The sequence below is a fragment of the Amycolatopsis xylanica genome (assembly GCF_900107045.1).
GTDB lineage: Bacteria > Actinomycetota > Actinomycetes > Mycobacteriales > Pseudonocardiaceae > Amycolatopsis > Amycolatopsis xylanica.
This window is the reverse complement of sequence record NZ_FNON01000001.1, coordinates 917160-1029354: the sequence shown is the minus strand read 5'-3', so window position 1 is coordinate 1029354 and position 112195 is coordinate 917160. Positions and strand designations below refer to the sequence as shown.

Below are 112195 nucleotides of genomic sequence, written 5' to 3'. Positions count from 1 at the left end.
TGCGGTCTTCGGCCGACGGGGCGAGGAATCCGGCGCACGCGGCCACCTCCGCGGCTCCGGGTTCGTACGGCAGATCCGCCGCGCGGGCGACGTCCCAGCCGTGGATCACCAGCTCGTCGAGCGCGATGATGCCCGCGATCTCACCGGGCAGATCGAAACCGCCCGCCGTGGTCATCCCCTGCCACGCCGACTCGACCCGCCACGCCGCGGCCAGCGCGGTGAGCCTGCCGTCGATCCGCTCGCGCCAGTCCTCGCCGAGCCGGGACCCGTCACCCAGCGGCGGGTCCCCGTCCACGGGCAGTTTTTCCTTGGTGGCGGCGAAAGTGAAGGCCAGCGTCAGCCCGTCGATGTGGTCGATCAGGTCGCCGAGCGTGTAGTCCGGGCACGGCGTCGGCAGGCCGAGCTGGTCGTCTTTGACGCCTGCCAGCAACTCGGCCATCCGCTGGGCCGTAGGCCCCAGGTCGATCATCGTTCCTCCCCTTGTCGATCGGTCCAGCCATCGTGGCACGCCACACCGACAAGTTCCGCGCGCTTCGCGCCGAACCCACCCGGATGGGAAGATGTCCCCATCCACGCCCCCCGCGCCGACACGGAAGACCACGATGCCGAAGAAGCTCCGACTGACCGGCGACGCCGCAGCCGACAAGATCCTGTCCGAGGACCCGTTCGCCCTGCTCGTCGGACTTCTGCTCGACCAGCAGTTCCCGATGGAGCACGCCTTCGCGGGCCCGCGGAAGATCGCGGACCGGATGGACGGCTTCAGCATCACCAAGATCGCCGAGTCCGACGTCGAGGCGTTCGTCGAGCTGTGCGTGACGCCGCCCGCCATCCACCGCTACGGCGGCTCGATGGCCCGCCGTGTCCACGCGCTCGCGCATCACGTGCTGGAGAACTACGGCGGCAAGACCGACAAGATCTGGAAGCAGGGCAAGCCGGACGGCAAGGAAGTACTCCGACGGGTGAAAGCATTGCCTGGCTACGGCGATCAGAAAGCCCGCATTTTGGTCGCACTGCTGGGCAAGCAACTCGGTGTCCAGCCCGAAGGCTGGCGCGAGGCGGCGGGCGCCTACGGTGAGGACGGATCCCGGCGCTCGATCGCCGACGTGACCAGCCCCGAGACCCTCGCCGAAGTCCGCGCTTTCAAGAAGGCAGCCAAAGCCGCCGCGAAACCCGCCTGAACCCACGCGCTCACGACAACGCTGCCAGGCCCGCCCGCCAGGCGCCGTCAAGGTCTGCATCGGGTGGGAAACGACCGTCGAGCTCGAGGATCACCATGCCGTGCGCGAACGCCCAGACGGCGCGCGCCCGGTCCATGTCGCCGCCGACGACACGCATCAGTGGCAGCGCGGTCGCGTCCTCGACTCCCGGCGGCAGCAGGTGGCGAGGCAGCGGGCCGGAGTTCATCAGGCGGTAGAGATGCGGATGCGCGAGCGCGTAGGCGCGATAGGCCGCCGCGAGCTCGGCCAGGGAATCGGCTCGTTCCAGCACGGCCGTCAGCTCGCGCATGGCCACCGTGATGACCTCCGCCTCGACCGCGCCTTTGTCCGGGAAGTGCTTGTAGAGGGACGGGGCGCGGATGCCGAGCCGTTCCCCGAGCGCCCGCATGGTCAGCGCCGCGGCGCCTCCCTCGTCGACCAGAGCGCGTGCCGCGGCGACGATCTGCGCGGATCGCTCAGGCACGCCGGCTCCCGTCACGCTCGCGCAGTCCGCAGCCGAACGCCCGGTCCACCGCGATGTGCGCCAGCCAGCCCAGCGCCGCCGTGAACAGCGGCACCCACTCCCCCAGCCCGCCGGCGCTGTAGCCGACCAGTACGGCGAGCGGGATCCATGGCCGGTGCGCGAAGTTGTAGTAGGGCACGGCTTTCGGTGCCAGCTTGCCGCCGCCACCCACGCCGATGGCCATCGTCAGGTCCGGCGCGATCAGGAACACGAGCGCCGCGACCAGCGCCGCGCCGCCGTGGTTGGCGACTTCGAGCCCGATGAAGGCCAGCAGGAACGCCGCCAGCGCGGCCCATCCCACCCGAGCGGACGTGACAGCGAGGGACATGGGGACCTCCGGCGTTGGCTAACAGTGTTAGCCCAAGGCTAACACCGTTAGCCGCGAACCGGCTAGTTTCAACGTGAACTAGTGGATCCGACCGCGCAGGCGGAAGCTCACGGCGACCGCTAACGCCGCCAGCACCAGCAGCCAGACCGTCACGGCGGCGCCCAGCACCGCCGCCATCCCCATGATCACCAGGCCGCCGACGAACACCGCGGCCCCGACGACGGGCGCCCTCACCTTGATCATGCGCTGAACTCGGGCTGGGGCTTGCCAAACCAAGACACCGGCCGCCAGCCCCGCCATGACCCAGCCGGTCAACGCACCGCCCGGCGTCACCATGACGCCGAGCACGGCGAAGACAAGCACGAGCACCGTCACGAGAACACGGGTGACCACGGCGCGCCTCCCGTCGAGTCCGGAAGAGGCGGAACAGTGTAGTCAGCACACCTCCCGGTTGCCCAGCTCGGCGCTGGGCGATGACAGCAGCGCGCTCCCCAGCTCGGTGACCGAATGCAGCGCGGCCCCGCTGCGCCGCTCGGTCCCGATGACCCCGGCCTCCCGCAGCACGGTCGCGTGCTGGCTCGCGCCCGCCGCCGAGATGCCGAGCGCCTTCGCGAGGTCGTTGGTGCTGATCAACGTGGCCGCGCCGATCGCGCACAGCACCGAGGCCCTGGTCCGGCCGAGCAGGTTCTCCAGCGACCGCGTCACGATCGGCGCTTCCCAGCCGAACGACCGCCCCACCGGGTAGGCCAGCACCGGCGGCAGGCTCGGGTCCAGCAGTGTCACCGGGGTGCGCCAGCAGAAGAACGACGGCACCAGGGTCAGGCCGCGGCCCTCGAGGTGCATCTCCTGCTCGACCGGATAGTCGACTTCAAGCACCGGCGAGCGCCAGCGGATGCCCGGGTTCAGCGTCGACAGCAGCCGTTCGACACCGCCGCCGAGCAGCGCTCGGCCACGGGCGGCCGCGTCCGAGCCGATCGCGTTCTTGATCGACGCCCAGTGCGGCGCCAGCGCGCCGTCGAAGTACCGCCGCATCGCGGTGCCGAGCTGGCGCAGTGCCGGCGGGCGCGCGTCGGCGAGGTCGCCGTTCCACGATGACAGCGGACGGGCTTGGGCCAGCAGGGCGGTCTCCTCGCGCAGGCGCGCCTTCGGGGTCTCGAGCACCGCGTCGATCCCGGACTCGATGTCGGTGAACCCGGCGCCGGGCGTCAGGAAGTCGGCCGAATATCCGATCGGCGGAGCAAGGGTCGCCAGCATGCCCGAAGATCTGTCCAAGCCCGCTCTCGTCTCCCGCTGCCAGTGGCTGAACAGCGGGTTCACCGCCCGATCCTGCAGCAGATGCAGGCTCAGCATGGTCTCCCAGAGTGGGTCGGGCGCGTCCAGCACCCGGATCCGGGTCAGGTCCTGCCCGGTGAAGTGGATCTTCAGCATCGGCCCCCCAGAGGTCGCTGTGACCACATGGTGCCGGACGGTGATGCCAAGTCGCTGGCACGCCGCTGTCAAAATCAACAACGGGCTCGTCACACGACAGAATCCGCAGTTGGTTAAGGTCGTCGCGACGCGATCCGGGGAGGAAGCAGCGCAGTGCGCAAGATCATCCTGCAGATGTCGGTGTCCGTCGACGGGTTTTTCGAAGGGCCGCGCCGGGAGCTCGACTGGCATCGCGTGGACGACGACCTGCACCGCCATTTCAACACCGAGCTCGGCGCGATGGGCGCCTTCCTCGACGGCCGCCGGACCTACGAGCTCATGGCGGCCTACTGGCCCACCGCCGACCGGGACCCCTCGGCGACCGAGCCGATCGCCGAGTTCGCCCGCATCTGGCGGAAAATGCCCAAGATCGTCTTCTCGCGCACGCTGCACCGCGCCGACTGGAACGCCACCGTCGCCCGCGAGGTCGTGGTCGACGACATCCTGGACCTCAAGTCCCGGCCCGGCGGCGACCTCGCGCTCGGCGGCGCCGACCTCGCGGCGACCTTCCGCGAACTCGGCCTGATCGACGAATACCGGATCTACGTGCATCCGGTGGTGCTCGGGCAGGGGAAACCGCTGTTCAGCGGTCACCGCCTCGACCTCGACCTCGTCGAAACCCGGCCCTTCGCCAACGGCGTGGTCCTGCTCCGCTACCAGCGGTCGGGATAAAGCGGGCTTTATCCCGGGGTGCTTTCCCCCGATATAAAGCCCGCTTTATCCCGGACTACCTCAGAGCTGGGGCGGGACGGTCGCCGGGCGCGCGGTCGCGGCGGCCTTGGCCGCGGCGAGTGAGGCGCCCGCGGCCGTGAGCACCGCGATGGCCTGCGCTTCGGGGAGCAGGTTGAACCAGCGCAGCGCCAGCTCGTCGCGGGCCGCCGCGGTCGGCGAACCGTAGAGCCGGAAGCGGCCGATGCCGCCGTCGGGGTGGTTCTCCACGCGGACGTGGGTGACCGGGCGGCCGGACGTCAGCCGGAACCGGTGGGTGGTGTCCGCCTGCAGCTTCGTCTCCGGCAGCAGCGGGAACCAGGCGTCGTCGTGGTTGAGCGAAGACGTGGTCGCGTCGATGCCGGACAACGCCACCCGGTCCGGCGGGTTGCCGCGGTAGTGCGTGGTCGCGAACTCCGCGACCGACGGCACCGCCTGGCAGGCCAGGCGCACGATCGCCCAGTCGTGGCCGTCGTCGCGGCGGCGCGCGGTCTCCCAGCCGTCGGCCATGAACCGCGACTCCCCCGGCTGCAGCATGTTCGCCGGCGGCGAGAAGAAACTGTCGCTGCAGCCGACCACGGTGCCCCCGCTCAGCGTCGCGACCAGGTCGAACGGGACGCCGTCGAGGTCACGCGGGTCCGGGACGACCTCGCCGTGCACCCGCAGCCGGGCGATACCGCCGTCCGGCAGCATGTGCACGCGCAGGTGGGTCACACGCTGCTCACTGTCCACAGTGAACAGATTGTCCTGGCCGCCGCTCAACGCCCGCGGCGGTACCAGCTCGAACCACTCGGCCGTCTCCAGCTCGGCCACGCTCGGGTAGCCCTCGACGCCGGTCGCCTCGATCCGCACCTTCTCCGGGTAGTTGCCCAGGAAGAACGCCGTGTCGACGTTCACCCCGCGCACCACGCCCGGCGCGCCGAGCCGCAGCAACGCCCAGTCGTTGCCCTCCGAGCGGCCGAAGCGGCGGCGGGTCTCCCAGCCGTCGTACTCCTGGCCTTTCTCGGTGAACGTGTGCGGCCTGAACACCGGCGCCTCGGCCTTGATCAGGTTCTCCTTGGCCGCGAAATAGTCGTCGCTGGCCGCCATCACGGTGCCGCCGTGCGGGCGGGACGCCAGGTCGGGCAGTGCGGTGAACTTCATGATTCCCTTTCTCTGGTCAGCAGTTCGCCACTCGGCTCCCCGTCGATCTCCCGGCCGCGCAGCCACACGCGCTCGACCACGCCACGCAACCGCGCGCCCGCGTACGGGGTCACCGGATGCCGTTGCCGGAGGCCGCCGGGGTCCACGGTGAACTCCGCGTCCGGATCGAAGACGACCAGGTCGGCGTCGGCGCCGACCGCGATCCGGCCCTTGTGCGCGAGCCCGGTGAGGTTCGCGGGCGCAGCGGCCATCCAGCGGACCACGTCGGTCAGCCGGTGCCCCCGCGCTCGCGCGGCCGTCCACATCGCGGGCAGGCCGAGCTGGAGTGAGGACACTCCGCCCCAGGCCTCCCCGAAGCCGCCTCGCTTCAAGTCCGGTGTGGACGGTGAGTGGTCTGAAACCACGCAGTCGAGTATCCCGTCGGCCAAGCCCTGCCAGAGCCGGTCGCGGTTGACCGAGCCCCGGATCGGCGGGCAGCACTTGAACTCCGTCGCGCCGTCGGGGATCTCCTCGGCGGCCAACGTCAGGTAGTGCGGGCAGGTCTCGGCGCTCACCCGCACACCGGCCGCTCTCGCCGCGGCGATCCGGCCCAGCGCGGTCGCCGACGACACGTGCAGGATGTGCACGCGCGCCCCGTCGGCACGGCTGAGCAGGCCGTCGATCGCCCGCTCCTCCGCCCGATCCGGCCGCGAGGCCAGGAAGTCCTCATAGGACGGTCCGGACTCACCGAGTTCGGCTGGGTCTTCCGCGTGCACGATCAGCAAGCCGTCGAAAGCCTTGATCTCGGCGAGGGCCTTGTCGAGTTCGGACCACGACAGGTGCGGGAATTCGTCCACACCGGACGGTGACAGGAAGCTCTTGAACCCGAACACGCCGGCGTCGTGCAACGGCTTCAGGTCGGCCACATTGCCCGGGATCGCGCCACCCCAGAAGCCCACGTCCACCACGCACTGTCCTCGAGCGGCTTGGCGCTTCTCGGTGAGCGCGCCGACCGTGACCGTCGGCGGCAGGCTGTTCAACGGCATGTCGATGATCGTGGTGACCCCACCCGCCGCGGCGGCCGCCGTCGCGGTCGCGAACCCCTCCCACTCCGTCCGGCCCGGCTCGTTCACGTGCACATGGGAGTCGACCAGGCCGGGTAGCACCGCGAGGTCGCCGAAATCCTCGTCGCGGCTCGTCTCCACGCGTACGTCTCGCCCGAACACCGCCGCGATCCGTCCATTGCGGACACACACCGCGGCTGGGCGTTCGCCGTCGGGCGTGACCACCCGCTCCGAGCGCACCACCAGGTCGTAGGTCACCGTGCCTCCAGGAAATCGTGGGCCACCCGTGCCGCGCACCGCCGGAGCAGGTCACCGGCGTTGACCATCGAGCGGGTCGGGTCCGGCTCCAAATCGGACAGTGGGTACACCGCCGAAATCCCCGCCTCCCGCAGCTGCGCGGCCGACAGCAGCGACCGTCCCGCGACCGCCACCACCGGCACTCCGGCCGCCAGCGCGACCCCGGCGGGCGCCTTGCCCCGCAACGTCTGCTCGTCGAGCGAGCCCTCGCCCGTGATCACCAGCCGCGCTCCGCGGACCGCGTCAGGGAACCCGAGCAAGTCCAGCAGCAGCGCGATCCCGGGACGCATCCGCGCGCCCAGCACCGCCATCGCCGCGAACCCGGCACCACCGGCCGCACCGGCACCGGGCCGGCCCGCGACCTGCGGATCCACCGCCATCGCCCACCGGGTGAGCCCGTCCTCGAGGACCTCGACGTCCTCGGCGGTGGCGCCCTTCTGCGGCCCGTACACCGCGGCCGCACCGTGCGTGCCGAGCAACGTGTTGTCCACATCGCTCGCCAGCTCGAAATCCACTTCGGACAAGCGTGAGTCCAAACCGGACAGATCGACCCGCGCGAGGCGCCGCAGTGCCGCGCCACCGGGTGCGAGCGGTGCGCCGTCGGCGTCGAACAGCCGCGCGCCCAACGCCGCCAGCAAGCCGGCGCCGCCGTCCGTGGACGCGCTGCCGCCGACACCGAGGACGACCCGCTTGCACCCGGCCCGCACCGCCGCCCCGATCAGCTCACCGGTGCCGAAACTCGACGCCGTCAACGGCGCGAGCCCACCGGGAAGCCGATGCAGGCCGGACGCTTCGGCCAGCTCGACGACCGCCGTGCCACCCCGCCGCGCGTAGGACGCGGTGAGCCGCTGCCCGGTCGGGCCCGTGACCAGCGTTCGCACCCGACGGAACCCGGCCGCGACGGCGGCGTCGACCGTGCCCTCGCCCCCGTCCGCCACCGGCAGCACCCGGACCGGCACGCCCGGGGCCGCCGCGGCGAGCCCGTCGGCGACCGCCGCGGCCACCTCGACCGCCGTCAACGACCCCTTGAACTTGTCGGGGGCGACCAGCACATGACTCATGGGAGCGGCTCGAACTCCTTCACGGCGTTGATCGCCGGACCGTGCGGCGTGTTCGCCTCACGCTCGATCATCACCTCGACCAGCACCGGCCGCGACGTCGCCACCGCCTCCTTGCGCGCCCACTCGATCGTCTCGCGGATGTCCGCGGGATCCACCACGCGACGCCCGGCGCAGCCGTACGCCTCCATGATCTTGACGTTGTCCGTGCCGTAGTCGTCGTAGTGGATGTCGACCTGGTAGTTCATGTCGTACGGGATCGACGCCTGCCGGATCAGCCCGAGATACTCGTTGTTGATCATGATCAGCACGAACGGCACGTTGTACTGCGCCGCCACCGCCAGCTCTTCGACCAGGTACTGGAACCCGTAGTCACCGACGATCCCGACCACCTCGGCGCCCGGCGCTGCCTTCTTCACGCCGATCGCGGCCGGGATCTCCCAGCCGAGCGGCCCAGCCTGCCCGCAGATCTGGTAGCGGCGTGGCTTGTACGCCTTCTGGTGCTGCCCGCCCCAGATCTGGTACAGCCCGATCGCGGTCACGAAATACGTGTCCTCGTCGAAGATCTCGTTGATCTCCTTGTACACGCGCGGCGCCTTGATCGGCGTGGAGTCGAAGTCCTCGCGGCGGCCGAGCGTCGCCTTGAGCTCGGCGATCCTGGCGACCCACTCCCCTGCCTCACGGCCCGCGTTCCTTTCACGGGCCGTCTTCAGCAGCGCCTGGAGGAACAGCCTCGCGTCCGAAACGATGCCGAGGTCCGGCGGGAACACCTTGCCGAGCTGCGTCGGCTCGATGTCGACGTGGATGAACTTCCGCTCACCGCGGTAGACGTCGAGCGCGCCCGTGTGCCGGTCGCCGAACCGCGCGCCGACCGCGAGCACGGTGTCGGACTCCAAAAAGGACGCGTTGCCGTACCGCTGCGAGGTCTGCACGCCGGTGATCCCGGCGAACAGCGGGCTGTCCTCGTCGATCGCGCCCTTGCCCATCAGCGTCACCTGGACCGGGATGTTCAGGTACTCGGCCAGCGCGCGCAGCTCGTCGGCGGCCTCGGCGATGATCACGCCACCACCAGCGAGCAGCAGCGGCTTTTCCGCTGCCAGCAACAGATCCAGCGCACGCTCGACCCTCGGCTGGTGCGGGTGCACGACCTCGACCGGCAGCGGGGCGTCGATCGCGGCGTCGTACTCGATGAGCTGCTGCGCGACGTCGACCGGGATGTCGATCAGCACCGGGCCAGGCCGTCCGGACCGGGCGATGCGGAACGCCTCGCGGAAGATCCACGGCGCGGTCGCGGCCTCCTTGATCTGGACAGCCCACTTGGTGACCGGCTTCGCGATGTCCACAATGTCCACTGCCTGGAAGGCTTCGGTGTGCAGCTTCGAAAACGCGGCCTGGCCGGTGATGCAGATGATCGGGATCGAGTCGGCCATCGCCGTGTACAGCCCGGTGATCATGTTCGTGCCCGCCGGGCCCGAAGTGCCGATGGCGACGCCGACCTTGCCGTTGGTGCGCGCCCAGCCGTCGGCCATGTGCGTCGCGCCCTCTTCGTGGCGGACGGTCAGGTGCTCGATGCCGCCGCGCACCTCCATCGCCTTGTACAGCGGGAGGATCGCCGCGCCGGGGCAGCCGAACGCGGTGTCGACGCCCTCCGACTTGAGCACCTCGACGACCGCTTCCATCGCCGGAATCCTGGTCATGATCGGTTCTCCCCTCGTCCGGACTGCTTCTCGAGCACCGCCAGCAGTGCCGAGTGGTCCAGGTCGCCCATGCCCTGTGCCCTGGCGGCCTGGATGTACGCCGCGACCTGGCCGCCGAATGGCAGCGAGACCTCGGCCTGGCGGGCGGCGTCGAGCACGATGCCCATGTCCTTGTGATGCAGGTCGATGCGGAAGCCCGGCTTGAAGTTCCTGGCCAGCATCGATTCGCGCTTGAGTTCCAAAATGCGGCTCGCGGCGAGTCCACCCGCGAGCACGTCGAGCCCGGCCTTCGCGTCCACTCCGGACGCTTCCATTAGCAGGATCGCTTCTGCCACAAGGGCGTACGTGCCGCCGACGACGAGCTGATTGGCTGCCTTGACGAACTGCCCCGCGCCACTCGGCCCGACCAGCGCGGCGACCTTGCCGACGGCGTCGAAGACCGGCTTGGCCGCGTCGAAGTCCGCTTGCTCGCCACCGACCATAATGGACAGTACGGCGTTGATCGCGCCCGCTTCGCCACCCGAGACGGGGGCGTCGAGCACGCGGACGTTCTTCTCGGCGCCCTTCTTGGCCACCTGCTGTGAGGTCTGCGGCTTGATCGTGCTGAAGTCGATGAGCAGTGTGCCCGGCTTGATGGTCTCGAAGATCGTCGCGGTGACGGCTTCGACGTGCGGGTCGGCGGGCAGCATGGTGATCACGAGCTCGGCGCCGTCGATCGCTTCGGCGACGGAGCCGGCGGGCTTGCCGCCCGCGGCGGCGAACTTGGCCACCGAGTCGGCACTGAGGTCGAACCCGGTGACTTCGAAGCCGGCTTTGACGAGGTTGCTGGCCATCGGCAAGCCCATGATGCCGAGGCCGATGAATCCGGCGGTACGCATTGTTCTCCTTACAGGTCAAGCCATTTGAAACTGTCGGCACTCGCTCCGCTCGGCTTGTACTCCAAGCCGACGAAGCCGTCGTAACCGTTGGCGGCGAGCTTTCCGAGATAGCCGTCGAGGTCGATGGCCCCGGTGCCCGGCTCGTTGCGGCCGGGCGCGTCCGCGATCTGCACATGGCCGATCCGGCCGGTGTGCTCGGCGATGACCGCGTCGAGGTCGTCGCCGTTCACGGTGAGGTGGTACAGATCGGCCAGCAAGCGCAGGTTCGGCGCTCCCGCCCGATCGATGGTGGCGAGCGCGTCGGCCGCGGTGAGCAGCGGATACCTCGGCGCGCCGCTGATCGGCTCCACCAGCACGACCGCGCCCTGCTGGCGCGCGACGTACGCGGCCAAGGCCAGGTTCTCGATGCCGGTTTCGTCTTGTTGTTCCGTGGATTTACCCTCTAGACGGTTGCCGTATAGGGCGTTATACGCGCGGCAACCAAGCCTGTCTCCGATGCTGAGCGCGATCGGGATGTTCTCGCGGAACTCTGACGATCGCTCAGGCCACGACACAAGCCCGCGATCGCCACCGGCCATGTCGCCGGCCGCGAAGTTGAGCCCGACGAGCTGGACGCCGGCATCTTCGATCGCCCGCACGAACTGGTCGACCTGGGCGTCGCTGGGGACCGCGGTGTCGAACGGCCACCAGAACTCGACGGCGTCGAACCCGGCCTTCTTCGCGGCCTCCGGGCGTTCCAAGAGCGGCAGCTCCGTGAACAGAATGGACAGGTTGATGTCGTATTTGGTCATGCCACACTCCCCCGGTACTTGCGCCAGTTCCCGATCTCGGTGATGTCTCGCAGCTGGACGTGCGAGGTGTACGCCCGGCGCAGCAGCATCGCGAACACCGAGCTGCCGTCGGCCAGCTCGATCACGCCGAGCTCCAGCTCGTGCGGCTCGGACGGCAATACCCTGTCCCGCAACGTGTCCATCGGGATGTCGTAGACCTCGCCCGCGATCTCGGCGCCGCCGTGCGCCACGGGGAACAACGCCGGGCACTGGTCACCGACCGAATAGAACCGGTACTTCGCGGCGGTCGTGGTCTCGGCCACCAGCTCCGCGCCGCCGAGCAGGTGGTGCAACGGCTCGCCACGCATGGCGCCCCCGTTAAGGAACATCAGTGCCACGAATTCTCCTTTGTGGACAGACAATGGTCTTGATACCCCGAAAGTGACTTTCGTCAGATGCGATGACCCGAAAGCCACTTTCGTCAGATGAGACCTGACGAAAGCCACTTTCGGGCTTCGTCGTGGTGGATGGGGCCGGTGGAGGTGGACAGGGGGGTGGTGGTGCCGCCTCGGTGGAGGGCGATGAGCTCGGCTGCGATGGAGATGGCGGTTTCGGGAGGGGTGCGGGCGCCTAGGTCGAGGCCGATGGGTGAGCGGAGGCGGGTGAGTTCGGCTGGGATGAGGCCTTCGGCGCGGAGGCGGTGGAGGCGGTCGGTGTGGGTGCGGCGGGAGCCGAGGGCGCCGACGTATGCGACGTCGCGGCGGAGGGCGTCGGTGAGCACGGGGATGTCGAACTTCGGGTCGTGGGTGAGGACGCAGATGACCGTGCGCGCGTCGGTCGCCGTGCGGGCGAGGTAGCGGTGGGGCCAGTCGACGACGACCTCGTCTGCGTCGGGGAAGCGGGCGGGGGTCGCGAAGGTCGGGCGGGCGTCGCAGACGACCACGTGGTAGCCGAGGAAGCGGCCGACAGAGGACAGTGCCGCCGCGAAGTCGATCGCGCCGAAGATCAGCATCGTCGGCGGCGCGACCCACGACTCGATGAAGACCTCCAGCGAGCCGAGGCGGACGATGCCGGTCGCGCCGGAGGAAAGCATCGAACGGGCTTCGTCCACAAAGGATGCGTCGCCGACGTGACGCTCGGCGAAGACCGCGGCGGACGGGCCGTCGCCCAGTACCCGGACCAGGGCGACCGGCTCTTCCGAAACAAGCGCGGCGCGGATGGCGGGGTCGGCTCGCTGGACGAAGACGTCCAGCGAGCCGCCGCAGGTCAAGCCGACCGCGAACGGGTCATCGGCGGAGAAGCCGAACTCGGTGCGCACCGGCACGCCGGTCGCCAGCACCTGCTGGGCGAGTTCGTAGACCGCGCCCTCGACGCAGCCGCCGGACACGCTGCCGATGACCGAGCCGTCGGCACGGACCGCCATCGAGGCGCCTACCTCGCGGGGCGCGCTGCCCCGCACGGCGACCACGGTCGCGACCGCGAACGGCTCGTCCCAGCCGCGTAACTCCTCCGCGATGTCCCGCATCGGATTCTCCTTACGTGATCAGGGCTTTGAGGCCGTCGACGCCGAAGTACAGCGCGAAGATGGCGGCCAGCACGGTCAGCAGCCAGCCGGCTTCGCGCCAGCGGCCCTTGCAGGTCTTGATGAGCACGAACGCGATGAGGCCAGCGCCGACGCCGTTGGTGATCGAGTAGGTGAACGGGATGAGCGCCACGGTCAGGAACACCGGGATCGTGTAATCCGTTTCCTGCCAGGGGATGTTGCGGATCTGGGCCATCATCATCCCGCCGATCACCACCAGCGCGGGCGCCGCGGCCTGCGCCGGCACCACCCCGGCCAGCGGCGTGAACAGCAGCGTCACCGCGAACAGCACGCCGGTGACCACGCTCGCCAGCCCGGTACGCGCGCCCTCGCCGACCCCGGCGGCCGACTCGAGGAACACCGTGTTCGGCGACGCCCCGGTGACCCCGCCCGCGATGGCGCCCGCACCGTCGACGAACAGGATCCGGCCCATCCGGGGCACCTTCCCGAACTTCGACAGCCCCGCCTCGTCCGAGACGCTCGTGATAGTGCCCATCGCGTCGAAGAAGCCCGAAAGCACCAGCGTGAACAGGAAGATCGTCGCGGTCAGCGCACCGGCCGAGGCGAATCCGCCGAACAGGTCGACGTGTCCGACCAGCCCGAAGTCCGGCGCCGCGAACAGGTGCGACGGCAGCGTGGGCTCGGTGCGGCCCCACTCCCCCAGCCCGAATCCGTCGTGCAGGATCACCGCGAACACGGTCGCCACGCCGATGCTGATCAGCACCGCGCCCGCCACCTTCCGCGCGATCAGCACGACCATGAGCAGCAGCCCGAAGCAGAAGACCGCGATCGGCCAGCCGTCGAGATGCCCGTCGATGCCGAGCCGCACCGGCACCGGGGTGTTCGCCGCGTCCGGGTTCCTGGTCACGAACCCCGCGCTGACCAGGCCGACCAGCGCGATGTAGAGGCCGATGCCGACGGTGATCGCCGTCTTCAGCGGCGCCGGGATGGCGTTCATGATCCGCTCGCGGACCCCGCTGACGGCCATCGCCACGATGCAGAGGCCTTCGAGCACGACCAGCCCGAACGCCTGCGCCCAGGTCATCGTCGGCGCCATCTGGAACGCGACGATGCCGTTGATGCCGAGCCCGGCCGCCATGGCGAGCGGCGCGTTGCCGATCAGTCCCATGAGGACGGTCATCACCGCGGCCGACAGCGCGGTCGCGGTCGTGATCTGGGCCATGCTCAATTTGGCGCCGGTGATATCCGCCGAAGCGCCGAGAATGAGCGGATTGAGCAGAACAATGTAGGCCATGGCGACGAAAGTGGTGACGCCGCCGCGTATTTCCCGTGGAACACTGGAACCGCGGGCCGAGATCGAGAAAAGTCGCTCGAGAGCTGGTCGACGGGGTGGAGCCGAGGTCTTCGTGACTGGTTCCTGAAGCTGAGTCATGCGCCCTGCCCTTGCCGGTGGGTGTGCTCGACCAAGCCCTGTATTTCCACAGGGCTTCAATCGAGGGGGAGGTTAAGGTTTTTCCGGTACTCCGGTCAGCACCGGGAAATCACTCAGTAATCAATGCGGTCAGGCTGATCGAGCCAGGCCGCGAAGGGCGCGAAACCGTCCTGACTGGACACTCGGGTCACGGGTACGTCCCAGGTTTCGCGTGGCTTGTCGAAAAGTTCGTAGAAGGCGAGATCGTCGAAACCCGCCTTGGCCGCGTCGTGCCGGTCGGCCGCGAAGATCACCCGGTCGACCCGGGCCCACAGCGCCGAGCTGAGGCACATCGGGCACGGCTCACAGGAGGAAACGAGCACGCAGCCGTCAAGCTTGAACGTCTGCAGCTTCTGGCACGCCTCGCGGATCGCGACCACCTCCGCATGCGCGGTCGGGTCGAGCGTCGGCGTGACCCGGTTGACGCCGGTGGCGATCACCTCGCCGTCTTTGACGATCAGCGCGCCGAACGGCCCGCCGCCCGCGGCGACGTTCGAGGTCGCCAGCTTGACGCTTTCGGCCAGCCAGGCTTCTTCCTGGGTGCTCATTTCTTCTCTCCACGGCTGAAGGTGATGTGCTCGGGTCGTACCGGCACGCGGGGCAGTTCGAGCCCGGTGGCCGCACGGATCGCGTTGGCGATCGCCGGCGTCGCGCTGATCGTCGGGGGCTCACCGACGCCGCGAACACCGTACGGCGCGTGCGGATCGGCTCGTTCGAGCACATCCACCCGCATCGGCGGCATGTCCAAGATGGTCGGGATCAGGTAGTCCGTGAACGACGGGTTCCGCACCTTCCCGTCCCTGACCAGTATTTCCTCCATCACCGCGAGGCCGAGGCCCTGCGCGGAGCCGCCCTGGATCTGCGCGACGACGGCGTCGGGGTTCATCGCCTTGCCGACGTCCTGCGCGCAGTCCAGCTGGACGACCTTGACCAGGCCCAGCTCGGTGTCGACGTCCACGACCGCCCGGTGCGCCGAGAAGCCGTATTGGACGTGCGCGTCGCCCTGCCCGGTCTCGGGATCCAGCGGGTAGGTCTTGCGGTGGTGGTACTCGCGGGTCTCCTCGATGGCCTCGTCGCCGAGCACGTCGACCAGGCTGACCAGTGCTTCTCCGTCCGCCGCCACCAGCTTCCCGCCGGACAGCGTGACATCGGAGCGACCGAATCGAGCGAACACGGCCTCCGCCACGGCACGGCAGGCGTTACGGACCGCGCCGCCGGTGATGTAGGTCTGCCGCGACGCCGAGCTGGACCCCGCGTCGCCGACACTCGTGTCCGCCACATGCACGGTCACCCGCTGCACGCCGAGCTCGGTCCGCGCGATCTGCTGCTGCAGCGTGACCAGGCCCTGGCCGACCTCGGCCGCGGCGGTGTGCACCAGCGCGACCGCCTCGCCGCCGATGACCTCCAGCCGCACCCGCGCGGTCGAGTAGTCGTCGAGCCCCTCGGCGTACGAGATGTTCTTGATGGTCACGCCATAGCCGACCCCGCGCACCACGCCTTCGCCGTGCGTCGTGTTGGACGCGCCGCCGGGCAGGTCGCGGATGTCGACCGGCCCGGTGCGTTCCGGCGGCAGCGGCATGTCCTTGAGCCGCTGGATCAGTTCGCCCACCGGCGCCGGGAAATCGACCAGCTGGCCGGTGACGTTCGTCGACCCCTCGCTCATCGCGTTGAGGATCCGCAGGTCGGCCGGGTCCATCTCCAGGGCGGCGGCCAGTTTGTCCATTTGGGACTCATAGGCGTACGTCGGCTGGACCGCGCCGAGCCCGCGCATCGCGCCACAGGTCGGGTTGTTCGTGTAAACACCCCAACCCTCGATCTTCGCGTTCGGCACGTTGTACGGGCCGACGCTCAGCGTCGTGCCGTTGCCGACCACGACCGGCGTCTTGGACGCGTACGCGCCGCCGTCGAAGTACAGCTTCGCGCGGACGTAGACGAGCTTGCCGTCCTTGGTCGCGCCATGCTCGTAATACATCTTCGCCGGGTGGCGGTGCACGTGCCCGAAGAACGACTCCAGCCGGTTGTAGACCATCTTGACCGGACGCCCGGTGCGCAGCGCGAGCATGCACGAGTGGATCTGCATGCTCAGGTCCTCACGCCCGCCGAACGCACCGCCGACGCCGGACAGCGTCAGCCGCACCTTCTCCAGCGGCAGGCCGAGCGCCTTGGCCGTCTGCCGCTGGTCGACGTGCAGCCACTGGGTGGCCAGGTAGAGGTCGACGCCGCCGTCGTCATCGGGCACCGCGAGGCCGGACTCCGGGCCGAGGAACGCCTGGTCCTGCATGCCGATCTCGTAGACGCCGGACACCACGACGTCGGCCGTCGCGTCCGGGTCACCCTTGAGGATCCGCTGGTAGCGCACCAGGTTCCCGTCCGGGTGCAGATGCGGCAACGTCTCGTCGTGCGCGGCGCGCTCAGGGTCGGTGATCGGCTCGAGCACCTCGTACTCGACCACGATCCGCTTGAGCGCCTGCCGCGCGATCTCGGGGTGATCGGCCGCGAGGATCGCGACCGGCTCACCCTGGAACCGGACCCGGTCCACCGCCAGCGCGGGCGTGTCCTGGTACTTCAGCCCGTAGACGTTCTCGCCGGGCACGTCCTCATGGGTCAGCACGGCGTGCACTCCGGGCACGGCCAGCGCGGGCGCGACGTCGAGCCGGGTGATCAGCGCGTGCGGATGCGGGCTGCGCAAAGTCGCGCCCCACAACATGTTCTCGTGCCACAGGTCCGAGGAGTACGCGAACTCGCCGCGTACCTTCAGCGTGCCGTCGGGGCGCAGCGGGCTCTCGCCGATCCCGCCCGCGATGGTGTCGTTCAGCTCCTGGGATGACCTCGCCGGTGCGCTCATCGCTTGCTCGCCGCCAGCCGGACCGCGTCGAGGATCTTCTCGTAGCCGGTGCAGCGGCACAGGTTCCCGGCGAGCGCCTCGCGGATCTCGGCGTCGCTCGGGGTGCCGGTCCGCTCGATCAGGTCGTGCGCCTGGATCAGCAGCCCGGGCGTGCAGAAGCCACATTGGACGGCCCCGCATTCCACAAAGGACTCCTGGATCGGGTCGAGCCGGTCGCCCTCGGCGAGCCCCTCGACCGTGCGCACCTCGCGGCCTTCGGCCTGACCGGCCGCGACCAGGCAGGCGCAGGCCGGGACATCGTCGAGGTAGACCGTGCAGGAACCACATTCGCCCTGTTCACAGGCATTCTTCGAGCCGGGGAGGCCCAGCCGCTCACGCAGCAGGTACAGCAGGCTCTCGCCTTCCCAGACGTTGTCAGCCTGGCGATGTTCGCCGTTGACGGTGACGTTCACGCGCATTTGCGACCTCCTCCACGATATTCGTCCCAAGCCCAGCCCAGCGTCCGCCTCGCGATGACCGCCAGCGCGTGCTTCCGATACTCCGCGCTTCCACGCACGTCGTCGATCGGCGACGCGGCCTGCGCGACCAGCTCACCGAACCGGCGTTTCACCGAGTCGTTCAAGGCTCTCGGAGATTCCCACAAACCGTCCAGCTCACCGTTGATGAACTCCTCGGCGTCGACAGCGCGCCGTGGCGTCGGCGCGGCCGAGCCGATACCGGTGCCGACCTGCTTGCGGTCGGCATGCAGTGCCAGCCCGAACGCGCACACGGCGATGACCATGGCATTGCGCGTGCCGATCTTGCTGAACTGCTGCGGCCCGGTCGCCGGGTCGAGCCAGACCGCGCTGATCAGCTCGTCCGGCTCCAGCACGTTCCGCTTGACGCCCAGGTAGAAGTCGCGGGCGGCCACGATGCGGGTCCCCCGCGCCGAGGCGAGCTCCACCTCGGCTTCGGCGGCCAGCAGCGCGGGATGCGAGTCACCGGCGGGCGACGCGGCACCCAGGTTCCCGCCGACACTGCCCCGGTTGCGGATCTGCGGCGAGCCGACCGTCCGCGCGGCCATCGCGAGCCCGGGCAGGCGGTGCCCGAGTTCCGCGATGATCCGCGTGTACGGCACGTTGGCGCCGATACGAAGCCGGCCGTCCACAAAGGAATGGTCGTACAGCTCGGCGACCCGGTTGAGGTCGAGCAGCGCGGCGGGGCGCCGGTGGTCGAAATTGATCTCCACCATGACGTCGGTGCCGCCGGCGATCGGGATCGCGCCGGGGTTCTCCGACTTCATGGTCAGCGCTTCAGCGAGCGTCGTCGGTCGCAGGAAGTCCATGTCAGGCCTCGCGCCGCACAGTGCCCTCGATGAGCCCGTACGGCCGGTCGGCCGCGAAGAAGACCTCACCGGGGTTGTCGAGGCCGAACGGTTCGAGGTCCACGAGGAAGTGGTGCTTGTTCGGCAGGGAAAGCGAGACCTCGTCCAGCTCGGGCACGGTCTCCAGTACTCGCGTGCCCATGGCGTAGAGCGTCTGCTGCAGCGACAGGCTGTGCGTGTCGGCGAACGCCTCCAGCAGGCTGTCACGGGCGGCCTCGTACACCTTGGCCCAGTCGGTGTCCTCGACGGCGAATCGCCAGGTCGCGGACACCGCGGTGGCCAGAATCCGGTCGGTGGTCTCCCCCAGCGTCGTGTACCGGTCGCGCGGGAAGCCCCAGAACTCCGAGCCGGTCGAGTTCAGCACGGTCAAGTCCTTGATCCCGCCGGTGACCTGGGCTTTCACGCCGTCGTAGGAAACTACGGCCGTCCGTGTGCCCTCGCCGGAGCGGGAGAACGAGTGGTGCCCCAGCCGCGTCCACGGGTAACTCTCGATGCTGACGGTCGAGTGGTGGATGCTCTCCTGCGAGTCCACGAAATGCCTGGCCAGGCGCAGTCCGTACGCCTCGATCTCGCCGATGCCGTCCCTGGCGAACGCGAAGACGGTGTTCTTCTGCGTGTCCGTGGCCAGCACCTTGTCGTTGGCGCCGGTCAGGTGCGTGTCGGCCATGTCGCCGGACAGCGCGACGCTGACGTTGAGATCGGTGATGCGGTGAGCCTCGTCATCATCAAGACCACGGTCGATGCGCACGACGCGGTTTTCGGCCTTGCCGTACTGGTTCTCACCGAGAACGATCGCCATGGATACCTCAACTTCCGCGGTAGGTGGAGTAAGCGAACGGGCTGAGCAGCAGCGGGACGTGGTAGTGCGCGCTGTCGTCGGTGATCCGGAAGGTCACCACGACCTCGGGGTAGAACTCGCCGTCGACCTCGAAGACCAGCCGGTACACGCCCGCTTCCGGGTTCCAGCCGGAGATCCGGCCGTCGTCGTCGGTCTTGCCCTCGAACACGACCGTGCCATCGCGGCGCTCCAGCCGGACCGGGACACCGGTGGCCGGTGCGCCGGCGGCGGCGTCGAGCACGTGGGTGGACAGGCTCACGCGGCCACCAGCTTCCGCAGCCGGAGCGCGACGATCTTGCGCAGCTCTTCGCGGACGACCTCGCGTTCGGTCTCGTCGTCGTTCCCGAGCCGCGAGCGCAGGGCCGCCAGGATCTCCGGGGCGCCGAGCCCGGTCGCGCAGATCAGGAAGACCCGATCGAACCGGCGCTCGTACTCGGCGTTCCCGGCCGCGAGCTGGGCTTTCACGTCGTCGGCCGACTCGGCGGCCGCGGCCTGCTCACCGCGTGACCACACCGCCTCCCGGTCGGTGCCGGTGGCCCGGTCGCCGATCCGGGGGTGCGCGCTCAGCGCCTCGGCGATCCCGTCCCACTCCAGGGTCGCGAGTTCGGCGTCGCCCGCCTTGACCAAGGCGTCGACATCCGCGAAGGGCCGCCGGGCCGCGACGCGGCTCGCCCAGCGCGGGGAGGCGCAGCAGGCCAGCAGACCGCGCTCGGCGTCCGGATGGGTGTTGAACTGGTCGAACATGTGAAGCAGTACACACTTCCGCCGACCGGGTCAGCCACGGGTGAACACCCGAAACCGGGCGTTCACTTCGGGTTCGTTTTTGTGCTTTCCTCCAAAGCAGGCCACGCTGTCCGTGTGCGCTACTGAAAGCTCACCCGAACGCGGAGGTGCGGTGCGACTTCGAGCCCTGCTCGACACCCCTGAGCTGGGGTTGTCCATGCTGGTCGGCGTAGACGCGCTCGACCGGCCGTTTGAGCGCGTGTTCACCGCCAGCCTGCGCGACCCCAGCCGGTATCTCACCGGCGGCGAGGTGGTGCTGTCGGGCATGCAGTGGCCGAGCGCGGCGGACGCGAGCGCGTTCGTCGACACGCTCGCGGAGGCGGGCGTGGTCGCGCTGGGCATCGGCACGGCGGAGGTCGGCGGCGGCCCGGTGCCGGAGTTCCTGGTCGACGCGTGCCGCGCGGTGCGTCTCCCCCTGTTCGAGGTCCCGGTGACCGTCTCGTTCGCGACGATCACCGAACGGGTGATCCTCGGCCTCGCCGCGGAACGCTCCGAGAAGGGCGCGCTCGAACGCCACCGCCGTCTCGTCGCGGTCGTCACCGCGGGCCGGGGTCTTCCCGCGCTGGTCGAGGCGGGCGCGGCCGAACTCGGCGCCGACTGCTGGGTGCTCAGCGCGACCGGGCGGGTCATCACCGGGACGGGTGAACCGCCCGCCGCGGAGCACCGCGCGACGCTCGCCCGCCGGTTCCTGCTCGCCGACCGGCTGCCGCAGGTGATCACCGGGAAGGACGGCGCACCGATCTCCCTGCTGGCCGCGGCGAGCAAGGCCGGGCACCGCGTCGCGAGCTGGTTCCTCGCGGTGGAAGGGAATCACGGCCGCTGGGACCTGGCCAAGCGGGAGGTCGCGGCCGAGTTCGCGAACCTCGTCGGCCTGGAACGGTCCCGCTTCGACGAGACCAAACGCGTCGAGAACCGCGCGGCGGAACCGTTGCTGCGCTTGGCTTTGTCCGAAGAAGCGAGCCAGTCCCAGATCGCGTCCCGTTTGCCCGCCGCCGAATTCACCCCCACCGACCCGGTCTTCACGCTCTCGGCCTCGGTCCGGGGCGGCGGCCCCGGCCTCGCCCCGGTGATCATCGACGAGCTGTTCGCGCCGTACCGGGCACCGGCGCTCGTCGGCAGCGTCGACGGCGAGGCGTTCGGCCTGCTCCGCGCCCGCGCGCTCGGCTACGAGAAGCTCGACGCCTTCGTCGCGGAGGTCCGCGAAGCCGTCCGCACCATCGAACCCGCACTCGGCTCGGCGAGCCTCGCCGTCGGCATCAGCCGGGCCCAGGACGCGGCCGGGCTGCACGCCGCGGTCCACGAATCCCGCCACGCCCGCCGCCTCGCCGAACTCGCGCCCGGCCGCGCCTCGGTGGTCGCGGGCGACGAGGTCGCGTCGCACCTGCTGCTGCTGGCCGCCGTCCCCGACGAACTGCGCCGCTCGTTCCGCGCGCGGGTGCTCGGCCCGCTGCTGGCCTACGACGCCGCGCACAACTCCGAACTCGTGCACACGCTCAAGGTGTTCCTCGACCATTCGGGGTCCTGGACGCAGACTTCGGCCGAGCTCCACCTGCACGTCAACACCTTGCGCTACCGCATCAGCCGGGTCTCCGAACTGACCGGGCGCGACCCCACCCGCTTCGCCGACCGCGTCGACCTCTACCTGGCGGGGTGCTTCACTCGTGACCCCGGACGCGCGTGAAAAGCGCGATCATTGGGTACCTTCTTTTATGACCTCTGCGGATCTCCACATCCGGACGGCTTTGCCACGCAGCCGTGGCCCGATTTCCAGGTCGATCCTCAGCGCCTACGCCACCGGCCAGAGAGGCGACGTCTTCCGGACCGAACGGGTCGCCGCCGCGGATCCGCTGGGTGAGGATGTCCAGCTCGCCCTGCATCTCTGCTACGAACTGCACTACCAGGGTCTCGAGGAGGTCGACGAGGAATGGGAGTGGGACCCGGACCTGCTGCACATCCGCGGCATGCTCGAGCGGCTGTTCCTCAAGAAGCTCCGTGAGTGCGTTTCCGGTGGCGACGATGTGACAGCCGTGCTCGACGTGCTGCTCATCGAGCCGGCCGGCGGGGTCAGTCATCACCTGCGTGATCACGGCGAATGGTGGCAGATGCGCGAGTACTTCGTGCATCAGTCGATCTACCGCCACAAGGAGACCGATCCGCACGCCTGGGCGATCCCGCGCCTGCGCGGCAAGGTGAAGGCCGCCATGGTGGCCGTCCAGTTCGACCAGTTCGGCGCCGGTCACCCGGATCGGGCGCGCATCCAGCTCTACGCCGACCTGATGGAGGGCGCACGGCTGTCCAGCGGCTATCTCGCCTATCTCGACGAGGTGCCCGCCTGCATGCTGGCGACGGTCAACATCATGTCCCTGTTCGGCCTGCACCGTAAGCTCCGCGGCGCGCTGATCGGGCACTTCGCCGCCACGGAGGCGACGACCGCGTCCAGCGCGGGCAGGCTGGTCCAAGCCTTGCAGCGCTTGGAATCCTCGCCGGAATGCGGCCTGTACTTCACCGCGCACAAGCAGGTGATGCGCGACGAGATCATCGGCGAACTGCTGAAGCGCGAACCGGGACTCGCCCGCGATCTGGTGTTCGGCGTGCAGGCGACCGAACTGCTGGAGCAGCGTTTCGCCGACCACGTGCTCGGCTGCTGGCGAGCGGGCCGGACCTCGCTGCGGAGCGCTTGAGGAAGGGTGTCCGTGTCAGAGGGAAGCGACTAACCTTGATAGTCGTCGGCAAGACAGGGAGGTGGCTCCCATTCCAGCAGCGAGACGGGACATCGTCGTCGCGGGCGCTTCGGCGGGCGGCGTGGAAGCGCTGCGCGCACTGGCCGCCTCCTTGCCCGCCGGCTTCCCGGGTCACGTGCTGGTCGTGATGCACCTGCCGCCGGGCGCCCGCAGCGCGCTGCCGCTCATCCTCGACCGGGCAGGCCCGCTGCGCGCGGTCGTCGCGCGCCACGGCACCCGGCTGGTGCCCGGCACGATCTATGTCGCGCCGCCCGACCGCCACCTCCTGCTGGCGACCGATCACCTCGTGCTTTCCCGTGGCCCGACCGAAAACGGGCACCGGCCCGCGATCAACGCGCTGTTCCGCTCGGCCGCGGTGGCCGCGGGCCCGCGCACGATCGGCGTCGTGCTGACCGGGGTGCTCGACGACGGCGCCGCCGGGCTGCAGGCCATCGCCGCGCGGGGCGGCGTCGCGGTGGTGCAGGATCCGGCCGACGCGTTGTACGCGGGCATGCCGGAGGCGGCGCTGCGGCTCACCGCCGCCGACCATGTCCTGCCCGCCACGGAAATGGGTGACCTGCTCGACAAGCTCGTCAGGCAGGAAGTCGACCCGGCAAGCGCGCCGCCCCTGACCGCGACGCTGGAACTCGAAGACAGAATCGCCCGTGACGGCTCCAGCATCGACGTCCACAATCCAGGGGATCGTGGTGACATGTCCGGTTACACCTGCCCAGACTGCCAGGGCGCGCTGATCGAGATCGCCCCTGACGCGAACCATTACCGTTGCCGCGTCGGCCATGCCTGGTCCGCGGAGTCACTGCTCGCCGCCCAGGTCGACGAGCTCGAGCGCGCGCTGTGGACGGCTTTGCGGTCTTTGGACGAGAAGACCGGCCTCGCGCGCCGGATGCAGGCCGACGCCCACGAACGAGGTCATGAGCTGCTCGTCGAGCGCTACCGCCGATCCGCCGAGGAGTCCTCGATCGCGGCGGAGGTGCTGCGCCGCTATCTCATCTCGCTGAATCCGCCGCTCGACGAAGAGCTGGTCCCGTGAGGCCCGGGGTGGACGGCATGCAGGTGTACTTGACGCATGAGGCCGACGTGACGCTCGTCCGCCCGATCGGCACGCTCGACGTGCACAGTTTCCCCGAACTGCGCGACACCCTGCTCAAGTGTGCCGTCGAGCAACCGACCGCCGTGATCGTGCTGATGGACGGCCTCCAGGTGGACCAGAACCAGCTGTACAGCGTCTTCGTCCAGGCGTGGATGCGGGCCGCGGACTGGCCCGGTGTCCCGATCCTGCTGGTGGCCCGCGACCGGGCGCTCTATCACCGGGTGTCCGCGCTGCCCGCCGCGCGGTTCGTTCCGGTGCACACCAGCGTGCGCAAGGCCGTCAAAGCGGCGGGCGTCCCGCCGCGGCGCCGCCGCGCCGAGACCACCCTTCCCCCGATGAACGGCTCGTCGCCGCTGGCACGCCAGTTCGTCGCGAAGACCTGCGGGGAATGGGACGTGCGGTGGATGACCTACGACGCCGCGTCCGTCGCGACCGAGCTGGTCGAGAACACACTGCAGCACACCGACAGCGAACCGGTGCTGCGCTTGGAGCTGCGCAAGCACCTGCTCACGGTCGCCGTTTCGGACGAAAGCCCGCGGCCGGCCGTGCTGACCGAACGCAGGGCCGACGGCAGGCTGAGCCTCGGACTGCTCGTGGTGGCCCAGTGCGCGCGGGTCTGGGGCTGCACTCCCACCCTTTCGGGGGGAAAGGTCACCTGGGCGGTCCTGCCAACGGACGCCCGGCGCTACGAACTTCCCGGCGAGTTGTAACTTCTTAGCCGTGACCGAGCAGCAGAGTGAGCCGGACGGGGATTTCGAGTCTGTCCTTACCTATGTCAAGGACTCGCGAGGCTTCGATTTCACCGGGTACAAGCGCACCAGTCTCATGCGCCGGGTGCGCCGCCGCATGAGCCACGTCGGCATCGAGGACTACGGCGAGTACATCGATCACCTCCAGGCGAACTCCGATGAATTCGTCGCGTTGTTCAACACGGTCCTGATCAACGTCACCAGCTTCTTCCGCGACCCCGAGGCCTGGGATTACCTGCGCACGGACCTGGTGCCCGAGCTGCTCGCCCAGCGCGGGCCGGAGGACGCCATCCGGATCTGGAGCGCGGGCTGCGCCTCCGGTCAGGAGGCCTACAGCCTGGCCATCCTGTTCGCCGAGCACCTCGGGCTCGACGAGTTCCGCCAGCGGGTCAAGATCTACGCGACCGACGTCGACGACGAGGCGCTGGCGCAGGCCCGGCACGCCACCTACACCACTTCGGAGATCCAAGGGCTCGACGAAGACATCCTCGAGCGCTACTTCGAGCAGCAGAACGGCCGCTACGCCTTCCGCAAGGATCTGCGCCGCTCGGTCATCTTCGGCCGCAACGACCTCGTGCAGGACGCCCCGATCTCCCGGATCGACCTGCTCGTCTGCCGCAACACCCTGATGTACTTCAACGCCGAGACCCAGACAAAGATACTGGAGCGTTTCCACTTCGCCTTGGCGCAGAAGGGACTGCTCTTCCTCGGCAAGGCCGAAATGCTGCTCAGCCACGCCAAGATCTTCGAGCCGGTCGACCTCAAGCGGCGTGTCTTCCGGCGCGCGGCGAAGAGCACGACCACCTTCAACCGGCTGGTGGCCAGCGGGCTCCATTCCTATCGGGACGCCGAGCCGACCGGACTGGACGAGCTGCGTGACGCGGCGCTGGCCGCCAGCCCGGTCGCGCAGCTGGTGCTGGGTGAGGACGAGGTGGCAGCGCTGGTCAACCAGCAGGCGGAGCAGGCGTTCGGCCTGTCCCGGCGCGACATCGGCCGTCCCTTCCGCGACCTCGACATCTCCTACCGCCCGGTGGCGCTGCGCGCCTACGTCGAGCGGGCGCGGACCGAGCAGCGGTCCATGCGCATCAAGGACGTCGAGTGGCAGCGCGGCGGCGAGACCGTCTGGTACGAGATCCACGTGAACCCGTTGCTGAACAAGCAGAATCTGCCGATCGGGGTGTCGATCGCGTTCCATGACGTCACCTCGGCGCGGCAGCTGCTCAACGAGCTGGAGCACGCCAACCAGCAGCTCGAATCGGCGTACGAGGAGCTCCAGTCGACCAATGAGGAGCTGGAGACCACGAACGAGGAACTTCAGTCCACAGTGGAGGAACTGGAGACGACCAATGAGGAACTCCAGTCCACCAACGAGGAACTGGAGACGATGAACGAGGAGCTGCAGTCGACCAACGACGAGCTGCAGACCATCAACAACACCTTGCGGGACCGCACGGTCGAGCTGGACGAGGTCAACGAGTTCCTGGAGTCGATCCTCACCTCCATCGGGCCCGGCATCATCGTCGTCGACCAGGAGATGCGCATCCGCGCCTGGAACCGTGCCTCGGAAGACCTCTGGGGACTGCGGCGCGAGGAGGCGGAGGGTGAGCACCTGCTCAACCTCGACATCGGCCTGCCGCTGCCCGAACTGCGGCCCGCGGTGCGCAAAGCACTGACCGACCCGGTTTACCAGACGGAATTGTCACTGGAAGCGGTGAACCGGCGCGGCAGGCACACCACAGTGCGGCTTTTGTGCAGCGCGCTGCGCGGGCAGAACGGCGGCAGCCACGGCGCGATCCTCGTGATGGAGCAGACCGAACGGCCTACTGATCAAGCGGGAAGCTGATCCCCAGCCGCAGCAACGCTTCGGCGCGCTCACGGTAGATGACGAAGGCTCGGTCCATCCCGGTCATCCGCAACGTGCGGCGCATCGGGAAACCGCTCACCACCAGCGCCATCTCCACTTCCGCCTCGTTGGCCCGGCGTTGCAGCTCGCAGAGCATGTTCAGGCCCACGCTGGAGCAAAACCGCACCTCGGTGAGATCGACGAGCAGCGCCAGGCTTTCCGGCCTGGGCATTCCCGCGGTGAGCTCGGCGACCTTGTCGACGTTGGCCAGGTCGAGGTCTCCCGCGATGGTGATCACCGCCCGGCCTGCGCCGAAGGTGGTCACGGTGACGGAAAACTGCTCGCTCAGAGAGCCGATCACCGTCCGGCCGAAAGTCCGGCTGAGCCGGGGCGGACGTTTGCTCGTCATGGTGGACTCCAAGTCCTCATCCGCCATCATCTCGACAACGCGGCGAACATGCAACAGCCGCGCCGGAATACTCCGGCGCGGCTGCCGCGGTGGTGATCAGGCGTTCGTGCCGTACACCTGCATTTCAAAAAGTGAATATCCGTACGAAGTGCCGCGCGCGGTGCCGTTGACGCGGACATAACGGCCGGTGCCGGTCAGCCCGGTCAGGTCGTCCGTGCCGCCGTTACCGGTGGTGGTGGCGAAGATGGTGGTCCAGGTCGAGCCGTCTGGCGAGGTCTGGATGGTGTAGAACTTGCCGTAGGCGGCTTCCCAGGTCAGCTTCACCTGGGAGATGTTCGCCGTGGCGCCCAGGTCGACGCGCAGCCACTGCGGGTCGACTCCTTCCTTGCTCGCCCAGCGCGCGCCGGTGAGGCTGCCGTCGAAGGCCGCCGAGGCCGGGTAGCTGCTCGACTCGACGCTCGACGCGGTGGCGGGTTTTCCTTGTGACAGCAGGACGGGTGTGCCGCCCGGCGCGGTGATGGTCAGCGTGAACGTCACCGAGTGCGTGGCCGACGGCGAAGTGCCCGTCACCGTGATGGCCGAGGTGCCGGCGGGCGCGTCGGCCGTGGTGGCGATCCGCAGAGTCGAGGTGCCGTCGCCGGTCACGGACGCCGGGGTGAAAGTCACCACGGCGCCGGGCGGGACGTTGGCCGCGTCGAGCGCGACCGTCTCCGCGCTGCCCGACAGGGTCGCGACCGTGACCGCCGGGGTGGCGGCCGAGCCCGCCGTCACCGTGGCCGCCGCCGGGTTCACCTTGACCGAGAAGTCATTGGCGCCAACGGAAGTCACGGTCAGCGCGTAGTTCGCCGACTTGGTGCCGGACGCCGCGGCGCCGTTGATCTTGACGGCGTACGTGCCCGCCGGGGTCGACGCGGAGGTCTTGAAGGAGACCGTCGAGCCCTGGCCCGCGGTCACCGAGGCCGGGGTGAACGTGGCCGTGGTGCCGCTGGGCAGTCCGGACGCCGACAGCGCGACCGATTGCGCGGTACCGGAAACGACGGACGTGCTCACCGCGGCCGAGGTCTCACCGCCCGCGCTCACCGAACCCTGCTGCGGGTTGACGCTGACGCCGAAATCGTTGTTCTGGCTCGCCGCGGTGAAAACCCACTGGGCCGCCGTTCCTGAGCAACTGCCCGTCACCACCAGGTTTCCGGACGGGCGATAGCACTTCGTGTTGTATTGCATATCCGAAATCGTCAGGTTCGGATTGATGGACCACTGCTGACTCGCCGCACCCGTGCATTTCTGCAGCACGACTTTGGAGCTGGACAGCGTCGCGCACATGTTGTTGATCTCCATGAACGCGCCGTGGAAGGTGAACCGCTGCGCCGACGAGCCGTTGCACGGGGCCGTGGTCAGCTGCACGCCCGAGGTGGTGCTGTTGTTCGGGTCCTCCAGGCACTGGCCGTTGGAGTTGTTCTTGTACTGGCCGATCGACTTGTTCGGCTGCGCGCCGCCGTAGCACTCGCCGGTGCTGGTGTTGAACAACGGCGTGTTGTCGACGACCTCGTTCGGCGACGGATCGACGACGATCGGCTCCATCACGGGCGTGCCGTCGGCGTTGTAATGGGTGAGCGCGTCCTCGCAGTCGATCGCGTTGTACGCGCTGCCGCCCTTGCCGCCGACCCACAGGTCGATGTGCCGCAGGCCAGGCCCGCCGTTGGGGCCTTCACCGTCCCAGTCCTGGTTACAGGAGGAGCAGTCGTCCTCCATGATGAAGTACTTCTTCACCCTCGGCACCCAGATCTTGGTGCCGGCCTTGTAGACCTTGGTCGTGGTCGCGAAGGTGATCGGGTCGGCGTAAGTACCTTTACCGCCTGCGGTGTCATGGATCTTCGGGTAGGCGATGTCGCCGCCTGGCGGTGTGTTGTCCCACCAGCCGTAGAAGGTCATGAACGTCTGCTGCGTGGTCGCGGCGCCCGCCGGCGCCGCTCCGACCAAACCGGAAATGGTTATCAAGGTGATCAAGGCCGCCGCCGCTTTCGCGGCCAGAGCATGCCGATTCATAACGCCTCCGTGGGGGACCGAGCGTAGGTGTCGAGAATCACCTCGGCCGGGCGCGGCCGTCAAGACCTTTCGTTAGGAAATTTTCCTAACTATGCCCGGCTGGCGGCACGTCCCGCTGGCCGGGGACCTGAAAGCGCTTACTGTTCCCTATTTCCCCGCGCTCGGTGATCAATTAACCGGAAACGAAGATCGAAATGTTTCACCCGTTGTGACACCGTTTTTCGCTGAGGTGGACGTAGCGACCATGCCGGCGCCGGTGCAAACGTCGTAGTCGGTTCCGCCCGACGCCGGTCCAAAGGAGTAGGCACCGCCGATGCAAGCCTTCACGCTGCCCGAGTTCTATCTGACCTACCCGGCGCGGATGAACCCCCACCTGGAGCGCGCGCGGGCGCACAGCATGGCCTGGGCCAAGGAGATGGGGATGATCGACTCCCCCGAGCCCGGCGGCGGCGTGGTCTGGGACGAGGCGGAGCTGGCCAGGCACGACTACGGCCTGATGTGCGCGTACACCCATCCGGACTGTGACGGGCCCGCGCTCGATCTGATCACCGACTGGTACGTCTGGGTGTTCTTCTTCGACGACCACTTCCTCGCGCATTTCAAGTACACCCGCGACATCGACGGCGGGCGGGCCTACCTCGACCGGCTCGAACGGTTCATGACCCGCGAGGGCGAAACCGCGCCGGAGCCGGAGAACCCCGCCGAAGCCGGGCTGGAAGACCTCTGGGCGCGTACGGTGCCCGCGATGTCAGAGGACTGGCGCGAGCGGTTCATCGAGAGCACGCACAACCTGATGGTCGAGTCGCTGTGGGAACTGGTCAACATCGAACAGGGCCGCATCGCGAACCCCATCGAGTACATCCAGATGCGCCGCCGCGTCGGCGGCGCGCCGTGGTCGGCCAACCTCGTCGAGTACGTGGCGGCCGAGGTGCCGCACCGGTTCGCGCACACCCGCCCGCTCGAGGTGCTGCGCGACAGCTTCTCCGACGCGATCCACCTGCGCAACGACATCTTCTCGTACCAGCGTGAGGTCCGCGAGGAGGGCGAGAACTCCAACGCCGTGCTCGTCTTCGAGAAGTTCTTCGGCATCCCGACGCAGGAAGCCGCCGAGATGACGAACGACCTGCTGACCTCGCGGCTGCACCAGTTCGAGAACACCGCGCTGGCCCACGTGCCGCTGCTCGCCGCGGTGAAGGGCGCGACCCCCGACGAGCTCGCCGCCGTGACGGCGTACGTCAAGGGACTCCAAGACTGGCAGGCCGGTGGCCACGAATGGCACCTGCGGTCGAGCCGGTACATGAACGAGGGCGCGGTCTCCGGCGGTCTCGGCGGACCGACCGGGCTGGGCACCGAGTCGCTCACGCCCGGCAGGCTCGGGCTGAAGCGGCGCACCGAGCAGCACACGTTCGTGCCGAACCAGCCCGTCGGCCACCTCCCGGTGCCCGAGCTGTACATGCCGTTCCAGTTCCGGGTGAGCCCGCATCTCGACACCGCGCGCGACCACACGGTCGAGTGGGCCCGTGAGATGGGCTTCTTCGAGGCGGGCTCGCCGTGGGACGAACAACGTATGCGCGGCATCGACCTGGCGCACTGCGCCGCGATGATCCACGCCGACGCGTCACCCGAGCAGCTCGACCTCAGTTCGGACTGGCTCAGCTGGGGCACCTACGGCGACGACTACTTCCCGCTGGCCTTCGGCGCTCGGCGCGACATCGCCGCCGCCGAACTCTGCGCCGAGCGCCTGTCGGAGTTCATGCCACTCGACGGGGGCGAGACCCCGGCGCCGGCAAGCCCGCTTGAGAAAGGCCTCGGCGACCTGTGGCGGCGCACCGCCGGTCCGATGACCGAGCCCGCCCGCGCGGTCTTCCGCAAGGCCGTCGAGGACATGCTGGGCAGCTGGGTGTGGGAGGTGGCCAACCAGGCGCAGAACCGGGTGCCCGATCCCGTCGACTACGTGGAGATGCGGCGCCGGACGTTCGGCTCGGACCTGACGATCGCACTGGCCAAGCTCGCGCACTACGAGCTGCTGCCGCCGTGGATCCACCAGACGCGGGTGGTGCGCGAGCTGGAGACCGCGGCGCAGGACTACGCGTGCTTCGTGAACGACCTGCACTCGTATCAGAAGGAGATCCAGTACGAGGGCGAGATGCACAACCTGGTGCTGGTCGTCGAGAACTTCCTGGGCGTCGACCGGCTGCGGGCCCGTGACGTCGTCGCCGACCTGATGAAGGCGCGGATGGAGCAGTTCGAGAAGCTCGCGAACGAGGACCTGCCCCAGCTGTTCGAGGACTTCGGCCTGGAGCCGGAGGTCCGCGGGGCGCTCACCAGGCACGTCGACCTGCTCAAGGACTGGATGTCCGGGATCACCGAGTGGCACCGGCAGTGCGTGCGCTACCGGCCCGAGGAGCTGGAGCGGCTGTACGCGCCGCCGCCCGTCGAGGTGAACGCGAGCTTCTCCTTCCTGCCCAGCGGACTGGGCACTTCGGCGGTACGTGTCCGCCCTGCGAACGTCTGACTCCGACGATCGGGCGGTGTTCCTGTCACGGGGACACCGCCTCGGCCAGAATCTCGGATATGACCTGGAGCCCGACCCACGGTGATCAGTTCGAGCCCGTCCCCTACCGCCCGGCCCGCATGCCCGCCGACGAGACTCTCGCCAACGCCGCGGCCCTGCGCCGCCGCATGGACGAGCGCCGTTCGGTGCGCAGCTTCTCCCCCGACCCCGTGCCGGAACAGGCCGTGCTCGACGCGATCGCCGTCGCGTCCACCGCGCCCAGCGGCGCCCATCAGCAGCCGTGGACCTTCGTGCTGGTGTCCGACCCCGCCGTCCGCAAGCAGATCCGCACGGCCGCCGAAGCCGAGGAGACCGTCTCGTACGACGGCAGGCTTGGCGAGGAGTGGCTCACCGCGCTCCGCCCGCTCGGCACCGACGCGATCAAGACCCACCTGACCGACGCGCCGTTCCTGATCGTGGTCTTCCAGCAGCGCTTCTACCTCGAGGAAGACGGCACCACCCGCAAGCACTACTACGTCGACGAGTCGGTCGGCATCGCCGTCGGCATGCTGCTGACCGCGCTGCACGTCGCCGGTCTCTCGGCGTTGACGCACACGCCATCACCCATGCGCTTCCTCGGCGAGGTGCTCGGCAGGCCCCGCAACGAGAAGGCGTTCGCGGTGATCCCAGTCGGCTACCCGGCCGACGACTGCATGGTCCCCAACCTGCGGCGTAAGTCGCTTGACCAGGTGCTCGTCCGCGTCTGAGCGTTTTTGTCGGTGGGTGATGCGATGCTGCCCGCATGACTTTGCTGAGCTACTCACCGACCTGGTCGGAGGACAACCGTCCGGAGCTCCCGCTCGACGGCGACGAGCGGGAGATCCTCACGGCGTTCCTCGACTGGCATCGCCAGACGTTCGAGCTCAAGTGCGCCGGGGTGCCGGCGGAAAGGTTGTCGGACAAGAACATCCCACCCTCCGGGCTGAGCCTGCACGGCCTCGTCCGCCATCTCGCCGGCTGCGAGCGCTGGTGGTTCCGCCAGCAGTTCGCCGGCGAGGACGTGCCGATGCTGCACTACTCGGACGACAACCCGAACGAGGACTTCGACGCGCTCGACGGCGACGTCGAAGCCGCCTTCGCGCTGTGGCGCGACGAGTGCGCGCGCTCGCGGGAGATCGTCGCTTCGTCCACTTTGGAGGCCACGGGCACGCATTTCCGCACGGGGAAGCCGGTTTCGCTGCGGCGGATCATGGTGCACATGATCGCCGAGTACGCCCGCCACAATGGACACGCCGACCTGCTGCGGGAGCAGATCGACGGCGCGACCGGGATGTAGGCCGAGCCCGTGCCTCCCGCGCCCGCGCCCGCCGGAGCGGGAGCCGAACGTAGTGAGCGCCTCGTTGACAACCTTGGGCGTTGTGAACGCCTCGTTCACAACGTTCGCGCGCCCATCGAGACGTGCGAAACCCCGAGTTTTGGCCATCCAATGGCCAAAACCAGGGTTTCGCGAAGCTCGACCCCGACCGAGCTACCCACAAGTGTCCGCAACGGACAAACGCTCAGCGATTTGTTCTTATCTGGCGCTTTTGCGCAGCTGCCAGGGCGGACCGGAAGGCACGAACGGGGCTTATGTGTCGCTCAGCGCCGCATAAGTGGCGTTTGTGCGCTCAGCCGACGCGAACTGGGTCACTCTGCCGCGACCCTGACCTTGAGCGTTGTGAGCGCCTCGTTCGCAACCTTGAGCGTTGTGAGCGCCCCGTTCACAACGTTCGCGGGGCCGCTAAGCCTTGGCGAAACCCGAGTTTGGGCCATCCCATGGCCAAAATCGAGGTTTCGCGAGTCGTGTCCGGGAAGCGCACGTTACAAGGGCCACCCTTGTCACCTTGAGCGTTACAAGGGCCACCCTTGTAACGTGCGATCGCAGGAGCGCCTAGCCGACGCGGGAGCCGAGCGTTGTGAGCGGCTCGTTCGCGACGTTGGGGCCAGGAGAAGGGCGCGGCTAGGTGCCGAGCATTTCCTTGAGGACGGCGCGCTGGGTCGGCTTGGCTTCGGCGTAGAGCTTGTGCCCGGCCTCGGTCAGGTTGACGAAGATCCCGCGCCGGTCCATTTCGCACATGGCGCGCTCGACCAGGCCCTCGCGCTCCAGCCGGGCGACCAGGCGCGAAGTCGCGCTCTGGCTCAGGTGGACGGCGTCGGTGATGTCCGCGCCCCGGCACTTCTGCTCGGCCGTGGCGAGGCACTCGAGCGCCTCGAAGTCGCTGACGCCGATGCCGTGCTGCTCCTGGAGCCTGCACTCGAGCGCACCGAAAACGGCCGCGTGGCGGGCAAGCAAGCCTTGCCATTCCCGCACCAGAACCTGCTCAGCGACATCGCTCACGGAGGCGAAGATAGCATGCACGGGAATCTGATGCAACCGCATTAAATTCACTTGCATTAGATGCGTATGCATGTAGTGTCTGGATCATGAGCTCTTCCGCGCAACTCTCCACCACCTCTACCCGGTGGGACGCTCGTCTGTGGGGCGTACTGCTCACCGTGTCCACCGTCATCGGCCTGGACGCGCTCGACGTCTCCATGGTCGGTGTCGCCCTCCCGTCCATCCGGGCCGATCTCGGCCTTTCCACCAGCGCGCTGCAATGGGTCGTCAGCGGCTACGTACTCGGTTACGGCGGTCTGCTGCTGCTCGGCGGCCGGACCGCGGACCTGCTCGGCAGGCGTCGCGTGTTCCTGATCGCGGTCAGTGTCTTCGCGCTCGCCTCGCTGCTCGGCGGGCTTGTCGACGACGGCGCTCTCCTGATCGCCAGCCGCTTCATCAAGGGACTCAGCGCGGCGTTCACCGCTCCCGCGGCCCTGTCCATCATCACCACGACATTCCAGGAAGGCCCCGCCCGTAACCGCGCGATCAGCATCTTCGCGGTGTTCGGCGCGAGCGGGTACTCGGCCGGGCTGGTCTTCTCCGGGCTGCTGACCCAGGTCGGCTGGCGCTGGACGTTCCTGCTGCCCGTCCCGATCGCGCTCGTCGTCCTGGTCTTCGCGTACCGGCTGATCCCGGCCAACCGGCCGGAACGCACCGGAGCGGGCTATGACTTCCCCGGCGCGATCACCGGAGCCGCCGGCTCACTGCTGCTGGTGTTCTCGGTGGTCGAAGCCCCGACCGTCGGGTGGCTCGCGGCCAGGACGCTGATCTCGTTCGGTGTCGCGTTCGCACTGCTCGCGACGTTCATCGTCATCGAGAAGCGCAGCGCGCACCCGCTGCTGCGGCTGGGCATCCTGCGCTCCGGGCCGCTCGCCCGCGCCAACATCGGCGGCGCGCTGTTCTTCGGCGCCTACATCGGGTTCCAGTTCGTGGTCATGCTGTACCTGCAGTCGGTGCTGAACTGGTCCGCGCTGCAGACCGCGCTCGGCTTCCTGCCCGCCGCCGCGATCGTCGCGTTCGGCTCGCCGAGGATCGAGCCGCTGATCGACCGCGTCGGCACGCCGCGCACCATCCTGGCGGGCGTGGTCGCCCACGTCATCGGCTACGCGCTCTTCCTGAACGTCGACGAAAGCTCCAGCTACGCGCTTTCGGTGCTGCCGAGCATGATCCTGCTCGGACTCGGCTTCACGCTGGCCTTCTCGTCGCTGAACATCCAGGCCACGGCCGGGATCGCCGACAACGAGCAGGGCCTCGCCGGCGGCCTGCTGAACACCTCGGTGCAGATCGGCGGCGCGATCGGGCTCGCCGTCGTGACCGCCGTGCTCACCGCCAACGGTGGCGCGGAGGCCTCCCGCACCGCGCTCCTGTCCGGGCTCACCCCGGCGCTGAGCGTGGTCACCGGCATCGCGGTGCTCGCCGTGCTGGTCAGCCTGGCCGGCGTCATCCGGCCACGCCGCACGGCCGAGGCCACCGTCGGCGAAGCGGAGCTCGCGCTCGCCACGAAGTAGCGAACGCGCCGTCGAAGGTGCCTGTCACTCGGGGGGTGGCAGGCACCTTCGCCGTACTGTGACGTGCCATGGCTGATCAACTCCGGTGGCGGGACGTCCTCCGCTGGACGGTGTACGCGGGCACCGCGCGCCCGCACTGGCCACGGCCGGCCGGGCTCCTGGTGCTGCGCGTCGCCGCGGTGCTCGGCATCGGATCGTGGGCCGGGTTCATCGCCGCGGTCACGGCGATCACCCAAGGCCGCGGCGCGCTCATCCCTTCCGTGCTCGGCATCGCCACCCTCGTGCCCGCCGTGATCGCGCTCTGGTCGCCGCTCTGGGCATGGCGCGCGCTGGTCGTCCTGATCCTCGCCACCCCTCCCGCCTACGAGAACTGGGCCCCGTCTTGGGGCTGGTCCTGGTCCCCCGGTCTCGCCTTGGCCGCCGTGCTGGTGCTCTACCTCGTCGGCGAGACGCACGACCAGCCGGTGCTCGCGTGCGTCGCGCTGCTCTCGGTCGGGGCGATGGCGCCGTACGTGCACGACTGGCGTGATCTCGTCCTGCTGGCCGCGCTGACGTCGGTGCCGCTCTTCTTCGGCAATCTCGTCCGCCAGCGCAGGCTCGCCGGGCAGCAGCGCGTCGCCGAGGAGACCAGGCTCGCGGTGCTGGAGGAACGCACCAGGATCGCCCGCGAGCTGCACGACATCGTCGCGCACCACATGTCCGTGCTCGCGCTGCGGACCGACTCCGCCCGCTACCGCTTCCCCGGCCTGACCGACGACCTGAAGACGGAGTTCGCCGCGCTGACGGACACCGCGCGCGAGGGCATGACCGAGCTTCGCCGCCTCCTCGGCGTGCTGCGCATGGACGCCGCACCCACCTCACCGCAGCCGGACCTCACGCGGGTGACCGAACTCGTCGACCGGGTGCGTGCGCTCGGCACCGACTGCGCACTCGACCGCCACGGCGATTTCGACGCGCTGCCCGCCGGTGTCGGGCTTTCGCTGTACCGGATCGTGCAGGAGGCGCTGAGCAACGCCGCCCGCCACGCCCCCGGCGCCGCGATCCGCGTGGAGCTGCGTGTCGAGGCCGATGCCGTGCACGCGACCGTGCGCAACGGCCCCGGCGAGCCAGCCGGTCCGATCGGCCCGCCGGGCCACGGCTTGCTGGGCATGCGCGAAAGGGTCGCCATGCTGTCCGGCAAGCTGGAGACCGGCGCGACACCGGACGGCGGTTTCCGGGTCGCCGTCACCATTCCGCTCGAGGGAGCCGTCTCGTGATTTCCGTCGTCGTCGCCGATGACCAGACCATGGTCAGGCAAAGCTTCCGCGCCGCGCTCGACGCGCAGCCGGACATCCACGTGGTCGGCGAGGCCGCGAACGGGCTCGCCGCGATCGCGCGCTGCGCGGAACTCGAACCGGACGTCGTGCTCATGGACGTGCGCATGCCCGAACTCGACGGCCTCGAAGCGACACGGCGCATTCTCGCCGACCGCGACGGCACGATCCGGGTCCTGATGCTGACGACCTTCGACATCGACGAGTACGTCTACGGCGCGTTGCGCGCGGGTGCCAGCGGCTTCCTCCTGAAGGACTCGCCACTCGACGACCTGGTCACGGCCGTCCGCGTGATCGCGGCGGGCAACGCGCTGTTCGCGCCGACGGTCACCCGCAGGCTGATCGCCGAATTCGCGGCGCGCACAACGGTCCGCTCCCCCGGCACCCGGCTCGCCGAACTCACGTCCCGAGAGACCGAAGTGCTCCGGCTCATCGCGAAAGGCTTGTCCAACACCGAGATCGCCGACGAGCTGGTGATCGCCGAGCAGACCGCGAAGAGTCACGTGAGCCGGGTGTTCACGAAACTCGGCGTCCGCGACCGCGCCCAGGCCGTCGTCGCCGCCTACGAAGAAGGCTTAGTCACCCCAGGTAAAAGCTCGTGAGTGTTTAGACCGGTTAGAACCGGCCGCAGCACTCACGACCCCCTACCCCGGTACTGGGTCCCGGGTAGGAAGACGGCACCCCGGCGTGACGACGCGCGGCTCGTTTTCGATCACTGTGGCGGGTATGAGGTCGCCGGTCGTTCTTCGCTCACCGATCACCGTGCTGGTCGTCGCGGCCGCCGCGTTCGGCGGGGTCGCGGTGCTCTGGTGGTTGCTCGGCCGTCCACTCGGGATCGACTCGGCGGTCTACCGCGCGGGCGGGCTGGCGGTACTGCGCGGCGAGCCGCTGTACGAGCACCTGTCGGCGCTTCCCGAGTGGGCGTCCGGGCTGCCGTTCACGTACACGCCGTTCGCCGCGATGCTGTTCACTCCGCTCGCGGCACTGCCGATCCAGCTGGGCTGGGCCGTATTCGCCGTGGCCGCCGCGCCCGCGGTGTTTGTGACCTTGCGGGCATTCACCATCCAAAAAGGACTTCCGCTGCTGGTGGCAGGCGCATTCTGTCTCCAGCCGGTCTGGCAGACCGTCGGGCTGGGACAGATCAACCTCATCCTGATGGCCATCGTGGTGGTCGATGTGCTCGTGCTGCGAGGATCCCGCTACAGCGGCTTCGGGATCGGGCTGGCCGCGGCGATCAAGCTGATCCCGTTGATCTTCGTCGTGCATCTGCTGGTGACCGGCCGCCGCGCGGACGCGGGGCGCGCGCTGGCGGCGTTCGCCGGTGCGACCTTGCTGGGATTGGCCGTGCTGCCTGGTGACAGCGTCCGCTTCTGGACATCGGCGATCTTCAACGACCACTTCGCCGCGATGAAAAGCTGGGTGGGAAACCAGTCCTGGCAAGGGTTTCTGGCCAGGACACTGCCCGGCGCCCAGTGGGCCATCGTGCTCGGCGTCGCGCTGGTCGGCGCGGCGACGTGGTTCGCCGTCCGGCGGCTGCACCGGGCGGGCGACGAGCATGGCGCGCTGCTGGTGAGCGCCGGCTGCGGGCTGGTGGTCAGCCCGATCTCGTGGACGCACCACTGGGTCTGGGTCGTGCCCGCGATCGGTTACCTGCTCACCCGCCGCCACACCTGGATGGCGCTGGCGACAGCGGTCCTGTTCACCGGCTGGGCCACCGCGATCGTGCCGGGCGGGGGTGGCCGCGAACAGGGCTGGAACCTCGCGCAGGCCTTGTTCGGCAACGCCTACCTGCTCGCCGCGCTGGGCGCGGGTGCCGTGCTGCTCGTCCGTCACAGGTCCGCGAGCAGGAGCCCGCTGCGCGGCTTGGGCGTGAAGTAGGTGGCCTTGCGCGGCATGCGCAGCCCTGCCGCGTGCGTGGCCAGCAGGTCGGCCAGCGGGACCGGGGCGAGCAGGAGCGTCGCGTCCACATCGGACAGCACGGTCCGGCCGCCCGGCAGGATCGGGACCAGCGCCGGGCCCTCCGGGTCGATGCCGAGCGCCTCGTGGATCAGCACCTGCTCGACCACCCGGTGGTCGATCGACGGCTTCCCCAGCGAGGGCAACCGCACCCGCAGCGCCGACGAACCCGCGAGCACGACCACCGAACCCAGTTCCACGGTCCGATCATCGGTCTCGCGGACGTCGAGCCCGGCGGCGCGCCAGCGGGAAGCCAGTTCCGCCAGCGAAAAGCCCGTGCCGGTGAGCGCGCGGTGAATTGGCCCGATCTCGAGGCGCGGTCCCCCGGTCACCAGCGCGAGCAGTGACCCGGCCGCGGCCGAGGCGGCGACGCGGTGATTGCCGTCGGCGACCAGCAGCGTGTGCCGCTGCGCCAGCGCGATCACCTCGTCCTGGTGGTCACCGCTGCCGAGCAACCACAGCCGATGCCGCCTGCCGACGGAGTCCACAGTGGACACAGCGGGCGTGTCCAGCGTGCTCAGGATCTCGCGGACCTTCTCGGTGAGCACCCAGCCTTCAGCCTCGGGCACGAGCAGCGCCGCACTGGTCGCGCAGCCCAGACCGGCCAGCATCGCCGCCCGCTCCTCGACGACGTCCGGGTAGACGTCCTCGGTGTGCCGGACGTGCGAGATCCCGTCGGCGCCGACGACAGCGGGATCGACCATGCAGAGGACGCCGAGCACCGATCCGTCCGCGCCGTCGATCTCGTACAGGCCGACGACCTCGGAGACCGGCTCGTAGTGGTACGAGCGCAAATAGGACAAAGCGGCCCGTGCGATCGGCAGCGCCTCGGTCAGGCCGAGCCCCGCCGCCAGCGCGGCGGGGGTCCGATGCGGGTGCTGCACGGCGAGCAGCGTGCCCTCGGCGCCGCCGGGCGCCGCCAGCGCCGCGGCGACGCGGGTGGGGTCGCCGAACTCGTCCACGTCCGGCCCCGGCACGCGGTCGCGCACCACCCAGCCGTTCCGGATCGGCCGCACCCAGCGAGTCATCCGCTCATCAAATCAGTTCGCCGCCGATCCGCACGTCATGGAATGCTTGCGTATGCGAAACAGTTGACTCGGAGAGTCGGCACTGGGGATTCCACGGAAGGACCACGCATGACCGAGACGGTGTCCAAGCGGTCCAAGGGGGCCAAGGGGGTCGGTCTCCGGTCGGAGCGCGGCCCGGTGCTCGCCGCGGTCATGCTCAGCACCGGGCTGGTGGCGCTCGACAGCACGATCATCGCGACCGCCGTGCCGTCGATCGTCCGCGATTTGGGTGGTTTCACCCAGTTTCCGTGGCTTTTTTCGATCTACCTGCTGACTCAAGCCGTCACCACCCCGCTCTACGGCAAGTTCGCCGACGTGCTCGGCCGCAAGCCGGTGATGTTCTTCGGGATTGCCGTATTCCTGCTGGGCTCAGTGCTGTGCGGGGCCGCGTGGAGCATGCCGGTGCTGATCGCCGCGCGCGCCATCCAGGGCATCGGCGCCGGCGCGATCCAGCCGATGAGCATGACCATGATCGGCGACCTCTACACCGTCGAGGAACGCGCCAGGGTGCAGGGTTACGTCGCCAGCGTCTGGGCGATCGCCTCGGTCGTCGGGCCGACGCTCGGCGGTGTGTTCTCCGAGTACCTCGACTGGCGCTGGATCTTCTTCGTCAACCTGCCGCTCGGCGCGATCGCCGCGTGGACGCTCGCGCGCAAGTTCCCGGAGCGCGTCGAGCGCCAGGCGCACCGCATCGACTACACGGGCGCCGCGCTGCTCACCATCGGCTGCTCACTGCTCATCCTCGGCCTGCTCGAAGGCGGCGTGACCTGGGGCTGGGCGTCACCGGCCAGCCTGGCGATCTTCGCGGTCGCGGTGGTGCTGCTGGCCGTGTTCGTCTTCGTCGAGCGCAAGGCGGCCGAGCCGATCCTGCCGCTCTGGGTGTTCCAGCACCGGGTGCTCAACAGCGGCAACCTGGTCGCGCTCATCGTCGGCGCGGTGATGATGGGACTCAGCTCCTACCTGCCGACCTACGCACAGGGCGTGCTCGGGTTCGGCGCGCTCGCCGCCGGGTTCGCGCTCGCCGCGCTGACGGTCGGCTGGCCGATCTCCGCGAGCCTGTCCGGCCGCGTCTACCTGCGGATCGGCTTCCGCGACACGGCGCTGATCGGCAGCGGGGTGATCATCGTGGGCTCCGTCGTCGCGGCGGTGCTCGGCGAGCACTCCTGGCTGGGGCTGGCCGCGGTCTCGGCGTTCATCCTCGGGATCGGGCTGGGCCTGCTGTCGAGCCCGACGGTCGTGGCCGTCCAGTCGACGGTCGGCTGGGACAAGCGGGGCGTGGTGACCGCGACGAACATGTTCTGCCGGTCACTGGGCAGCGCGGTCGGGGCGGCGATGTTCGGCGCCATCGCGAACGCGACACTGGCGAACGAGGAGTCGCTCTACCAGGCCACGCACAACGTGTTCACGGCGCTGGTGGCCGTCTCGGCGCTGGCGGTCGCGGCGATCCTGCTGATGCCGCGGCACACCGACCAGCTCAGGACGCGTGGAGCAGAGCCTCGGCCGGAATAACCGCACACGGGCAGCCACCCTCGACCGTCAGGCAGTCGATCGTGAACTCGTGCCGGACGGCGTCGAGGTCGGTGCAGTCCGGCTCCATGCATTCGACGTCGCCGTTCGGGTGCACGATCAGGGTGCCGTGGCAGTGGTCGAGTTCGGCGGCGCACAGCGCACACATCATCGGTTTCCACGCCTTCCACGAGGTTCGGCAGAGCAGCGGTCACCTCTTGGTACCACCGGGGACCGACAAATTCTGGCACCTCGGCGGCGTGTCGCCTCGCATACTCCCGTGAAGGCCGGTAGCGCAACCGGTGCTATGCGCTCTTGCTGGACCGGCGTGCCGGCGCCTTCTTCTCGGCGGCCGCGGCGGGCTTCTTCCTGGTGGTGGCGGGCTTGCGGGTCTTCTTGGCCTCGCTGACACTCGCCTGCAGCGCGGACATCAGGTCGACGACCTCGGCCTTCGCGCCCGGCTTGGCGGTCTTCTTCGTGGTGCCGCCCTGCGCCTTGGCCTCGATCATCGCCTCGAGGGCCTCGCGGTAGGTGTCGGTGTACTTGTCGGGCTCGAAGACCGGCTCGGACATCGAGTCGATCAGCGAACCGGCCATGGTCAGCTCCTGCGCTCGCACCTGCGGCGCCTCCTCGCGCAGGAAGCCGAAGTCCGGCGTGCGCACCTCGTCCGGCCAGAGGATGGTCGTCATGACGAGCACGTCCGACACCACGCGCAGGATGGCAAGCGATTCCCGCTGGCGGATGGCCACCTTGGCGACGGCGACATGCCCGGACTTGTGCAGCGCGTCGCGCAGCAGCACGTACGGCTTGGTCGCGGTCTTCTGCGGTTCGAGGTAGTAGGTCTTGTCGAACTGGATCGGGTCGATCGACTCCAGCGGCACGAACTCGAGCACGTCGATCAGCTTCGACGTGGACAGCGGCAGCTCGGCCAGGTCCTCGTCGGTGATCACGACCATCTCGCCGTCGTCGAGCTCGTAGCCCTTGGCGATCTCGGCGTACGGCACTTCTTCGCCGTCGATCGTGCAGACGCGCTTGTACTGGATGCGGCCGCCGTCGGCCTCGTGCACCTGGCGTAGCGAGACGTTCTTGTTCTCGGTCGCCGCGTAGAGCTGGATCGGGATCGTGACCAGTCCGAAAGAGACTGAACCCTTCCACATCGCCCGCATCGCCATCGACCTCCGGCATCGTTGTGAGGTGCCTGCATACCCACGGTACCCCGGGCGGTGAGCTGGGAAAACTCCACAACGATCAGGTTTGCGAACGCGTGTTCGAGTATTCGCGGTTACCATCGGGACCATGAAGGCCGGAGAGACACCCACCCGTGAACTCGTTCGCGATCCGATGGCGTTCACCGACCGCGTGACGGCGGACGCCCGTGACGGCTGGCCCGTCGAGGCTGGCCGCTATCGCCTGGTCATCAACCGCGCGTGTCCCTGGGCGCACCGGGTCAACATCGTGCGCAGGCTGATGGGCCTCGACGAGGCGATCTCGCTCGCGATCACCGACCCCATCCAGGAGGACATCGACGGCGACGCCCACTGGGTGTTCACCGAGAAGACCGGCAGCCCCGGTGACAAGGACCCGGTGCTGGGCATCCACGCGCTGCGCGAGGCCTATCTCGCGCGCAGGCCGGACTACACCGGCGGGGTGAGCGTGCCCGGGCTGGTCGACATCCCCACCGGGCACCTGGTCAGCAACGACTTCGCCCAGCTGACCATCGACTTCGGCATCGAATGGGCGGCGCTGGCCCGCCCCGGCTCCCCCGTGCTGTACCCGGAGCCGCTGCGCGACGAGATCGACGCCTTGAACGAGGTCGTCTACCGCGACGTGAACAACGGCGTCTACCGCTCGGGATTCGCGCCGCACCAGGAGAGTTACGACCGCGCGGTGACCGCGCTGTTCGCCAGGCTCGACGAGCTCGAGGAGCGGCTGACCGGCCAGCGTTACCTGGTCGGCGACACGATCACCGAGGCCGACATCCGGCTGTTCACCACCCTGGTCCGCTTCGACGCGGTGTACCACGGGCACTTCAAGTGCAACATCCGCAAGCTCATCGAGTACCCGGCGCTGTGGGCGTACGCGCGCGACCTCTTCCAGACGCCGGGTTTCGGCGACACCACGGACTTCGACCACATCCGCTGGCATTACTACTACGTGCACTCGGCGATCAACCCGACACGCGTGGTCGCCGCCGGGCCCGACCCGCGCGCCTGGCTCACCCCGCATCACCGGGAAACCTTGGGCGGCCGCCCCTTCGGCGACGGCACCCCGCCCGGCCCGCCGCTGGAGCCGGTCCCGGCGCTGGATTGAGCCCGGGATAAAGCGGGCTTTATCCCGGGTAGGGTCGGGGCGTGGACGAGAACACGTTCGTCATCCCCGAACAGTGGTGGCCGCACATCCACCAGCGGCGTGGCGGCAGGCTGCGCGAGGTCAAGCCGATCGACACCGAGGCCGAGAAGTTCTTCCAGGCGGAGCTCGAAAGGGTGCTGCCCAGCTGGCCGTCCTCTGTGGACGACCCGGCGCTGCTCGCCGAGGCGCGCGCGTACGCCGACGGCGAGGCGAACCCGTTCGGCGCGGCGCTCGGGGCATGCCTCGTGCTGCGGGCGTACTCCTACGACGAACGTGAGAAGCTGGACATCCTCGCCGACGCCTGGACGACCCGCCACGGGCTGGCCTTCGCCGCTCGCGCCGCCGTCGAGCTGGGACGCGTCGACCTCAAACCCAAGGATGTCGGCAGCGACAAGTGGGTGCTCGGGATCACCAAGCCGGATGAGGCCTTCTACCTCTGGCCCGGCCACGTCCTGACCCGCGCGCGCGAGCTGCTGGCCGCGGCATCCGATGACGAGTACGCCGAGGCCGTCGCGGCGATCGAGGATCAGCGGGCCGATCTGCTGACCCGCTCGATCGCCGCCTACCTGGCCCCAGATCGCGAGGACTGGGTCGACGAGCTGTGCGCGCTCGCCGTGAAGCGCGGCGGGCCGAAGACCGACTGGACCATGCTGCTGTGCTCGATCGGCACGGCCGAGCAGTTCGAGGCGCTCGCGGCCGTGGGGCGTGTGCGCGAATACGTCGACTATCTCAATGTGCTGTACACGGTCGCTGACGGCGTCGGCCCGGCCATCGCGCCGACGCTCGCGCGGCTGCTCGACCGCAAGCCCAACAACAAGACCATGCTCGACATGCTCGCCCGGTTCCCGACAGACGAGGCGTTCGACCTCCTCCTCGCGCGCTCGGGCACGAAGCGCGCCCCCGCCGCCATCGAGGCGGCCACCGCCCGCTTTCCCGAGCGCGCCGCCGCACGCCGGTCGTGAGTGGTATGGCCGGTTCTAACCGGTCACGCCACTCACGACCGAGGCGGGGGTGACGCCGGCGAGGCGGTGCATTTCGCGGGTCAGGTGGGGTTGGTCGGCGTAGCCCGCGACGGCCGCGACCTCGGCGGCCGGGCCGCCGGACTCGAGCAGGCGCAACGCACGCCGCAGGCGGAGGACGCCTTCGAGGGTCTTCGGGCCGTAACCGACCGCGGCCGTGACGCGGCGGCGGAGTTGTCGCGGTGAGACGCCGAAGCGGTCCGCCAAAGTCGCGACGGGCAAAGCTTCCGGCGAGTTCAACGCACGGGCGGCGGCCGAGGCGATCGGATCGAGTTCACCCGAGTCCGGCAGTCTGTCCACAAAGGCCTGTTCGAGCACACGCGCCGGGTCGGGCGCGTCCGCCAGCCGGGTGCACAGGGAGCGGGCCGCCGGGCCGCCCCACAGATCGGCGAGGGACAGCTCTTGGTCGCGGGCCTCGTCGAGCGGCACCCCGCCGAAGAGCAGCGAACCCGCGCCCGGCCGGAAGCGGATGCCCGCGATGGACGAACCCGGGGTCAGCGAGACCGTCCGCCAGGCCGTGTCCGGGCCAGCGACCTGCAATGATCCGTCCCACCAGAGCAGGTCGACGCAGCCGTCGGGCACCACGCGCTGGTCGAGCGGCCCCAGAGCGCGCTGGGCCCACAGGCACTCGACGTGCCTGGTCAGTGCTCTCGCCGGGGCGCGCTCCGCATAGCTCATCGCTCTTCGAGTTTAGCCTCGTAGCGAGAGAGCGCCGGGAGCGTCAGCCGGATCACGAGCACGCCGAGCACCGTCGCGAGGCCGCCGGTCAGCGCGCTCACCGAGGCCGTGGTGAAGGCCGCGACCGCTCCGGCGCGGACGTTGCCGATCTCGGGGCCGCCCGCGCCGATCACGAAGTCGACCGCGGTGACCCGGCCGCGCAGGTGATCGGGCGTTTCGAGCTGGACGGCCGTCGCGCGGAAGATCACGCTGATCGTGTCGGCGGCGCCCGCGGTCGCCAGCAGGAGCACGCCGAGCCACAGCGTGTCCGCCAGCGCGAAACCCGCGATGCCCGCGCCCCAGACGGCGACCGTCCACAGCATCGCGCGGCCCTGCTTGCGGATGCGGTGCGCGGGGCCGGAAAACGCCGAGCCGATGAAACCGCCGATCGCGAGCGATGCCATCAGCACGCCGAGTGTCTGGGGCGCGCCGCCGAACTTCTCCGCGTTGATCGCCGGGAACAGCGCGATCGGCATGCCCAGGGTGGTCGCGCTGAGGTCGGCGAGGAACGCGCCCGCCAGCACGGGCGTCCGCCGGATGAAACGCAGGCCTTCCACCACCGCGGCGACTCCTGGCCGGGCGACACCTTCGCGGGGCGGCATCGGGTCGAGCCCGGTGAGGCCGTAGAACGCGCCGAGGAAACTCACGAAGTCGACGACGTAACACAGCTGCGGGCCGCCGATGCCGATCAGGATCCCCGCCAGCGCCGGACCGGCGGACATGCTGGCGTGAAAGGAAAGTTGCTCCAGCGCCACCCCCGCCGACACGCGCTCCGGCGGCAGCAGTCGCGAGAGAAAGGTGCGGCGCGCCGGTGCGCCGGCGGCGATCAGCACCGACTGGACGCCTGCCAGCAGGTAGAGCAGCCAGAGCTGCCGGAAGTCGAAAAACGCCTGTACCGCGAACAAAGCGGCCACGATGGCGAATCCGGTGGTCGTGATCAGCACCAGCTTGCGGCGGTCGACGGCGTCCGCGACCGAGCCGCCGAACAGGCCGAGCGAGACCATCGAGATGGCCAGGATCAGGCCGAGCCCGGCGACGGCCACCGACGAGTGCGTGAGGTCGTAGACCTGCGCGATCACCGCCAGGTTGGTCATCTGGCTGCCGATGGACGACAACGCGGAACCCGCCCACAGCCTGCGGAAAGCCGGGAATTCCCGCAGCGGCCTGGCGTCGAAGAGCAGGCTCACCGCGCGGCGGACGCGTCGTGGATGCGCTGCAGCATCGGGCGCCGTTCGACCGCGGCCAGCACCTCGTCGAGTAGCTCGGTCAGCGGAAACGACAGCTCGGCTTCGAGCTGCGCGGCGGCGGCCGACGTCGCCGCCCACTCGGCGTCGAGCACGGGCAGCAGCTCACGGGCCTTCTCGGTGAGGTGCACGATCCGCTGCCGCGCGTCCTCGCCCGCCGTGAACGTGATCAGCCCGTCCTTGGCCATCTGCGCCACCGTCTGGCTGGCCGCGGAATGCGTCACCCCGACGGCTTTCGCCAGGTCGCGAATGGACAGTGGGCCCTGCTGGACCAGCGCGCGCACCACCGGGACGTAGCGCGGGCGCATCCAGCCGAGCCCGAGCTCGTCGTAGAACTTGGCGACGTCGCCGTCGAGGATCTCGAGGACGTGGCGAAGCCGGGTCCCCAGCCCAGAGGTGGTCACGCGCAAACCATAACAGCACTGTTGCATCTGCGGTGTAGCGACGCTGACTTTTAAGCCAGGATTGAAATCGCTGTCCGGTCACCGAAGATCACGTACCGTGCCCGTTGTGGGGATGCGTATCGCGGTCATCGGAGGTGGCCCAGGGGGTTTGTACTTCGCGATCTTGGCGAAGCGGCAGGACCCCGGCAGGCAGGTGACGGTGTGGGAACGGCATACCGCGGAGGATCGCTTCGGTTTCGGGCTGGTGTTCTCGGACGAGACCCTCGATCGCATCGCCGACGCGGGCACCCCGGTCGCGGCGTCGATGGCCCGCGAATTCGTGCGCTGGTCCGATATCGAGATCCACTACCACAATCGGACGCAGACCGCGGGCGGGCACCGGTTCGCCGGGCTCGGGCGGATGACCCTGCTGCGGATCCTGCGTGACCAGTGCGCCGAACTCGGTGTCGAGCTCAAGCACGGCACGGACGCGCCACCCGTCGAAGAACTCGCCCGGTCGCACGATCTCGTGGTCGCGGCCGACGGCGCGAATTCGGCCGTGCGCGGCGGTTACGCGAAGTTCTTCCGCCCGAGGCTGGAGGTCAGCCGCTGCCGCTACATGTGGCTGGAGACCGACCGCGTGCTCGACGCGTTCACCTTCGCGTTCATCCAGACCGAGCATGGACCGGTTCACCTGCACGCCTACCCGTACAGCGGCGAGCGCAGCACGGTCATCGTCGAGACCGACGAACACGTCTGGCGTGAACTCGGTTTCGACCGCCTCGCCGCCGAGGCTCGCGCGCCGGGCGAGTCGGACGAACGCAGTGTCGCGGTGTGCGAGGAGCTGTTCCGCGATTTCCTCGGCGGGCACCGGCTGCTGCCGAACAACTCGCAGTGGCTGCGGTTTTCGACCGTGCGGACGGCCACCTGGCGTCATCGCAACATCGTGCTGCTCGGCGACGCGGCGCACACCGTGCACTTCTCCATCGGCTCGGGCACCAAGCTGGCCATGGACGACGCGTTCGGCCTGGCGGCAGCGCTGGACGGGACCGCCGAGGTGGAAACCGCGCTGGAGGCCTACGAAGCGGCTCGGCGGCCGGTCGTCGAGTCCTTCCAGCGCGCCGCGCAGTCGAGCCTGGAATGGTTCGAGTCCGTGCGGTGGCGCTCCGGGCAGCCGCCGGAGCAGTTCGGGTTCACGCTGCTGACCCGCAGCGGGCGGCTGAGCCGGACGAAGCTCCGCGCGCGTGATCCCGGCTATGTCGCCGGGGTGGAGTCCTGGTTCGACCGGTGCTCCGGCGGTACCGGCGAGTCGCCGCTGGAGCCTATCGAGCAGCCGTTTTCCTTGTGTGGCCGCCGATTGCCGAACCGGTTGGTGGCGGACCTGGCCCAGACCGGTGAGCCGCACGAGGAAGCCGGGCTGTACCTCACCGAGCCGCTCAGCCTCAGCGACGATGACCAGGCCACGCGCTGGGCTCAGCGACTCACCTCGTTGCGGCAACGCGACGACGCGCTCTACGGCGCCAGGCTGGCCGGATCGTGGGAGTACCCGGCACTGCGGCGTGCCAACGAAGCGGGCTTCGATCTGGTGGAAATCCCGGTGCCACAGCGGAATGTGCTCGACACCGTCGCCGCGGCGCGCGCGGAATGGCCGGACGACAAGCCGTTCGTGGTGCGGCTGGAGCGCCACGGCAAGTCGGCCGAGGAATCCGTCGCGCTCGCGCACGCGCTGGCCAAGCAGGGTGTCGACGCGGTCAACGTCAGCGGCGCGACCTCGCTCGGCGAGCGGATCCGCCTCGAGACCGGCATGCCCGCTCTCGTCTCCGGCGCGGCGTCCTGGGAGGAAGCCAACGCGCTCCTGCTCAGCGGCCGCGCCGACCTGGTGAGCTTCGGCTCACGCTGAAACCCGAGTAAAAAGATGAAGGGAAACATCGTGGAAACCGCAGAAAAGACGCCGCTGTCGGTGGTGAACGAGTTCTTCGACGCCTTGCTGCGCAACGACATCGCAGCCGTCCGGGCGACGCTCGCCGATGACGTCGTCTGGCACCAGCCCGGCGACCACCCGCTGGCGGGCTCGTTCCGGGGAGCCGACGTGGCGCTGGCCGCGATGGCCGAGTTCCCCGGCCGCAGTGGCGGTACCTTCCATGTCGACCACTTCGACCGGATGGCCACCAACGAGATGGTGGCGGTCACCTTCCACCTGACCGCCCAGCGCGAGGGCCGCGAGCCGCTCGACCTGCACGGCGTCGACCTGATCAGGGTCGTCGACGGCCTGATCGCCGAGGCGTGGGTGTTCTCGAACGACGTCGAAGCCGAAAACGCCTTCTGGCGCTGAGAAAGGGGACTCCCCAGGTGAGCAAGTCAGCCGCAGAAACCGGCCCGGAGCCGATCCTCGATCTGGCGTTCGGGTTCTGGGCGTCCCAGGCGCTGCTGAGCGCCGTCGAGCTCGGCGTGTTCCGCGCGCTGTCCGGCGGCCCGCTCGGCCTCGGCGAACTCCAGGAGGCCACCGGCATCCAGCGCGGCGCCCGCGACCTGTTCGACGTGCTCGTCGCGTCGGACATGCTGGCACGCGACGAGGACGGTCGCTACTCGCTGACCGAGCTGACTTCGCTCTACCTGGACGAGACCAAGCCGGACACCTACCTCGGCGGCCTGCTGGTGATGGCGAACCGGCGGCTGTACCCGTTCTGGGGCCACCTGGCCGACGCGCTGCGCACCGGCAAGCCGCAGAACGAGACCCGGCACGGCGGTGACTTCTTCCCCACGCTGTACGCCGATCCCGAGCGGCTGCGCGGGTTCCTCCGGTCGATGACCGGGCGGAGCATGGGCGCGATCCGGGCGCTCGTGGACGCGTTCCCGTGGAAGGACTACCGCAGTGTCGCGGACATCGGCTGCGCGCAGGGAACCCTGCTCGCCCACCTGGTGAAGCGGCATCCGCATCTGACCGCGACGGGCTTCGACCTGCCCGCGGTGCGGGCGCCGTTCGAGGAGCACGCCAGGGAACTCGGCGTGCCACTCACCTTCACCGGCGGCGATTTCCTGGCGGAGCCGTTGCCGCGCACCGAGGTGCTGATCTTCGGGCACATCCTGCACGACTGGGATCTGGACCGGAAGCGCGAGCTGATCGCGAAGGCGTACGACGCGCTGCCGTCCGGTGGGGCGATCATCGTCTACGAGGCGCTGATCGACGACGAACGCCGGACTCATGCTTACGGCATGTTGATGAGCCTGAACATGGCGGTCGAGACAGAGGGTGGTTTCGACTTCACGGGCGCCGACTGTTCCGGCTGGCTGCGTGACGCCGGTTTCGTCGACACGTACGTGCAGACGCTGACCGGGCACGAAGGCATGGTCGTCGGCTTCAAGCGGTGACGGCCTCCTAGCGACATAAGGGTGGCCCTTGTAACCCTCAGCGTGACAAGGGCCGCCCTTGTGTCGCCAACCCGCCCCCCAAATCGGACCAATAGTGCCTTTCGGGCGCCACGGCGCGGCTAAAGCGGGGCGTTCGGAGGTGCGGACGTTGCAAAAGGGGCGCTCACAACGCACAACGTTGTGAACGTGGCGTTCACAAGGCCGAGGGCCGACTCAGTAGGTGAGGGCGAGGGCGTTGACGGCCAGGGTGAGCTGGGTCAGGGCGCCTGCCACGGCTGTCGCGGCGGTCGGGGCGAGGTCGCGGGAGGCCAGGTCCGTGAGGCGCCGGTGCAGGTCGAGCAGCTCGGTCTCGTCGGGCGTCAGCGGGGTGCCCAGAAGGTCCACAGTGGACTCGACGTCGGTCATGGTCATCGGGTGGCTCCCAGCGGCGCGGTGCGGGTGTCGACGAAACGGCGGGCTTTGAGTTCGAAGCGAGGCAAGGTGTCCGGCTCGGCCTGTTCGACGCGGAACTTCAGGCCCTCGTGGGCTTCCGAAAGCCGTCTGCCCAGGTCCGCCGGCACGCCAGTGGGCGACTCGACGCGCACGACGACCTCGTCGCGGATGCCCGTGCGCTCGAACCGCACCTGGAACTCGGTGATGTCCGGGAACTGGCGGACGATCTGCTCGACCGCGCGCGGGTAGACGTTGGTGCCGCGGATGAGTTTCATGTCGTCGGCGCGGCCGAGGATGCCGCCGCGGTAGACGTCGAAGCCCCGGCCGCATCCGCACACGTCGTGGGGCACGCGCTCGACGAGGTCCGCCGTGCGGTAGCGCAGCAGCGGGATGCCCGCCCTGCCGAACGAGGTGACGACGCGTTCGCCGACGACGCCGTACGGGACCGGCTCCAAGGTCAGCGGGTCGAGCACCTCCTCGATGACCTGGTCTTCGATGATGTGCATGCCGCCGGGGTGGTGCGCGCATTCGAAAGTCGTGATGGTGCCGACCTCGGTCATGCCCGCGGTGTCGTGCACGGCGGCGCCCCACGCCCGCTCGATGAGCGCGCGGGTTTCCGGGATCGAACCCGCGGGCTCGCCGGAGAGGATCAGGCGCCGTACCGGCGAAGCGGGCAGGTCGATGCCGAGCGCGACGGCCTCTTCGGCCAGGCGCAGCGCGTAGGTCGGGGTGGACGCGACGACGGTCGCGCCGAAGTCGAGGATCTGCCGCAGCCGGGAACCGGTGGTCTGCGCGCCGCCGGGCACCACGAGCGCGCCGATGCGCTGGGCCGCGTCGTGCAGTCCCCAAAACCCGATGAAGGAGCCATAACCGAAGGCGATGTAGGCCGTGTCGTGCGCGCGGACGCCGGCGCCCCAGAGCCCGTACGCCCACATTTCGGCCACCCAGGCCCAATCCTGGCGGGTGTCGAGCGCGCGCAGCGGGGTGCTGCCCGATGTCCCCGAGGTGGTGTGCACCCGGATCGCCGCTTCCGGCGTGGTCACCGGCAGGTCGCCGAACGGCGGGTTCACCTCCTGCCCGTGCATCCACTCGGCCCTGGTGAGCAACGGGATCCGGCGCAGGTCGCCGAGACCGCGCAGCTGGTCCGGCTCGAAGCCCGCTTGCGCGAAGGCGCGGCGATAATGCGCGCTCGACATCGCGTGGCGGCAGAGTACGCGCAGCTTGGCCAGCCGCAGCGAATCGAGTTCCGCGCGGGAGAGGGTTTCCGTTTTCGGATTCCAATAGGGTGAGCCGAGCATACTTGCGAATGTAGCAGCGCGCGGTGCGCCGCCCGCTGTGATTCACGACCGTTTCAACCATGCTTGAAATCGCGCAAAGCCGGTTGCCCATAGAGAAGTTCGTCGCTAGCTTCAGGCGAATGGGGCGTGCGGTGAGAAACCTGTTGCAGATCGGCAGCATTCGCTTTACCGCGTATTATTGGGTGACATTCCTGTTGGGTCTCGGCGTCGTCGGGAAGCTTTCGGTGAGAGCCGCTGTACTGGCTTTTCCGTTTTGGGCGTTGTATTGCCTGTGCACGGAACTGGTCAACCGCATCGCCGACCGCCGCGAGGACGAGGTGAACCGGCCGGAGCGCACGGCGCTGTGCCTGGCACTGGGCTGGCGCCGGGTCGGCGTGCTCGCGATCGTGTTGTGGTCGGCGCTGATACTGGCCGACATCGCCTGGCTGATCAGCGAACCGGGAACTCCCCTGCTGTTCATGCTGGTGTACGCCGCCGTGATCAGCCTGTCCTATTCGTGGGGCCTCCGGCTGAAGCAGCGCCCGATTCTGGGGCAGCTCACGCTGACCATGCCGCTGGTGATGCCCTACCTCACCGGGATCGCGCTCGCGGGCGACTGGCGGCTGATGGCCGCGCCGGGCCTGCCGGGCGCGGCGATACTCATGGTGCTGGCGCTCGGTTTGGTCGGTATCAAGGACATCACCGACGTCGAGGGTGACCGGCTGATCGGTTACCGCAGCCTGTGGGTTCGCCTCGCGGAAGCGAACCGGCGGTGGATGGGCTGGTCCGCGACGGCTCCGCTGCTCCCCCTGACCGTATTGGCCGCCGTGGGCTGGATGCCGCTGCGCACGCTCACGTTGTGGCTGCTGGTCCCGTTGTCCTGGGCGACGATCGCGGTGGCCGCCCGCGCGGTGGGCACTTCGGTGACCTACGCCGCGCGCGAGGTCATGCACTGCCATCTGGCGCTGTGCCTGGCCGCCGCGCTGGCGATCACCGTGTTCACCCCGCTGGCACTGGTGTGTGCCGCGCTCGGGCTCCTGTTCTGGCTGGCCGCTTCGCGGTTCGCGCACTGGGGCCCGTCCTTGAGCCGGAACGACGTCGCCGAGTGGCTCCGGCTGCTCGGCGACCTGCGGAAATCGAAGACACAGGAGGCGTGATGGAGCTCGAATCGACACGGGGACAGGTGCGCGGGATCGCGCTGGAGATCCTGGAGCTCGACGACGCGGAATTGCCGGCCGACGCCGACTTCTACGAGGTCGGCGGTGATTCGCTGGCGTTGCTGGAACTGATCACCAAGGTGGAGAAGCATTTCGGCGTCCGCTTCGAGGACGACGTCGCCAACAGCCTGCGGTCGGTCGAGGACATCGTGCGGGAACTCCATGCCGCTGCGTGAACCACGGCCGTCGGACGTCGTGGTCACCGGCTGCGGCGTGGTCTCCCCCGTCGGCGTCGGCACCGCCGCGTTCGGCGCGGCGATCACCTCGGGCGTCGTCGGCACCCGCGTGGTCCAGCGGTTCCCGACCGGCGGCTACGGCACGCATCGCGCAGGCGAGGTGCTCGATCTCGTGCTGGACGAGGACCTGCCGCGCTCGGTGGGCTATGTGCTGACCGCGGCCGACGAGGCACTCGGCCAAGCGCGGCTCGACCCGTCCGCCGCCCGGGTCGGGCTGGCGCTCGGCACGGTCATGGGCACCCGCCCGCATCTGGAGGAACTCATCCGGCGCGGCGGTGACCTCGACGGCGACAGCGACTGGGCGGCGCCGCACACGCTGACCACCGTTCCGGCGAAACGGCTGGGCCTGAGCGGGCCGAGGACCGTGCTCTGCACCGGATGCTCCGCCGGGAACGACGCGCTCGCGTCGGCGGCCGGAGCCATCCGGTCGGGGGCGGCGGACGCGATGCTCGCGGGCGGCGCCGACGAGCTGTCCGAGACCGTCTTCGCCATGTTCACCAGCCTGCGCGCGCTCGCCTCCGACGCGGTGCGGCCGTTCGACCGTAACCGCGCCGGTCTCATGCCCGCCGAAGGGGCGGGCTTGCTGGTGCTGGAAAGCCGTGCGTCAGCAACGAAACGCGGCGTGCCGGTGCTCGCCGAGGTGCTCGCGGGAGCGTCGGCGTCGGACGCGCATCACATGACCGCCCCGCACCCGGACGGCGACGGGCTCCGGCACTGCGCGACCACGGTGCTCAAGCGCTCGGGGACGCGCGCGGCCGACGTCGGCTACGTCAGCGCGCACGGCACCGGCACCCCGGCCAACGACGTGCTGGAAGCCAAAGTGCTGGCCGGCGTGTTCCGCGGGCCGCGGCGACCGGCCGTCTCCTCGATCAAGGGCATGCTCGGCCACGCGCAGGGCGCGGCCAGCGCGATCGAGTCGGTGGCCTGCATCCTCGCGCTCACCACCGGCGTGCTGCCGGGCAGCCCGACATTGGCCGAACCGGACCCGGCCTGCGCCGACATCGATCTCATCGAAGGCGTCAAACGGGAAGCCGAGATCAAGTACGCGCTGAACGTGGCGCACGGTTTCGGCGGAACGGTGTCCGCTGTTCTTTTCGGGGCGGGCGCATGAACCGGGACGTGGCGATTTCGGGGCTGGGCGCGGTGACCGCCGCGGGAACGACCCCTGACGAGCTGTTCGACGCCTTACTGGCGCGGAAATCCTTCTTCACCGACGACTTCGCGGGACTGGCCGCCTACGCGGTCCCGCCGCCGGTCGCCGAAGTGCTCGGCACCAAGGGAGTGCGCACGCTGCCGCGTGACGTGCGGATGTTCCTGTGCGCGGCGCTGCCGGCGGCAGACGGGCTCGACTCCGTCGCCCGTGACAGGATCGGGGTCGTCTGCGCGACCTTGGACGCGGGGCTCGGCGAGTACGCGAGCGTCTTCCGCGCCACCCGCGAGGAAGGCCGCGTCGGGGCGAACCCGGCGCTCGCGCCCTACACCGGGTTCAACGCGGTCACCGCGGCCACCACGATCCGGCTCGGCGCGCGCGGCCCCGGCCTCACGCTCTCGTCCGGCCCGGCCGCCGGGCTCGAAGCGCTAATCGCCGGAGCTGGAATGGTCGCCGACGGCACGGCCGACGCGGTGATCGCGGGCGGCGTCGACGTGCTCACCGAGATGCACCCCAAGACCAGCGGGCCCACGACGCCGGGCGAGGCGGCGGCCGCACTCACGCTGACCCCGGCCGATCAGGGCAGCGAGTTCGTCATCGCCGCGACCGCGGCCACGACCGCGGTCCCCGGGGACATCACGGGTTTACGTGACGCCGCAAGGGAAGCGATCACGCGGACCGGCGCCTCGGCGGGCGCGGTCCTCGCGAACGCGACCGGTGATCCGGCCGTCGACACGGCTCTGGCGAGCGCGATCCGTGACACGCTCGGCGCCTCGGTGCCGGTCGCCGCGGTCGCGGGCACCACCGGGAACGCCCGTGGCGCGGACGGCGCGCTGCTCGCGCTGACGGCCGTGCTCGCGCTGGAACGCGACGTCGTTCCCCCGGTCGCGACCCTCACCGATCCGACCTTGGCCGGACTGCCCAGGCCACTCGGCGAGCCCGCCGTGCTGTGCCTGGCGGCCGAGCCGGACGGGCGGGTCTTCACCGTGCTGCTGCGCGGAGCGGCCCGATGAACGCCGTGACCTGGTTCCTCGACCGGCACATCGCCGAAGGCCGGGGCGCCGCGCCCTGCCTGCATTTCGAAGGACGTGAAGTCAGCTACGGCGAGCTGCTGGAGCTTTCCCAGCGGGCCGCCGGTTTGTTGCGCGGTGCCGGGGTCGGCGCCGGGGACCGCGTGCTCATCGCGCTGGACGACAGCCCGGTGACGGTCGCGTGCGTCTTCGGCGCGATGCGGCTGGGCGCGATCGCGGTCCCGGTGAACCCGAAACTCGATCCGGCCGAACTGGGCAACCTGGCCGAACGGTCCGGCGTGCGCGCGATGTTCCTCGCGAACGAGCTGGCCGTGCCTCCCGGCACCGCGATGTGGCTGAGGGACGCCTTGGACGAGGCGCTGAACGCCGCCGAGCCGGTGCTCGAACCGGCCGAGGTCGACCCGGACGCCCCGGCGCTGATCCAGTTCACCTCGGGCAGCACCGGAACGCCGAAAGGCGTGGTGCATCGGCATTCCGGCCTGCTCGCGCTGCCGCGTACCACCGGCGCGCGGTTCGGGCTCACACCGGCCGACCGGTGTTTCTCCACGCCCAAACTGTCGTTCGGCTACGGCTTCGGCAATTCGGTGCTGCTGCCGTTCGCCGCGGGCGCGAGCAGCGTGCTGCTGGAACGGCCAGCCGACCCGTACGCGGTCGCGCACGCGCTGCGCACCGCCGCGCCGACGCTGTTCTTCTCGGTGCCCGCGTTGTACGCGGCCTTGCTCAGCACCCCGGACCGGCTTGATTTCAGCGGGGTCCGGCGCTGCGTCGTCGGCGGCGAGGGCCTGCACTCCCGGCTCGTCGAGCGCTGGCGCGAGGTCACCGGGCATGAGCTGGTCAACGCGCTCGGGTCGACCGAATGCCTGCACATCGTGCTCGCGTCCCAGCCTGGGCGTGCGGACCTGGGCGATCCCGTGCCGGGCGTCGAGGTGAAGGTCGTCGCCGCGAACGGGACCGAGCTGCCCGACGGCGAGGCGGGCGAGGCCTGCGTGCGCGGCCCGCTCACCGCGTCGCACTACTGGGACGCGCCTGCCGAGACCGCCGACGTCTTCCGCGACGGCTGGGTGCGCACCGGCGATGTGCTGTGCCGGGACCAAGACGCGTGGCACTACATCGGGCGCACCGACGACATCGTCAACGTCGGCGGTTTCAAGGTCGTCCCGTCGCAGGTGGAAGCCCGGCTGCTGGAACACGAAGCGGTCGGCTCCTGCGCGGTGGTCGGCACCTCGGCGGGCGAGTTCGAACTGTCCACTGTGGTCGCTTACGTCGTCCCGGCCGGTGAGCACGCCGATCTCGAACGGGCGCTGCGCAGGCACGCTCGTACGCGGCTGGCCCCGCCGGAACGGCCCGCCCGCTACCTGTTCACCGACCGGCTGCCGACCACGGTCACCGGAAAAGTCTCCCGGTTCCGCCTGCGCGAACTCGCGAACGTTCACACTGTGGAAGGAAAACGATGAACAACCCGACCCAGACCGCCGAAGACCCGGCGGTCTACTTCGACCCGCTGAGCGAGGCGTTCCGCGCGGACCCGTTCGAACTCTACCGGCGCCTGCTGGAGGAGGCGCCGGTGCACCGCGGCGCGATGGGCGCCTGGTTCGTCACGCGCTACGCGGACGTCGCGACCCTGCTGCGCGACGGCAGGCTCGGCAAGGAGTTCACCCAGTCGTCGTTCTTCGACGAGCTGGAGGCGGTAACCCTGCAGCCGCGGTTCCTCGAGCGCGCGCCCGAGGACCCCGACAAGCCGTTCCTGTTGTGCGACCCGCCGTTCCACACCCGCCAGCGCGCGCTGCTCACCCAGGCGTTCAGCCCGGCGGTGGCGCGGGGCATGCAAGCCGACATCGAGCGCATCGTCGGCGAACTGCTGGACGAGGCCGAGCGCAAGCCCGACTTCGACGTCGTCGCCGACCTCGGCGACCCGCTGCCGCTCAAGCTGCTGGCCAGCCTGTTCGGCGTTCCGGCCGAGGAATACGACGAGTACGCCGCGCTGGCGACGACCCCGGCCGGGGCGCTCGACGTGCTGCAGGACCAGTCCCCGGAGGCGGTCGCGCAGCGGCGCGCCGAGCTCGAGGCGTTGCAGCGGTACTTCCTGAAGCTGATCGAGCGGCGGCGCGCGGAGCCCGGCGACGATCTGGTCACCCGGCTGCTGAACGCCGCGGTCGAGGGCGACAAGCTGACCGACGGCGAGGTCGTCTGCGCCTGCATCGTGCTGATCGTCGCGGCGTACGGCGCGACGAAGTGCTTCGCGGCCAACGCTTTCCTGATGTTCGCGCGGTATCCGGATCAGTACGACCGGCTGCGTGAGCACCCGGAGCTGGCGGAATCCGCGGTCGACGAGGTGTCCCGCTTCGAGCCGCCGGTGCACGCCGTCGGCCGGGAGGCGACCGCGCGGATCGAACTCGACGGTCATGTGATCGAGCCGGGTGACACGGTCATGCCGTTGATCGCCGCGGCCAACCGTGATCCGGAGAAGTTCGAGAACCCCGACGTGTTCGACATCGGCCGGGCCAATCACAAGGCGCAGATGGGTTTCGGCGTCGGGATCCACTACTGCCCCGGCACCGTGCTGTCGAAGCCCGCGGGCGCGGCCTTGTTCCGTGAGCTGGCCAAGCGGTACCGGCGCATCCGCCTCGCGGACGCGCCGGTGGAGTACAAGCCGGGCTTCGGCCTGCGCGGGCCCGAGCAGTTGCACGTCGTCTTCGACGCCTGAGAATCCGGGATAAAGCGGGCTTTATGTCGGAGTGGCATAAAGCCCGCTTTATCCCGGTCGCGGTCAAAGTAGGCGGCGGATGGGGACGGCGCCGCGGGCGCGTTTGCTCCACTCGCGCGGGTAGCCGAGCGAGACCTCTTCGAAGCGGACGCCGTCGGCGTGCGTGGTGCGCGGGATGTGGAGGTGGCCGTAGACGGCGAGCTCCGCGCGGTAGCGGACGTGCCAGTCCTCGGTCTCGGTCGTGCCGCACCAGAGCGCGAACTCGGGCCAGTACAGCGGCTCGGTCGGGTGGCGGTGCAGCGGCCAGTGCGACATCAGGATCGTGCCGTGGTCTTCGGGGATCGCGTCGAGGCGCTCGGTGCTGAGCTTGAGGCGCTCGGCGCACCAGGCCTGCCTGCTCGGGAACGGGTCCGGGTGCAGGAAGTACTCGTCGGTGCACACCACCCCGGCCTCACGCGCCTGCCCGAGCGCCTCCTCCAGCGAGACGTCGCGGGCCGCCTTCGTGCGCCAGCTGTAGTCGTAGAGCAGGAAGAGCGGCGCGATGGTCAACGGGCGGTGGCCGTGCTCCCAGACCAGGTACTCGTCCTCCGGCGTCAGGACATCGATGTCACGGCAGCGCTCGACGAGGTGCTCGTAGCGGGCCTGGCCGCGCAGCTGGCACTCGTCCTTCCCGGTCGTCCAGAGTTCGTGGTTGCCGGGCACCCACACCACCTTGGCGAACCGGCCGCGCAGCGTCCGCAGTACGTCGATGACGACGTCGACCCGCTCGGCCACGTCGCCTGCGACGAGCAGCCAGTCGTCGGGGGAATCCGGAATGACCTGGTCGACGAGCGGGGCGTTGCCCTCGTGGGTCACATGGAGATCGCTGGTCGCGAACAAGCTCGGCACCTCACCACCGTACCTAGACCGGCTGGAGTACCGCCTTGCGCACGAGCCCGGTGAGCACGACCACGGCGCCCGCGAGATGGAGCAGGGCCTGGACGTTGAGCAGCGCGGGCAGCCCGACGACGTCCACGAGCGCGCCGGCGGCCAGCGAACCGAGTGCCGTGCAGCCCGCCATGGCCGCGAACGCCGTGCTCAGCACCCGGCCGGCCTGCGAGGGCGGCGTCGCCGTCTGGATCACCGTGAGCAGGCCGGTGCCCGCGAAGACGCCCGGTCCGCCGACCACCATGAACAGTCCGATGTAGACACCGAGCGCCGTGGTCAGCTGCGGGCCGTTCCAGATCAGCAACGTCACCACGCTGAGCGCCAGCGAGCCCCAGCCGAGCAGTTTCTCGGGTGCGACACGTTTCGCCGCCGTCGCGACGACGATGCCCGCCGCCAGTCCCCCGACCGCCTGGACTCCGCGCAGCAGCCCGGTTTCCGCTTCGCCACGGCCGAGCACGGTGAGCACGAACAGCACGAACTCGACCAGGAACATGCCCTGCGCCAGCGACGACAGCACGACCCACACACTCGCCACCCGCAGCCGCCTGCTGTCGCGGATCGCGGCGAGCCCGGCCATCCACGCCCGGAGGACGGGCTCACGCTCGAGCGTCGCCACGGGCACCGCGCGGAACGGCTTGAGCAGCAACGCGAACGCGATCACGAGTGTCCCGGCGTAGGCGGCGACCACCCAGCCGAGCCCGGCGGTGCCCAGCACCAGCCCGCCGAGCCAGCCGCCCGCGAGCCGGGCGACGTTGCCGTTGACGCTCATCAGGCCGTTCGCGGCGGTGACCCGGTCCGGCCCGACGAGGTCCGGCACCAGCGCCGACCGCGCGGGCTCGAACAGCGACGCGAGCGCCGCCTGCCCCGCGACGACCAGGTAGACCACGGCTTGGCCGTCCGCGAGCAGCAGCGGCAGCGCGACAACGGCCTGCCCGGCGCACACGAGACAGAGCAACAGCCGCCGGTCGGCCCGGTCGGCGAGCACCCCGGCGACCGGGCTGAGCAGCAACGCGGGCAGCAAACCGAGAGCGATGCTCGCGGCCGTCGACGCCGCCGACCCGGTCAGCCGGTAGAGATAGATCGGCAGCGCGACCTGCAGCATCCATTCGGCGGACTCGGAGAAGAACGCCGCCGTCCACAGCCGCGCGAACGCGGGCTCCCGCAGCGGCCCGGTCATCGCGACGGTTTCCCGTCCGCCTCGACCCGGGGCACCGCACGCAGGCCGACATGCACCGGGCGGGCGTCTTCGGGGGCGTTCTGGCGGATCGGGGCGACGAACGGGCGCAGCAGCTTGTCGATCTGCTCGACCAGCTCGGTCAGCTCTGATGGCGTGACGCGCAGCGCGTAGAAGTTGAAGCCCGCCGCGGCCTGCCATGCGGGTTCGAGCTGCTCGCGCGTGTCCAGGAAGCGCTGGGTGAGCTCCTGATCCTGCCCCAGCATCGCCGCCGCCATGCCGAGCGCGGCGGGATCCAGCTTATCCTCGAGTTCCAGCCCGACGTGCTTCGCGCGCCACGGGCGCTCCCTGCCGTCCTCCGCGTCCACGCGCTCGACCAGTCCGAACGACGCGAGCTGGCGCAGATGCCAGCTGCAGTTCGACGCCGACGAGACGACCGCCTCGCCGCACTCGCTCGCGGTGCGCGGGCCGACGGCGCCCAGGTAGTCGAGCAGCGCGGCGCGCAGCGGATGCGCCAGCGCCCGCATCAGCGCGGCGTCCCGTACCCGCTCGCGCGGCGGCAGCCCGGTCATCGTGATCCCCAATCTGAAAGACTTCTTTCGAAAGTACTCTTTCAGGCTTTGTCTCGTCAAAGGGGGTTGCTAATACAACATTCGTTGCGTTAGAGTGATCGCACTATGGACAACTGACGCCCTGCTCCCACCCGCGCCCGAGGCCTTCGCCCGGCGGGTAGTTCGTTTCTCGTACCCCAAGGGCTGATGTCACATGTCTTTTTCCTTGCATGCTCGCGATCTCGTCTTCTCTTACGGTGACCGTGTCGTCTTCGACGGCCTGTCCCTGACCGCGGGCGCCGGCCAGCGGCTCGGGCTCGTCGGCGAGAACGGCATCGGCAAGTCCACGCTGCTGCGCCTGCTGGCCGGGGTCGAAGAACCACACGGCGGTTCCGTCGAACTCGGCGGCGACCTGGGCTTCCTGCTCCAGGAACTGCCGTTCGAGCAGGCGGACACGTTCGCCGACGTCATCGACGACGCGCTGGCCGAGATCCGGGTCCAGGCACGCAGGCTCGACGAACTCGCCGAGCGCATGGCCACCGATGAGACCGCGGTCGCCGAGTACGGCCGCGTGCTCGACTGGGCGCAGACGCACGAACTCTGGGACGCGGACCGCCGCGCCGAGATCGTCTGCGCGGGCCTCGGCTTGGCGGGCATCTCCCCCACCCGCCCGCTCGGCACGCTCTCGGGCGGCCAGCGGTCGCGGCTGGGACTGGCCGCGTTGCTCATCAGGCAACCGGAAACGCTGCTGCTCGACGAGCCGACCAACCATCTCGACGACGACGCGATGGAGTTCCTCGAAAAGCACCTCTCGGCGCTCGCGGGCGTCGTGGTGCTGTCCTCGCACGACCGGGTCTTCCTCGACGCGGTGTGCACCGACATCGTCGACCTCGATCCGGCGCTCGGCGGCCCGACCCGGTACGGCGGCGCCTACACCGAATACCTCGGCCACAAACGTGCCGAGCGCGCACGATGGGAGCAACGCTTCGCCGAAGAACAAGAACAGCTCAAGGAGCTGAAGGAGTCGGTCGCGGTCACCGCGCGCGCCGTCGCGCACAACCGGCCGCCGCGCGACAACGACAAGCTGGGCTACAACTTCTTCGGCGGGCGCGTGCAGAAGCAGGTGTCACGGCGCGTCCGCAACGCGCAGCTGCGGCTCGACGAGCTGACCCGCGACCAGGTGCGCAAGCCACCGGCGCCGTTGAAGTTCTCCGCCACGCTCACCGGCTCGACCGAGGAGGACCGGCTTTTGCTGTCGCTGCGCGACATCGACGTGCCCGGCCGTGTCCACATCGGACAGCTGGACGTGCCGAGCGGGGCAAGGCTGCTGGTGACGGGCGGCAACGGCGCGGGCAAGTCCACGCTGCTGTCCGTCCTCGCCGGACGGCTCACGCCGTCTCGCGGCTCGGTCCAGCGTGCCCGTGGCGTCCGGGTCGGACTGCTCGAACAGGACGTCGTGTTCCCCGACATGACGAAAAGCGCGCGGCAGCTCTATCCCGAAGGCGCGCCGTCGCTCGCCCAGCTCGGCCTGCTCGCGCCCCGCGATCTCGGCAAGCCGGTCGGCACGCTGTCGGTCGGGCAGCGGCGGCGGCTCGCGCTGGCGTTGCTGCTCGCGGACCCGCCGCACGTCCTCCTGCTCGACGAGCCGACCAACCACATTTCCCTGTCACTGGCCGAAGAACTGTTCGCCGCACTCGAAACCGCGCCGGGCGCGGTCGTCATCGCGTCACACGACCGCTGGCTGCGGCGCGACTGGAGCGGCGAACGCCTGGCGCTAGGAACGACCAGGTCGTGAGTGGTACGGCCGGTTCTAACCGGCCGCGCCACTCACGACCCCCTTACGCCGGGCGGGATAAAGCGGGCTTTATCCCGCCCGCGCACGCTTGGCACGCGCGGGGGTCGTGAGTGGTACGGCCGGTTCTAACCGGCCGGAACACTCACGAGCCCTTACTTGCGGCCGAAGGCGTAGATGACCTCGGCGGTGAGCAGGCGGTCTTCGTCGGCGCGCAGCAGGCGCGCGATCGCGGTGGTGAACTCGCGCTCGAAGCTCGCCGTCTGCTGGGCGGTGAGCTTCGCCATCGCGTCGTGGTAGGTGCCGCGGGCGTGCGCTTCCCAGGCGTACGCGAGGTCCGAGCGGGCGAAACGCAAGGGCTCCTCCGCCGGGTCGAGCGGGCTGAACCCGGTGTCGCGCAAGGCTTGGCGGCATCGGGCGGCCGTGCCGAGCGGCGTGGCGGGGTCCTCCAGCATCAGCCCGAACGCGCTCGCCTGCTCACGGAAGACCCGCCCGGCGACCGGGAAACCCGCGCGCATCGTCGAGAACCCGACGATCCCGCCCGGCTTGAGCAGCCGGTGCCACTCGGCGAGCGCGACCTCGGCGGGCAGCGAGAGCAAGCCCGCGGAACAGAGGACCATGTCGAAGAAGGCGTCGGGGAACTGCTCCAAATGGGTGGCATCCGCTTTGAGGAAGCCGACATTCGGCAGCCGGACCGTCTCCTTGGCGACGTCGAGCATGCCCGGCGAGAGGTCGACGCCGGTCACGTGCCCGGTCGGCCCGACCGCCCGCGCGGCGGCCGCCGCGGCGAGCCCGGTTCCGGTCACCGCGTCCAGAATGCGCAGGCCAGGCGCGGGAAAAGCCAGTTCGACGAGCCGTTCCGCGTAGCGGGCATGCCAGGTGTTGCCGTCGTAGGTCGCTACCCGCCGGTCGAAGGCGGCCGTGATCCCCTGGGCGCTGTTCATGCCCCTCTCACGCACTAGCGGCCGGATCGGTTGCTTTCGTTCCGCGTCCCCGCCCGGCCGAGTACGCGCCGCCGGGCCCGCACCCGCACGACCATGAGGCTCACCGGCATGATCGTGAACCCGGCGACGCGCAGGAAGACACTCGCGTCGTCCAGCGTGAAACTCCCCGACGGCCGGTCGATCAGGTGGTAGACGACCAGGCCCGCGAGTCCCACCAGCATCAGCGGAGACATGGTGAACACCAGCAGGTCGAGCCTGCGTCGCTCCGGCGAATCCCACTTGGCGCGTTCTTCGCGCGCACGGGCGCGAGGGCCCGTGGGTGGGAGGAACTCCGGCGCGGCCTTGGCGTCACCCGCTCGCCGCTCGATGCGTTGCCTGCGGGTCATCGGCCGGATCGCGTCTTCGTTGCTCATGACGGCTACACGCCGGTCAGGCGGGACCGGGTTGCCGGTCCCGCCTGTGCGCTAGAGCACGACCCCCAGCAGCGCATCGACAGCCGTGCGCACGAGAGCGGGCGCGCCCGTGTCGGAGCCGCCGCGCTTCAACGCCTCGTCGGCCCACGCGTCGATGGCGGTGAGCGCCTGCGGGGTGTCGAGGTCGTTCGTCAGGTGGTCACGCACCCGCCCGATCAGATCCTCCGCCGACGGCCCGGCGTCGAGCGAAACCGCTTCACGCCAGCGGGCGAGCCTGGCCTGGGCGTCCGCGAGGAGCGCGTCGGTCCACGGGCGATCGCTGCGGTAGTGCCCGGCGAACAGCGCGAGGCGGATCGCGGACGGGTCGATGCCGTCGGCGCGCAGCCGGGACACGAAGACCAGGTTTCCGCGTGACTTCGACATTTTCTCGCCGTCGAGGCCGATCATTCCCGCGTGGACGTAGTGGCGGGCGAAGGGGTGGTCGCCCGCCTGCGCCTCGGCGTGCGCTGCGCTGTATTCGTGGTGCGGGAACGCGAGGTCGGAGCCGCCGCCCTGGACGTCGAACGCCAGGCCGAGGCGGTTGACCGCGATGGCGCTGCACTCGATGTGCCAGCCGGGACGCCCGGCGCCGAGCTCGGACTCCCAGGACGGCTCGCCGTCGCGGGCCGTGCGCCAGAGCAGCGCGTCGAGCGGGTGGTGCTTGCCCGCGCGGTCGGGGTCGCCGCCGCGCTCGGCGAAGAGCTTGGTCATCGTCTCGGCGTCGTAATTGGACTCGTAGCCGAAGCGGCCGGTCGCCGAGTGGTCGAAGTAGACATCCGGGTATTCGGGGTCGTCGACACGGTAGGCCGAGCCGTTGGCGAGCAGCTTGGCGATGACCTCGACGATCTCCGGGATGCTCTCGACCGCGCCGACGAACTCGCGCGGCGGCAGCACGCGCAGCGCGACCATGTCCTCGCGGAACAGCGCGGTCTCGCGCATGCCGAGCACGACCCAGTCGTCCTTGTCGCGCTCGGCGCGCTCGAGGAGCGGCTCGTCGATGTCCGTCACGTTCTGGACGTAGTGGACCTCGTGTCCCGCGTCCAGCCACAACCGGTTGACCAGGTCGAACGCCAGGTAGGTGGCGGCGTGGCCGAGGTGTGTCGCGTCGTACGGCGTGATGCCGCAGACGTAGATCCGCGCCACCTCACCGGGCGAGGTCGGGCGGATCTGCCCTGTCGCGGTGTCGTGGAGGCGCAACGGGCGGGGGGTCCCGGGGACCCGGGGCACGTCAACCGATGACCAGCTCTGCATCCCTCGACTGTAAGGCGCGCCCCGGATCCCCATCTCGCCCGGTGGGAATGATCTAGCTCACCGGGCAGCGTTGGCCTTCACCGCGTCTCGGATGAACTCGGCCAGCCCCGGCCGCTGGTCCGGCTCGCGGACCAGGAAACCGAGCTGGACCGGGTCGGTCACGTACAGCTCGGCGATCTGCGCCTGCCGCTCGGGCGAGCACTCCCCCATGAACCGGCCCAGCATCGCCCGGTGCTCCTCGGCGAGATCCATCGCCGCCGCGTCCGTGGCCGCGGCGCCCGAGTCGACGACCGCGAGCAACCGGTCCACCCAGGACCGCCGCGCGGCTTCGGCGTCGATCCAGTCCTGCTTGCCCATCGAAGCCACCACCGCCTGGCCCCGCTGCCATTCCGGGGTGCCGCCCCAGTTCGCGGCGACCTGCTCGGCGTAGCCTTCCGGCTCCTTGAAGCCGCCGAAGACCTCGAGCTTCTCTTCGGGCGTCAACGCATGCCCCATGGTTCTTGCCTCCATCGCGTGCTCGACGGACGCGACCATTCGCTCCAGCCGCCCGATGCGCTCCACCAGCAGCTCGTGCTGCCGTTTCAGGTGGGCCATCGCGTCGGTGCCCGGATCGTCCACAAGGGTCGCGATCTCGTCGAGGGCGAACCCGAGTTCCCGGTAGTAGAGGACGCGCTGCAGCCGGTCCACATCGGACTCGCTGTAGCTCCGATAGCCTGCCGGGCTCCGCCCGCTCGGGGAGAGCAGGCCGATCTCGTCGTAGTGGTGCAGCGTGCGCACCGTGATCCCGGCCAGCCCGGCGACCTTGCCCACCGGATACTCCATGGTTCGCCCTTTCTTACGGCCGTTCGGCCCTGACCTGGCTGAGCCTGGTGCCTAACGTCGCGTGAGGGTCAAGCGTAAGTGGTGGACATCGGAACTTACCGCGAGTAAGAAAGGAGACATGGTGCTGCGCACGGAACTCGCTCCCCTGCCGCCCGGACCGCGTCTGCCGGTCGCAGTGCAGACGATCGCCTTCGGCAACTTCCGTCATGTGCTGGTGCCGTTGCTGCGCCGCCGCTACGGCGACGTCATCGCCATCAGGCTCTATCCGGAGCGCAAGGTGGTGCAGCTGGCGAACCTCGAGCACATCAAGACGGTGTTCACCGGCCCGGTCAGCACCTTCCGCGCCGGCGAGGGCAACCTGATCCTCAAGCCGCTGATGGGCGAGCATTCGGTGCTGCTGACCGACGAGGACGTGCACCTGCGCGCCCGCAAGCTGCTGATGCCCGCGTTCCACGGCGCCGCGCTGCGCGGTTACCGAGACCTGATCACCGAGCTGGCCGTGGCCGAGGTCGAGCGCTGGCCCGAGCACCGGCCGTTCCGCTCGCACGACCGGATGCGCGCGCTCACCCTGGAGATCATCCTGCGCGTGGTCTTCGGCGTGACGAGCGGCCCGCGCCTCGACGAGCTGCGCCCGCTGCTGGCCCGGCTGCTGGAGATCGGCCCGCTCGACATCTTCGGCTGGCACAACCCGAAACTGCAGCGCTTCGGCCGCTGGAAGCGCAACTTCGAGGTCCAGCAGCGCATCGACGAGCTGCTCTACGCCGAGATCGCGGAGCGCCGCCAAGCGTCCGATCTGGGCTCCCGCGCGGACGTCCTTTCCCGGCTGCTGACCGTGCCCGCCGACGACGACCGGCTGTCCGACGCCGAACTCCGCGACCAGCTCGTCACGCTGCTGCTGGCCGGGCACGAGACCACCGCGACCGCGCTGGCCTGGGCGTTCCACGACCTCGCGCGCGACCCGGTCGAGCAGGCGGCCGCGCGGGCGGCGGCCGACGACGGCGACGAGAAGCACCTGGAGGCGATCGCCAAGGAGGCCATGCGCCTGCATCCGGTGCTCGGCGAGGTCGCGCGCAAGCTCACCGAGGACATCGAGATCGGCGGCTACCGCATCCCGGCGGGATACACCGTGATGCCGTCGATCAACATGGTCCAGCTGGACTCGGCTCATCACCCGGATCCGTTGAAGTTCCGGCCTTCCCGCTTCCTGGACGGGAACAGCCCGCCCCCGGGCAGCTGGATGCCGTTCGGCGGTGGCGTCCGGCGCTGCCTCGGGGCGGGATTTTCCTTGCTGGAAGCCACGATCGTGCTCCAGGAGGTGCTCAAGCGCTTCCAGCTCGCGCCGGATCGGCCGCGTGCCGAGCCGCAGCGGCCCAGGAACATCACGATGGTGCCGGGGCGCGGCGCCCGCGTTTCGCTCACTCGGCGGTAGCCGGGCGCAGCGCCCGCACGGTCAGGACGGCCACGAGCGCCATGATCGCCGCCGCGGTCCACGCGGCGGCGTGGAAGCCGGACGTGAACGCGTGCCGGACCTGGTCGAGCAGAACCCCGTCGTGGCGCTCGGTGGCCTGCTCGAGACCGTCCACCCAGGAGCCGTCCGGGGTGCCGAACCGGGCGCGGTAGACCACCGTGCCGATGCTGCCGAGCAGCACCAGGCCCATCGCGATGCCGAGTTCGTTCGCGGTCTGCGCGAACGAGGCGGCCGAGCCCGCGCGGTCGGCCGGCGCGTGCGACATGACGTCGTTCATCAGGAACGGGAACGCCGCGCCGATCCCGCCGGTCGTCAGCACCGAGGCCGCGACGAGCGTCAGCAGTCCCGCCAGCCCGTCGGGCGTGATCGCGAACAGGACGAACCCGGCCAGCATCAGCACCATGCACGCCGCGACGATCTTGGCGGGCTCGATCTTGCGGCCGAGCCACGGCCCGAAGTTGGCGGCGACCATCATCGCCCCCATCTGCGGCAGCAGCCACAGCGCCGAGGCGAGCGGCGTCAGCCCGTGCACCGACTGCAGGTAGAACGACGAGAACAGCGACGTCCCGCCCATCACCAGCGCGGTCAGCAGCAGCACCCACATCGCGCGTGCCACGCCGGGGCGGCGCAGCAGGCTCAGGTCGACCAGCGGGTGTTCGAGGTGGTTCTGCCGCCGCACGAACACGGTGCCCAGCGCGAGCCCGGCCACGGCCGCGCCGATCGCGGCGGCCGTCCAGCCGCTGTTGACGATCGACTTGAGCGCGTAGACCACCAGCAGGATCGACGCGAGGCACAGCACGGCGCTGCGGACATCCGGCTTGCCGGGGTCGGTCGCGCGGAACTCGGGCAGCACCCTCGGCGCCGCGAGGACGGTCAGCACCATGACCGGCACGCCCATCAGGAACACCGCGCCCCACCACCAGTGCTCGACCAGCACGCCGCCGATCAGCGGGGCCACGGCCATCCCGGTCAGGAAGCAGGTCATGTACGCGCCCATCGCCGACACCGACTTCTTCGGGTCGGGGTAGATCTGGCCGATCAGCGCCATCGAGGCGGGCATGATGGCTGCGCCCGCGATGCCCATGACCGCGCGGGTCACGATGATCATCCACGGCTCCGACGCGACCGCGGCGACCGCCGAGGCCAGCGCGAACACGGCCGCGCAGGCGACGATCAGCCTGCGGCGGCCGATCCGGTCGCCGACCGTGCCCATGGTGATCATGGTGCCGCCGACCATGAAGCCGTAGATGTCGTTCATCCACAGCAGCTCCGCCGGTGACGGGCGCAGGTCGGCGGCCATCCTCGGCAGCGCGACGTTGAGGACGCTGATGTCGATCGCGATGAGCAGCGACGGCAGTGCCAGCAACGCCAGCGCCAGCCGCGGGCTGCGGACCGCCGTGCCCGGCGAAGTGAGTGTCATGTCTGTCTCCCGGTGAGGATCTCGGCTCTCACCAGTACGACGGATACGTCCGCCGCTTTTCGACATCACCCGCGAAGTATCTTCAAGAAAGTTTCGGCGAGTCCGTGACCTGCGAAAGCTTCGTGGCCAATGCGGCCGCGAAGGTGTGCACGTCGCCCGGCCACCGCGCGGAGAGGTAGTTCCCGTCCTCGACCACGAAGGCGGCGCGCGCGTCATCGAGGCGATCCCGGACGCGGCCGCTGCGCTGCACGGCGTCCGGTGCGTCGAGGAAGTCCTCGGGGGACGCGAGCGCCCGGGTGACCTCCTGCTGCACGGACATGTAGCCGTCCGGCTGGCCAGGTTCTTCGAGGTAGGTCCGGTAGTAGCCGGGATCCCAGAAGCGGGCCACCTTCGCGACGCCCCAAGCGCGGCGCTCCAGGTCCCAGGTCAGCGCGGTGGTCTTCCGCCCATAGAGGACAGATCGCCCGGTGACGGGGTCATTGCTGCGCGCGGCGAGCAGCACGCCGTGGCACACGGCGGCGACCGGGAGGTCGCGGGCGAAGGCGTCGGCGACGAGCGCCTGCAGCACGGTGCTCTCGAGGTATTCGCGCATGCCGCGGGCGCGGTGCCCGCCCGGCAGCAGCAGCGCGTTCACGGCGTCGAGGTTCGCGTCGGCCCAAGTGATGGGAGAACGCCACTCCGCGGCGTCGAGCAGGGCGGTGTGCGCGGCGCGGCCGGCGCTGTCGGCCCGGAGCACCCGGCCGATCGCCGGGAACCGGCGCAGGCCGGGCACCCATCCCCAAGGATCGAGGCCAGCACCGGTGACCATCAGCTCGTCGCAGGTGGCGCGCTTGCCGTCCGGCGTGGCGAAGACGACCTCGTGCCCGGCATCGGTCAGGACTCGCCAGCTCACCGCGACCTCGGATGGATCCGAGTCCCTCGCGGGCACGGGGATGAGCACGGTCGCCATTCCAGCCTCCGGTGCGGTCAGTAAGTGGGTCGTGAGTGTTCCGGCCGGTTCTAACCGGCCGGAACACTCACGACCTTTCTAGTAGGCCTTGATGTCGACCGACTTGGCGGCCCGGGAAGCGCCGCCGGTGATCATGTTCTTCCAGGGCATGTACTGCAGCATGCGGATGTTCTGGTTGCGGAAGCCGATCATGCCCTTGGTCTCCGGGACGAACCACTTGCCGTTGTCGCCCGCGGACTTCTGACCCTTGGCGACGTAGTCACGCATGTGCTGCTCGTAGCGGGCGAACGCGATCGGGTAGTCGCCGCCGACCGCCTTCAGCTCGCCGGCCAGGAAGTACGCGCCGACCAGCGCGAGGTCGGTGCCCATGCCGGACAGCGGGGACGCGCAGTGCGCCGCGTCGCCGACCAGCGCCACCCGGCCGCGGGACCAGCTGTCGAGCCGGACCTGGCTGACCGAGTCGAAGTAGAAGTCCTTCGCGTCCCACATCGCCTCGAGCAGCTGCGGCACGACCCAGCCCTCGCCAGCGTAGGCCTCGGCGAGGATGCGCTTCTGGGCCTTGGTGTCGCGGCGGTCGTAGTCGAGCTTGTCCGAGGTGAAGTAGAACTGGGCCTTGGCCTCGCTGTTGCCGTTGGCGCTGTACATCGCGGCGAGCTTGCCGGGGGTGTTGTAGCAGAGCTCCTGGCGGTCGAGGTTCAGGTGGTTCTCGGTGCTGAAGATCGAGACGTAGTAGCCGAGATCCTTGACGAACTCCGACTCGGCGCCGAACGCCAGGCCGCGAATGTTGGAGTGCAGGCCGTCCGCGCCGAGCACCAGGTCGAAGGTGCGGGGCGCCGCCTTCTCGAAGGTGACGCGCACGCCGTCGGCGTCCTGGACCAGGCTGGTGACCGACTCGCCCCAGAGGTACTCGACCTCCGGCTGGGTGGCGTCGAACAGCAGCCGGGCGAGGTCGCCGCGCATGATCTCCAGGTCGTCGCCCTCGCGGCCGTTGCGCGCGTCGGCGGTGAGGCCCGCGACCTGCCGGTTGTCGGCGTCGACGTAGGCGGTGCGCTCGGTCTCGGTGGCGAGCGAGCGGACCTGGGTCAGCAGGCCCATCCGCTCGATGACCTCGACGGCGGCGCCGCGGACGTCCACGGCGTAACCACCCTCGCGCAGCGAGGCGGCGCGCTCGACCACGGTGGGCCGGAAGCCGTGCCGTGCCAGCCAGTAAGCCAAGGTGGGCCCGGCCACGCTCGAACCCGAGATCAGGATGGTCTTGTTCCTCATGAGATCAACTATACAAGTGTTCTACACGTTTGTCTAGTACAAATGTCAGGTTCACTCGGCTGGGGTGAAAAGCCGGGCGTAACGCCTGGCAGGCCGATCTCGTCGTCCATATATGACCTCACTCGCCGCTCAGCCGCTGTCCACCCTCCGCGCCACGCTGACCGGGGCCGTCTTCACGGCAGGGGACCCCAGCTACGACACGGCCAGGGGCGTGTGGAACGGCCAGATCGACCGCATGCCCGCCGTGATCGCCCGGTGCGCGACGCCGTCGGACGTGGTGGCCGCGCTGGAGTTCGCGCGCGGCAACCACCTCGACATCGCGGTGCGCGGCGGCGGCCACAACTTCGGCGGGGCGGCCGTGCTCGACGACGGCCTGGTCGTCGACACCTCGGGACTGCGGAAGATCACCGTGGACCCGGCCGCGCGGACCGCGCGCTGCGGCGGCGGGGTGACCTGGGCCGAGCTCGACGCCGCCACCCAGGCACACGGGCTCGCGGTGCCCGGCGGCACGATCAGCCACACCGGCGTCGGCGGGCTGACGCTGGGCGGCGGGTTCGGCTGGCTCACCGCGCTGCACGGCCTGTCGTGCGACAACCTGCGCTCCGCCGAGCTCGTCACCGCCGACGGCCGGGTGCTGCGCACCTCGGCCGGTGAGCATCCGGACCTGTATTGGGCGCTGCGCGGCGGCGGCGGGAACTTCGGCGTGGTGACCGAGTTCGAGTTCCAGCTGCACGAGGTCGGGCCGCTGGTGCAGCTCGGGCTGTTCTTCTGGGCGCTCGACGACGGCGCGGAGGCGCTCCGGCTCAGCCGCGAGATCATCGACGAGCTGCCAGCAGGCATGAGCGCGCTGGTCGCGGCGCTCAACGCCCCGCCAGCCCCGTTCGTGCCGACCGAGCACCACTTCCGGCCCGGCTACGCCCTCATCCTGGTCGGTTTCGCGGACGCGGACGACCACGCGGCCGCGGCAGCCGCCGTCCGCGACGGCCTCGCGCCGCTGTTCGAGCTGGTCACGCCCATCCCGTACACGGAACTCCAGAAGATGCTCGACGAGAGCGCGCCGTGGGGAACGCTCGCCTACGAAAAAGCGGTGTACGTGGACGGCTTCTCCGACGAGGTGATCGACGTGATCACGGAGTTCGTGCCGCAGAAGACCTCGCCGATGTCGCTCATGCCGATCTTTCCGCTGACCGGCGCGTTCACCGAGGTCGACGCCGACGCGACCGCGTTCGGCGGGCCCCGGCGGCCGACGCTGGCGATGAACATCGGCGCGCTCGCCATGGACATGGCGACGCTCGAGACCGACCGGGCCTGGGTGCGGAGGTTCTGGGAGCGGCTCGTCCCGCACGCGGCCAACAGCGGCGGCTACGTCAACTTCATGGCCGAGTACGAGCAGGACCGCGTCCGCACGGCGTACGGCAAGGCGAAGTACGACCGCCTCGCCGCCATCAAGGCGATCTACGACCCGGACAACGTCTTCCACCACAACGCCAACATCCGCCCCGCCCAGGACTGAAGTCGCGGCAACCGGATCACAACCCCCCGCTGGGACCCTGACGTCGACCGTCATCAGGGAGTTCTCCAGAGGGGAAGCAGGATGAGACGTTTCCTGACCGTCGTACTGGCCGGAGCCGTGCTCGGCGCGCTGGCCGTCGCGCCAGCGCGGGCCACCACCGCCGGGGATTGGCGTTGCGAGGAGCGGAGTTTCAGCACCACCGGCCAGCAGCCGATGGGCTACGGCTTCGTCGGCAAGAGCGGCCCCGGCGCCGCGAACCACTACTGGATGGAAGAACGCGTGGTCTTCGAGTCCGGCAAGGCCGAGTACCGGTTCGAGACGGCCTTCCGGGTGAACTGCGGCAGCATCTTCTTCCCGCCGGTCACCACGCTGATCACACCGGTGTCGGCGAGCGGGCAACTGCCCTGCATCTCGCCCGGGAACTACTCCGAGGTGGTCGACGGCAAGATCGTCGACCACCGGCTCATCGGCGCCAAGACCAGCCTCGCCCCGTTCAAGCTCAGCGGCACCACGTACTGGCTGCCCTCGAACTACCGCTACTGGCACACCATGAGGCAGGACAGCCCCGGCGTGTGGCACTGGTCCGACAGCTCCGTCGCCAAGTGCCCCGCCTAGCGTTCGCTGGGATAAAGCGGGCTTAACTCCGCAGCGGGATATAGCGGGCTTTATCCCGGTCTGGCGTAAAGCCCGCTTTATCCCGTCTCTCTACCTGCGGCTCCTCAAGTAGTCGCCGACCACGGCGGCGCCGAGGCCGTCCAGGTCGGGGGCGACGACGCGGCCGCCCGAGCGGCGGGCGATGAGGTCGACGAAGGCCGTCAAGCGCGGGTCGTCGCCCAGGCGGAACACGGTGACCGAGGCGCCCAGCTTGGCCAGGCGGTCGACCTCCGACAGCGTCTTGGCGAGCGTGCGCGGGAGCGGCGGGTAGGAGAACTCGGCCTCGCCGTCGGGTTCCAGGTGCGCGGTGGGCTCGCCGTCGGTGACCATCAGGACCACCGGCTGCGCGTCGGGATGCCGCCGCAGATGCTGGCCCGCGAGCAAGAGCGCGTGGTGCGCGTTCGTGCCTTGTTCCCACGCGCCTTCGAGACCGACCAGCTCCGGTAGCTCCACCGACATCGCGTAGCGGCCGAACGTGATGAGCTGCAAGGCGTCGTTGCGGAAGCGGGTGCTGATCAGCTGGTGCAACGCGAGCGCCGTGCGTTTCATCGGGAGCCAGCGGTTCTCCTGGACCATCGACCACGACGTGTCGACGCACAGCGCGACCGCCGCGCGGGCCCGGTGCTCGGTCTCGATCACCTCGACGTCGTCGAAGTCCAGGCGGACCCGGCGCTCGCCGGTCGAAGCCGTGCGCAGCACCGCGTTGCGGACCGTGCGCGAGACGTCCCACGGCTGCATGTCCCCGAACCGCCACGGCCGCGACGACCCGGTCGGCTCGCCCGCGGCGCCCGCCGATTCGCTGTCGCGGTCGCCGGTGCGGCCACGCAGGGAGTTGACCACCTCGGCGAGCGCGGTCTCCCCCAGCCTGCGCAACGCCTTGGGCGACAACCGCAGCGAGCCGTCCGGGGCACGCTCGAACAGGCCTTGGCGGCGGAGTTCGCGTTCCAGTTCGGACAGCCTGCGCGCGTCGACCGACGCCTCGCCGCCCAGCTGGCGCTCCAGCGCGTCGAGGTCGATGTCCTCCAGCCGCGCGCCGGGATAGGACTGCGCGAGCTGCTCGGCGAGCGCGTCGAGTTCGGCCAGGTCGCTCATCGCCTGCGCGCCTTCGCCGAGCCCGAGCGGGTCGTCGCCGCGGAACCGCGCCGACGACGTCCAGTCCTCGCCTGGCCGCAGCGCCTGCAGCTGAGCGTCCAAAGCGGACAGTTGCTGCGCGAGACGAGGATCGCCGAAAGCCTGCTGCGACAACGCGGCCAGCTCACTGCGCTGCTCGTCGGTCATCGAGTTGAGCATGCGCTGCGCGGCTGCCGCACGCGCGGCGAGTACGTCGATCAGCTCCTCGACGTTCTTCGGGTTCTCCGGGAAGAACTCGCCGTGGCGGCGCATGAACTCGGCGAACCGCTCCTGGATGTCCGCGCTCCCCTGCGCGTGCGCGGCGAGCAGCGCGTTGAGGTCGGTGAGCATCTCGTTGATCCGCTCGACGTCCTCGGGCGTCGCGTTCTGCATCGCCTGCTTCATGCCTTTGAAGCGTGCATCGAGCAGTTCCTGGCCGAGCAGCTCGCGGATGCGCTCGAACTTCTCGCGGCCCTCCTGCGACCGCCATTCGTACTGCCCGAGTTCGCGCACGGCGGCGGCCGTGCCCGCGGGCAGCGCGTCGAGCTGCGCCTCGCGGAAGCGGGCGTCGTCGGACGGGTCGGGGAACAGCTCACGCCGCTCGGCGGTCAGCGCGTCGGACAGCAGCTGCTGGACCTCGCGCAGCGTGCCGTCGAGCGAATGCCTGCGCTGGATCTCCGAGCGCCGCTGCCACACCCGGCGCGTCAGGTCGTCGAGCCCGGCCGTCTCGCGGGTCCCGCGGCGCAGGATCTCCTCGAGCGCGGACCGCGGCGACGAGCCCGCCATGACGTCACGGCCGATCTCGTCGAGCGCGTCACGCAGGTCGACCGGGGGCGCCAGCGGGTCGGGACCGTCGTGCCACGGGCCGTAGGAGTAGCCGTCGGGTACCGCGGTCACGGCCCGTACACCGTGGTCGCGTCGTCCGAATCCTTGGCGAGTTTCCTTGCCAGGTAAAGGGATTCCAACGCGAGTTCGACCGCCGACGCGATGCGGCCCGGCGAGTCGGACGCGCTGACACCCGCGCGCTGCGCGACCTCGTGCAGCACCGGCAGCTCCGGCAACGCGGCGAGCACGTCCTTGCCGGGCACTCGCTCGCCGGTGGAGACCAGGTGCCCGTCGGCGACCGCGTCGGCCAGCGGCCGCAGGTCGAGCCCGGCGAACAGGCGCCGCGACGTCTCGGCGACCGCGCGGCGCAGCAGGTGCACCAGGTGCTCGGTCTCGCGGCCCTCCTCGCCGGGTTCGAACTCGATCTTCCCGCGCAGCACCGACGGCACCGAGTCGAGGTCGACCGGGCGCGCGACCGCGGGCTCCTCGCCGGTCAGCGCGGAGCGGCGCAACGCGGCGGCCGCCACGGTCTCGGCCGCCGCGACCGCGAACCGGGCGGAGACGCCGGACCGCTGGTCGATCACGGTCGACTCGCGCAGGTTACGGACGAACCGGGCGAGCACCTCGATCAGCGGCTCGCCGACCTCGGCCACCAGATGCGCCTCCTGGCGGACCACGGCGACCTCGGCCGCGACGTCGAGCGGGTAGTGCGTGCGGATCTCCGCGCCGAACCGGTCCTTGAGCGGGGTGATGATCCGGCCGCGGTTGGTGTAGTCCTCGGGGTTCGCGGTCGACACGAGCAGCACGTCCAGCGGCAGCCGCAGGGTGTACCCGCGGACCTGGATGTCGCGCTCCTCCATCACGTTCAGCAGCGCGACCTGGATGCGCTCGGCGAGGTCGGGCAGCTCGTTGATCGCGACGATGCCGCGGTGCGCGCGCGGCACCAGTCCGAAGTGGATCGTCTCGGGGTCGCCGAGACTGCGGCCCTCGGCCACCTTGACCGGGTCGACGTCGCCGATGAGGTCACCCACGGAGGTGTCCGGCGTGGCGAGCTTCTCGGTATAGCGGGCGTCGCGGTGGATCCAGGCCACGGGCAGGTCGTCGCCCAGCTCGGCCGCGCGGCGGATCGAGGCTGGCGTGATCGGCGCGAGCGGGTGTTCGTGCAGCTCGGCGCCCTCGATGACGGGGGTCCACTCGTCGAGCAGCCCGGCGAGCGTGCGCAGCAGGCGAGTTTTGCCCTGGCCACGTTCGCCGAGCAGCACCACGTCGTGCCCGGCGAGCAGCGCGCGTTCGAGCTGGGGCAGGACGGTCCGGCCGAAGCCGACGATGCCCGGCCACGGATCCTGGCCGGCTTTCAGTGCGGTGAGCAGGTTGTCATGGAGCTCGGTCTTCACGCTCTTGGGCACATGCCCTGCGGAACGAAGCTCACCCGCGGTACGCGGGAGTGACTCGGGTGCGCGGTTCACGAACCCGACGCTACTTGCGTTTTCGCCGGTCGTCGATGTGGAGCTCCTCCAGCGGCCCGGCGGCCGTTTCGTAGCCGGGACCGGGTAAAATAGGGCGTCGTGTGCTGTACGAGTGCGACCTTCGCCGTGTGGTCCTCAGCCTGGCTCAACGGAGCCGCCGCGTCCGACGATGTGCTGGACGCGCTGCTCGCGTGGGGCGAGGCGCACGACGTCGTCGCCGCCGACGCGGCGGCCGCCGAGGCCTTCGATCTCCCGCTCGCGTTCAACCGCGCCGCGACCCCGGTCCAGCTCCTGATGGCCCTGCGCTCCCACGGCGCGAAGAGCCTCCGCCTCGTCCTCCCTGCCCCCGGTGACGTCCGCGGCCTCGGCGCGGGCGGCCCGTTCGCCGAAGCGGCCCTGCGCGCGGGCGAGGCCGTGGTCATCAGCGAACTCGCGTTCGGCATCGTCCCCGAGCCGGTCGCCGAGGGCCTGATGCGCTGGACGGTCTTCTCCCTGGCCGCGCCGGCGGCGCTGGAGTTCGTCGGGATGGGCGAGGCCGAGCACGGCCTGACGGACACGATCAGGGCGAGTGCGGGCGCCTTGCAGTCGCTCAACGTCGAGAGCAACCGGCCGGGGGTGCGAGCGGAGCTCTCCGCCCGGCTGCGCTCGGTCCCCCAGTGCGAATGGCCCGCCGGAACGCCGGGCCGGTCGCTGCGGGTGTTGCAGCGCGCGCAGGAGATCGACGCGATCTTGGCGATCGCCTCCATCGACGATCCCGGCGGCGCGCTTTCGGCGTCGGCCGCGGCCCAGCGGGCCCAGGCCTTGCGGCCGCTGTTCGACGCGGTCCGCACCGCCCGGACGGCCTCGGTGAACGAGGCCGTCCGGGTGTTCTCGGAGCAGCCCGACCGTTCTTCCTGACCCGGGGTCAGCCGAGTGCGTCGGCTTTGGCGTTGCGCTCGAACGCTGACCAGCCGGGGTCATGGGCCAGGCCGGTGCTCGCCTCGTCGCCGAAGAAGGCGCTCTTGGCGTTCGCGTCGCCCGCGAGGAAGTAGCGAAGCCAGGCCGTCGCCGCGCCGATGAGCCGGGTGCGGCCCGGCTCGGGTAGCAGGTGACCGGTGCCCTTGAGCTGGCCGTACACCGCGGGCACCTGGCTCGCGCCCTCGAACTTCGCCTTGACGGTGGCAGGCCAGACGACGACGTCGGACTGACCCGACACGAAGAACGCCGGGCTCTTGATGCGGCCCGCGACGGCCAGCGGACCCGGCATGATCGGGATGACCGTCTTGATCAACGGGTCGGCGGCGGCGTTGATGGCGCCCTGGCCACCCTGTGAGTGACCGGCGGCGCCGATCTTGCCCTCGTCGATCTTGCCGTGGAAGACACTGCCCGGCTTCTTGTTCTCGGACACCAGGAACCGGGCTCCCGCGAGCATCTCGCTGCCGGTGCCGGAGTTCGTCGTGTTGGCGGCCGAGACCACGAAGCCCCAGGAGGCCGCGTGCGTGAGGAACTGGTCGTACTGGCTCGGAGTGGCGCCGGTTCCGTTGCCCCACACCAGTACCGGGTGGACGGCGGTGTCCGAAGCGAGGTCGGACGGGTAGTAGAGCGTCTGGTCAGGGCCACCGGCGACCTTGGTGACCTGGTGTGGCCCGGCCTGCTCGTAGTCGCGGGGAGCGGAGGCCGAAGCCTGCCACGGCGCGAGCACCGCCGTCGCGGCGACCGTGGCGGCGACCAGCGCGGTCCTGCGGGAAAACGAACGCATGGGAACTCCTCGTCGTGATGGAACCGGGTAAAGCCTGGTGGGGCCTGGTGGGGCACCGCCCTGTCCGATGCCCCACCAGGCACGTCCGCCGCGGCGGACGTCTCAGAAGGTGATCGTGAACCCGTCGATCGAGCCGGTGTCGAACTTGAAGACGTCCTGCGCGCTCAGCTTCCAGGTGCCGTTGGCGTTCTCACCGGAGGCGTCGACCGCGTAGGTCTCGTGCACCCCCGTCGCCGCGCCCACGCCGCCCGAGTTCTTCAGGCGGTACGTCTTGCCGCTGGGCCCGACGAGGTCCAGCACCAGATCCGCGGTGTAGGTGTGCGAGATGTCGACCTTGACCGGCAGCGACGAGGAGGCCTTACCGTCACAGCCGTCCTGGGTCACCGCACTCGTCACCGCGGGCCCGGCGTCCGGAATGGACACCGGGGTGGTGTTCGACTTCGCGCCGCATTTCGGGCCGGGGCCGCCGTTCCCGATGAACGAGACGTTCAGCAGCTTGTTCGGCGAGCCGCTGCCCACGTTCTTGAGCACGCCGTCGGTCGCGTTGCCCACCAGCGCGTCCCGCACCTGCTGCGGTGAGGCGCCGGGGTTGGCGGCCAGGTAGAGCGCCGCCGCGCCGACCACGTGCGGGGTGGCCATCGACGTCCCGTTCATCACCGCCGTGCCGCCACTGCTGGGGCTCAGCGAGGTGATGTTGCTGCCAGGGGCGAAGATGTCCGTGCAGGGACCGAAGTTCGAGAACCCCGACCGGCTGTCGCTCTGGTCCATGGCGTTGACCGTGATCGCCTCCGGCACGCGCGCCGGGCTCGTGTTGCAGGCGTCGGTCGAGGCGTTGCCCGCCGCGACGCCGTACACGACGCCCGAGGCGATCGACTTCTTGAGCGCGTCGTCGCCGACGCCCGGCGCGTCCATGGTCAGGCTCATGTTCGCCACCGCGGGCTTCTTCGCGTTGGCGGTGACCCAGTCGACGGCGTCGATGATGCCGGAGTCCGGGCCGGTGTTGTCACAGCCGAGCACCTTCAGCCCGACGATCTTGGCCTTCTTCGCCACGCCGTAGGTCTTGCTGCCGATCGTGCCGGAGGTGTGGCTGCCGTGCCCGTGGCAGTCCTTCCCGTCACCGCCGAAGAAGTCCTTGCCGAGGCTCGCCCTGCCTTCGTACTCCGGGTTGCCCGGGTTGATCCCGGAGTCCAGGTCGTACGCGGTCACGCCTTCGCCGCTGTTGCCGTAGGTGTACTTCTTGTCCAGCGGCAACGCCTTCTGGTCGACGCGGTCCAGTCCCCAGGTCGGGTTGGCCTGAGTGTCGGCGCCGCGCGCGGTGCCGTCCTGGTAGACGGTCTTGACCGACGGGTCGGCCGCGAGCCGCCTGGCCTGCGCCTCGGTCATCTTCTTCACCGAGAAGCCGTTCAGCGCCGTGGTCCAGGTGGACCGGATCTCACCGCCGAAGCGCTGGGTCAGCGAGACCGACAACGCCTGCGCGCTGTACGCGTTGTCCTTGAGCACCACGATGTACTGGTCGCCGTAGTGCTGCTTCGCCTGCACCACCACGCCTTCGGGTTCGGCCGCGACGGCGGTGCCCGCGCCGAGTGCGAGCAACGGCGTCAACGCGCCCAGTGCCAGCAGCAGTTTTCCCTTTTCACGCATCATTTCCACCTCAGGGGATTCAGCGGACGGTGAGGGTGTAGACGGCGGTCGCGGACTTGCCGGACCCGTCGGTCGCGGTGACGGTGATCGGGTAGGTGCCCGCCTGGAACGCCGCGAAGATCTGCATGGTCGAGGTCCCGCCCGGGGAGATGGTCTGCGGGTTGAAGAACGGGGCGACAGGGAGCCCTTGGCCCGAGGCGGAGAGCTTGATCGAGCCGCTGCCGCCGGTCGCGGAAACGGTCGCGCTGGTCAGCATGCCCGGTGCGGCGGTTCCCGAACTCGGGGTGAGCGACAGCTTGAGGTCACCCGGCTCGCTGCCTCCCTTGCCGACGGTCAGCTTCAGCGTGGTGGTCGCGGTGTCGGTGTTCCCCTTGCCGGACACGGTGATCGTGTAGTCCCGCTCGGGTGTGCCCGACGCCGTCTCGATGGTCAGCTTGGCGGTGTCCCCGCTCTGGATCGACGACGGCTGGAAGGTCGCCTTCGCTCCTTCGGGCAGGCCGGACGCGGCCAGCGCGACGGTCTCGGCGCCGTTCTTGCCCGGCTTGCTGGTGATCGACGCCGACACGTACTTGCCCGCGTCGACCTTCACCGCGCCCGGCGACGCGGCGAGGGTGAACTTGTCGCCGCTCGGGACGTCGCCGATCTGCTGCTTGACCCAGTCGCCCATGTCGTTGTTCAGGCGGCTGTAGACGCTGTACCAGTGGAAGTCGCTGCGGCTCCACGAGGTGATGCCGACGACCGTGCCGTTGACGATGAACGGGCCGCCGCTGTCACCGGGCAGCACGGTCTTGCGGCCGTCGGAATAGCCGGCGCAGATCATCGTCTTGGGGTCGACGCCGTTCTCCACCCCGGTGCACTGGCTGGGGTTGACGATCGGCAGAGTCAGTTTCTGCAGCGTGACGTCGGCCGGGTTGTCGTCGTAGTTCTTCTTGCCGTAGCCGAGGCTGAAGCCGTCCTTGCCCGGCGCCTCCAGCCCGGTGTCCGCGGAGGTGGCGACCTTCGCGTACCCGCCGGCGGGCACCGGGATGTCGGCGTCGGTGGTGATGATCGCGACGTCGTAGCCGTACCAGGGCTGGCTGAAGTTCGGATGGGTCTTGTAGTCGACGACGTTGAGCTGCGTCCCGCCGGTGCTCTTGAGGTCGTCGAGTCCATAGAGGACGGTCTTGGTGCCCTGCAGTTCCTTGCAGTGCGCGGCGACCATCACCTTGCGCGGCGCCACCACCGAGCCGCTGCAGCTCTGGCCACGGGGCCGCGAACCGCCCTCGCGCAGCGCCGCGATGACGAACGGGTAGTCCTTCACCGAGGCGCTCACCCCGCCGATGCCCTGGGTCTGCACGTCCGAATGCAGCACGACGTCGCCGGTCGGCGCGATTCCCTCGGCGCCCGGCTGGGCCGCGCGCGCGACGGTGGGCACCGCCGCAGCCAGCGCCGCCGCGCAGAACGCGAGCAGGACAGGTATCCGTTTTCTCCGCACGATGATTCCCTTCCCAGACTTGGATTTCGGCGTTGAGCACGCGAGGACAACTGTGGGTTATCCATCCGGGAATAACAATAGAAATCAGTCTCGGCGGACTACGTAATTAAATCGGGAAGGTGTCGCGCGGAATCGGTAAGGGCTCTTACCTTTTCGTGGTGGACAGGTGCTCGCGCAGCAGTTCCTCACTCAGCACCGACCGCGACGGCAGGTCGAGTTTCTGCAGTGCCCGTCCGACGTGGACCTCCACGGTCCGCGCCGACAGGAACAGCTTGCCCGCGATCTCCCGGTTGGTGAGGTTGCGCGCGGCCAGGCGCACCACCTCGATCTCACGCGGGGACAGCGCCTGGCCGTATCCCCGGCGGCCTCGGCGCGGCGTGCCGGGATCGCAGCGCGCGAGTGAGCGGCGGCAGCGCTGGGCGTCCGCGACGGAGTTCAAGGTCCGGTAGGCCGACTCGGCGGCGCTCAGCGCCACCGACGCCCGCGCGTACTCGCCGAGCGTGGTGAGGCACTCGCCGGCGAGTTCTTCCGCACCGGCCGCGGCATGCGGTCTCGGGAGCGCTTGGTAAGCCTTGCCGGCGCTACAGAACAGTTCGGCGGCGCGAGCGAGGTCGTCCTTCGCCTGGGCCAGCAAGCCATCGCAAAGCAGATAAGCGGCGTGGGCGATCGGGGCATCGCGTCCCTCGATGCCCTCGTGGTATCGGCGGTCAGTTCCTCGGCGAGGCAGAGCTCGTCTTGGGCGAGCAGCACGCGCACCGCGTACGGCATCAGCTCGGCGGCCCAGATCCAGTTGTTCTTGCGGCGCACGGTTTCGACGCCGTCGTCCGCGAGGCGCCGCGCGGCGGCGAGGTCCTTCGCCGCGAGGTGGACGGCCACCCGCCCGGCGAAGGCCGACGCCTGCAGCGGCGCGCTCCCCGCCCCGATGGCGAACGCGGCGTCGAAATGACGCTGCGCCGCCGCGCGGTGCCCGCGGCCGAGATCGTGCCAGCCGAGCACCAGCAGCGGCTCGGCGGCGAGCGAACTGGCCTGGCCCACCCGCTCGATCAGGTGCCGTGCTTCGGTCTCGACCTCGCCGAGCAGGCCCATCGCGACGTCGACCCGCAGTTCCGTGCCGGTGGCCAGCGCCTCCAGGTAGGGCTGGTGCTCGTCGCGGATGAGCCGCCGCGCGGCTGCGAGGCAGGCGCGGGCCCTGGTGTAGTGGCCGTTCCACGCGGCGGCGTCGGCGACATTGACATAAGCGCGGCAGACCTGCCTGCGCACCTCGGCCTGCCGCGGCGACCTCGGCAGCCGGTCCACCTCCTGCCAGACGCCGGGATCGGCGAGCTGCATCCGCCCGGACAGCCGGTTCGCGGTCACCGCGGCGATCACCTCGACGTCACTGATCCCCGCGATCGCCGCCTCGGCCTTGCCGAGCCAGCGCAGATTCTCCTCGACGGGCACAGCGCCGGCGTGCGGCAGCGCCAGGCTCGCCAGTCCCCTGGCGAGCAGGGCACGCCGGTGCGCGAGGTCGGCGACCGCGAGTTCGATCTCCGACCGGCCCGCGTCGACCTGCACCGACTGGTTGATCAGCAGCCTGCCCAGGTTGAGCCGGATCTCGCCGCGTGCGGTCCTGGACAACGGCCAGTCGAGCACGGCGGCACGCAACAAGCCGACCGTTCCCTCGTCGGCCAGGCCGAACGCCAGCTCCCGGCTCAGCCGCACGGCGAACTCCTCCCTGGCCGCCCTCGGCAGGTCCGGATCGCGCAAGGCCGCCTCGAGCAGCAGCACGGCCTCGCCGGGCTGCCCTTTCCCGGTCGCGGCGTCGACCGCGACCGCGGTCCAGCGCGCGCCTTCCGCGAAGTCCCCGGCGGCCCGGTGCTGGCGGGCGACGGCCGTCGCGTCCGGCTCGGCCGCGGCGGCGAGCAGGTGCGCGGCGCGCAGGTGCAGCAGGCACCGGCGTGGCCCCGGGATCGAGGCGTAGACGGCGTCCGCGACGAGCGGGCTCCGCATCGCGTACCGGCCCGGCCCTTGCTCGATGAGCAGCCCGGCGTCCATGGACGCCAGCACCGCGTCGGCGGCGCAGGTCACCTGCGCGACTGCGGCGAGCGCCTCGCCGCTCGCCGGACCGCCGAGCACCGCGAGCGCTTCGACGACCGCCGCGCGCTCGGCGCCGAGGTCGGCGACCCGCGACGCGACCACCTCACGCCACGCGGTCTCGTCACCGCCAGCCAGCACCGCGCGGACCGCGTCCGCCACTCCCCCGGTCCGCTCGAGGACGGCGGCGGCGTCGGGGGCAGGGATCCTGGTGGCAGGCAACGGTTTCAGCACCACGCGCGCCGTCACGCCGTCACGCGGCACCCACCAGCGGCCCGGAGTCCGCGGGCGTGGCGCCGAACTGGCCACGACGGCGAGTCCCGGCGCGGGAGTGCTCGCCAGGTACCGGAGGAAGTCGTGCGTCTCTTCCTCCGCCTCGTGCACGTCGTCGAGCACGAGCACGGTCCGCTCGTGCAGGGTCAGCAGCGCACGCAGCGCGCGGAAAGTCTGATGGCGCCCTAAATCGCCGAGATCCGGCAACGCCAACTCGGGCAGCAACGGCCGGAGCGCACCCGCGAGCGGCGGCAGGCGGTCCGCCATGGCCGTCCACCGGTCGATCGCCGTGCTCACGGCCTCGATCACCGGACCCAGCGGCGCGGGACGGCTCAACCGCACGCACCGGGCCGGGAGCACCAGGCGGTCATCGGGCCGCACCTGGCCGAGCAAGGTGCTCCGGCCCGCACCCGGTTCGCCCTCGACCACCACGAACGCGCCGGGGCGGGCGATCCCCTGGAGCAATTCGGCCAGTTCAGGCTGCCTGAACGCGAAATCCGAAACAGACATGGCAAAACCATAAACAGCCTTTACCCCTCCGAAAGGAGGGAATGTCGGCCATTAAATAAGGGTACGCGATAATTACGCTTTGGCCGGGCGCTTGACGGGCTCGCAGCAGGCGATCGCGCAGGGCTCGCCGTTGAGCGTGCACCCGGCGGCCGGGAACCGCGAAAGCTTGCGCGCGGGCGCGTTTTCGACGTGCTCACGGACGAGTTCGACGACCAGTTCCGCGAACCGCGGATCGGTGTCGGGCGTGCCCGCGCGCGCGAAGGCCATGCCGTGTTCCTCGGCGCGCTCGGCCGCCTCGTTGTCGAGGTCCCAGATGACCTCGAGGTGATCGGAGACGAAACCGACCGGGCAGACGACGACGCCGGTGACGCCGTCGGCGTGCAGCGCGTCGATGTGGTCGACGATGTCCGGCTCCAGCCACGGCACCTGTGGCGGCCCGGAGCGCGACTGCCAGACGACGTCGTACTCGGCGACCCCGGCTTCGAGCGCGACCAGGCGGGCGGCCTCGTGGATCTGCTTCGAGTAGCGGTTGCCGCCTTCGGACGGCGGGCCCGCGTTGTTGTCAGCGCTCGTCGGGACGGAGTGGGCGGTGAACACCACGCGCGCGCCCGGCACCTTCACGAGCGCTTCTTTGACGGCGTCGGCGAACGCGGCGACGAAGAGCGGGTGATCGAAGAACTGGCGCAGCTTCACCAGATCGGGTGCGCCGGCACCCAGCGCTTCGCGGATGCGGACGATGTCCTCGTCGTACTGACGGCACGCGGAGTACCCGCCGTACGCGCTCGTCGGGAACACCAGCGCGCGGCGCACGCCCGCGGCGGCCATCTCGGCGAGGGTGTCTTCGGCCATCGGCTTCCAGTTCCGGTTGCCGAAGTAGACGGGCAGGTCGAGGCCCTCGCTCGCGAGCTTCGCCTCGACGGCGGCGATGGCGTCCCGGTTGAGCCGGTTGATCGGCGAAACCCCGCCGAAGTGCTGGTAGTGCTCCGAGACTTCGAGCAGCCGCTCGCGCGGCACACCCCGCCCGCGCGTCACGTTCTCCAGGAACGGCATGACCTCGTCGGGACCCTCGGGGCCGCCGAAGGACAGCCACAGCAGTGCGTCATAACCCACCCGGCCCATCTTGCCGTTGTGGCAGCGCCCACGCAGCGCCGGGGTCACCCAGCCGCCGGGGTGGCAAAAGCCCGAAAGTGGCTTTCGTCAGATGCGATCTGACGAAAGCCACTTTCGGGCTTCGGGCGGTTACTGGCCGGTGGCGTGCAGGCCGCCGTCGACCATGATCATCGAGCCGGTGGTCGCCGGGAACCAGTCGGACAGCATCGCGCAGACGGACTTGGCGGTCGGGATCGGGTCCGAGCTGTCCCAGCCCAGCGGCGCGCGGTCGCCCCAGCCCTCTTCGAGCTCGGCGAAGCCGGGGATGGACTTGGCGGCCATCGTCTTCATCGGGCCGGCGCTGACCAGGTTGACCCGGATGCCCTGCGGCCCGAGCTCACGCGCGAGGTAGCGGTTGACCGACTCCAGCGCCGCCTTCGCGACACCCATCCAGTTGTAGACCGGCCACGCGACGCGGGCGTCGAAGTCCATGCCGACGATCGACGAGCCCGGCGAGAGCAGGGGCAGCGTCGCGGCGGCGAGCGACTTGAACGAGAAGGCGGAGACGTCGACCGCGATCTTCACGTCGTCGGCGGGCGCGTCCATGAAGGGGGCGCCGAGGCAGGTCTGCGGGGCGAAGCCGATCGAGTGCAGGACGCCGTCGAGGCCGTCGACGTGCTCACGGACGCGGTCCGCCAGGGAGTCGAGGTGCTCCTGGTTGGTCACGTCCAGTTCGAGCACCGGCGCCTCTTCCGGCAGCCGCTTCGCGATGCGCTCGACGAGGGAAAGCCTGCCGAACCCGGTCAGCACGACCTTCGCGCCCTGTTCCTGGGCGATCTTCGCCGCGTGGAACGCCAGCGAGGCGTCCGTGATGATGCCGGTGATCAGCAGTCGCTTGCCTTCGAGCAGTCCAGCCACGTGGTTCTCCAAATCTCAAGTAGGGGGAAGGTTTTCAGTGGCCCATGCCGAGGCCGCCGTCGACGGGCAGCACGGCGCCGTTGATGTAGGCGGCTTCGTCGGAGGCCAGGAAGCGGATGGCGGCGGCGATCTCCGCCGGGTCGGCGTAGCGGCCCGCCGGGATGGTCTTGAGGATCTGCTCGCGCACAGTGTCGGGCAGCGCGTCGGTCATGTCGGTCTTGACGAAGCCGGGGGCGACCACGTTGGCGGTGATGTTGCGGGTGCCCAGCTCACGGGCGAGCGAGCGCGCGATGCCGACGAGACCGGCCTTGCTGGCCGCGTAGTTGACCTGGCCGGCCGAGCCCATCAGGCCGACGACCGACGAGACGAAGATGAACCGGCCGAACTTGCCGCGCAGCATGTTGCGCGAGGCGCGCTTGGCGACGCGGTAGGCGCCGGTGAGGTTGGCGTCGACGACCCGGGTGAACTGGTCCTCGCTCATCCGCATCAGCAGCGTGTCGTCGGTGATGCCGGCGTTGGACACCAGCACCTCGACCGGGCCCTGGTGGTCCTCGACGAGCTTGAACGCCTGGTCGATCTGCTCGCTGTCGGTGACGTCGGCCTGCACCCCGAAGAGCCCGTCCGGCGCGCCGGAACTGCGGTGCGTGACCGCCACCTTGTGCCCCTGCGCGGCGAGGTCCCGCGCGATCGCCAAGCCGATGCCGCGATTGCCACCGGTAACCAGAACGGACCGTCCCACAGAGACTCCTCCACCGCGTTTGCCGAAGCTGACGGCCTGAAGGTTATCGGCTCCCGGCCCGCCAGCCGAACGCGCGGGACCCCTACCTGCGGGTAAGGGATGTGTTCTTCGCGACCTTCCGGCGATCGTCCTAAGCGAATGTTAGGAAACCTCCAAAGCCGTTGCCGCGCCTTTGTCGAATGGCCACCGTGAGCGGGAACACAAGGAGGTCAGCGTTGACAACCAGGATCAACGAGGCGACGCCACCCGTCAGTGAACGGCGCGTCATCGGCAACGTGCTGCGGGGTTCGATCGGCAACCTGGTCGAGTGGTACGACTGGTACGCCTACGCCGCGTTCACCACATACTTCGCCAAGTCGTTCTTCCCGACGAAGGACACCACGGCCGCCTTCCTGGGCACCGCCGCCGTGTTCGCCGTCGGCTTCCTGATGCGCCCGCTGGGCGGCTGGATGCTCGGCCGGTTCGCCGACCGGTTCGGCAGGCGCACGGCGCTGGTGCTCAGCGTGACGCTGATGGCGTTCGGCTCGCTGATGATCGCGCTCACGCCGGGTTACCAGACGATCGGCATCGCGGCGCCGATCCTGCTGCTCGTCGCGCGGCTGATCCAGGGGCTGAGCGTCGGCGGCGAGTACTCCACCTCGGCGACCTATCTGTCCGAAGTGGCCACTCCGGGCAAGCGCGGCTTCTACTCCAGCTTCCAGTACGTGACTCTCTACGGCGGCCAGCTGCTGGCGCTGGGCCTGCAGCTGATCCTGCAGCAGATCCTCACCGAGAAGCAGCTGACCGACTGGGGCTGGCGGATCGCGTTCGTGGTCGGCGCGCTGGCCGCGATCCTCGTGATGTACCTGCGGCGCGGCATGGACGAGTCGGAGAGCTTCGAGGCCGAACGCGCCAAGGGCGGCGACACCAAGACCGGCGAGCACGGCACGCTGCGGGCGCTGTTCAAGTACCCGAAGGAGGTCGCGCTGGTCGTCGGGCTGACGCTCGGCGGCACGATCGCGTTCTACACCTTCGCCACCTACAGCCAGAAGTTCATGGAGAACACCGCGGGCATCCCGCGCAAGACGGTCACCTGGATCCTGTTCTCCGCGATCCTCGTCGCCGCCATCCTGCAGCCGATCGCGGGCAAGCTGTCCGACCGGATCGGCCGCCGCCCGCTGCTGATGTTCTTCGGCATCGCGGGCACGCTGCTGACCGTGCCGATCATGACGCTGATGGGCTCGACCAAGCAGCCGTTCGTAGCGTTCCTGCTCATGCTGGCCGGCCTGGTGATCGTCACCGGCTACACCTCGATCAACGCGATCGTGAAGGCCGAGCTGTTCCCGACGAAGATCCGCGCGATCGGCGTCGGCCTGCCGTACGCGCTGACCGTCGCCGTCTTCGGCGGCACGGCCGAGCTCATCGCGCAGGCGCTGAAGAAGGCAGGCCACGAATCGCTGTTCTTCTACTACGTCGCGGGCTGTGCGCTGATCTCACTGATCGTGTACGGCACAATGCGGGAGACTTCGAAGAGCTCGGAGCTGGAAAAGAAGTAAGGACATGCGCGTGCGGGTCCTGCTGGTCGAAGACGACGAGGGTGTCGCCGACGCGCTGGCCGACTCCCTGCAGGCGCGCGGGCACGCGGTGACCAGCGTGCGCCGGGGCAGCGACGCGCTGACCCGGCACCGCGACGCCGATCTGCTGCTGCTCGACCTCACGCTGCCCGACATCGACGGGCTCGAGGTGCTGCGCAAGGTCAGGCAGGTGTCGGCCGTCCCCGTCCTGGTGCTCACCGCGCGTGACGACGAACGCGACGTCGTGCGCGGGCTGCGCCTGGGCGCGGACGACTACCTCGCCAAGCCGATCCGGCTGGCCGAGCTGCTGGCCAGGATGGACGCGGTGGTCCGGCGCGCGGGCGCGAAGTCGGCGCCCGCGCCCGAGCTGGTGGTCTTCGGCGACGTCGAGATCGATCTCGGCGCGCGCCGGGTGGTGGTCGGCGGCGCCGAGATCGGGCTGACCACCAAGGAGTTCGAGGTGCTCGCCGTGCTCGCCGCCAGGCCGGGCACGGCGGTCAGCCGCCAGCAGCTGATGGACGAGGTGTGGGGCGACGCGTACCTCGCCGTCTCGCGCTCGCTCGACGTCCACCTCACCCAGCTGCGCGCCAAGCTCGACCGGCCGGGTCTGCTGGCGACGATCCGCGGTTTCGGTTACCGGCTGGGCGGCTGATGCGCACGCGGCTGCTGGTCGTGCTGGTGGCCATGGCGCTCGCCGTGGTCGCCGCCTTCGCGTTCCCGCTGCTGTCGAGTACGGCCGAACGGCGCACCCAGCAGCTGCTGATCGCGCGGGCGGCCGACGTCGACCGGTTCGTCGTGCTGGCCCAGCAGGCGGTCGACGCGGGTGACACGACCACGCTCGCCGCCGAGGCCGCGCGGTACGCGTCGCTCTACGGCGAGGCCGTGCTCGTGGTCGACGCCCGCAAGACCACGCTCGCCTCCGCCGGTGGGCTCGCGGCTGGCGACGTGCGTGAGCTGATCGACGCGACACTGCGCAACCAGCGCAGCCCGGCGCCGCCGATGATCGAGCCGTGGTCGGACGCGCCCGCGCTGTTCGCGCGGCCGGTCGGCACCGGGACGCGGGTCGCGGGCGTGGTGGTGCTGCGGGCTTCCGTGCTCGCCGCGGCGGCCGACGTGTCCGCGCAGTGGGGCTTGATCGCGGCCGGCGCGTTGCTGGCGGCGGCGGTGTTCGTGCTGCTCGCGGTGGTGCTCGCGCGCTGGATGGTGCGGCCGCTGCACGACCTCGAGGATGGTGTGCTGGCGGTGACCGCCGGGCACCATTCGCAGGTGCCCGCGCGGGCCGGGCCGCGTGAGCTGCGGTCGCTGGCGACCTCGTTCAACCTCATGTCCGACGCGGTGGTCGAGGCGTCGGAGCAGCAGCGCAGGCTGATCGCGGACGCGTCGCACCAGCTGCGCAACCCGATGGCCGCACTGCGGCTGCGGGTGGATTCGCTCGCCACCCGCGTCGACGAAGACGGTCAGCGCGCGTACCGGGCGGCCGTCGCCGAGGTCGAACGCCTTGAGTCCCTTTTGGACGGTCTGCTTGCCTTGGCGCTGGCGGAAAGCACGGCCACCCGGCTCGCAGGCGGGCACGATGACGAGCCGTGCGACCTCGCGACGGTCGTCGCCGAGCGCGTCGACGCCTGGCGTGCGTCGGCGGAGCAGGCCGGCGCTTCGATCCAGCCGCCGGAAGGCCACGACGAGCCGGTGCTGGTGCGCTGCCCGGAGGCGGAACTGGCGCAGGTGCTGGATGTCCTGCTCGACAACGCCGTCCACTACGCGGGGCCTGGCGCGCACATCGAAACCGATTGGGAGACCGACGGCGCCGTCGCGCGCCTGGTCGTGCGCGACGACGGGCCCGGTCTGTCCACAGAGGACCGGGCGAAGGCGACCGAACGGTTCTGGCGAGCCGGTGGCGACGGCGCGCCGCGTGGCACCGGGCTCGGCCTGTCGATCGCGCATCACTTGGTGATCGCGCGCGGCGGCGACCTCGAACTGCGGGCCGCGCAGCCGTCGGGACTCGCCGTGTGGATCACGCTGCCACTGGCCGAGGAGCGCGCATGAGGATCTCCAGGCGGACGGCGATGCTGGGCGGGCTGGCCATGCTGACCGGCTGTTCCACCGGCACCTACCGCGGTCCCGAGCGGTCGGTGACGATCGCGGCCGGTGAGAGCGGCGGCTTCTACCTGGCGTTCGCCGAGGTGCTCGCGGCCGAGCTGAGCCGCGCCGAGCCGAGACTCAAGTGCAAGGCCGTCGCGACCGAGGCCAGCGTCGCGAACGTCCAGCGGGTCCGCGACGGGCAGGCCGACCTCGGCCTGATGTCGACCGATGTGGCCCAGGCGTACGCCGGTCAAGCGCGGCTGCTCGCGCTCGGGCGGGTCTACGAGAACTACATCCAGCTCGTGGTCCGCGCCGACGACGACATCCGCACCCTCGCCGACCTCGCCGGGCGGACGGTCTCACTGGGCGCGGGCGGTTCCGGCGCGGCGTTCCTCGGCGAGCGTCTCCTGGCGAAGGCGGGCCTGAACGTCGACGTCCGCCATCTGCCGCTGACCGAGGCGATCGCCGCGCTGCGGGATCGCCGTATCTCGGCGCAGCTGTGGTCCGGCGGCATCCCGACCCCGGCATTGGCCGAGCTGCACCGGACCACGCCGATCCGGCTGATCCCGCTCGACGGCGTGCTCCCCGGGCTGCGCGCGGAGTTCGGCCCGGGCTACGACCAGGTGCGGGTGCCGGCGGGCGCGTATCAGGGCGTGGGTGAGCTGCCGACGATCGGCGTGGCGAACCTGCTGGTCAGTAGCCCGTCGCTGCCCGAGGACGTGGCCGCGGCGGTGGTCGGCGTGCTCGTCGGGCGGGCGGCGGACCTGGTGCCGGCGCAGGCCATCGGCACCCAGTTCCTGGACGTGCGGACGTTGATCGGCACCGGGACCGTGCCGCTGCATCCGGGCGCGGCCCTCACCTACCGGAAGCTGCACGGCTAAGTTGATCCCCGTGAGTGAACGAAAGGCCGTGGTGCGCACGCCGATGCGAGTGCGCTACCACGAGTGCGACGGCCAGGGCATCGTCTTCAACGCGAACTACCTCGTCTACGCGGACATCTGCGGGGTCGAGCTGGAGCGCGAGCTGTTCGGCTCGCACGACGCCTTCATCGCGCACGGCGTCGAGACGGTCGTGGCCGAGGCGAACGTCAAGTTCCGCGCGCCCGCCCGCTTCGACGACGAGCTCGTGGTGAGCGCCTACGTGACCCACCTGGGCACGACGTCGCTGGTCTTCGAGTACGAGATCACGCGCGGCGACGAGGTGCTCGCCGTCGCGGTGCTGCGGTACGTGTTCATCGACCCGGCCACGTTCACCAAGACCCCGCCGCCGGAAGCGGTGCGCAAGGCCTACGCGGACGTGCTCCGCTGATGTTCCGGATCCTGTTCTACCAGCCCGAAATCCCGCCCAACACCGGCAACGCGATCCGCCTCGCCGCCAACACCGGCAGCGAGCTGCACCTGGTCGAGCCGCTCGGCTTCAACTTCGAGGACAAGCAGCTCAAGCGCGCCGGGCTCGACTACCACGACCTCGCACGCGTGACCGTCCACAAGTCACTCGAGGACGCCTGGTCGGTGCTGCTGCCCGCTCCGGTGTACGCGTTCAGCGCCACCGCGACGCGGATGTACACCGACGTCGCGTACGAGCCGGGCGCCGTGCTGATGTTCGGGCCGGAGTCGGCCGGGCTGCCCGCCTCGGTGCAGCACTCGCCCGAGATCACCGAGCGCTTGAAGCTGCCGATGCTGTCGACCTCGCGCTCGCTGAACCTGGCGAACACGGCGGCGATCGCGGTCTACGAGGCCTGGCGCCAGCACGGCTTCACCCACTAGCGCCGGGGTCGCCCTGCGCCCGGTTCCGGGGTGGAAACAAGGGCCACCTTTGTCACGCTAGAGGTGACAAGGGGCGCCCTTGTCACCTCACTCACGACCCCCGGCGTCAGGGGATGGTTTCGCGGACGATGATCAGGGGGCGGCGGCCGGTGAGGGCCTCGTAAGCCGCGGCCATCTTGGCGAGGCGGGTGCCCGAGGTGGGGGTCAGCTTGGGGACCGTGAGCAGGGCCGTGTCGCGGGCCTTCGAGGCGCCGGGGGTCGGGGTGAGGAGGTCGCGCCAGAGCTGGTCGAGCTTGCCGTCGGAGATCTCGCCTTCGACCGTGAACTCGTGGACGCCGTGGTCGCTGACCCGGGTTTTGTCGCCCGCGTCGGACCGCATCCTCGGGGCGTCGCCGCCTCGGGTGACGTCTTCGCCGATCAGGCGCTCGTAGGCGTGGCCGAGTTCCGCGGCCTTCTTCCGATCGGCCGTCTCGAGCTCGGCGACGAGGGCGGTGTGCTCGGCCTGGAGGTCCGAGCGCACCTTGCCCTTGAACACGCGGACGCGCGCGTTCGGGTCGTGCGTGGTGTCGCCCGGCCGCTGGACCTTGTGGGCGGGCAGGTCGTCGAACTCGCCGAGGTTCGGTCTGCGGTTCTTCTCGCTGAACGGTTCGCCGCGGCGCTGTCGTGGTGCCTCGCCGGGTTCCGAGACCCACTTCTTGACGTTCTCGAGGTGCTCACGGGATGTCTTGAGGTCGGCCGCGCGGTTCTTGAGCTGCGCTTTGCCGGTTTCCAGCCTGTTCTTTGCCGTGACCAAGGCGTCGTCGGCGCGGTTGTAGGCTTTTTCCGCGCTGGCGAGCTCTGAGGCGGCCTTCTGGAGTTCGCCCCTGGCTTCTTTTCGGGCGCCGATGGCCGCTCGCTTCGATCCGGGCTTGGCTTCACCCACCGCGTTCGTCGCGGCCTCGGCGGTGGTGGCCGCTTTCCGCTGGTTCGTCTTGGCCTCCGACAGGCGGCGGGCGGCGGAGGTCAGCTCGGCCTCCTTCGTGGCCACGGCCGTGGTGGCGTTCTTGACCCGGATCCCCGCTGCGACGAGCTTGTCCTTGGCCACGTTCACGACGTTCTCTTGGGCTGCGACGCGGTCGATCGGCGCGGCCGCCTGGGGCGGGGTGGACGGCTGAGCCGGGGTGGGTGCGAGAGGCTCGGTCACGGGTTTCGGCGCGGCGGCCTGGGGCTCCGTCGCGGGTTTCGGCGCGGGTTCCGTGGCCCGCGTCCTGGCCGCGCGTTTCGGCGGCTCTTCGTGGGGAACGCCCACCGGCTCCGCCTCGGTGGCGACCCGCGTCTTCGGGGCCTCGTCGTGCGTGGCGACCCTGACCTTGGGCGCCTCCCCCTTGGTCGCCACGCGCACGCGCCGGGCAGGCTGCTTGGCCGCGCCCACCGACCCTGCCGAAACCGCCGCGATCGAAGCGTTGGTCGCCGCGTCCTGCCAGGTGCCGCCCGAGGCCAGTGTCACGCCGCCCGCGATGACCGGCGCCGCGCCGATCCCCAGGCTCTTCCCCAGCAGCGGACGGCCCTTCGCGATCTTCGCGCCTGCCGGGCCCAGCGGGGCCGTGACCACGCCGGTCGCGAAGCCCATGCCGCCCGCTTCGAGGACCTCGCCGCCCGATTTGCCCTGCAAGGCCGCGTCGGTCGCCTGGCCGACGGCGTTGGTGCTGCCTTCGACGGCCGCGCGGCGGACCACCTGCTGCCCGAACGACGTGCCCTCGCCGCCCACGCTGCCGAGGCCTTTCGCCGCGCCCGCGGTGAGGCCGGTGACGAAGCCTTCGCGGGCGCCGCGTTTGGTTTCGGCGGCGACCTCCTTCCCGGAGACCTTGCCGTGCACGATCTTCTGACCGGCCGCCGCCGAGCCGCCGCGCAGCACGCCGCCGAATCCGGCGCCGACCGCGCCGGTGCCGAGCGCGGTCGCCCCGGTGGCCAGTACTCCGGTCGCGCCCGTCGCCGCCACGCCGGTGGCGACCACCGGGGCCGCAAGGATGACCGCGGCGGTGATCGCGATGGCGAACGACACGTCCCGGACCACCTCCAGCTCGCTGACGAGCTTCTGGCCGCCTTTCTGGATCGCGTCCATGTAGGCGTTCCATTCGCGGACGTTGTCGCGGTAGTCGCGGTCGGCCATCGCGAGCAGCCGGGCGGCCTCGCGCAGGTTTCCTTCCGCCAGAACGCGTTCGCCGTCCTTGGCCGCGCGGATGGCGTGGCTCCACATGCCGATGTGCGGCGGCACGACGCCGGACCGGATGTCGACCGCGATGCCGATCAACGAGCCGGGGTGGCGCACGACGTCGCCGAGTGACTCGGCGGTCCCGTGCACGTCCTTCATGAACCACTCGTGGGTCGAGCGGCTGTTCTCGGCGTAATCCTTGGCCTTGCGCAATCCGCGCCTGACCCGGCTCTCCGCCTGCTTGCGCAGCTCGGCCAGCTCGGCCGCGGTGCCCTGCTGCTTCTTGCCGTTCTCGTCGACCCACTCATAGCGCTGCTCGGCGGCGGGTTTCGCGGCCGGTGTCTCGGGCAGCCGGGCGACCCCGACCGGCGCGCCGCCCGACACCGCGGCCGGTTTCCCCGCGACCACAGCCGAAGCCGCCCGGTCCGCGTCGGCTTCCAAGCCGGGACTTTGCGCCTGACCGGTCCCGCCCGCCCGTTGCTGGACGACGTGCGCGAGTTCGTGCGCGAGCGCGGCCGTGCCTTCCGGTGTCTCCGGCGCGTACTGGCCGGGCCCGAACACGACCGACTCGCCGAAGGTGAACGCCCGTGCGTGAACCGCCTTGGCCGCCGCTGCGTCCGTGTGCACCCGAACCTGGCCGAAGTCCGTGCCGAACCGTCGCTCCATAAAGGATCGGACCGCCGGGTCCAGTGCCCTGCCGGGCGAACCGAGCAGCGCCGCGACCGCCTGGTTTCCGGCGCCGCTTTGCCACTCCGCCAAGGCATCCGGGATCGGCGGGGCGCCGGCCGCGCGCGGGCTCGCCGCCCGGGGCCCGGCGTTCGCCCGGTCGTGCACAGGACCGTCCACCGCTACCCCACCGTCAGCTCTTCGGAGCCGTTCTTGGACCGCAGCTCTTCGAGTACCTGGATGGCGCCGCTGATCCTCAACAGCGTCTCGCGCAGCTCGACCTCTTCGCGGCTCAGCTCGCGCAGCCGTCCGTCGCCGACCTGGTACTCGCGCTTCAGCTCCGCGAGCCTCTCTTCCAGCAGATCCAGCACGCCCATCACCTCTCCCATCGTTGTCCTCACTCCGGCTCGACGTATCCCATCGCCCGTGAGACGGGCTCGCCGTGCAGTTCCGGGAACAGGTACCTGCCCCGGTCGGCTTCGTCCTTTTCGGACTCGACGACCAGTGGATGCGCCCGCGCGTAGACGTCGTGGCGGACGCCGGTGACCTGCCAGGACACCTTGTCGCCCGGCTCGCCGCCCGCGATCGCGAACCGGTTTTCCACGAGTTCCGCGGCGATGTGCAGACCGGGCGCGGCGCGGCCGATCGGGGTGAGCTGGTAGCGGAACCGTTCGTTGAGCGCCTCGAACCACTCCGGCACTTCGACGGTCGCGGAGCCGTCCGCGCCGAGTTCGGCCACGCCGTCGTAGACGTTCTTCATCTCGTCGCTCTCGACGGTCGAATGGCACAGCACCTTGCCCGCCGGGTCGAGCGGGTGATCGATGCGGAACTGGTTGTTCGCCTTCGTCAACGTGCCGCGGACGTCCACGTTGCCCCAGAAGAGCCCGGCCGGTCTGCCGACCGCCCAGATCCCGGCGCGGTCGCCGTCGGCGATCGCCCAGATCGCGTGCACTGCGCCGTCGTTCCTGACGGTGAGCCTGGCGGTGCGGAGATCCTCGACGCCGATGCCGACCCGGCCGGTGACCGCCAGGTTCCCGGTGCCGGGGTTGCCCCAGCCGAACGCGCCGCCGACGTTCAGGCTGACGGACGAGAAGACACTCGGGGTGTGCACGCCGGACGTGAACTGCCCGTTCTGGTTCAGCCGCAGGTACGAGTCACCGCTGGAGATCGCCAGCCGGTTGTTGAGCCCGATTGTGCCGACCACGTCCAAGGTCGTCGCGGGCGCGCTGGTGCCGACGCCGACCCGGCCGCCAGAATCCTGCATGACCACCTTGCCACCCGCGGACGCCGAGCGGATGTACCAGTCCCCCGTCGTGCCCCAGTGGACGTGACTCCAGTTGGGACCGCACGCGGGTTTGAAGAACGCGGCGGTGTTCCAGGTGTTTTCCGGGGTGTTGTCGATGACCGCGAGCATCGCGTTCGACAGCGTCGTGTTGCCGCCGACCCGCAGCCAGCCCGCCACCCCGAGATTCCCGGCGCCCAGTTCCGCGCCACCGTTCGCGCCGCCCACGTTCAGCCCGGCCACGGCCAGGCTGCCGGGCGTGGAAATGCCCCTCGCGAACGCCTTGTTCTTGTTCAGCACCAACCGGCCGCCGTCCGGCGACACCGCCGACAGCCCACCGAGCGACAGCTCGCCGAAGATGTCCACGCGCCCGGTGGCGGCCTCGACCGTCAACGCCTTGCGCGGCACGTCACCAGACAGCGAGAGCACGACGTTGCCGTCCGCGTCGGCCGCCAGTTCCGCCGCGGCGCCCTGATCGGCACTCAGCGCCGTGCCCTCACGCCGCGCACGCGGGATCCTCAGTTCGAGCTTGCCCGCGGGCAGCCCTGCCGGATGCCGCAGGCCGGTGGTCAGCGCGGTGACCTTGCCGTCCGCGTCCACGGTCACCCCGGCCAGCACGATCTGCTTGCCGACATCGGCGAACCCGGCCGCCGCGACCAGCCGCAGCCACGGCGCGTGCAGCAGCGCCGGCGCGTTCGCGACCGTGTTGTCCCCCAGCACTTCCCGCCACGTGAGCGTCAGCAGGAAGTCGCCGGGCGCGGTCGCGACGCCGACCCCGGTCACCTCCACCGGCACCGTCGGCACGTTCTGCAGCTGATCAGGATCGACGGTCGGATCGACCACGGCGAGCCCGCCCGGGGCCAGCACGACCACGTTCCCCGCCGCGTCGACCGCCGTCCCCGGCAGGACCGTGACCCCGGCCGAGCCGACGGTGGCCGTCACGCGCAGCCCGGCCGCGACACCCCAGCCATGCAGGCCAGAGGTGCGGGCCCGGTCGAGCGGGATGAGGTAGTCCTCGACGTCGGTCACGGTCTCGCCGTGCCCGGTCGCTCCACTTCGGACAGTGCCGGTGCTGACATTCCAATACTCGGTTCGCCGCAGCATCACCGGCTCCTTTCGCTCACGAGAAGATCGAGGTGACCAGGTTCCACACGGTGTGGGCCGGTTTCTGGCGGTCGACGATGGTCCGGATGGTGACCACCGCCCGGTTGAGCACGAGCCGCCTCGCGTCCTGATCAGGCGGCAGCCTCGGCTGCGCGAAGTGGATGACGACGTCGAACTGGAACGGCCGCACCCGGCTCAGCAGCAATCTCGGGTCGACGGCGGGCCAGCCACCCGCGGGCTGCCCTGGGTCGCAGACGACCAGGCGGTCGCCGTCGGCGACCATCCCGGTCGGATAGACGAACTGGCCGGGCTCGGTGATCCGCTCGGCGCGCCCGGCCGCGTCCACGCGGAGCACGGCGGCGTGCTCGGCCACCGGGCAGATGTACGGATCGGTGGTCGACGGCGAGAACGGCTTCAGCCCGGCGTCGAGCACGTAGAGCGAGCCGTCGCGGGTGCGCGCGAGGCCGGTCGGCGCGACCAGCGGATTGGCCGCCGGGAGCAGTGTGGTCTCCGTCCACACGGGAGTCCTGCGGTCGACCTTGACCAGGTTTCCCGGGAACTGCGCGGGATTCTCTGGTTCCTGGACGCCGCCGTCGCCGATGAGCAAGGTCCCGTCCGGCTCGATGGCCAGTGACAGCGGCTCGCGGACCGTGCGCAGCGGCGTGCGGGTCACGGCGAGCGGCGACGGCCGGACGGTGATGATCTTGGGCGGGTTCGGGGTGCCGGGGCCGTCGCCGCGGTCGAGCACGATCAGGTCGCCCGCCGCGTCGACGGCCATCGCGACCGGCGCGAAGGTCGTGCCGCCGCTGATCAGCGAGGTCAGCTGTGTCGCGGCACCCGTGCGGAACGGCGCGGGAACGGCCTGCAGGCGCCCGGCCCTGTCGAGAACGTAGAGCGTGTCCGGGTTCTTGCGGACGGCGACGGCCACGACCCTGGTCAGCGTGAGCGTGGTCTTGGCGATCGGCAGCGGCTTCGGCGGCGCGCCCGCCATGTCGCAGGCGCCCGCCGCGTCCAGGTGCCACACCCGGTTCTTCAGCTGCACCGCGAGTCCGTCCGGCAGCCCGAGATCGCCGACGATCAGGCCGCCGTCGGGCGCGGTCGTCAGGCACCACGGCCTGGTCACGCCCTCGGAGCGGACCTCGCGGCCGACGACGACCGGGCCTTTCGTGACCATGCCGGTCACCACGGCGCCGCGCCCCGGCCTCGGTGAGACGGCCAGCAGCCGGGTGCCGTCGTCCAGCGCGACGCGTGCCTGACCGGCGCCGAGCAGGTCGAGGTACCGGCTCAGGCCGAGTTTGCGGCCGCGCAGGCGATGGAGTTTCGCGATCTCCGCAACCACCTTGCGCCGCTGGTACTCGTCCCACAGATCGGCGCCGCGTGGCGCGGGGAAGTCGAGCCCGGCCAGCGAAGCGAGCCACGGCAGGAACTCCGGCCGCGTCGCCCACGGATCGAAGACGCCCGCTCGCCGCTCGACCTCGTCGGTGAGCGGACCGTGCGCGTGATCGCCGTGCGCCAGCTCGACGCCGTCGTCGATGCCGGTCAGCACCTTCTCGAAGATCCGCAGCATCGCGCCGAGGGAGAACTCGCCGGAGTCCTCCCACAGCACCGGTGGCAGGTACTTGAGGTAGTCGCTGTTCGCGGTCATGCGGCCTGCACCGTGACCTTGATCGTGTGCGCGCTGTCGGCCGCCGCGCACACGAGTTCGTAATCGGCGACACGCACCGAGGCGCCGAAGGGCGAGAGCCGGAACGGCCGCTCGTTGTCCTGGTCGTAGTTGGCCGCGGTGCCATCGGGGTTGAGCGGCGGGAAGTGATAGGCGGGGATGTCCGGGCGGACCTGCAGCACCGAGAGGTACCCGAGGTCCTCCGACGGCGCGATCGCGCGCAGCAGGTCCGAGGTGAGCACCGGCTGCCCGATCTGCCAGCCCGCGCCGCCAGGCCCGCCCGCGGTCGGGTGCAGGAACCGGCCGATCGCGGCCAGCATCTCGGCGCGCACCTGGTTCTGGTCGGCCCCGGCGTCGATCGCCTCCTGCCAGACGACCAGCTCGACGTTGACGGCCACCGGCAGGTAGCGCGGGCCGTGGACCTCCAGATGCGCGGTCACCTCGCGCCGGGGCTCGAGGTAGGCGCGGACCTCGCGCAGCTGCTCCTGCGCCGGTTCCGGCCGGGCGACCGACATGCCCTGATCAGGCACGATGATCACGGTGACCGAGCCGGGCGCCCTGACGATCCCGGCGTAGGTCCACGGGTCGTCGCCCTTCGAACGCGGGCTCAGGCACCGGCAGATCGCGACGTTGTCCCCGGCTTCGGTGGCGAGCAGCTCGAAGTCCTCGGCGGTCACCGCGCGGTCGCGGGCGCGGAACTCCGCCGGGGCGCGGCGCACCGTCTCGTCGACGGTCTCCTCGTCGGCGCCGTCCAGACCCGGCCCGGCGTTGGTCACCCCGGTGATCCCGGCGGGCAGCGCGCCCGCGCGGGTCGTGCCGAGCACGCTGACCTGCCCGGGGCCGACGTTCCCTGCCGCGCCCGCGTCGACGTGCCGGTAGCTCAGCGCCCGGATTTGGCCGCCGGACGGGGGAATCGAGCCGTGCTCGTCGTCGCCGAAGCGGATCTCGCCGGTAACCGGGTCGGCCAGGTACACCCGGCCGGGCCCGTGCGGGAGGGTGGCGGCGCGCGTCCAGTCCTGCCACGCGGGCGGGCTGCCGGTGCCGACCTGGATCACCAGTCCGTCTCCCCCAGGTCCTTGGTACAGCGGGGTTTTCTGGAGCTGGAAGACCTGGAACGGCTCGCCGGTGCTCTGGCCGAGGAGCTCCGGGGTGCGGATGGTCAGCGCGGTGCGTGCCGGGGCCGCGTTGAACAGCAGCCGGTCGACCTCGACCGCGACCGTGGCCGCGCCCGGGTTCGTGATGCGGGCACCGAGCCAGAAGAGCGGGTCGGCGGGGGCGGTCGCCGGGTCGCGCGGGGTCACCGAGGTCCACGGCTTCAGCGCGGGCGGCCCCGAGGCGCGCTGAGCCGCCCAGCTGTCCGGCGGGGTGACGCGGACCGTCCCGTCACGGTGCAACGCGTCGGTGCCGTCGACGACGTTCGCGATCGCGGGCCACGCCATCGGCTCGACGGTGTCCTTGGAATGCGTCCACTGCACGGAAACCTGGCCGGCCGCCGGGTGCGCGAACCGGTGCCCGATCGCGAACTCGTCCGCGACGCGCCGGTCGAAACCCAGGCACAGCTGGACGGTCTGGCCCGGCGGGACCCGCAGAAGATACCGGCCCGTCGGCGGACCGATCAGGGTCGCGGCCAGCTCGTCGTACTGGCTCGCGGCCGCGCCCGTCGCGTACGGCCCGATCAGCAGCGCGGCCTTCCACGTGGTCGGCAGCACGGCGACGTCCTGATCGGTCTCGAACACCACCGGCGGACGGCCTTCCCGTGCCGCGCTCTGCGCCTGCGTCCCGGCGGGCACGACCACCCGGCCCGCGCCGGAGGTGAAGGTCAGGTGGGTGTGCGCCGGCGCGGGCGGATTCCTCGTCACACCAAGGAGATTCAGCACCGCGAGGTGGTTCTTGACCGGCGTCTGGTTGAGCCGGTAGATCACGCCCTCGCCGAGCCACGCGAACAGCTCGATGAGCGTCATGCCGAGGTCGCCCGGGTTGTGGTCGGTCCACTGTGGAGCGTACTTCGGGATGAGCGCGCGCATCTCGTCGACCAGGTCCTGCCAGGTCCGGTCGTCCAGGTTCGGCGGGACGATCCGCCCGCGCCGCGAAGGGGAGGTCATCGCGCACGCTCCAGGTAGAACGGGTAGACGAGGTTGCGCATGTCCTGGGTGACGCGCAGCCGGTAGCGGATGTCGATCAGCAGCGCGGCGGCGAGGTTGTCGTTCGCGACCGTCACCTCGAGCACCTCGATCCGCGGTTCCCAGCGGGCCAGCGCCTCGGTCACGTGGTAGCGGGCGAGGTTCGCGGTCGAGGCGTTGTTCGGCGCGAACGCGAGACTGTGCAGGTCACAGCCGAAACGCGGGCGCATCAGCCGTTCCCCGCACCGGGTGCCGAGTATGATCCGGATCGACTCCTCGACCTTCGCGATGCCGGCCGACTCACTGAGCCCGCCCTCGGTCAGTCCTAACGGGAAAGCCAGTCCCCTGCCGTAGAAACGCTCGCTCATGACGCCACCAGCTTGAGCTGCGCGGCAGTGACCGTCAGCTTGCCCGGGACGCCGCCGCTGATACCCATGGTCGGGCCCGCCAGCGAAGCGAGGATCACCGGCATGCCGCCCGCCCTGAGCTTCACTGCCCGTCCGGCGACGATCGGGCCCGTCTTGACGCACGGAGCGTCACCGGCCTGCTTGGCCGTGCAGCCCGGTCCGATGACGGCGATCGACGACTCGACGAGCACCGGGAACCCGCGTACCGCGAGCTTCGCGGCGCTCGTCGGCCGCAGCGTTCCAGGCGGCACATGGCCGCAGGTCACGGTGCCGTCCATGGTGAGCACGTTCACCATCGCTCCCCCTCGCTCAGGTCACGTCCACTGTGGACGGTGTCATCGAGATCTTCGTGATCCCGCCGCAGGCTTCGAGGCTGATGTTCCCGAGTGCCTTGATCGTCAGGTTGCCCGCCGAGCTGATGGTCACCGACCGGGTCACCGAGTCGAGCGTGACCGAGCTGCCCGCCTTGTCCTCGATGGTCACCTTGCCGACGCCGAGCGTGTCGTCGAAGGTGATCGTGTGCCCTGCCTTGCTCTTGAGCACCCGCTTGCTGTTCATGCCGTCCAAATTGGACGCGGGTGGCAGCTGTTTCACCGTCCACAGGCCGCCGATGACGTACGGCTTGGTGAGATCGCCGTGCTCGAACGCGACGAGCACCTGGTCGCCCTTCTCGGGCAACGCGTAGAACCCCATGTCCTTACCCGCCATCGGGCGCGCGCACGGCGCCCAGCCGCTGGTGAAATTGTCCGACAGGCCGGGAAACGACACCTTCACCCGGCCGATCGGCACCTGCGGCGGCACGTCCAGCAGCTCGTTGTTCTCCTGGACCTCCGCGACCACCACGCCGTAGAACCGTTCGGGCTGGTTCGGCGACGGCAGCTCGGAGATGTGCTTGCGCAGCAGGCCGGTCAGGCTGGAATGCCCGCGCTGGGTGATCGAGAACTCGGTGGTGAACCCGTTGCCGTCGATCCGGTGGGTGACCTTGCGGACCCGGTACGTCCCGCTGAACCGGCGCCCGACGCCTCGGATCGTGACGTACCGGCCCGCCTTCAGCTCGGGGATCCCGATGCACGCCCCGGAGCCCTCGTACATACCCTCCAGCAGATCCGCGAGCAGTGACTTGGCCAGCACCATCGCGTCCAGCGGGTTCTCGATCGTCTGCTTGCGAATTCCTTTGCGCGCCAAGGACATCAGCAGGTCGACCGCCGAGCTGCCGATCCGCTCGACCAGGTTGTCCATGTCGAAGTCGGCGGCCAGCGCGGCGCCGTAGATGGTCTGCGCGAGCTCCTGGTTGTAGCCGCGCACGATCTGCAGCCCGGCCAGCCCGGCCGCCGAGATGCGCGGGCGGAACGCGGTGAGGTTGCGGCCCCATTCGAGCACGTGCGCGCCGAACTGCGGCCGGGGCAGCTGGAAGTACAGCTTGTCCCAGTCGACGTAGACGTCGAAGAAGTACTGCTGCGCCCGCGCTTTGAGGAACGCCATGTCGCTCTCGACCTTGATCGCCTGTTTCGGCAGGCCGGGCGTCGGGTCGACGATCGGGATCAGGCCGTTCTCCACCGCGATCCTGGCCGCGATGACACTGTCGTTCATGAACCGGTACTCGGTCGCCTCCGGCTGGACGCGGCGCATCTTGTACGACTTGTCGAAGCCGGACACGGTGATCGTCGGCGGCCCGTCCTTGGGGAACGACGGCTCGATCGAGACGATCTCGCCGAGCAGCGCCGGGACCAGCTCGTCGCCGTAGCCGAGGTGGATCTCGACGGTCTTGCCGAGATCGAGCAGCGCCGAGTCGAGCAGCTTGTTGTCGGCGTTGTGCATGGTGATCTTGAACGAGCCCGCGAGGTCGAGGTCGGTCTCGACCTCCAGCGAGAGGATGTGCTCGGTCAGGTCGGCGGCCAGTGTGACACCGGAGAGCCGGACCTCGAAGCGCGGCGCGAACGGCGGGGTCATGGCCGTCCCCCCGGAATCACCAGCGACCGGCCGGGCGGCAGGTGCGTGGGGTCCTCGACCTGGTTGGCCTCGGCGATCTGGCGCCAGCGTCCCGCGTCGCCGAGGTAGGCGGCGGCCAGGCCGCTCAACGTGTCACCCGCGACCGTGACGTGCACGGTCGACGGGCCGGAGACCACCGCGTCGCCGACCGCGTTGACCACGGCCGAGACGGTCGGTGAGCCGAAGAACACGCCCTGCTTGATCTCGATCCGGGCCTCGACGTACTCCTGCAACCGCACGGTCATGGTCGAGCGGACGGGCGTCCCGTCGCGGACGAAGAGCGTGAACCGCTGGCCCGCCTCGACCAGCACGCAGCGGAACTGCATGCGGCCGAACAGGAACAGCAGCACCGGCGGCGCGTGCGTCTGCTGGCGCTTGTCGAGCAGGCGGACGATCGGCTCGGTGTGCTCGCGGACGTCGGCCGGGATCTCGTAGGTGTCGAAGAACAGCTCCATGGTGAGCACGCGCGGCTTGCCGCGCACGTACTGCACCGGCGGCGCGTCCAGCCCGGGGATGCCGACCTCGGCGAAGACGTTGCCCTGGTCGAGTTTCAGCTCCTCGGGGTTGTACATGACCGAGTGGCCGACGCCCGTCGTGGTGTCGATGAGCAGCGCCTTGGCCAGCTCGTTGCCGACCGGCATGGCGGGGGTGTTTTTCGGCAGCATGCTCAGCCTCCCCGCTCGAAATCGGTGCGCAGCAGGCGCATGACGTCGTCGATCAGGCCGCGGCGCAGTTCGCCGAGGTCGAGTGGCTCCGGCGCGGCGGCGGGCACTTCGCGGTCGGTGGACGCGGTCATCGGCGTCTGGGCTCCCGGCGCCGACGGCGGCTGCGCGGGTTGGCCGGGGGTGAGACCGGGGCTCGGTGATTCGGCGCTGTGAGTGGGATGGATCGCCTGGATCTCGTGTGACACCGCGAGGTTCTCCTCGGCCGCGATCCCGCCCGCGGTCGCGCGGCGCGCGGCCTTGCCCGGTTCCAGGTGGGCGCTGACGTGGGTCGTCTCGTGGGCGAGCAGGCCGAATCCGGCGGGCTCGTCCGGCCGGAAACGGCCTTCGCGGAAGTAGACGTCGGCGCCGGTCGTCACAGCGTCGGCCCGATGCTCGCGGGCGACCACGTCCGCCGCGGGATCGTCGTGCACCCGCAGGACGTCCGCCCCAGGCCCGGAAACCTCGCGCAACCGGGCCCGCACGTCCGCCGGGACCGGCCGTCCGGGCTCTGGTGGCTCCACTGTGGACGGTTGCTCGACGGCCGTGGTGGTTTCCTCGGTGGCTTGGGGTGCGCGCCGGACCAAGGGAGCCGATGGAGCTTCAGTGCGCTCGAAGCGGTCCCCGAACCCGGCCGCCAGCCGCTCGGCGCGGCGCAGGACCGGCGCGAACCGGCCACCGGCGGGCTCGATCGGCGCGTGCCGGCCGGCGAGCGCCTGCCCCGCCTCGTCGAGCCGTTCACCCAGCGTCTTCATCCGTCGCCTCCTTCCACCAGATCGGCGACCTCGCCCACCCAGCGCAGCCGTTGCGCGTGGTCGAGGCCGAGCACCTCGGTGAGAGTCCAATGCACATGCCGTCCGAGAAAGGCCGCCTCCTGGTGGACCCGGTCCAGGGGGTAGCCCGCTATCCCCCCAGCGGCTCCACCTCCACCTGGTGGCCGCGGCCGCAGTGCGGGCACTCGACCGTCACGACCCGGGGCGTCAGCCCGTTGACCTGGTTGTAGAGGTCCTGCAGATACGCCAGGTCCTCCGAGAACAACCCCTCGATGACGCCCGCGTTGATCTCCTCGAGCGCGCCGAGCTTGACCACCACCCGGGAAAGCAGGATGACGATCAAATACGCGGGCCAGTTGCGCACGCGCGGGTCCTTCAGCGGATAGATCTCGTCGGCCGCGGTCGCCAGCCGCATCACGCCGGCGCGGTGCAGGCTGCCGTCCTTGCCGACGTAGCCCTTCGGCAGCTCGAACCCGATCTCCGTGCTGAGCGTGCTCATACCCTGGTCAGCCCTTCGTGGGCGAGCACGAGCGTATCGATCGCGATGTCGTTGCCCTTGGCGTTGAACGCCGGACCCTCCCATTTGGACGGCCACGCGCGGACGAAGTTCCACCGCGCCACCTCGGTCTGGTTGGCCAGGTCGAACACCACGATCGCGCCGGTCTTGCGTACGACGTTGCCGTCCACGATCTGCTGTCGCCAGTCCCACAGCAGCCGGGAGCCGGTGAGCCCGCGCTTGAGGGTGAGGTCGCCGTAGCTGGTCTTGCCGGGCAGTTTGCGCACGGTCGTGTTGTCACCGCCTTCGCGGTTCTCGATCACCTCGGTGGACGAGCTGAGCCCGGTGCATTCGCTGAAGCTCGCCTCGGCGATATCGTCCAGTTCGACCAGGAAGTTGAAGTTGCGGAACGGATCGACCCGCTGACCTGTCTGAGCCATTTCCCTCTCCTAACCTTCGAGTCCGCGTGCGCCGCCGTCCCACAGGCCGATGCGCAAGACGATCCATTCGGCCGGCCGGGTGGGCGCGAGGCCGATCTCGATGACCACCTGGCCGAGATTGCGCACGGCCGGCGGGTTGAGCTCCTCGGTGATCCGCACGTAGAACGCTTCTTTGGCGCTGGTCCCGAACAACGCGCCTGCCTCCCAGACCCGGGTGAGGAACTCGGTGATCGTGCGTTCTAGCCCCTTCCACAGCGCCTTGTTGTTCGGCGCGAAGACCGCCCAGCGGATGCCCTGCCTGATCGAATCCTCCACATAGGACACGAGTCGGCGGACGTTGACGTGCCGCCACTGCGTGCCCGCGGTGAGCGTGCGCGCGCCCCACACCAGCGGCGGGCCGCCGGGGAACCGCCGGATGGCGTTGATGTTGCGCGAGTTCAGCGCGCCCTGTTCGGTGTCGTTGAGCGCGAAGTCGAGGTCGACCGCGCCGCGCACGGTCTCGTTCGCGGGTGCCTTGTGCACGCCGACCGTGTCGTCGCAGCGTGCCATCACCCCCGCGACGTGACCGGACGGCGGCACGGTCACGGTCGCGGCGGCGCCCGGCTGCGCGGCCGGGTCGGCGATGACGATCCACGGCCAGTAGAGCGCGCCGAAACCGTTGTCGGACTTGAGACCGTCGCGCTGCGCCTGCAACGGCCCGCCCGCTTTGAGCGGCTGGGTGTCCGGCGCGCCGTCGAGCACCGCGAACCGGTCGCCGAGTGCCTCGCAGTGCGCGATCACCTTGGCCTGGACCGCCGGGTCGACGACACCGGGCAGGCACACCATGCTCACGTCGGGCAGCCTGGTCAGCGCGTCGAGCGCGGCGTCCAGCCCGGAGTTGTCCTTGATCGGCACGATGTAGGCGAACGTGCCGCCGTTCTCGAAGAACCCGCGCACGGCGTAGGGCAGCTGCAGCCCGGCCTTGTAGTCACCGAAGAACCCCAGGTAGGCGGTCCAGTTGGTGACGGCGACCGGTTTACCCGGGGTGTTGGCGCCGAGGTCCTTCACCGTGCCGATCAGCGCGGGGACGCTGGTGCCCGCGCCCGCGATCGGCCCGGCGGGCGTTATCTCCTCGACGTAGACGCCCGGCGCCTTCTTCTCGTAGTCGACCATCTCGCCCTCCCGGGGCTTCTCACGCCAGCACGACGTTGTGCACTTGACTGTCCTTCGCGTAGACGACGGGCACGTCCTGCGTGTGCCCGGCGGCCTGCACCCGCAGCGTGTAGCCGCCGAAGTCGAGATCGGCGACGGTGAACAGCCCGCGCGCGTCGGAGACCACGCGCGTCCCGCGTTCGACCACGGTCACGCTCGCGCCCGCCACCGGCGCGAGCGCCTGGTCGAGCACCCGCCCGGCGAGCACCGGGCGTTCCGCCGACATGCTCTCCAGCCGGAAGCCCTCGACCGCCCGGAACTGCTCCTCCGGCTGCGCCAAGGTCATCGCGATGGTCACGCTCACCGAGAACGCGGGCCGGGGCGCGATGCCGAGCGCGCTCCAGAAGTGGCCCATCGACTGGCCTTCCGCGGTCCGCGCGACCACTGTGGACAGTGGATACGGCTGGCCTGCCAGCCCGCCTTGCAGGAAGCGGTCCTCGATCACCGGGAACTTGGCCAGCCACAGCAGCGCGAGGCCGAGCAGCCGGTGTTCCTCGCGTGCCTTGAGCGCGGCCGTCTCGGCCGACCAGGCGGTGGCCAGGTAGATGCAGCTGACCCGCAATAAGGGCGAGCGGGTGCGGTAGACGTTGTCGACGCGTTCGAGCATCCGGCTGTCGTCGCGCAGCGCGCGGTCTTCGGCGACCTCGTGCAGGAAGAGGTTGACCGTTTTCTGCGCGGGCGAATACGACCGGTCGGGGCTCTCGAAGCTGACATGGGCGTTGCGCAGCTCCTCGGGAGCCGCGGCGTCGCCGAGCATCGCGCTCAGCGTGGCGTCGAGGTCGTGGAACACGCGGCACCTCCTCCTGGTTCGGGGAGGATCCGGCCCATCTTGCGGTACTCTCGCCTGATCGCGTCGAGCATCTGGTCCATGCCGAGCGCGGTTTCCCCCGCCGCGGCAAGGAAAGCGGCGTGCAGGACGCAGTTCTTGATGTTGCCTCCGGCGAGCTGGAAGTCGCGCCCGAGCCTTTCGAAGTCGAGTTCGCTCGTGGGCACCTCGGCGGGCAGGCAGACCCGCCAGATCGCGGACCGTCGTACCTCGTCGGGGAACGGGAACTCGACGATGAACTGCAGGCGGCGGGTGAACGCGTCGTCCAGATGCCGTCGCAGGTTCGTGGTCAGGATGGCGATGCCGTCGTACTGTTCCATTCGCTGCAACAGGTACGCGGTCTCGATGTTGGCGTAGCGATCGTGCGCGTCCCGCACCTCGGAGCGCTTCCCGAACAGCGCGTCGGCTTCGTCGAACAGCAGGATCGCGTCCGCGTCGGCCGCGGCGGCGAAGACCCGGTCGAGGTTCTTCTCGGTCTCCCCGATGTACTTGCTGATCACCGCGGACAGGTCGATCTTGAACAGGTCGAGCCCCAGTTCACCGGCGATCACCTCGGCGGCCATGGTCTTCCCGGTGCCCGGCGGCCCCGCGAAGAGCGCCGTGGTCGCGCCCGCGTTGGCGAACCGCCGGTCGAACCCCCAGTCCCGCCAGACCCGCCCGCCGAGCGTCACCCGCTGGCACATCTCCCGGAGCTGGGTCACCGAGTCGTCGGGCAGGACCAGTTCGTCCCACCCGGCCCTGGGCTCGACCTTGGTCGCCAGCCCCGCGAGATGATGCCGCGTCTGCGCCCGCGCTGCCGCGAACAACTCGTCCCACGTCCGGCTGCCCGCCGTCGCGACCGCCTCGGCCACTTGCCCCGGTCCGAACCGGAACCGGCCCGCCAGCTCGTCGGCCAGCTCAGGCGGCACCCCGTGGCCTTCCCACACTCGCTTGCGCACCGCGAAGCCGCGCCGTTCGAACGACACCTCGCGCACGCCGAGCGGCTCCCCCGCCCTCGGCGTCCACTCCCGCTGGCCCGCGAGTATCACCATGCCCTTGTGCTGGGCCATGGCTCGCGCCAGGTCGGCCGTCAGCGCGTCGACACCGTCTAGGTAGAGGAGCGCGCCGTGCAAGGCCGCTTCCCGGAACAGCCGGAACGGGCCGTCGGTGAGCCGGTGCAGCTCGGCGGCCAGCACCGGCACCCGTAGTTCCCCGGCGACCGCCTCCGCGGTGAACCGCCGCCCCGACCCCTCCGGCCCCCGGAAGTACCACCTCGTCTTGCCCTCTTCGATGCTGTCGAGCAGGGCGGCCGCGTCGTCCAGCGGAACGGCAGGCCAGTCTTTGTGTCCGGTCGTCAGCCGCACCCCGCACGCGGCCAGCGTGCGGTCGAGTTCCCCCAGCCCGAGCAGCACGTCGACGATCTGGTCGTCCGGCACGACGAGCCGCGCGGGCAACGGCGGCGCGACCTGCTGCCCCGGCGCCACCAGCTCGACCAGCCGCTGGCCGAGCAGCGGCGCCTCGGCCCCGAACACGCCCCGCGTCCCCGCCAGCAACTCCAGTACCAGATGGACACTCGGCCGCCGCCGTGTCACATCGTCCTGCAGGTATCCGTAAAGCCGCTCGTATCGCAGATCAGCTTCTGGCGCCAGCGCGATCAGCAGCACATCGAGTTCGAGATCGGTCAACGCGTAAGTGCCGCGTATCCATCCCCACCCCGGTTCGGCCGCCGTGATCTCATTCCAGCCGGGCTCGATCCCTTGTGGACCGAAGTTTCGATCTTCGAATGCCTTTACGGCATCCTCGGCCGTGACATAAAGGCCGCGAAAAGGATCACCGTCAAAACGTGCGCGCGCCTCGGCGAGCCCGTGCGCGAGAATGGCGTCAAGCCGGTGGAACGCGAGGTTTTTCGTGCGCGCCAACGATTCGCGCACGCCATGATCAGCCACCGCAGCCCCCTCCCGCCTGGCGAGACACGCGTTCTCCCCTTCGGTCGCGGCCCGCACCCACCGCGTAACACCGAACGCCCGGATCGCTGCCCGCCTGTGACCTGATCACCCCATTCGGACACCACCGCGAAAAATAACCACCCGAATACCCGCGCCACAGTGAATTCACCCCGGACCCACCTCTCGCTCAGGCACTCGCTGCCTAAGTAAGAGGGCGCCACCTCACTCCTGATACACGCGAATCAGGGCACGCCGCTTCCGATGAACACATCGTGTGCGTCATACGCGTCGAACCAGCCGGGGTCGGTGTACTCGCCGGAGAACAGGCTGTAGCCGCCTCCGCCGCCGACCAGCCTCGGCTTGGACATGCCACCGTCCCGGTTGTACACACGCAGCGACGCGACCCGGGAAGTGGTCACGAACACCCAGACGCCGTGGGGCGGTGAAGCCGCCGCGCCATCGGGAAGTCCGTGCCCGGCCACGGCAGGCTGGGGGGTCTTGTCTGCGGGCAGTGGATAACACGTGCTCCCCGGCCCGGCGCCCGCGATGGCCGTGCCCGCCGCGCCGAACCAGGTGCACAGCATCGGCGACCGGGTGGCCTTGTCTCCGGAGACCAAGTAGGCGACGGCGTTCCATGTTTGTCCGTTGTGGACGGACGTGGTGAGCACGAACGGCCCGGCAAGAAGTTCCGCTCCCTGCTCGGGCACGTAGACGGGGCCAGGTACCGGTCCCTGGCTCGCCGGGGTCTGCTCCCGATCCTGCCGGATCAGCATCGACGGCACCAGCACGGCCGCGATGAGCACGACCGACGCGGCCACGGCGACCAGCACGGTCTCCCGCCGCGACCGCTGCTTCCGCCCGCGCCGCCGGTTCTGCTCGGCCCAGGCGTGCGGGCTCGCCGGCACGGAGTCGGCGAGCTCGCCGAGCGTGGCGCGCACGCGCTGTTCGAACTCGTCCATCACCACTCCCCCGTTTCCCGCTCGAGCCGTTCGCGCAGCTTCCCCAGTGCCTGCGAGGTCGTCGCCTTGACCGTGCCGACGGCGATCCCGAGCGTCTCGGCGATCGTGGCCTGGTCCAGGTCCATCCAGTACCGCAGCACCAGTACCTCCCGCTGGCGCCGGGCCAGCGACCGCAGCGCCTCACGCAGATGACGATGCCGAGAGCGGGCGAAGGCGTGCGACTCGGCCGACTCCTCGTCGAAGAGCACCTCGCGCGGCGACCGCCTGACCACCCGCAGGTGCCGCAGGCGTGAGCGTGACAGGTTGATCACCGTGGTCCGCAGGTAGGCGGCGGCCTTCTCGGCGGGGTCGTCCAGCCGCGCCCACCGCTGGTGCAGCCGGGCGAACGCCTCCTGCGCGATGTTCTCCGCGTCGTCGGCGCCGAGCAGGTACGCCAGCCGCTTCATCGTCTCGAACCGCTGGTGGAACAGCATTTCGAAGGAGAACTCGGCGTCTTCGACGGCGGCAGGCCGGTCGGCCTCACGAGCGCTCTCCGACACCCACACCTCCGGGGCTTGGAACCTTGTCACGTACCGATGACGCGCTCACCCCTCGTGAGGTTTAGTCGTGAGTGTTACGACCGGTTCTAACCGGCCGCAACACTCACGACCCCCAGCGGCTCAGCCTTCGCCGAGCAGCGCGGCGACGTTCTTCCGGTCCGCGCCCAGCCGGACGTAGAGCGCGACCCACTGCCGGTCGGTCTCGGTGAAACGCTGTCCGTCGCAGTACGGCTTGCCACCGTTCGCGGTGTAGTAGCGCAGCAGGGTCA

The 112195-nt window shown here is 70.0% G+C and carries 107 protein-coding genes (2 of these 107 only partly in view); 37 read left to right on the top strand and 70 right to left on the bottom strand.

Annotated elements, in window-relative coordinates; all coding sequences use genetic code 11:
- On the bottom strand, positions 1 to 469 hold the 5' portion of the coding sequence (locus BLV57_RS04520; RefSeq protein WP_091286903.1) for a TIGR03086 family metal-binding protein. The gene continues 107 nt to the left of window position 1, outside the view; the window shows 469 of its 576 coding nt (coding positions 1–469); it begins with the start codon at positions 467 to 469; its stop codon lies beyond the left edge, outside the window.
- Between the two features lie 133 nt (positions 470 to 602).
- Here BLV57_RS04520 and BLV57_RS04515 point away from each other — a divergent pair, with 133 nt between their 5' ends.
- Positions 603 to 1178 (top strand): HhH-GPD-type base excision DNA repair protein, encoded by a 576-nt coding sequence (locus tag BLV57_RS04515; RefSeq protein WP_091286901.1) that lies wholly within the window; start codon positions 603 to 605, stop codon positions 1176 to 1178.
- Between the two features lie 10 nt (positions 1179 to 1188).
- Here BLV57_RS04515 and BLV57_RS04510 read toward each other — a convergent pair whose 3' ends face one another.
- From BLV57_RS04510 to BLV57_RS04495, 4 genes are all read right to left on the bottom strand, one after another.
- Complete coding sequence (locus BLV57_RS04510; RefSeq protein WP_091286899.1) at positions 1189 to 1680, bottom strand: TetR/AcrR family transcriptional regulator; 492 nt, start codon at positions 1678 to 1680, stop codon at positions 1189 to 1191.
- Entirely contained in the window at positions 1673 to 2047 is a 375-nt protein-coding gene (locus BLV57_RS04505; protein WP_091286897.1) for a DUF4260 family protein, read from the bottom strand. The genes BLV57_RS04510 and BLV57_RS04505 overlap by 8 nt, the downstream gene beginning before the upstream one ends.
- 78 nt (positions 2048 to 2125) lie before the next feature.
- On the bottom strand, positions 2126 to 2440 hold the full coding sequence (locus tag BLV57_RS04500; protein ID WP_091286895.1) for a hypothetical protein: 315 nt from the start codon (positions 2438 to 2440) through the stop codon (positions 2126 to 2128).
- A gap of 42 nt (positions 2441 to 2482) precedes the next feature.
- Positions 2483 to 3475, bottom strand: coding sequence for an ArsR/SmtB family transcription factor (locus BLV57_RS04495; protein WP_245757147.1), 993 nt, complete (start codon positions 3473 to 3475; stop codon positions 2483 to 2485).
- Between the two features lie 153 nt (positions 3476 to 3628).
- Here BLV57_RS04495 and BLV57_RS04490 point away from each other — a divergent pair, with 153 nt between their 5' ends.
- Complete coding sequence (locus BLV57_RS04490; RefSeq protein ID WP_091286893.1) at positions 3629 to 4186, top strand: dihydrofolate reductase family protein; 558 nt, start codon at positions 3629 to 3631, stop codon at positions 4184 to 4186.
- A 60-nt stretch (positions 4187 to 4246) separates the two neighbouring features.
- On the opposite strand, the gene alc is transcribed toward BLV57_RS04490, so the two are convergent.
- The 16 genes from alc to uraD all read right to left on the bottom strand — a co-directional run bounded on the left by alc (position 4247) and on the right by uraD (position 19912).
- The gene (gene alc / locus BLV57_RS04485; RefSeq protein ID WP_091286891.1) at positions 4247 to 5365 is read right to left on the bottom strand and encodes an allantoicase; all 1119 of its coding nucleotides are present in this window, start codon (positions 5363 to 5365) and stop codon (positions 4247 to 4249) included.
- Positions 5362 to 6666 (bottom strand): allantoinase AllB, encoded by a 1305-nt coding sequence (gene allB / locus BLV57_RS04480; protein ID WP_091286889.1) that lies wholly within the window; start codon positions 6664 to 6666, stop codon positions 5362 to 5364. The genes alc and allB overlap by 4 nt, the downstream gene beginning before the upstream one ends.
- Positions 6663 to 7766, bottom strand: a complete 1104-nt coding sequence (locus tag BLV57_RS04475; protein WP_091286887.1) for a glycerate kinase — start codon at positions 7764 to 7766, stop codon at positions 6663 to 6665. The genes allB and BLV57_RS04475 overlap by 4 nt, the downstream gene beginning before the upstream one ends.
- The gene (gene gcl, locus BLV57_RS04470) at positions 7763 to 9442 is read right to left on the bottom strand and encodes a glyoxylate carboligase (RefSeq protein ID WP_425425959.1); all 1680 of its coding nucleotides are present in this window, start codon (positions 9440 to 9442) and stop codon (positions 7763 to 7765) included. The genes BLV57_RS04475 and gcl overlap by 4 nt, the downstream gene beginning before the upstream one ends.
- 14 nt (positions 9443 to 9456) lie before the next feature.
- Complete coding sequence (locus BLV57_RS04465) at positions 9457 to 10338, bottom strand: NAD(P)-dependent oxidoreductase (RefSeq protein ID WP_091286881.1); 882 nt, start codon at positions 10336 to 10338, stop codon at positions 9457 to 9459.
- 8 nt (positions 10339 to 10346) lie between these two features.
- Entirely contained in the window at positions 10347 to 11129 is a 783-nt protein-coding gene (locus tag BLV57_RS04460) for a hydroxypyruvate isomerase family protein (RefSeq protein WP_091286879.1), read from the bottom strand.
- Entirely contained in the window at positions 11126 to 11506 is a 381-nt protein-coding gene (locus BLV57_RS04455) for an allophanate hydrolase-related protein (RefSeq protein ID WP_091286876.1), read from the bottom strand. The genes BLV57_RS04460 and BLV57_RS04455 overlap by 4 nt, the downstream gene beginning before the upstream one ends.
- A gap of 83 nt (positions 11507 to 11589) precedes the next feature.
- Entirely contained in the window at positions 11590 to 12633 is a 1044-nt protein-coding gene (locus tag BLV57_RS04450; RefSeq protein WP_091286873.1) for an XdhC family protein, read from the bottom strand.
- Between the two features lie 10 nt (positions 12634 to 12643).
- The gene (locus BLV57_RS04445; protein WP_091286869.1) at positions 12644 to 14083 is read right to left on the bottom strand and encodes an NCS2 family permease; all 1440 of its coding nucleotides are present in this window, start codon (positions 14081 to 14083) and stop codon (positions 12644 to 12646) included.
- A 113-nt stretch (positions 14084 to 14196) separates the two neighbouring features.
- Positions 14197 to 14670, bottom strand: coding sequence for a nucleoside deaminase (locus tag BLV57_RS04440; RefSeq protein ID WP_091286866.1), 474 nt, complete (start codon positions 14668 to 14670; stop codon positions 14197 to 14199).
- The gene (pucD, locus tag BLV57_RS04435) at positions 14667 to 16967 is read right to left on the bottom strand and encodes a xanthine dehydrogenase subunit D (protein ID WP_091286862.1); all 2301 of its coding nucleotides are present in this window, start codon (positions 16965 to 16967) and stop codon (positions 14667 to 14669) included. Before pucD ends, BLV57_RS04440 begins: the two co-directional genes overlap by 4 nt.
- On the bottom strand, positions 16964 to 17425 hold the full coding sequence (locus BLV57_RS04430; RefSeq protein ID WP_091286858.1) for a (2Fe-2S)-binding protein: 462 nt from the start codon (positions 17423 to 17425) through the stop codon (positions 16964 to 16966). The genes pucD and BLV57_RS04430 overlap by 4 nt, the downstream gene beginning before the upstream one ends.
- Complete coding sequence (locus BLV57_RS04425; RefSeq protein WP_091286854.1) at positions 17416 to 18291, bottom strand: FAD binding domain-containing protein; 876 nt, start codon at positions 18289 to 18291, stop codon at positions 17416 to 17418. Before BLV57_RS04425 ends, BLV57_RS04430 begins: the two co-directional genes overlap by 10 nt.
- Position 18292: 1 nt before the next feature.
- The gene (gene pucL / locus BLV57_RS04420) at positions 18293 to 19129 is read right to left on the bottom strand and encodes a factor-independent urate hydroxylase (RefSeq protein ID WP_091286851.1); all 837 of its coding nucleotides are present in this window, start codon (positions 19127 to 19129) and stop codon (positions 18293 to 18295) included.
- Between the two features lie 7 nt (positions 19130 to 19136).
- Entirely contained in the window at positions 19137 to 19427 is a 291-nt protein-coding gene (uraH, locus tag BLV57_RS04415) for a hydroxyisourate hydrolase (protein WP_091286847.1), read from the bottom strand.
- The gene (gene uraD, locus BLV57_RS04410) at positions 19424 to 19912 is read right to left on the bottom strand and encodes a 2-oxo-4-hydroxy-4-carboxy-5-ureidoimidazoline decarboxylase (RefSeq protein WP_091286844.1); all 489 of its coding nucleotides are present in this window, start codon (positions 19910 to 19912) and stop codon (positions 19424 to 19426) included. Before uraD ends, uraH begins: the two co-directional genes overlap by 4 nt.
- A 151-nt stretch (positions 19913 to 20063) precedes the next feature.
- Between uraD and BLV57_RS04405 the strand changes: the two genes are divergently transcribed.
- From BLV57_RS04405 to BLV57_RS04385, 5 genes are all read left to right on the top strand, one after another.
- Complete coding sequence (locus BLV57_RS04405; RefSeq protein WP_091286841.1) at positions 20064 to 21632, top strand: helix-turn-helix domain-containing protein; 1569 nt, start codon at positions 20064 to 20066, stop codon at positions 21630 to 21632.
- A gap of 28 nt (positions 21633 to 21660) precedes the next feature.
- A complete protein-coding gene (locus tag BLV57_RS04400; RefSeq protein WP_091286838.1) occupies positions 21661 to 22632 on the top strand; it encodes an iron-containing redox enzyme family protein in 972 nt (323 codons plus the stop codon).
- Positions 22633 to 22693: 61 nt separating this feature from the next.
- Positions 22694 to 23722, top strand: coding sequence for a chemotaxis protein CheB (locus tag BLV57_RS04395; RefSeq protein ID WP_091286835.1), 1029 nt, complete (start codon positions 22694 to 22696; stop codon positions 23720 to 23722).
- Between the two features lie 17 nt (positions 23723 to 23739).
- The gene (locus BLV57_RS04390; RefSeq protein WP_143046979.1) at positions 23740 to 24492 is read left to right on the top strand and encodes a hypothetical protein; all 753 of its coding nucleotides are present in this window, start codon (positions 23740 to 23742) and stop codon (positions 24490 to 24492) included.
- Between the two features lie 10 nt (positions 24493 to 24502).
- Positions 24503 to 26374 carry a CheR family methyltransferase gene (locus BLV57_RS04385; RefSeq protein WP_091286830.1) on the top strand — a complete coding sequence of 624 codons (1872 nt, stop codon included), beginning with the start codon at positions 24503 to 24505 and terminating at the stop codon, positions 26372 to 26374.
- Here the strand turns inward: BLV57_RS04385 and BLV57_RS04380 are convergent.
- Together BLV57_RS04380 and BLV57_RS43840 are read right to left on the bottom strand one after the other, a co-directional pair.
- Entirely contained in the window at positions 26352 to 26783 is a 432-nt protein-coding gene (locus tag BLV57_RS04380) for an STAS domain-containing protein (protein ID WP_176968490.1), read from the bottom strand. The two genes, BLV57_RS04385 and BLV57_RS04380, sit on opposite strands and share 23 nt — an antisense overlap.
- Before the next feature lie 96 nt (positions 26784 to 26879).
- Positions 26880 to 28829 carry a discoidin domain-containing protein gene (locus BLV57_RS43840; RefSeq protein WP_245757146.1) on the bottom strand — a complete coding sequence of 650 codons (1950 nt, stop codon included), beginning with the start codon at positions 28827 to 28829 and terminating at the stop codon, positions 26880 to 26882.
- Positions 28830 to 29142: 313 nt separating this feature from the next.
- Here BLV57_RS43840 and BLV57_RS04365 point away from each other — a divergent pair, with 313 nt between their 5' ends.
- From BLV57_RS04365 to BLV57_RS04355, 3 genes are read left to right on the top strand one after another with little or no spacing between them, the layout of a single operon-like run.
- A complete protein-coding gene (locus BLV57_RS04365; protein ID WP_091286826.1) occupies positions 29143 to 31344 on the top strand; it encodes a terpene synthase family protein in 2202 nt (733 codons plus the stop codon).
- Between the two features lie 59 nt (positions 31345 to 31403).
- Positions 31404 to 32090: a nitroreductase family protein gene (locus BLV57_RS04360; RefSeq protein WP_091286824.1), complete on the top strand. Its 687-nt coding sequence runs from the start codon at positions 31404 to 31406 to the stop codon at positions 32088 to 32090.
- Positions 32091 to 32125: 35 nt separating this feature from the next.
- Positions 32126 to 32659 (top strand): DinB family protein, encoded by a 534-nt coding sequence (locus BLV57_RS04355; RefSeq protein WP_091286821.1) that lies wholly within the window; start codon positions 32126 to 32128, stop codon positions 32657 to 32659.
- A gap of 663 nt (positions 32660 to 33322) precedes the next feature.
- Here the strand turns inward: BLV57_RS04355 and BLV57_RS04350 are convergent.
- On the bottom strand, positions 33323 to 33700 hold the full coding sequence (locus BLV57_RS04350; protein WP_091287875.1) for a MarR family winged helix-turn-helix transcriptional regulator: 378 nt from the start codon (positions 33698 to 33700) through the stop codon (positions 33323 to 33325).
- An 86-nt stretch (positions 33701 to 33786) separates the two neighbouring features.
- Between BLV57_RS04350 and BLV57_RS04345 the strand changes: the two genes are divergently transcribed.
- The 4 genes from BLV57_RS04345 (at position 33787) to BLV57_RS04330 (ending at position 38438) form a co-directional block, all read left to right on the top strand.
- Positions 33787 to 35247 carry an MFS transporter gene (locus BLV57_RS04345; RefSeq protein WP_091286819.1) on the top strand — a complete coding sequence of 487 codons (1461 nt, stop codon included), beginning with the start codon at positions 33787 to 33789 and terminating at the stop codon, positions 35245 to 35247.
- A gap of 68 nt (positions 35248 to 35315) precedes the next feature.
- On the top strand, positions 35316 to 36503 hold the full coding sequence (locus BLV57_RS04340) for a sensor histidine kinase (RefSeq protein WP_091286816.1): 1188 nt from the start codon (positions 35316 to 35318) through the stop codon (positions 36501 to 36503).
- Positions 36500 to 37162, top strand: coding sequence for a response regulator (locus BLV57_RS04335; protein ID WP_091286815.1), 663 nt, complete (start codon positions 36500 to 36502; stop codon positions 37160 to 37162). Before BLV57_RS04340 ends, BLV57_RS04335 begins: the two co-directional genes overlap by 4 nt.
- A gap of 124 nt (positions 37163 to 37286) precedes the next feature.
- The gene (locus BLV57_RS04330; RefSeq protein ID WP_143046978.1) at positions 37287 to 38438 is read left to right on the top strand and encodes a glycosyltransferase 87 family protein; all 1152 of its coding nucleotides are present in this window, start codon (positions 37287 to 37289) and stop codon (positions 38436 to 38438) included.
- Here the strand turns inward: BLV57_RS04330 and BLV57_RS04325 are convergent.
- Entirely contained in the window at positions 38390 to 39544 is a 1155-nt protein-coding gene (locus BLV57_RS04325) for a DUF1015 family protein (protein WP_091286810.1), read from the bottom strand. The genes BLV57_RS04330 and BLV57_RS04325 overlap by 49 nt on opposite strands.
- Before the next feature lie 108 nt (positions 39545 to 39652).
- On the opposite strand from BLV57_RS04325, the gene BLV57_RS04320 reads away from it, so the two are divergent.
- Complete coding sequence (locus tag BLV57_RS04320) at positions 39653 to 41092, top strand: MDR family MFS transporter (protein WP_091286807.1); 1440 nt, start codon at positions 39653 to 39655, stop codon at positions 41090 to 41092.
- Here the strand turns inward: BLV57_RS04320 and BLV57_RS04315 are convergent.
- Together BLV57_RS04315 and ku are read right to left on the bottom strand one after the other, a co-directional pair.
- On the bottom strand, positions 41058 to 41261 hold the full coding sequence (locus BLV57_RS04315) for a hypothetical protein (protein WP_091286804.1): 204 nt from the start codon (positions 41259 to 41261) through the stop codon (positions 41058 to 41060). The two genes, BLV57_RS04320 and BLV57_RS04315, sit on opposite strands and share 35 nt — an antisense overlap.
- Before the next feature lie 133 nt (positions 41262 to 41394).
- The gene (gene ku / locus BLV57_RS04310; protein WP_091287874.1) at positions 41395 to 42255 is read right to left on the bottom strand and encodes a non-homologous end joining protein Ku; all 861 of its coding nucleotides are present in this window, start codon (positions 42253 to 42255) and stop codon (positions 41395 to 41397) included.
- A 130-nt stretch (positions 42256 to 42385) separates the two neighbouring features.
- Between ku and BLV57_RS04305 the strand changes: the two genes are divergently transcribed.
- Both BLV57_RS04305 and BLV57_RS04300 read left to right on the top strand, forming a co-directional pair.
- Positions 42386 to 43399 carry a glutathione S-transferase family protein gene (locus tag BLV57_RS04305; RefSeq protein WP_091286801.1) on the top strand — a complete coding sequence of 338 codons (1014 nt, stop codon included), beginning with the start codon at positions 42386 to 42388 and terminating at the stop codon, positions 43397 to 43399.
- A 41-nt stretch (positions 43400 to 43440) separates the two neighbouring features.
- Positions 43441 to 44400, top strand: coding sequence for a hypothetical protein (locus BLV57_RS04300; RefSeq protein ID WP_091286798.1), 960 nt, complete (start codon positions 43441 to 43443; stop codon positions 44398 to 44400).
- Positions 44401 to 44415: 15 nt separating this feature from the next.
- On the opposite strand, the gene BLV57_RS04295 is transcribed toward BLV57_RS04300, so the two are convergent.
- The 3 genes from BLV57_RS04295 to BLV57_RS04285 are packed head-to-tail and all read right to left on the bottom strand — an operon-like array spanning position 44416 to position 46849.
- Positions 44416 to 45135 (bottom strand): helix-turn-helix domain-containing protein, encoded by a 720-nt coding sequence (locus BLV57_RS04295; RefSeq protein WP_091286795.1) that lies wholly within the window; start codon positions 45133 to 45135, stop codon positions 44416 to 44418.
- Positions 45132 to 46361 carry an MFS transporter gene (locus tag BLV57_RS04290; RefSeq protein ID WP_091286793.1) on the bottom strand — a complete coding sequence of 410 codons (1230 nt, stop codon included), beginning with the start codon at positions 46359 to 46361 and terminating at the stop codon, positions 45132 to 45134. Before BLV57_RS04290 ends, BLV57_RS04295 begins: the two co-directional genes overlap by 4 nt.
- A complete protein-coding gene (locus BLV57_RS04285; RefSeq protein WP_091286791.1) occupies positions 46358 to 46849 on the bottom strand; it encodes a MarR family transcriptional regulator in 492 nt (163 codons plus the stop codon). Before BLV57_RS04285 ends, BLV57_RS04290 begins: the two co-directional genes overlap by 4 nt.
- An 85-nt stretch (positions 46850 to 46934) precedes the next feature.
- Between BLV57_RS04285 and BLV57_RS04280 the strand changes: the two genes are divergently transcribed.
- The 3 genes from BLV57_RS04280 to BLV57_RS04270 are packed head-to-tail and all read left to right on the top strand — an operon-like array spanning position 46935 to position 50170.
- Positions 46935 to 48701 carry an FAD-dependent monooxygenase gene (locus BLV57_RS04280; RefSeq protein ID WP_091286789.1) on the top strand — a complete coding sequence of 589 codons (1767 nt, stop codon included), beginning with the start codon at positions 46935 to 46937 and terminating at the stop codon, positions 48699 to 48701.
- Between the two features lie 30 nt (positions 48702 to 48731).
- Positions 48732 to 49133, top strand: coding sequence for a nuclear transport factor 2 family protein (locus BLV57_RS04275; protein WP_176968489.1), 402 nt, complete (start codon positions 48732 to 48734; stop codon positions 49131 to 49133).
- A 17-nt stretch (positions 49134 to 49150) separates the two neighbouring features.
- The gene (locus BLV57_RS04270; protein WP_091286784.1) at positions 49151 to 50170 is read left to right on the top strand and encodes a methyltransferase; all 1020 of its coding nucleotides are present in this window, start codon (positions 49151 to 49153) and stop codon (positions 50168 to 50170) included.
- Between the two features lie 213 nt (positions 50171 to 50383).
- Here the strand turns inward: BLV57_RS04270 and BLV57_RS04265 are convergent, their stop codons facing one another.
- Both BLV57_RS04265 and BLV57_RS04260 read right to left on the bottom strand, forming a co-directional pair.
- A complete protein-coding gene (locus tag BLV57_RS04265; RefSeq protein WP_091286783.1) occupies positions 50384 to 50581 on the bottom strand; it encodes a hypothetical protein in 198 nt (65 codons plus the stop codon).
- On the bottom strand, positions 50578 to 51900 hold the full coding sequence (locus BLV57_RS04260; protein WP_091286780.1) for a phenylacetate--CoA ligase family protein: 1323 nt from the start codon (positions 51898 to 51900) through the stop codon (positions 50578 to 50580). The genes BLV57_RS04265 and BLV57_RS04260 overlap by 4 nt, the downstream gene beginning before the upstream one ends.
- A 59-nt stretch (positions 51901 to 51959) precedes the next feature.
- Here BLV57_RS04260 and BLV57_RS04255 point away from each other — a divergent pair, with 59 nt between their 5' ends.
- The 6 genes from BLV57_RS04255 to BLV57_RS04230 are packed head-to-tail and all read left to right on the top strand — an operon-like array spanning position 51960 to position 58217.
- Complete coding sequence (locus tag BLV57_RS04255) at positions 51960 to 53036, top strand: UbiA family prenyltransferase (protein ID WP_091286778.1); 1077 nt, start codon at positions 51960 to 51962, stop codon at positions 53034 to 53036.
- Entirely contained in the window at positions 53036 to 53272 is a 237-nt protein-coding gene (locus BLV57_RS04250) for an acyl carrier protein (protein WP_091286776.1), read from the top strand. Before BLV57_RS04255 ends, BLV57_RS04250 begins: the two co-directional genes overlap by 1 nt.
- Positions 53259 to 54443: a beta-ketoacyl-[acyl-carrier-protein] synthase family protein gene (locus BLV57_RS04245; protein WP_091286774.1), complete on the top strand. Its 1185-nt coding sequence runs from the start codon at positions 53259 to 53261 to the stop codon at positions 54441 to 54443. Before BLV57_RS04250 ends, BLV57_RS04245 begins: the two co-directional genes overlap by 14 nt.
- Positions 54440 to 55495, top strand: a complete 1056-nt coding sequence (locus tag BLV57_RS04240; protein WP_091286772.1) for a beta-ketoacyl synthase N-terminal-like domain-containing protein — start codon at positions 54440 to 54442, stop codon at positions 55493 to 55495. The genes BLV57_RS04245 and BLV57_RS04240 overlap by 4 nt, the downstream gene beginning before the upstream one ends.
- Positions 55492 to 56967, top strand: a complete 1476-nt coding sequence (locus BLV57_RS04235) for an AMP-binding protein (RefSeq protein WP_091286770.1) — start codon at positions 55492 to 55494, stop codon at positions 56965 to 56967. The genes BLV57_RS04240 and BLV57_RS04235 overlap by 4 nt, the downstream gene beginning before the upstream one ends.
- A complete protein-coding gene (locus BLV57_RS04230; protein ID WP_091286768.1) occupies positions 56964 to 58217 on the top strand; it encodes a cytochrome P450 in 1254 nt (417 codons plus the stop codon). The genes BLV57_RS04235 and BLV57_RS04230 overlap by 4 nt, the downstream gene beginning before the upstream one ends.
- A 63-nt stretch (positions 58218 to 58280) precedes the next feature.
- Here BLV57_RS04230 and BLV57_RS04225 read toward each other — a convergent pair whose 3' ends face one another.
- From BLV57_RS04225 to BLV57_RS04215, 3 genes are read right to left on the bottom strand one after another with little or no spacing between them, the layout of a single operon-like run.
- Positions 58281 to 59105: a metallophosphoesterase family protein gene (locus BLV57_RS04225; RefSeq protein WP_091286765.1), complete on the bottom strand. Its 825-nt coding sequence runs from the start codon at positions 59103 to 59105 to the stop codon at positions 58281 to 58283.
- A 13-nt stretch (positions 59106 to 59118) separates the two neighbouring features.
- Complete coding sequence (locus BLV57_RS04220) at positions 59119 to 60321, bottom strand: MFS transporter (RefSeq protein ID WP_091286763.1); 1203 nt, start codon at positions 60319 to 60321, stop codon at positions 59119 to 59121.
- Positions 60318 to 60890: an ArsR/SmtB family transcription factor gene (locus tag BLV57_RS04215; RefSeq protein WP_091286761.1), complete on the bottom strand. Its 573-nt coding sequence runs from the start codon at positions 60888 to 60890 to the stop codon at positions 60318 to 60320. The genes BLV57_RS04220 and BLV57_RS04215 overlap by 4 nt, the downstream gene beginning before the upstream one ends.
- A 193-nt stretch (positions 60891 to 61083) precedes the next feature.
- Here BLV57_RS04215 and BLV57_RS04210 point away from each other — a divergent pair, with 193 nt between their 5' ends.
- On the top strand, positions 61084 to 62664 hold the full coding sequence (locus BLV57_RS04210) for an ABC-F family ATP-binding cassette domain-containing protein (RefSeq protein WP_091286758.1): 1581 nt from the start codon (positions 61084 to 61086) through the stop codon (positions 62662 to 62664).
- Positions 62665 to 62816: 152 nt separating this feature from the next.
- Here BLV57_RS04210 and BLV57_RS04205 read toward each other — a convergent pair whose 3' ends face one another.
- The 4 genes from BLV57_RS04205 to BLV57_RS04190 are packed head-to-tail and all read right to left on the bottom strand — an operon-like array spanning position 62817 to position 66130.
- Positions 62817 to 63605 (bottom strand): methyltransferase domain-containing protein, encoded by a 789-nt coding sequence (locus tag BLV57_RS04205; protein ID WP_091286755.1) that lies wholly within the window; start codon positions 63603 to 63605, stop codon positions 62817 to 62819.
- Positions 63606 to 63619: 14 nt separating this feature from the next.
- Positions 63620 to 64018 carry a hypothetical protein gene (locus tag BLV57_RS04200; protein ID WP_091286753.1) on the bottom strand — a complete coding sequence of 133 codons (399 nt, stop codon included), beginning with the start codon at positions 64016 to 64018 and terminating at the stop codon, positions 63620 to 63622.
- A gap of 51 nt (positions 64019 to 64069) precedes the next feature.
- A complete protein-coding gene (mshC, locus tag BLV57_RS04195; protein WP_091286751.1) occupies positions 64070 to 65308 on the bottom strand; it encodes a cysteine--1-D-myo-inosityl 2-amino-2-deoxy-alpha-D-glucopyranoside ligase in 1239 nt (412 codons plus the stop codon).
- A 57-nt stretch (positions 65309 to 65365) separates the two neighbouring features.
- Positions 65366 to 66130 (bottom strand): MerR family transcriptional regulator, encoded by a 765-nt coding sequence (locus BLV57_RS04190; RefSeq protein WP_091286748.1) that lies wholly within the window; start codon positions 66128 to 66130, stop codon positions 65366 to 65368.
- 118 nt (positions 66131 to 66248) lie between these two features.
- Between BLV57_RS04190 and BLV57_RS04185 the strand changes: the two genes are divergently transcribed.
- A complete protein-coding gene (locus BLV57_RS04185; RefSeq protein WP_091286746.1) occupies positions 66249 to 67559 on the top strand; it encodes a cytochrome P450 in 1311 nt (436 codons plus the stop codon).
- On the opposite strand, the gene BLV57_RS04180 is transcribed toward BLV57_RS04185, so the two are convergent.
- The 3 genes from BLV57_RS04180 to BLV57_RS04170 form a co-directional block, all read right to left on the bottom strand.
- Positions 67546 to 69018 carry an MFS transporter gene (locus BLV57_RS04180; protein ID WP_176968487.1) on the bottom strand — a complete coding sequence of 491 codons (1473 nt, stop codon included), beginning with the start codon at positions 69016 to 69018 and terminating at the stop codon, positions 67546 to 67548. The genes BLV57_RS04185 and BLV57_RS04180 overlap by 14 nt on opposite strands.
- Before the next feature lie 82 nt (positions 69019 to 69100).
- Positions 69101 to 69967: a type 1 glutamine amidotransferase domain-containing protein gene (locus BLV57_RS04175; protein WP_091286742.1), complete on the bottom strand. Its 867-nt coding sequence runs from the start codon at positions 69965 to 69967 to the stop codon at positions 69101 to 69103.
- Between the two features lie 78 nt (positions 69968 to 70045).
- Entirely contained in the window at positions 70046 to 71233 is a 1188-nt protein-coding gene (locus BLV57_RS04170; RefSeq protein ID WP_091286739.1) for an FAD-dependent monooxygenase, read from the bottom strand.
- 112 nt (positions 71234 to 71345) lie between these two features.
- Here BLV57_RS04170 and BLV57_RS04165 point away from each other — a divergent pair, with 112 nt between their 5' ends.
- Both BLV57_RS04165 and BLV57_RS04160 read left to right on the top strand, forming a co-directional pair.
- The gene (locus tag BLV57_RS04165; protein ID WP_091286736.1) at positions 71346 to 72746 is read left to right on the top strand and encodes an FAD-binding oxidoreductase; all 1401 of its coding nucleotides are present in this window, start codon (positions 71346 to 71348) and stop codon (positions 72744 to 72746) included.
- Positions 72747 to 72827: 81 nt separating this feature from the next.
- Positions 72828 to 73361 (top strand): hypothetical protein, encoded by a 534-nt coding sequence (locus BLV57_RS04160; protein ID WP_091286733.1) that lies wholly within the window; start codon positions 72828 to 72830, stop codon positions 73359 to 73361.
- A 90-nt stretch (positions 73362 to 73451) separates the two neighbouring features.
- On the opposite strand, the gene BLV57_RS04155 is transcribed toward BLV57_RS04160, so the two are convergent.
- On the bottom strand, positions 73452 to 75407 hold the full coding sequence (locus BLV57_RS04155; RefSeq protein WP_091286730.1) for a vWA domain-containing protein: 1956 nt from the start codon (positions 75405 to 75407) through the stop codon (positions 73452 to 73454).
- Positions 75404 to 76801 carry a sigma 54-interacting transcriptional regulator gene (locus BLV57_RS04150; RefSeq protein WP_091286727.1) on the bottom strand — a complete coding sequence of 466 codons (1398 nt, stop codon included), beginning with the start codon at positions 76799 to 76801 and terminating at the stop codon, positions 75404 to 75406. The genes BLV57_RS04155 and BLV57_RS04150 overlap by 4 nt, the downstream gene beginning before the upstream one ends.
- 99 nt (positions 76802 to 76900) lie before the next feature.
- Between BLV57_RS04150 and BLV57_RS04145 the strand changes: the two genes are divergently transcribed.
- Positions 76901 to 77698: a hypothetical protein gene (locus BLV57_RS04145; protein ID WP_091286724.1), complete on the top strand. Its 798-nt coding sequence runs from the start codon at positions 76901 to 76903 to the stop codon at positions 77696 to 77698.
- A 7-nt stretch (positions 77699 to 77705) separates the two neighbouring features.
- Here the strand turns inward: BLV57_RS04145 and BLV57_RS04140 are convergent, their stop codons facing one another.
- The 8 genes from BLV57_RS04140 to BLV57_RS04110 all read right to left on the bottom strand — a co-directional run bounded on the left by BLV57_RS04140 (position 77706) and on the right by BLV57_RS04110 (position 87256).
- Positions 77706 to 78539 carry a poly(ethylene terephthalate) hydrolase family protein gene (locus BLV57_RS04140; protein WP_091286721.1) on the bottom strand — a complete coding sequence of 278 codons (834 nt, stop codon included), beginning with the start codon at positions 78537 to 78539 and terminating at the stop codon, positions 77706 to 77708.
- Between the two features lie 102 nt (positions 78540 to 78641).
- On the bottom strand, positions 78642 to 80180 hold the full coding sequence (locus BLV57_RS04135; protein ID WP_091287873.1) for a S8 family serine peptidase: 1539 nt from the start codon (positions 80178 to 80180) through the stop codon (positions 78642 to 78644).
- Between the two features lie 19 nt (positions 80181 to 80199).
- A complete protein-coding gene (locus BLV57_RS04130; RefSeq protein WP_425425958.1) occupies positions 80200 to 81657 on the bottom strand; it encodes a trypsin-like serine protease in 1458 nt (485 codons plus the stop codon).
- Between the two features lie 142 nt (positions 81658 to 81799).
- Positions 81800 to 82129, bottom strand: coding sequence for a response regulator transcription factor (locus BLV57_RS43835; RefSeq protein WP_245757144.1), 330 nt, complete (start codon positions 82127 to 82129; stop codon positions 81800 to 81802).
- Positions 82120 to 84510 carry an AAA family ATPase gene (locus BLV57_RS04125; protein ID WP_245757143.1) on the bottom strand — a complete coding sequence of 797 codons (2391 nt, stop codon included), beginning with the start codon at positions 84508 to 84510 and terminating at the stop codon, positions 82120 to 82122. The genes BLV57_RS43835 and BLV57_RS04125 overlap by 10 nt, the downstream gene beginning before the upstream one ends.
- A gap of 72 nt (positions 84511 to 84582) precedes the next feature.
- The gene (locus BLV57_RS04120; RefSeq protein ID WP_091287872.1) at positions 84583 to 85620 is read right to left on the bottom strand and encodes a ferrochelatase; all 1038 of its coding nucleotides are present in this window, start codon (positions 85618 to 85620) and stop codon (positions 84583 to 84585) included.
- Positions 85621 to 85749: 129 nt separating this feature from the next.
- Positions 85750 to 86517 carry an enoyl-ACP reductase FabI gene (gene fabI, locus BLV57_RS04115; protein WP_091287871.1) on the bottom strand — a complete coding sequence of 256 codons (768 nt, stop codon included), beginning with the start codon at positions 86515 to 86517 and terminating at the stop codon, positions 85750 to 85752.
- Between the two features lie 34 nt (positions 86518 to 86551).
- Entirely contained in the window at positions 86552 to 87256 is a 705-nt protein-coding gene (locus BLV57_RS04110; protein WP_091286716.1) for a beta-ketoacyl-ACP reductase, read from the bottom strand.
- Positions 87257 to 87471: 215 nt separating this feature from the next.
- On the opposite strand from BLV57_RS04110, the gene BLV57_RS04105 reads away from it, so the two are divergent.
- The 6 genes from BLV57_RS04105 to BLV57_RS04080 are packed head-to-tail and all read left to right on the top strand — an operon-like array spanning position 87472 to position 92654.
- The gene (locus tag BLV57_RS04105; protein WP_091286713.1) at positions 87472 to 88791 is read left to right on the top strand and encodes an MFS transporter; all 1320 of its coding nucleotides are present in this window, start codon (positions 87472 to 87474) and stop codon (positions 88789 to 88791) included.
- 4 nt (positions 88792 to 88795) lie between these two features.
- A complete protein-coding gene (locus tag BLV57_RS04100; RefSeq protein ID WP_091286710.1) occupies positions 88796 to 89461 on the top strand; it encodes a response regulator transcription factor in 666 nt (221 codons plus the stop codon).
- Entirely contained in the window at positions 89461 to 90852 is a 1392-nt protein-coding gene (locus BLV57_RS04095) for a sensor histidine kinase (protein WP_091286707.1), read from the top strand. The genes BLV57_RS04100 and BLV57_RS04095 overlap by 1 nt, the downstream gene beginning before the upstream one ends.
- On the top strand, positions 90849 to 91769 hold the full coding sequence (locus BLV57_RS04090; protein ID WP_091286705.1) for a TAXI family TRAP transporter solute-binding subunit: 921 nt from the start codon (positions 90849 to 90851) through the stop codon (positions 91767 to 91769). The genes BLV57_RS04095 and BLV57_RS04090 overlap by 4 nt, the downstream gene beginning before the upstream one ends.
- A gap of 43 nt (positions 91770 to 91812) precedes the next feature.
- Positions 91813 to 92196, top strand: a complete 384-nt coding sequence (locus tag BLV57_RS04085; protein ID WP_091287870.1) for an acyl-CoA thioesterase — start codon at positions 91813 to 91815, stop codon at positions 92194 to 92196.
- A complete protein-coding gene (locus BLV57_RS04080) occupies positions 92196 to 92654 on the top strand; it encodes a tRNA (cytidine(34)-2'-O)-methyltransferase (RefSeq protein ID WP_091286702.1) in 459 nt (152 codons plus the stop codon). The genes BLV57_RS04085 and BLV57_RS04080 overlap by 1 nt, the downstream gene beginning before the upstream one ends.
- A gap of 106 nt (positions 92655 to 92760) precedes the next feature.
- Here BLV57_RS04080 and BLV57_RS43605 read toward each other — a convergent pair whose 3' ends face one another.
- From BLV57_RS43605 to BLV57_RS03985, 18 genes are all read right to left on the bottom strand, one after another.
- Positions 92761 to 95691, bottom strand: a complete 2931-nt coding sequence (locus BLV57_RS43605; protein WP_218134588.1) for an eCIS core domain-containing protein — start codon at positions 95689 to 95691, stop codon at positions 92761 to 92763.
- A 2-nt stretch (positions 95692 to 95693) separates the two neighbouring features.
- Positions 95694 to 95900: a hypothetical protein gene (locus BLV57_RS04070; protein ID WP_218134586.1), complete on the bottom strand. Its 207-nt coding sequence runs from the start codon at positions 95898 to 95900 to the stop codon at positions 95694 to 95696.
- Positions 95901 to 95908: 8 nt separating this feature from the next.
- Positions 95909 to 97897, bottom strand: a complete 1989-nt coding sequence (locus BLV57_RS04065; RefSeq protein WP_091286701.1) for a hypothetical protein — start codon at positions 97895 to 97897, stop codon at positions 95909 to 95911.
- Between the two features lie 16 nt (positions 97898 to 97913).
- Positions 97914 to 99542, bottom strand: a complete 1629-nt coding sequence (locus BLV57_RS04060) for a phage tail protein (protein WP_091286698.1) — start codon at positions 99540 to 99542, stop codon at positions 97914 to 97916.
- On the bottom strand, positions 99539 to 101662 hold the full coding sequence (locus BLV57_RS04055; protein WP_091286696.1) for a putative baseplate assembly protein: 2124 nt from the start codon (positions 101660 to 101662) through the stop codon (positions 99539 to 99541). The genes BLV57_RS04060 and BLV57_RS04055 overlap by 4 nt, the downstream gene beginning before the upstream one ends.
- Complete coding sequence (locus BLV57_RS04050) at positions 101659 to 102048, bottom strand: GPW/gp25 family protein (RefSeq protein WP_091286693.1); 390 nt, start codon at positions 102046 to 102048, stop codon at positions 101659 to 101661. The genes BLV57_RS04055 and BLV57_RS04050 overlap by 4 nt, the downstream gene beginning before the upstream one ends.
- Positions 102045 to 102383, bottom strand: coding sequence for a hypothetical protein (locus BLV57_RS04045; RefSeq protein ID WP_091286690.1), 339 nt, complete (start codon positions 102381 to 102383; stop codon positions 102045 to 102047). Before BLV57_RS04045 ends, BLV57_RS04050 begins: the two co-directional genes overlap by 4 nt.
- A gap of 13 nt (positions 102384 to 102396) precedes the next feature.
- A complete protein-coding gene (locus BLV57_RS04040) occupies positions 102397 to 104037 on the bottom strand; it encodes a phage baseplate assembly protein V (protein ID WP_091286688.1) in 1641 nt (546 codons plus the stop codon).
- Positions 104034 to 104741: a CIS tube protein gene (locus BLV57_RS04035; RefSeq protein WP_091286686.1), complete on the bottom strand. Its 708-nt coding sequence runs from the start codon at positions 104739 to 104741 to the stop codon at positions 104034 to 104036. Before BLV57_RS04035 ends, BLV57_RS04040 begins: the two co-directional genes overlap by 4 nt.
- A 2-nt stretch (positions 104742 to 104743) precedes the next feature.
- Positions 104744 to 105532, bottom strand: a complete 789-nt coding sequence (locus tag BLV57_RS04030; protein ID WP_091286683.1) for an eCIS core domain-containing protein — start codon at positions 105530 to 105532, stop codon at positions 104744 to 104746.
- Positions 105533 to 105680: 148 nt separating this feature from the next.
- The gene (locus tag BLV57_RS04020; protein WP_091286678.1) at positions 105681 to 106049 is read right to left on the bottom strand and encodes a hypothetical protein; all 369 of its coding nucleotides are present in this window, start codon (positions 106047 to 106049) and stop codon (positions 105681 to 105683) included.
- Positions 106046 to 106486: a phage tail protein gene (locus BLV57_RS04015; protein ID WP_091286676.1), complete on the bottom strand. Its 441-nt coding sequence runs from the start codon at positions 106484 to 106486 to the stop codon at positions 106046 to 106048. Before BLV57_RS04015 ends, BLV57_RS04020 begins: the two co-directional genes overlap by 4 nt.
- Before the next feature lie 9 nt (positions 106487 to 106495).
- The gene (locus BLV57_RS04010) at positions 106496 to 107638 is read right to left on the bottom strand and encodes a phage tail sheath family protein (RefSeq protein ID WP_091286674.1); all 1143 of its coding nucleotides are present in this window, start codon (positions 107636 to 107638) and stop codon (positions 106496 to 106498) included.
- 19 nt (positions 107639 to 107657) lie between these two features.
- A complete protein-coding gene (locus BLV57_RS04005) occupies positions 107658 to 108467 on the bottom strand; it encodes a Pvc16 family protein (protein ID WP_091286672.1) in 810 nt (269 codons plus the stop codon).
- On the bottom strand, positions 108440 to 110167 hold the full coding sequence (locus BLV57_RS04000; RefSeq protein WP_143046976.1) for an ATP-binding protein: 1728 nt from the start codon (positions 110165 to 110167) through the stop codon (positions 108440 to 108442). The genes BLV57_RS04005 and BLV57_RS04000 overlap by 28 nt, the downstream gene beginning before the upstream one ends.
- A gap of 503 nt (positions 110168 to 110670) precedes the next feature.
- Positions 110671 to 111387: a hypothetical protein gene (locus BLV57_RS03995; RefSeq protein WP_091286666.1), complete on the bottom strand. Its 717-nt coding sequence runs from the start codon at positions 111385 to 111387 to the stop codon at positions 110671 to 110673.
- Complete coding sequence (locus BLV57_RS03990; RefSeq protein WP_245757142.1) at positions 111387 to 111926, bottom strand: sigma-70 family RNA polymerase sigma factor; 540 nt, start codon at positions 111924 to 111926, stop codon at positions 111387 to 111389. Before BLV57_RS03990 ends, BLV57_RS03995 begins: the two co-directional genes overlap by 1 nt.
- Before the next feature lie 120 nt (positions 111927 to 112046).
- Positions 112047 to 112195: the 3' end of a hypothetical protein gene (locus tag BLV57_RS03985; protein WP_245757141.1), read on the bottom strand. Its footprint extends 232 nt past the window's final position; only the last 149 of its 381 coding nucleotides appear in the window; its start codon lies off the right edge, out of view — the gene reads right to left on this strand; its stop codon occupies positions 112047 to 112049.

What these genes read in the sequence shown, in the direction of transcription:
- BLV57_RS04100 (WP_091286710.1), top strand. Translation starts at nt 88,796, where the DNA reads ATGCGCGTGCGGGTCCTGCTGGTCGAAGACGACGAGGGTGTCGCCGAC.
- BLV57_RS04515 (WP_091286901.1), top strand. Translation starts at nt 603, where the DNA reads ATGCCGAAGAAGCTCCGACTGACCGGCGACGCCGCAGCCGACAAGATC.
- BLV57_RS04245 (WP_091286774.1), top strand. Translation starts at nt 53,259, where the DNA reads ATGCCGCTGCGTGAACCACGGCCGTCGGACGTCGTGGTCACCGGCTGC.
- pucD (WP_091286862.1), bottom strand. Translation starts at nt 16,967, where the DNA reads ATGAGCGCACCGGCGAGGTCATCCCAGGAGCTGAACGACACCATCGCG.
- BLV57_RS04090 (WP_091286705.1), top strand. Translation starts at nt 90,849, where the DNA reads ATGAGGATCTCCAGGCGGACGGCGATGCTGGGCGGGCTGGCCATGCTG.
- BLV57_RS04285 (WP_091286791.1), bottom strand. Translation starts at nt 46,849, where the DNA reads ATGCAACAGTGCTGTTATGGTTTGCGCGTGACCACCTCTGGGCTGGGG.
- BLV57_RS04170 (WP_091286739.1), bottom strand. Translation starts at nt 71,233, where the DNA reads ATGAGGAACAAGACCATCCTGATCTCGGGTTCGAGCGTGGCCGGGCCC.
- BLV57_RS04165 (WP_091286736.1), top strand. Translation starts at nt 71,346, where the DNA reads ATGACCTCACTCGCCGCTCAGCCGCTGTCCACCCTCCGCGCCACGCTG.
- BLV57_RS04080 (WP_091286702.1), top strand. Translation starts at nt 92,196, where the DNA reads ATGTTCCGGATCCTGTTCTACCAGCCCGAAATCCCGCCCAACACCGGC.
- BLV57_RS04175 (WP_091286742.1), bottom strand. Translation starts at nt 69,967, where the DNA reads ATGGCGACCGTGCTCATCCCCGTGCCCGCGAGGGACTCGGATCCATCC.
- BLV57_RS04060 (WP_091286698.1), bottom strand. Translation starts at nt 99,542, where the DNA reads ATGACCGCGAACAGCGACTACCTCAAGTACCTGCCACCGGTGCTGTGG.
- BLV57_RS04240 (WP_091286772.1), top strand. Translation starts at nt 54,440, where the DNA reads ATGAACCGGGACGTGGCGATTTCGGGGCTGGGCGCGGTGACCGCCGCG.
- BLV57_RS04200 (WP_091286753.1), bottom strand. Translation starts at nt 64,018, where the DNA reads ATGAGCAACGAAGACGCGATCCGGCCGATGACCCGCAGGCAACGCATC.
- BLV57_RS04355 (WP_091286821.1), top strand. Translation starts at nt 32,126, where the DNA reads ATGACTTTGCTGAGCTACTCACCGACCTGGTCGGAGGACAACCGTCCG.
- BLV57_RS04315 (WP_091286804.1), bottom strand. Translation starts at nt 41,261, where the DNA reads ATGATGTGTGCGCTGTGCGCCGCCGAACTCGACCACTGCCACGGCACC.
- BLV57_RS04445 (WP_091286869.1), bottom strand. Translation starts at nt 14,083, where the DNA reads ATGACTCAGCTTCAGGAACCAGTCACGAAGACCTCGGCTCCACCCCGT.
- BLV57_RS04475 (WP_091286887.1), bottom strand. Translation starts at nt 7,766, where the DNA reads ATGAGTCATGTGCTGGTCGCCCCCGACAAGTTCAAGGGGTCGTTGACG.
- BLV57_RS04230 (WP_091286768.1), top strand. Translation starts at nt 56,964, where the DNA reads ATGAACAACCCGACCCAGACCGCCGAAGACCCGGCGGTCTACTTCGAC.
- BLV57_RS04135 (WP_091287873.1), bottom strand. Translation starts at nt 80,180, where the DNA reads ATGCGTGAAAAGGGAAAACTGCTGCTGGCACTGGGCGCGTTGACGCCG.
- BLV57_RS04095 (WP_091286707.1), top strand. Translation starts at nt 89,461, where the DNA reads ATGCGCACGCGGCTGCTGGTCGTGCTGGTGGCCATGGCGCTCGCCGTG.
- BLV57_RS04295 (WP_091286795.1), bottom strand. Translation starts at nt 45,135, where the DNA reads ATGAGCTATGCGGAGCGCGCCCCGGCGAGAGCACTGACCAGGCACGTC.
- BLV57_RS04320 (WP_091286807.1), top strand. Translation starts at nt 39,653, where the DNA reads ATGACCGAGACGGTGTCCAAGCGGTCCAAGGGGGCCAAGGGGGTCGGT.
- BLV57_RS04210 (WP_091286758.1), top strand. Translation starts at nt 61,084, where the DNA reads ATGTCTTTTTCCTTGCATGCTCGCGATCTCGTCTTCTCTTACGGTGAC.
- BLV57_RS04430 (WP_091286858.1), bottom strand. Translation starts at nt 17,425, where the DNA reads ATGCGCGTGAACGTCACCGTCAACGGCGAACATCGCCAGGCTGACAAC.
- BLV57_RS43840 (WP_245757146.1), bottom strand. Translation starts at nt 28,829, where the DNA reads ATGAATCGGCATGCTCTGGCCGCGAAAGCGGCGGCGGCCTTGATCACC.
- BLV57_RS04070 (WP_218134586.1), bottom strand. Translation starts at nt 95,900, where the DNA reads ATGGGAGAGGTGATGGGCGTGCTGGATCTGCTGGAAGAGAGGCTCGCG.
- uraD (WP_091286844.1), bottom strand. Translation starts at nt 19,912, where the DNA reads ATGTTCGACCAGTTCAACACCCATCCGGACGCCGAGCGCGGTCTGCTG.
- BLV57_RS04215 (WP_091286761.1), bottom strand. Translation starts at nt 60,890, where the DNA reads ATGACCGGGCTGCCGCCGCGCGAGCGGGTACGGGACGCCGCGCTGATG.
- BLV57_RS04235 (WP_091286770.1), top strand. Translation starts at nt 55,492, where the DNA reads ATGAACGCCGTGACCTGGTTCCTCGACCGGCACATCGCCGAAGGCCGG.
- BLV57_RS04450 (WP_091286873.1), bottom strand. Translation starts at nt 12,633, where the DNA reads ATGCGGGACATCGCGGAGGAGTTACGCGGCTGGGACGAGCCGTTCGCG.
- pucL (WP_091286851.1), bottom strand. Translation starts at nt 19,129, where the DNA reads ATGGCGATCGTTCTCGGTGAGAACCAGTACGGCAAGGCCGAAAACCGC.
- BLV57_RS03995 (WP_091286666.1), bottom strand. Translation starts at nt 111,387, where the DNA reads ATGGACGAGTTCGAACAGCGCGTGCGCGCCACGCTCGGCGAGCTCGCC.
- BLV57_RS04085 (WP_091287870.1), top strand. Translation starts at nt 91,813, where the DNA reads ATGCGAGTGCGCTACCACGAGTGCGACGGCCAGGGCATCGTCTTCAAC.
- BLV57_RS04045 (WP_091286690.1), bottom strand. Translation starts at nt 102,383, where the DNA reads ATGGTGAACGTGCTCACCATGGACGGCACCGTGACCTGCGGCCATGTG.
- BLV57_RS04440 (WP_091286866.1), bottom strand. Translation starts at nt 14,670, where the DNA reads ATGAGCACCCAGGAAGAAGCCTGGCTGGCCGAAAGCGTCAAGCTGGCG.
- BLV57_RS04205 (WP_091286755.1), bottom strand. Translation starts at nt 63,605, where the DNA reads ATGAACAGCGCCCAGGGGATCACGGCCGCCTTCGACCGGCGGGTAGCG.
- BLV57_RS04010 (WP_091286674.1), bottom strand. Translation starts at nt 107,638, where the DNA reads ATGGTCGACTACGAGAAGAAGGCGCCGGGCGTCTACGTCGAGGAGATA.
- BLV57_RS04040 (WP_091286688.1), bottom strand. Translation starts at nt 104,037, where the DNA reads ATGACCCCGCCGTTCGCGCCGCGCTTCGAGGTCCGGCTCTCCGGTGTC.
- BLV57_RS04325 (WP_091286810.1), bottom strand. Translation starts at nt 39,544, where the DNA reads ATGACTCGCTGGGTGCGGCCGATCCGGAACGGCTGGGTGGTGCGCGAC.
- BLV57_RS04425 (WP_091286854.1), bottom strand. Translation starts at nt 18,291, where the DNA reads ATGGACTTCCTGCGACCGACGACGCTCGCTGAAGCGCTGACCATGAAG.
- BLV57_RS04390 (WP_143046979.1), top strand. Translation starts at nt 23,740, where the DNA reads ATGCAGGTGTACTTGACGCATGAGGCCGACGTGACGCTCGTCCGCCCG.
- BLV57_RS04055 (WP_091286696.1), bottom strand. Translation starts at nt 101,662, where the DNA reads ATGACCTCCCCTTCGCGGCGCGGGCGGATCGTCCCGCCGAACCTGGAC.
- BLV57_RS04365 (WP_091286826.1), top strand. Translation starts at nt 29,143, where the DNA reads ATGCAAGCCTTCACGCTGCCCGAGTTCTATCTGACCTACCCGGCGCGG.
- BLV57_RS04065 (WP_091286701.1), bottom strand. Translation starts at nt 97,897, where the DNA reads ATGCTGCGGCGAACCGAGTATTGGAATGTCAGCACCGGCACTGTCCGA.
- gcl (WP_425425959.1), bottom strand. Translation starts at nt 9,442, where the DNA reads ATGGAAGCGGTCGTCGAGGTGCTCAAGTCGGAGGGCGTCGACACCGCG.
- BLV57_RS04265 (WP_091286783.1), bottom strand. Translation starts at nt 50,581, where the DNA reads ATGACCATGACCGACGTCGAGTCCACTGTGGACCTTCTGGGCACCCCG.
- BLV57_RS04030 (WP_091286683.1), bottom strand. Translation starts at nt 105,532, where the DNA reads ATGAAGACGCTGGGTGAACGGCTCGACGAGGCGGGGCAGGCGCTCGCC.
- BLV57_RS04360 (WP_091286824.1), top strand. Translation starts at nt 31,404, where the DNA reads ATGACCTGGAGCCCGACCCACGGTGATCAGTTCGAGCCCGTCCCCTAC.
- BLV57_RS04345 (WP_091286819.1), top strand. Translation starts at nt 33,787, where the DNA reads ATGAGCTCTTCCGCGCAACTCTCCACCACCTCTACCCGGTGGGACGCT.
- BLV57_RS04280 (WP_091286789.1), top strand. Translation starts at nt 46,935, where the DNA reads ATGCGTATCGCGGTCATCGGAGGTGGCCCAGGGGGTTTGTACTTCGCG.
- alc (WP_091286891.1), bottom strand. Translation starts at nt 5,365, where the DNA reads ATGAAGTTCACCGCACTGCCCGACCTGGCGTCCCGCCCGCACGGCGGC.
- BLV57_RS04495 (WP_245757147.1), bottom strand. Translation starts at nt 3,475, where the DNA reads ATGCTGAAGATCCACTTCACCGGGCAGGACCTGACCCGGATCCGGGTG.
- BLV57_RS04250 (WP_091286776.1), top strand. Translation starts at nt 53,036, where the DNA reads ATGGAGCTCGAATCGACACGGGGACAGGTGCGCGGGATCGCGCTGGAG.
- BLV57_RS04050 (WP_091286693.1), bottom strand. Translation starts at nt 102,048, where the DNA reads ATGAGCGAGCGTTTCTACGGCAGGGGACTGGCTTTCCCGTTAGGACTG.
- ku (WP_091287874.1), bottom strand. Translation starts at nt 42,255, where the DNA reads ATGCGGGCGATGTGGAAGGGTTCAGTCTCTTTCGGACTGGTCACGATC.
- BLV57_RS04465 (WP_091286881.1), bottom strand. Translation starts at nt 10,338, where the DNA reads ATGCGTACCGCCGGATTCATCGGCCTCGGCATCATGGGCTTGCCGATG.
- BLV57_RS04180 (WP_176968487.1), bottom strand. Translation starts at nt 69,018, where the DNA reads ATGACACTCACTTCGCCGGGCACGGCGGTCCGCAGCCCGCGGCTGGCG.
- BLV57_RS04015 (WP_091286676.1), bottom strand. Translation starts at nt 106,486, where the DNA reads ATGGCTCAGACAGGTCAGCGGGTCGATCCGTTCCGCAACTTCAACTTC.
- BLV57_RS04035 (WP_091286686.1), bottom strand. Translation starts at nt 104,741, where the DNA reads ATGCTGCCGAAAAACACCCCCGCCATGCCGGTCGGCAACGAGCTGGCC.
- BLV57_RS04190 (WP_091286748.1), bottom strand. Translation starts at nt 66,130, where the DNA reads ATGGAGTATCCGGTGGGCAAGGTCGCCGGGCTGGCCGGGATCACGGTG.
- BLV57_RS04330 (WP_143046978.1), top strand. Translation starts at nt 37,287, where the DNA reads ATGAGGTCGCCGGTCGTTCTTCGCTCACCGATCACCGTGCTGGTCGTC.
- BLV57_RS04260 (WP_091286780.1), bottom strand. Translation starts at nt 51,900, where the DNA reads ATGCTCGGCTCACCCTATTGGAATCCGAAAACGGAAACCCTCTCCCGC.
- mshC (WP_091286751.1), bottom strand. Translation starts at nt 65,308, where the DNA reads ATGCAGAGCTGGTCATCGGTTGACGTGCCCCGGGTCCCCGGGACCCCC.
- BLV57_RS04185 (WP_091286746.1), top strand. Translation starts at nt 66,249, where the DNA reads ATGGTGCTGCGCACGGAACTCGCTCCCCTGCCGCCCGGACCGCGTCTG.
- BLV57_RS04160 (WP_091286733.1), top strand. Translation starts at nt 72,828, where the DNA reads ATGAGACGTTTCCTGACCGTCGTACTGGCCGGAGCCGTGCTCGGCGCG.
- BLV57_RS04140 (WP_091286721.1), bottom strand. Translation starts at nt 78,539, where the DNA reads ATGCGTTCGTTTTCCCGCAGGACCGCGCTGGTCGCCGCCACGGTCGCC.
- BLV57_RS04020 (WP_091286678.1), bottom strand. Translation starts at nt 106,049, where the DNA reads ATGAGCACGCTCAGCACGGAGATCGGGTTCGAGCTGCCGAAGGGCTAC.
- BLV57_RS04400 (WP_091286838.1), top strand. Translation starts at nt 21,661, where the DNA reads ATGACCTCTGCGGATCTCCACATCCGGACGGCTTTGCCACGCAGCCGT.
- BLV57_RS04125 (WP_245757143.1), bottom strand. Translation starts at nt 84,510, where the DNA reads ATGTCTGTTTCGGATTTCGCGTTCAGGCAGCCTGAACTGGCCGAATTG.
- BLV57_RS04220 (WP_091286763.1), bottom strand. Translation starts at nt 60,321, where the DNA reads ATGACCGGGCCGCTGCGGGAGCCCGCGTTCGCGCGGCTGTGGACGGCG.
- BLV57_RS04255 (WP_091286778.1), top strand. Translation starts at nt 51,960, where the DNA reads ATGCTTGAAATCGCGCAAAGCCGGTTGCCCATAGAGAAGTTCGTCGCT.
- BLV57_RS04340 (WP_091286816.1), top strand. Translation starts at nt 35,316, where the DNA reads ATGGCTGATCAACTCCGGTGGCGGGACGTCCTCCGCTGGACGGTGTAC.
- BLV57_RS04380 (WP_176968490.1), bottom strand. Translation starts at nt 26,783, where the DNA reads ATGACGAGCAAACGTCCGCCCCGGCTCAGCCGGACTTTCGGCCGGACG.
- BLV57_RS04505 (WP_091286897.1), bottom strand. Translation starts at nt 2,047, where the DNA reads ATGTCCCTCGCTGTCACGTCCGCTCGGGTGGGATGGGCCGCGCTGGCG.
- BLV57_RS04305 (WP_091286801.1), top strand. Translation starts at nt 42,386, where the DNA reads ATGAAGGCCGGAGAGACACCCACCCGTGAACTCGTTCGCGATCCGATG.
- BLV57_RS04460 (WP_091286879.1), bottom strand. Translation starts at nt 11,129, where the DNA reads ATGACCAAATACGACATCAACCTGTCCATTCTGTTCACGGAGCTGCCG.